This is a genomic window from Sphingobium sp. SG1, from assembly GCF_057063145.1.
Genome location: NZ_JBVVOJ010000002.1, coordinates 450,854 through 561,805 on the forward strand (window position 1 = coordinate 450,854; position 110,952 = coordinate 561,805).

At 63.4% G+C, this 110,952-nt stretch carries 89 protein-coding genes, 1 tRNA gene and 1 pseudogene (1 of these 91 running past the window's edge); 39 read left to right on the forward strand and 52 right to left on the reverse strand.

What is annotated here, in order from left to right; genetic code table 11:
• The 4 genes in view from hutU to hutI are tightly spaced (at most 6 nt apart) and all read right to left on the reverse strand, a layout consistent with a single transcriptional unit that may run on beyond the window.
• Window positions 1–588: the 5' end (the start) of a urocanate hydratase gene (hutU, locus tag AC0KVN_RS07540; RefSeq protein WP_435566558.1), read on the reverse strand. It extends 1,080 nt beyond the left edge of the window; 588 of the gene's 1,668 nt are visible here — the first part of the coding sequence; its start codon is at window positions 586–588; its stop codon lies off the left edge, out of view.
• A gap of 6 nt (window positions 589–594) precedes the next feature.
• Window positions 595–1,407: an N-formylglutamate deformylase gene (gene hutG / locus AC0KVN_RS07545; protein WP_435566559.1), complete on the reverse strand. Its 813-nt coding sequence runs from the start codon at window positions 1,405–1,407 to the stop codon at window positions 595–597.
• Entirely contained in the window at window positions 1,404–2,933 is a 1,530-nt protein-coding gene (gene hutH / locus AC0KVN_RS07550; protein ID WP_435566560.1) for a histidine ammonia-lyase, read from the reverse strand. Before hutH ends, hutG begins: the two co-directional genes overlap by 4 nt.
• Complete coding sequence (gene hutI / locus AC0KVN_RS07555) at window positions 2,930–4,129, reverse strand: imidazolonepropionase (RefSeq protein ID WP_435566630.1); 1,200 nt, start codon at window positions 4,127–4,129, stop codon at window positions 2,930–2,932. The genes hutH and hutI overlap by 4 nt, the downstream gene beginning before the upstream one ends.
• A 96-nt stretch (window positions 4,130–4,225) precedes the next feature.
• Between hutI and AC0KVN_RS07560 the strand changes: the two genes are divergently transcribed.
• A complete protein-coding gene (locus tag AC0KVN_RS07560) occupies window positions 4,226–5,581 on the forward strand; it encodes a formimidoylglutamate deiminase (protein WP_435566561.1) in 1,356 nt (451 codons plus the stop codon).
• Window positions 5,578–6,288, forward strand: a complete 711-nt coding sequence (hutC, locus tag AC0KVN_RS07565; RefSeq protein WP_435566562.1) for a histidine utilization repressor — start codon at window positions 5,578–5,580, stop codon at window positions 6,286–6,288. The genes AC0KVN_RS07560 and hutC overlap by 4 nt, the downstream gene beginning before the upstream one ends.
• A gap of 125 nt (window positions 6,289–6,413) precedes the next feature.
• Here the strand turns inward: hutC and AC0KVN_RS07570 are convergent, their stop codons facing one another.
• Together AC0KVN_RS07570 and AC0KVN_RS07575 are read right to left on the reverse strand one after the other, a co-directional pair.
• Complete coding sequence (locus tag AC0KVN_RS07570; protein WP_483656038.1) at window positions 6,414–8,060, reverse strand: amidohydrolase family protein; 1,647 nt, start codon at window positions 8,058–8,060, stop codon at window positions 6,414–6,416.
• A gap of 73 nt (window positions 8,061–8,133) precedes the next feature.
• Window positions 8,134–11,052 carry a TonB-dependent receptor domain-containing protein gene (locus AC0KVN_RS07575; protein WP_435566564.1) on the reverse strand — a complete coding sequence of 973 codons (2,919 nt, stop codon included), beginning with the start codon at window positions 11,050–11,052 and terminating at the stop codon, window positions 8,134–8,136.
• Window positions 11,053–11,346: 294 nt separating this feature from the next.
• Between AC0KVN_RS07575 and AC0KVN_RS07580 the strand changes: the two genes are divergently transcribed.
• A complete protein-coding gene (locus AC0KVN_RS07580; protein WP_483656039.1) occupies window positions 11,347–12,825 on the forward strand; it encodes an amidohydrolase family protein in 1,479 nt (492 codons plus the stop codon).
• Between the two features lie 172 nt (window positions 12,826–12,997).
• Here AC0KVN_RS07580 and AC0KVN_RS07585 read toward each other — a convergent pair whose 3' ends face one another.
• A complete protein-coding gene (locus tag AC0KVN_RS07585; RefSeq protein ID WP_435566566.1) occupies window positions 12,998–14,554 on the reverse strand; it encodes a S10 family peptidase in 1,557 nt (518 codons plus the stop codon).
• Window positions 14,555–14,659: 105 nt separating this feature from the next.
• Between AC0KVN_RS07585 and AC0KVN_RS07590 the strand changes: the two genes are divergently transcribed.
• Window positions 14,660–15,742, forward strand: a complete 1,083-nt coding sequence (locus AC0KVN_RS07590; protein WP_435566567.1) for an alpha/beta fold hydrolase — start codon at window positions 14,660–14,662, stop codon at window positions 15,740–15,742.
• Between the two features lie 4 nt (window positions 15,743–15,746).
• On the opposite strand, the gene AC0KVN_RS07595 is transcribed toward AC0KVN_RS07590, so the two are convergent.
• From AC0KVN_RS07595 to AC0KVN_RS07610, 4 genes are all read right to left on the reverse strand, one after another.
• A complete protein-coding gene (locus tag AC0KVN_RS07595; protein ID WP_483656040.1) occupies window positions 15,747–17,249 on the reverse strand; it encodes a peptide MFS transporter in 1,503 nt (500 codons plus the stop codon).
• Window positions 17,246–17,677, reverse strand: coding sequence for a YybH family protein (locus tag AC0KVN_RS07600; RefSeq protein ID WP_435566631.1), 432 nt, complete (start codon window positions 17,675–17,677; stop codon window positions 17,246–17,248). The genes AC0KVN_RS07595 and AC0KVN_RS07600 overlap by 4 nt, the downstream gene beginning before the upstream one ends.
• Before the next feature lie 37 nt (window positions 17,678–17,714).
• On the reverse strand, window positions 17,715–19,517 hold the full coding sequence (locus AC0KVN_RS07605; RefSeq protein ID WP_435566569.1) for a DUF885 domain-containing protein: 1,803 nt from the start codon (window positions 19,515–19,517) through the stop codon (window positions 17,715–17,717).
• Between the two features lie 85 nt (window positions 19,518–19,602).
• The gene (locus AC0KVN_RS07610; RefSeq protein ID WP_435566570.1) at window positions 19,603–22,011 is read right to left on the reverse strand and encodes a beta-L-arabinofuranosidase domain-containing protein; all 2,409 of its coding nucleotides are present in this window, start codon (window positions 22,009–22,011) and stop codon (window positions 19,603–19,605) included.
• A gap of 115 nt (window positions 22,012–22,126) precedes the next feature.
• Here AC0KVN_RS07610 and AC0KVN_RS07615 point away from each other — a divergent pair, with 115 nt between their 5' ends.
• The gene (locus AC0KVN_RS07615) at window positions 22,127–23,143 is read left to right on the forward strand and encodes an Ldh family oxidoreductase (protein ID WP_435566571.1); all 1,017 of its coding nucleotides are present in this window, start codon (window positions 22,127–22,129) and stop codon (window positions 23,141–23,143) included.
• Window positions 23,144–23,158: 15 nt separating this feature from the next.
• On the opposite strand, the gene AC0KVN_RS07620 is transcribed toward AC0KVN_RS07615, so the two are convergent.
• Both AC0KVN_RS07620 and AC0KVN_RS07625 read right to left on the reverse strand, forming a co-directional pair.
• Complete coding sequence (locus AC0KVN_RS07620) at window positions 23,159–24,361, reverse strand: M24 family metallopeptidase (protein ID WP_435566572.1); 1,203 nt, start codon at window positions 24,359–24,361, stop codon at window positions 23,159–23,161.
• A 3-nt stretch (window positions 24,362–24,364) separates the two neighbouring features.
• Window positions 24,365–25,615, reverse strand: coding sequence for an NAD(P)/FAD-dependent oxidoreductase (locus AC0KVN_RS07625; RefSeq protein ID WP_435566573.1), 1,251 nt, complete (start codon window positions 25,613–25,615; stop codon window positions 24,365–24,367).
• Between the two features lie 69 nt (window positions 25,616–25,684).
• Here AC0KVN_RS07625 and AC0KVN_RS07630 point away from each other — a divergent pair, with 69 nt between their 5' ends.
• From AC0KVN_RS07630 to AC0KVN_RS07645, 4 genes are all read left to right on the forward strand, one after another.
• Entirely contained in the window at window positions 25,685–26,599 is a 915-nt protein-coding gene (locus AC0KVN_RS07630; RefSeq protein WP_026109450.1) for a dihydrodipicolinate synthase family protein, read from the forward strand.
• Window positions 26,599–27,606 carry a 4-hydroxyproline epimerase gene (locus tag AC0KVN_RS07635; protein ID WP_435566574.1) on the forward strand — a complete coding sequence of 336 codons (1,008 nt, stop codon included), beginning with the start codon at window positions 26,599–26,601 and terminating at the stop codon, window positions 27,604–27,606. The genes AC0KVN_RS07630 and AC0KVN_RS07635 overlap by 1 nt, the downstream gene beginning before the upstream one ends.
• Window positions 27,607–27,691: 85 nt before the next feature.
• Window positions 27,692–28,342, forward strand: coding sequence for a GntR family transcriptional regulator (locus AC0KVN_RS07640; protein WP_048936520.1), 651 nt, complete (start codon window positions 27,692–27,694; stop codon window positions 28,340–28,342).
• A gap of 51 nt (window positions 28,343–28,393) precedes the next feature.
• The gene (locus AC0KVN_RS07645) at window positions 28,394–29,833 is read left to right on the forward strand and encodes an amino acid permease (protein WP_483656041.1); all 1,440 of its coding nucleotides are present in this window, start codon (window positions 28,394–28,396) and stop codon (window positions 29,831–29,833) included.
• Window positions 29,834–29,885: 52 nt separating this feature from the next.
• Here the strand turns inward: AC0KVN_RS07645 and AC0KVN_RS07650 are convergent, their stop codons facing one another.
• The gene (locus tag AC0KVN_RS07650; protein WP_435566576.1) at window positions 29,886–31,751 is read right to left on the reverse strand and encodes a gamma-glutamyltransferase; all 1,866 of its coding nucleotides are present in this window, start codon (window positions 31,749–31,751) and stop codon (window positions 29,886–29,888) included.
• An 80-nt stretch (window positions 31,752–31,831) separates the two neighbouring features.
• Window positions 31,832–34,891, reverse strand: a complete 3,060-nt coding sequence (locus AC0KVN_RS07655) for a TonB-dependent receptor domain-containing protein (protein ID WP_435566632.1) — start codon at window positions 34,889–34,891, stop codon at window positions 31,832–31,834.
• A 529-nt stretch (window positions 34,892–35,420) separates the two neighbouring features.
• On the opposite strand from AC0KVN_RS07655, the gene AC0KVN_RS07660 reads away from it, so the two are divergent.
• The 10 genes from AC0KVN_RS07660 to cobA all read left to right on the forward strand — a co-directional run bounded on the left by AC0KVN_RS07660 (window position 35,421) and on the right by cobA (window position 51,387).
• Window positions 35,421–37,310 carry a gamma-glutamyltransferase family protein gene (locus tag AC0KVN_RS07660; protein ID WP_435566577.1) on the forward strand — a complete coding sequence of 630 codons (1,890 nt, stop codon included), beginning with the start codon at window positions 35,421–35,423 and terminating at the stop codon, window positions 37,308–37,310.
• Window positions 37,311–37,323: 13 nt separating this feature from the next.
• Entirely contained in the window at window positions 37,324–40,290 is a 2,967-nt protein-coding gene (locus tag AC0KVN_RS07665; protein WP_435566578.1) for an amidohydrolase family protein, read from the forward strand.
• Between the two features lie 74 nt (window positions 40,291–40,364).
• On the forward strand, window positions 40,365–40,946 hold the full coding sequence (locus tag AC0KVN_RS07670; protein WP_004212504.1) for an ANTAR domain-containing response regulator: 582 nt from the start codon (window positions 40,365–40,367) through the stop codon (window positions 40,944–40,946).
• Complete coding sequence (locus AC0KVN_RS07675; protein WP_037518132.1) at window positions 40,943–42,157, forward strand: ABC transporter substrate-binding protein; 1,215 nt, start codon at window positions 40,943–40,945, stop codon at window positions 42,155–42,157. The genes AC0KVN_RS07670 and AC0KVN_RS07675 overlap by 4 nt, the downstream gene beginning before the upstream one ends.
• Before the next feature lie 219 nt (window positions 42,158–42,376).
• Window positions 42,377–43,621, forward strand: coding sequence for a nitrate/nitrite transporter (locus AC0KVN_RS07680; RefSeq protein ID WP_010339140.1), 1,245 nt, complete (start codon window positions 42,377–42,379; stop codon window positions 43,619–43,621).
• A gap of 80 nt (window positions 43,622–43,701) precedes the next feature.
• Window positions 43,702–44,907, forward strand: coding sequence for a hypothetical protein (locus AC0KVN_RS07685; protein ID WP_435566580.1), 1,206 nt, complete (start codon window positions 43,702–43,704; stop codon window positions 44,905–44,907).
• Window positions 44,908–45,118: 211 nt separating this feature from the next.
• Window positions 45,119–47,632, forward strand: a complete 2,514-nt coding sequence (gene nirB, locus AC0KVN_RS07690) for a nitrite reductase large subunit NirB (protein ID WP_435566581.1) — start codon at window positions 45,119–45,121, stop codon at window positions 47,630–47,632.
• Complete coding sequence (nirD, locus tag AC0KVN_RS07695) at window positions 47,629–47,997, forward strand: nitrite reductase small subunit NirD (RefSeq protein WP_037518142.1); 369 nt, start codon at window positions 47,629–47,631, stop codon at window positions 47,995–47,997. Before nirB ends, nirD begins: the two co-directional genes overlap by 4 nt.
• Window positions 47,997–50,606: a molybdopterin-dependent oxidoreductase gene (locus AC0KVN_RS07700; RefSeq protein ID WP_435566582.1), complete on the forward strand. Its 2,610-nt coding sequence runs from the start codon at window positions 47,997–47,999 to the stop codon at window positions 50,604–50,606. Before nirD ends, AC0KVN_RS07700 begins: the two co-directional genes overlap by 1 nt.
• Window positions 50,593–51,387, forward strand: a complete 795-nt coding sequence (cobA, locus tag AC0KVN_RS07705) for a uroporphyrinogen-III C-methyltransferase (protein ID WP_435566583.1) — start codon at window positions 50,593–50,595, stop codon at window positions 51,385–51,387. The genes AC0KVN_RS07700 and cobA overlap by 14 nt, the downstream gene beginning before the upstream one ends.
• Before the next feature lie 125 nt (window positions 51,388–51,512).
• On the opposite strand, the gene AC0KVN_RS07710 is transcribed toward cobA, so the two are convergent.
• From AC0KVN_RS07710 to AC0KVN_RS07725, 4 genes are all read right to left on the reverse strand, one after another.
• Entirely contained in the window at window positions 51,513–52,895 is a 1,383-nt protein-coding gene (locus AC0KVN_RS07710; RefSeq protein WP_435566584.1) for a hypothetical protein, read from the reverse strand.
• Between the two features lie 97 nt (window positions 52,896–52,992).
• Window positions 52,993–53,069: transfer RNA gene (locus AC0KVN_RS07715), tRNA-Pro, on the reverse strand.
• A gap of 135 nt (window positions 53,070–53,204) precedes the next feature.
• Window positions 53,205–53,417 (reverse strand): hypothetical protein, encoded by a 213-nt coding sequence (locus tag AC0KVN_RS07720; RefSeq protein ID WP_004212530.1) that lies wholly within the window; start codon window positions 53,415–53,417, stop codon window positions 53,205–53,207.
• A gap of 158 nt (window positions 53,418–53,575) precedes the next feature.
• On the reverse strand, window positions 53,576–54,949 hold the full coding sequence (locus AC0KVN_RS07725; RefSeq protein ID WP_435566585.1) for a M20/M25/M40 family metallo-hydrolase: 1,374 nt from the start codon (window positions 54,947–54,949) through the stop codon (window positions 53,576–53,578).
• Between the two features lie 102 nt (window positions 54,950–55,051).
• Here AC0KVN_RS07725 and ettA point away from each other — a divergent pair, with 102 nt between their 5' ends.
• Window positions 55,052–56,737 carry an energy-dependent translational throttle protein EttA gene (gene ettA, locus AC0KVN_RS07730; protein WP_483656042.1) on the forward strand — a complete coding sequence of 562 codons (1,686 nt, stop codon included), beginning with the start codon at window positions 55,052–55,054 and terminating at the stop codon, window positions 56,735–56,737.
• Window positions 56,738–57,027: 290 nt separating this feature from the next.
• On the opposite strand, the gene AC0KVN_RS07735 is transcribed toward ettA, so the two are convergent.
• A complete protein-coding gene (locus AC0KVN_RS07735) occupies window positions 57,028–58,032 on the reverse strand; it encodes a cytochrome-c peroxidase (RefSeq protein WP_435566586.1) in 1,005 nt (334 codons plus the stop codon).
• A gap of 263 nt (window positions 58,033–58,295) precedes the next feature.
• On the opposite strand from AC0KVN_RS07735, the gene AC0KVN_RS07740 reads away from it, so the two are divergent.
• A complete protein-coding gene (locus AC0KVN_RS07740; RefSeq protein ID WP_037517970.1) occupies window positions 58,296–58,652 on the forward strand; it encodes a hypothetical protein in 357 nt (118 codons plus the stop codon).
• A gap of 603 nt (window positions 58,653–59,255) precedes the next feature.
• Here the strand turns inward: AC0KVN_RS07740 and AC0KVN_RS07745 are convergent.
• The 3 genes from AC0KVN_RS07745 to AC0KVN_RS07755 are packed head-to-tail and all read right to left on the reverse strand — an operon-like array spanning window position 59,256 to window position 61,001.
• Window positions 59,256–59,537, reverse strand: coding sequence for an acylphosphatase (locus AC0KVN_RS07745; RefSeq protein WP_435566588.1), 282 nt, complete (start codon window positions 59,535–59,537; stop codon window positions 59,256–59,258).
• Window positions 59,537–60,349, reverse strand: a complete 813-nt coding sequence (locus AC0KVN_RS07750) for an NYN domain-containing protein (RefSeq protein ID WP_010339376.1) — start codon at window positions 60,347–60,349, stop codon at window positions 59,537–59,539. The genes AC0KVN_RS07745 and AC0KVN_RS07750 overlap by 1 nt, the downstream gene beginning before the upstream one ends.
• A 13-nt stretch (window positions 60,350–60,362) precedes the next feature.
• Entirely contained in the window at window positions 60,363–61,001 is a 639-nt protein-coding gene (locus AC0KVN_RS07755) for a carbonic anhydrase (RefSeq protein ID WP_037519738.1), read from the reverse strand.
• Window positions 61,002–61,039: 38 nt separating this feature from the next.
• Here AC0KVN_RS07755 and lipA point away from each other — a divergent pair, with 38 nt between their 5' ends.
• Window positions 61,040–62,020, forward strand: a complete 981-nt coding sequence (gene lipA, locus AC0KVN_RS07760) for a lipoyl synthase (RefSeq protein ID WP_435566589.1) — start codon at window positions 61,040–61,042, stop codon at window positions 62,018–62,020.
• Window positions 62,021–62,027: 7 nt separating this feature from the next.
• The gene (locus AC0KVN_RS07765; protein ID WP_010339373.1) at window positions 62,028–62,504 is read left to right on the forward strand and encodes a type II toxin-antitoxin system RatA family toxin; all 477 of its coding nucleotides are present in this window, start codon (window positions 62,028–62,030) and stop codon (window positions 62,502–62,504) included.
• Here AC0KVN_RS07765 and AC0KVN_RS07770 read toward each other — a convergent pair.
• On the reverse strand, window positions 62,450–62,968 hold the full coding sequence (locus tag AC0KVN_RS07770; protein ID WP_435566590.1) for a CinA family protein: 519 nt from the start codon (window positions 62,966–62,968) through the stop codon (window positions 62,450–62,452). The genes AC0KVN_RS07765 and AC0KVN_RS07770 overlap by 55 nt on opposite strands.
• A gap of 7 nt (window positions 62,969–62,975) precedes the next feature.
• Window positions 62,976–64,157: a bifunctional 2-C-methyl-D-erythritol 4-phosphate cytidylyltransferase/2-C-methyl-D-erythritol 2,4-cyclodiphosphate synthase gene (locus tag AC0KVN_RS07775; protein ID WP_435566591.1), complete on the reverse strand. Its 1,182-nt coding sequence runs from the start codon at window positions 64,155–64,157 to the stop codon at window positions 62,976–62,978.
• 117 nt (window positions 64,158–64,274) lie between these two features.
• Here AC0KVN_RS07775 and dusB point away from each other — a divergent pair, with 117 nt between their 5' ends.
• The 7 genes from dusB (at window position 64,275) to hflX (ending at window position 73,608) form a co-directional block, all read left to right on the forward strand.
• Entirely contained in the window at window positions 64,275–65,297 is a 1,023-nt protein-coding gene (gene dusB / locus AC0KVN_RS07780) for a tRNA dihydrouridine synthase DusB (RefSeq protein WP_136187215.1), read from the forward strand.
• Window positions 65,294–66,403, forward strand: a complete 1,110-nt coding sequence (locus AC0KVN_RS07785; protein WP_367349303.1) for a two-component system sensor histidine kinase NtrB — start codon at window positions 65,294–65,296, stop codon at window positions 66,401–66,403. Before dusB ends, AC0KVN_RS07785 begins: the two co-directional genes overlap by 4 nt.
• The gene (gene ntrC, locus AC0KVN_RS07790; protein ID WP_010339369.1) at window positions 66,403–67,845 is read left to right on the forward strand and encodes a nitrogen regulation protein NR(I); all 1,443 of its coding nucleotides are present in this window, start codon (window positions 66,403–66,405) and stop codon (window positions 67,843–67,845) included. The genes AC0KVN_RS07785 and ntrC overlap by 1 nt, the downstream gene beginning before the upstream one ends.
• Window positions 67,846–67,943: 98 nt before the next feature.
• Window positions 67,944–70,199, forward strand: a complete 2,256-nt coding sequence (locus AC0KVN_RS07795; protein ID WP_435566592.1) for a sensor histidine kinase — start codon at window positions 67,944–67,946, stop codon at window positions 70,197–70,199.
• Entirely contained in the window at window positions 70,189–71,562 is a 1,374-nt protein-coding gene (gene ntrX, locus AC0KVN_RS07800; RefSeq protein WP_483656043.1) for a nitrogen assimilation response regulator NtrX, read from the forward strand. Before AC0KVN_RS07795 ends, ntrX begins: the two co-directional genes overlap by 11 nt.
• A 156-nt stretch (window positions 71,563–71,718) precedes the next feature.
• Window positions 71,719–72,201, forward strand: coding sequence for an RNA chaperone Hfq (gene hfq / locus AC0KVN_RS07805; RefSeq protein ID WP_004212587.1), 483 nt, complete (start codon window positions 71,719–71,721; stop codon window positions 72,199–72,201).
• A gap of 75 nt (window positions 72,202–72,276) precedes the next feature.
• Complete coding sequence (gene hflX / locus AC0KVN_RS07810) at window positions 72,277–73,608, forward strand: GTPase HflX (protein WP_483656044.1); 1,332 nt, start codon at window positions 72,277–72,279, stop codon at window positions 73,606–73,608.
• A gap of 99 nt (window positions 73,609–73,707) precedes the next feature.
• On the opposite strand, the gene AC0KVN_RS07815 is transcribed toward hflX, so the two are convergent.
• The 10 genes from AC0KVN_RS07815 to AC0KVN_RS07860 form a co-directional block, all read right to left on the reverse strand.
• Complete coding sequence (locus tag AC0KVN_RS07815; protein WP_435566593.1) at window positions 73,708–74,613, reverse strand: 5'-methylthioadenosine/S-adenosylhomocysteine nucleosidase; 906 nt, start codon at window positions 74,611–74,613, stop codon at window positions 73,708–73,710.
• Entirely contained in the window at window positions 74,610–75,941 is a 1,332-nt protein-coding gene (locus AC0KVN_RS07820) for an NCS2 family permease (RefSeq protein ID WP_435566594.1), read from the reverse strand. The genes AC0KVN_RS07815 and AC0KVN_RS07820 overlap by 4 nt, the downstream gene beginning before the upstream one ends.
• Before the next feature lie 124 nt (window positions 75,942–76,065).
• Entirely contained in the window at window positions 76,066–76,569 is a 504-nt protein-coding gene (locus AC0KVN_RS07825) for a GNAT family N-acetyltransferase (protein WP_435566595.1), read from the reverse strand.
• A complete protein-coding gene (gene mazG / locus AC0KVN_RS07830; protein ID WP_037506884.1) occupies window positions 76,542–77,312 on the reverse strand; it encodes a nucleoside triphosphate pyrophosphohydrolase in 771 nt (256 codons plus the stop codon). The genes AC0KVN_RS07825 and mazG overlap by 28 nt, the downstream gene beginning before the upstream one ends.
• A 135-nt stretch (window positions 77,313–77,447) precedes the next feature.
• Entirely contained in the window at window positions 77,448–79,193 is a 1,746-nt protein-coding gene (locus AC0KVN_RS07835; protein ID WP_159366297.1) for an ABC transporter ATP-binding protein, read from the reverse strand.
• Complete coding sequence (locus AC0KVN_RS07840) at window positions 79,190–80,152, reverse strand: hypothetical protein (protein WP_435566596.1); 963 nt, start codon at window positions 80,150–80,152, stop codon at window positions 79,190–79,192. The genes AC0KVN_RS07835 and AC0KVN_RS07840 overlap by 4 nt, the downstream gene beginning before the upstream one ends.
• 1 nt (window position 80,153) lies before the next feature.
• Window positions 80,154–82,043, reverse strand: a complete 1,890-nt coding sequence (locus tag AC0KVN_RS07845) for an asparagine synthase-related protein (RefSeq protein WP_435566597.1) — start codon at window positions 82,041–82,043, stop codon at window positions 80,154–80,156.
• Window positions 82,040–82,474 carry a lasso peptide biosynthesis B2 protein gene (locus AC0KVN_RS07850; protein ID WP_435566598.1) on the reverse strand — a complete coding sequence of 145 codons (435 nt, stop codon included), beginning with the start codon at window positions 82,472–82,474 and terminating at the stop codon, window positions 82,040–82,042. The genes AC0KVN_RS07845 and AC0KVN_RS07850 overlap by 4 nt, the downstream gene beginning before the upstream one ends.
• Window positions 82,458–82,757 carry a PqqD family protein gene (locus AC0KVN_RS07855; protein WP_435566599.1) on the reverse strand — a complete coding sequence of 100 codons (300 nt, stop codon included), beginning with the start codon at window positions 82,755–82,757 and terminating at the stop codon, window positions 82,458–82,460. Before AC0KVN_RS07855 ends, AC0KVN_RS07850 begins: the two co-directional genes overlap by 17 nt.
• 72 nt (window positions 82,758–82,829) lie before the next feature.
• Entirely contained in the window at window positions 82,830–82,970 is a 141-nt protein-coding gene (locus tag AC0KVN_RS07860) for a lasso RiPP family leader peptide-containing protein (protein ID WP_004212599.1), read from the reverse strand.
• Window positions 82,971–83,137: 167 nt separating this feature from the next.
• Between AC0KVN_RS07860 and AC0KVN_RS07865 the strand changes: the two genes are divergently transcribed.
• On the forward strand, window positions 83,138–84,298 hold the full coding sequence (locus tag AC0KVN_RS07865) for a nucleotidyltransferase family protein (RefSeq protein ID WP_234781549.1): 1,161 nt from the start codon (window positions 83,138–83,140) through the stop codon (window positions 84,296–84,298).
• A gap of 18 nt (window positions 84,299–84,316) precedes the next feature.
• Here AC0KVN_RS07865 and AC0KVN_RS07870 read toward each other — a convergent pair whose 3' ends face one another.
• From AC0KVN_RS07870 to AC0KVN_RS07890, 5 genes are all read right to left on the reverse strand, one after another.
• Window positions 84,317–84,931 carry a mannose-6-phosphate isomerase gene (locus tag AC0KVN_RS07870; RefSeq protein ID WP_318276784.1) on the reverse strand — a complete coding sequence of 205 codons (615 nt, stop codon included), beginning with the start codon at window positions 84,929–84,931 and terminating at the stop codon, window positions 84,317–84,319.
• A gap of 369 nt (window positions 84,932–85,300) precedes the next feature.
• Window positions 85,301–86,398 carry an acyltransferase family protein gene (locus AC0KVN_RS07875; protein WP_435566600.1) on the reverse strand — a complete coding sequence of 366 codons (1,098 nt, stop codon included), beginning with the start codon at window positions 86,396–86,398 and terminating at the stop codon, window positions 85,301–85,303.
• A complete protein-coding gene (locus AC0KVN_RS07880) occupies window positions 86,395–87,666 on the reverse strand; it encodes a polysaccharide biosynthesis protein GumE (RefSeq protein WP_435566601.1) in 1,272 nt (423 codons plus the stop codon). The genes AC0KVN_RS07875 and AC0KVN_RS07880 overlap by 4 nt, the downstream gene beginning before the upstream one ends.
• Window positions 87,659–88,783 carry a GumK N-terminal domain-containing glycosyltransferase gene (locus AC0KVN_RS07885; RefSeq protein ID WP_435566602.1) on the reverse strand — a complete coding sequence of 375 codons (1,125 nt, stop codon included), beginning with the start codon at window positions 88,781–88,783 and terminating at the stop codon, window positions 87,659–87,661. Before AC0KVN_RS07885 ends, AC0KVN_RS07880 begins: the two co-directional genes overlap by 8 nt.
• Window positions 88,780–89,802, reverse strand: coding sequence for a glycosyltransferase (locus AC0KVN_RS07890; protein ID WP_234893225.1), 1,023 nt, complete (start codon window positions 89,800–89,802; stop codon window positions 88,780–88,782). The genes AC0KVN_RS07885 and AC0KVN_RS07890 overlap by 4 nt, the downstream gene beginning before the upstream one ends.
• Before the next feature lie 224 nt (window positions 89,803–90,026).
• Between AC0KVN_RS07890 and AC0KVN_RS07895 the strand changes: the two genes are divergently transcribed.
• Window positions 90,027–91,043, forward strand: coding sequence for a glycosyltransferase family 2 protein (locus AC0KVN_RS07895; protein ID WP_435566603.1), 1,017 nt, complete (start codon window positions 90,027–90,029; stop codon window positions 91,041–91,043).
• Here the strand turns inward: AC0KVN_RS07895 and AC0KVN_RS07900 are convergent.
• The 9 genes from AC0KVN_RS07900 to AC0KVN_RS07940 all read right to left on the reverse strand — a co-directional run bounded on the left by AC0KVN_RS07900 (window position 91,001) and on the right by AC0KVN_RS07940 (window position 101,363).
• Window positions 91,001–92,017, reverse strand: a complete 1,017-nt coding sequence (locus AC0KVN_RS07900; RefSeq protein WP_435566604.1) for a polysaccharide pyruvyl transferase family protein — start codon at window positions 92,015–92,017, stop codon at window positions 91,001–91,003. The two genes, AC0KVN_RS07895 and AC0KVN_RS07900, sit on opposite strands and share 43 nt — an antisense overlap.
• Window positions 92,014–93,078, reverse strand: coding sequence for a glycosyltransferase family A protein (locus tag AC0KVN_RS07905; protein WP_435566605.1), 1,065 nt, complete (start codon window positions 93,076–93,078; stop codon window positions 92,014–92,016). The genes AC0KVN_RS07900 and AC0KVN_RS07905 overlap by 4 nt, the downstream gene beginning before the upstream one ends.
• On the reverse strand, window positions 93,068–94,963 hold the full coding sequence (locus AC0KVN_RS07910; RefSeq protein ID WP_435566606.1) for a WecB/TagA/CpsF family glycosyltransferase: 1,896 nt from the start codon (window positions 94,961–94,963) through the stop codon (window positions 93,068–93,070). The genes AC0KVN_RS07905 and AC0KVN_RS07910 overlap by 11 nt, the downstream gene beginning before the upstream one ends.
• A gap of 34 nt (window positions 94,964–94,997) precedes the next feature.
• Window positions 94,998–95,708, reverse strand: coding sequence for a P-loop NTPase family protein (locus AC0KVN_RS07915; RefSeq protein WP_017502682.1), 711 nt, complete (start codon window positions 95,706–95,708; stop codon window positions 94,998–95,000).
• The gene (locus tag AC0KVN_RS07920) at window positions 95,705–97,027 is read right to left on the reverse strand and encodes an exopolysaccharide biosynthesis protein (RefSeq protein WP_234832033.1); all 1,323 of its coding nucleotides are present in this window, start codon (window positions 97,025–97,027) and stop codon (window positions 95,705–95,707) included. Before AC0KVN_RS07920 ends, AC0KVN_RS07915 begins: the two co-directional genes overlap by 4 nt.
• A 57-nt stretch (window positions 97,028–97,084) precedes the next feature.
• Window positions 97,085–98,230 (reverse strand): AAA family ATPase, encoded by a 1,146-nt coding sequence (locus AC0KVN_RS07925; RefSeq protein ID WP_435566607.1) that lies wholly within the window; start codon window positions 98,228–98,230, stop codon window positions 97,085–97,087.
• 192 nt (window positions 98,231–98,422) lie between these two features.
• Window positions 98,423–99,217, reverse strand: a complete 795-nt coding sequence (locus AC0KVN_RS07930) for a polysaccharide biosynthesis/export family protein (protein WP_100206924.1) — start codon at window positions 99,215–99,217, stop codon at window positions 98,423–98,425.
• An 11-nt stretch (window positions 99,218–99,228) separates the two neighbouring features.
• The gene (locus AC0KVN_RS07935) at window positions 99,229–100,428 is read right to left on the reverse strand and encodes an outer membrane beta-barrel protein (protein WP_435566608.1); all 1,200 of its coding nucleotides are present in this window, start codon (window positions 100,426–100,428) and stop codon (window positions 99,229–99,231) included.
• The gene (locus AC0KVN_RS07940) at window positions 100,425–101,363 is read right to left on the reverse strand and encodes a glycoside hydrolase family 5 protein (protein ID WP_435566609.1); all 939 of its coding nucleotides are present in this window, start codon (window positions 101,361–101,363) and stop codon (window positions 100,425–100,427) included. The genes AC0KVN_RS07935 and AC0KVN_RS07940 overlap by 4 nt, the downstream gene beginning before the upstream one ends.
• Window positions 101,364–101,518: 155 nt before the next feature.
• Here AC0KVN_RS07940 and AC0KVN_RS07945 point away from each other — a divergent pair, with 155 nt between their 5' ends.
• The gene (locus AC0KVN_RS07945) at window positions 101,519–102,094 is read left to right on the forward strand and encodes a hypothetical protein (RefSeq protein ID WP_435566610.1); all 576 of its coding nucleotides are present in this window, start codon (window positions 101,519–101,521) and stop codon (window positions 102,092–102,094) included.
• 26 nt (window positions 102,095–102,120) lie between these two features.
• Here AC0KVN_RS07945 and AC0KVN_RS07950 read toward each other — a convergent pair whose 3' ends face one another.
• A complete protein-coding gene (locus AC0KVN_RS07950; RefSeq protein WP_435566611.1) occupies window positions 102,121–103,287 on the reverse strand; it encodes an NAD-dependent epimerase/dehydratase family protein in 1,167 nt (388 codons plus the stop codon).
• A gap of 270 nt (window positions 103,288–103,557) precedes the next feature.
• Here AC0KVN_RS07950 and AC0KVN_RS07955 point away from each other — a divergent pair, with 270 nt between their 5' ends.
• From AC0KVN_RS07955 to AC0KVN_RS07975, 5 genes and pseudogenes are all read left to right on the forward strand, one after another.
• Window positions 103,558–104,124 carry an acyltransferase gene (locus AC0KVN_RS07955; RefSeq protein ID WP_004207140.1) on the forward strand — a complete coding sequence of 189 codons (567 nt, stop codon included), beginning with the start codon at window positions 103,558–103,560 and terminating at the stop codon, window positions 104,122–104,124.
• 51 nt (window positions 104,125–104,175) lie between these two features.
• The gene (locus tag AC0KVN_RS07960) at window positions 104,176–105,606 is read left to right on the forward strand and encodes a lipopolysaccharide biosynthesis protein (RefSeq protein ID WP_435566612.1); all 1,431 of its coding nucleotides are present in this window, start codon (window positions 104,176–104,178) and stop codon (window positions 105,604–105,606) included.
• Window positions 105,607–106,389: 783 nt separating this feature from the next.
• Window positions 106,390–106,635 (forward strand): annotated as a pseudogene (locus AC0KVN_RS07965) (PAS domain-containing protein); the annotation flags it as partial.
• Window positions 106,636–106,650: 15 nt separating this feature from the next.
• Window positions 106,651–107,889, forward strand: coding sequence for a two-component system sensor histidine kinase NtrB (locus tag AC0KVN_RS07970; RefSeq protein WP_235654829.1), 1,239 nt, complete (start codon window positions 106,651–106,653; stop codon window positions 107,887–107,889).
• Complete coding sequence (locus AC0KVN_RS07975) at window positions 107,819–108,436, forward strand: response regulator transcription factor (RefSeq protein WP_072894451.1); 618 nt, start codon at window positions 107,819–107,821, stop codon at window positions 108,434–108,436. Before AC0KVN_RS07970 ends, AC0KVN_RS07975 begins: the two co-directional genes overlap by 71 nt.
• A 3-nt stretch (window positions 108,437–108,439) precedes the next feature.
• Here the strand turns inward: AC0KVN_RS07975 and AC0KVN_RS07980 are convergent, their stop codons facing one another.
• Entirely contained in the window at window positions 108,440–108,661 is a 222-nt protein-coding gene (locus tag AC0KVN_RS07980; protein WP_435566613.1) for a hypothetical protein, read from the reverse strand.
• A gap of 311 nt (window positions 108,662–108,972) precedes the next feature.
• On the opposite strand from AC0KVN_RS07980, the gene AC0KVN_RS07985 reads away from it, so the two are divergent.
• Window positions 108,973–110,358: a sugar transferase gene (locus tag AC0KVN_RS07985; protein WP_097383293.1), complete on the forward strand. Its 1,386-nt coding sequence runs from the start codon at window positions 108,973–108,975 to the stop codon at window positions 110,356–110,358.
• 97 nt (window positions 110,359–110,455) lie between these two features.
• On the opposite strand, the gene AC0KVN_RS07990 is transcribed toward AC0KVN_RS07985, so the two are convergent.
• The gene (locus AC0KVN_RS07990; RefSeq protein WP_435566614.1) at window positions 110,456–110,695 is read right to left on the reverse strand and encodes a hypothetical protein; all 240 of its coding nucleotides are present in this window, start codon (window positions 110,693–110,695) and stop codon (window positions 110,456–110,458) included.
• Window positions 110,696–110,952: the final 257 nt, after the last annotated feature.

The following is a 110,952-nucleotide window of genomic DNA, read 5'->3' on the forward strand; positions in this document are numbered from 1 at the left end:
GCATTCGATCGCAAGGCAGGACGCGCCGGCCATGACCGCGGCGAGCGGCTGTGCGCCGCCCATGCCGCCCAGGCCCGCCGTCAGCAGCCATTTGCCGCTGAGGCTGCCGCCATGATGCTGGCGACCCATCTCGACGAAGGTTTCGTATGTGCCCTGCACGATGCCCTGGGTGCCGATATAGATCCAGCTCCCGGCGGTCATCTGGCCATACATGGCCAGGCCCCGCTTATCGAGTTCGTTGAAATGGTCCCAATTGGCCCAGTGCGGCACCAGATTGGAGTTGGCGATCAGCACGCGCGGCGCATCGCGATGGGTGCGGAACACGCCGACCGGCTTGCCCGACTGCACCAGCAAAGTCTGGTCGTCGTCCAGCCGCTTCAGCGTCTCGACGATCCGGTCATAGCTTTCCCAGTCGCGCGCGGCGCGGCCGATGCCGCCATAGACGACCAGTTCCTCGGGCCGCTCCGCGACATCGGGGTGGAGATTGTTCATCAGCATGCGCAGCGGCGCTTCGGTCAGCCAGCTCTTCGCGCTGAGATCGGTGCCGGTGGCGGGTTTGATGATGCGGCTATTGTCGATGCGGGTCATGGGCGTTCAGCCTTCCTGGCGGGTGAAGGCGAGGCAGGCCTTCAAGATGGCGGTAAGGGTGGCGATCAGCGGCGCGGCGTGGTCCGGGTCGAGCGGCGGCGGCCAACTGGCTTCGGTGCGCTCGACCGGTTCGTGGAGATAGCCGCGCATGGCGAGTTCCATCTGGATTGCATGCACGCCCTGTTCGGGCCGGCCATAATGGCGCGTGGTCCAGCCGCCACGGAAACGGCCGTCGACGACATGGCTCATGCCACTTGCCGCGCAGAGCCGGGCGACCTCGGCGGTCAGGTCCGTTGAACAGGTCGTGCCGAAATTGGTGCCGATGTTGAACTGCGGCAATGCGCCGTCGAACAGGCGTGGCACATGGCTGCGGATCGAATGGGCGTCATAGACGACGACCCGGTCGTGCCGGGCGCGCAGCCGGTCGATCTCCGCCTGCAGCGCAGCATGATAGGGCGTGAACCAGTTGGCCCGCCGTCGGTCGATCTCAGCCGCATCGGGGACGGCGCCGGTATAGAGCGGCGTGCCATCGAAATCGGTGGTCGGGCAGAGTTCGGTCGTCGCCTGTCCCGGATAGAGCGAGGCGCCCGAAGGATCGCGATTGACGTCGATCACGCTGCGCGAAATGGCGGTGCGGATCGTCGTCGCGCCCAGATCGCGAGCGAAGGCGTAAAGCTGGTCCACCCACCAGTCGGCATCGGCGCGCGCTATCCAGGGCGAACGAAAGGCGTCGCCGACATCGGCGAGATCGGTGCCGGTGTGGGGAAAGGCGACGATCAGCGCCGCCTCGCCCCGCCGGATGTCGAGCCAGTCGTTCATCCCAGCACCGGCAGGGCGTGACCAGCGGCCGCCACCAGCGCGCCCGATCGGACGATGCGGTTGGCCGCTTCCATATCGGGATGGAAATGACGGTCGTCGGTCAGATGCGGCACCTGATCCCGGACGCAGGCGCGGGCCGCTTCCAACGCGGCGCTGGAGGTGAGCGGGGCGTGAAAGTCCATGCCCTGCACCGCCGCCAGCAATTCGATGCCGATCACTGCAGTGGCATTGTCCGCCATGTCGAGCAGGCGGCGCGCGCCATGGGCGGCCATGGAGACATGATCCTCCTGATTGGCGCTGGTCGGGATCGAGTCCACGCTGGCCGGATAGGCGCGTTGCTTATTCTCCGAGACCAAAGCGGCGGCCGTCACCTGCGGGATCATGAAACCGGAATTGAGACCGGGTTTCGGCGTCAGGAAGGCGGGCAGGCCGCTCAGCGCGGGATCGACCAGCATGGCGATGCGGCGCTCAGCGATCGATCCGATCTCGCAGATGGCGAGCGCGATCATGTCGGCGGCGAAGGCGACCGGCTCGGCATGGAAATTGCCGCCTGACAGCGCCTCGTCGCTGTCCGGGAAGATCAGCGGATTGTCGGACACGCCATTGGCCTCGATGGCCAGCGTGGTTGCTGCCTGACGCAGAAGGTCGAGCGCGGCGCCCATCACCTGCGGCTGGCAGCGCAGGCAATAGGGATCCTGCACGCGTTCATCGCCCTTCAGATGGCTCGCGCGGATGGCGCTGCCTGCCATCAGGCCGCGCAGCGCATCGGCCGTCTCGATCTGCCCGGCATGGCGGCGCAGCGCGTGGATGCGCGGATCGAAGGGGGTGTCGGAGCCCTTGGCCGCTTCGGTCGAGAGCGCGCCGGTGACGAGCGCGGACTGGAACAGCGTTTCCGCCTCGAGCAGGCCGGCGAGCGCATTGGCGGTCGAGAATTGGGTGCCGTTGAGCAGCGCCAGCCCTTCCTTGGGCCCAAGCTCCAGCGGGGCGAGGCCGGCACGGGCCAGCGCCTCGGCGGCGGGCAGGCGCTCTTCGTCCAGCATGATCTCGCCGACACCAATCATCGCGGCGGCCATGTGCGACAAGGGGGCGAGGTCGCCACTGGCGCCGACCGATCCCTGCGCCGGCACCACCGGGGTCAGCCCCTGGACCAGCATCGCCTCCAGCAACGCGACGGTCTGCGGCTGTACGCCCGATGCGCCCTGGCCAAGGCTGGCGAGCTTCAGCGCCATCATCAGGCGGATGACCGGCACGGGGGAGGGGGCGCCAGTGCCGGCAGCGTGGCTCAGCACGATATTGCGCTGGAGCGTGGCCAGGTCTTCGTCACCGATCCGCACGCTCGCCAGCTTTCCGAAGCCGGTGTTGATGCCATAGACCGGCTCGCCCTTCGCCAGGATGCGCGCCACCGCCGCAGCGCTCTCGGCAATGCGCGGTGCCGATCCGGCATCGAGGCGCGCCGTCGCGCCGCGATAGATGGCGCGCCAGTCGGCCAGCGAGGCTTCGCCGGGGACGAGGATGATAGCGTTCATTGACCACTCCAGATGCGGGCATGGAGCGGGTTATACCCCATGCGATAAACCAGTTCGGCGGGGCGCTCTATGTCCCAAATGGCAAGGTCGCAGCGTTTGCCGACCTCCAGCGTGCCGATGTCGGCGCCAAGGCCGAGCGCGCGCGCGGCATTGCGGGTGACGCCCGCCAGGCATTCGTCCACGGTCAGGCGGAACAGGGTCGCGCCCATGTTCATCACCAGCAGCAGCGAGGTGAGCGGCGATGTGCCGGGGTTGCAGTCGGTCGCCAGCGCGATCGGCACGCCGGCACGGCGCAGCCAGTCGATCGGCGGCAGTTTCGTCTCGCGCACGAAATAATAGGCGCCGGGCAGCAAGGTCGCGACCGTGCCGGCGCGGGCCATGGCGGCGATGCCGTCTTCGTCCAGATATTCCAGATGATCGGCCGACAGCGCGCCATGGCTGGCGGCGAGCGCCGCGCCATGCAGGTTGGAAAGCTGTTCGGCATGGAGCTTGACCGGCAGGCCGAGCGCGCGCGCGGCGGTGAACAGCCGGTCCGTCTGCGTTGGCGAAAAGCCGATCCCCTCGCAAAAGGCGTCGACCGCGTCGGCCAGCCCTTCGGCCGCGACGGCGGGCAGCAATTCATCGCACAGCATCGCAATATAGCCATCGGCATCGCCGGCATATTCGGGCGGCAGGGCGTGGGCCCCGAGGAAAGTGGAGACGATCCACACCGGCCGTTCACGGCCCAGTTGGCGCGCGGCGCGCAGCATTCGCAGTTCGGACGCGAGATCGAGGCCGTAGCCGGACTTGACCTCGACCGTGGTTGCGCCCTCGGCGATCAGCGCGTCGAGCCGGGGCAGGGCGCTGGCGACCAGTTCCGCCTCGCTCGCTGCGCGGGTGGCGCGCATGGTCGAGACGATGCCGCCGCCGGCTCGGGCAATGTCCTCATAGGAGGCGCCGGCCAGGCGCAGCTCGAACTCGGCGGCGCGATCGCCGCCATGGACCAGATGGGTGTGGCAGTCGATCAGGCCCGGCGTGATCCAGCGGCCGGCGCAGTCGATTGTCTCAACGGGGGCGAATGCTGGGGCATCGGCACGCGGACCTGCATAGACGATGCGGCCATCGCGCGCGGCGATCACACCATCCTCGACCGCGCCGATCCCATCACCCGCCATCGTCGCCAGCCGGGCATTGGTCCATAGCCGGTCGCATATCATCGTCATCGCCAGCCTCCCTTCACGGCCTCCCGCCCAGATTGCATGATTCGATATTTAATGTATAGACATTATATCGGTCCAGGAGATTTGCAGTCCATGACGTCCCTGTTTTTCGACCATGTATTGCTGCCGCAGGAATGGGCGCGGGACGTCCGGATGGTGCTTCATGACGGTGCGATCGCGTCGATCGAGCAAGGCGCCGCCCCGCAGGCCGAGGATATCCGTCACCCTGTCGCGCTGCCGGGCCTGCCCAATCTGCACAGCCATGCCTTTCAGCGGGCGATGGCGGGGCTGACCGAGGTGCGCGGCCCGGCGGGCGACAGTTTCTGGACCTGGCGCGACCTCATGTACCGCTTCGTCGACCGTATGGACCCGGATGATATCGCGGCGATCGCGGCCCAGGCCTATCTCGAGATGCTGGAAAGCGGCTTCACTCGCGTCGGCGAATTTCACTATCTGCATCACGCCCCGGACGGCGCGCCCTATGCGGACCCGGCCGAAGCCAGCCTGGCGATCATGGCGGCGGCGGCGGAAAGCGGCATCGGCCTGACGCTGCTGCCGGTCTTCTACGCCTGGTCGGGTTTCGGCGCCCAGCCGCCGAGCGAGGGCCAGCGGCGTTTCGTCAATGATCTGGACGGTTTTGCCCGGCTGCGCGAGGCGGCCATCACGGGCGCGCGAAAATTGCCGGACGCCGTGGTCGGCGTCGCGCCGCACAGCCTGCGCGCGGTCGCACCCGACGAACTGGCGCTGCTCGCCCGGATCGCGGCCCATAATCCGGTCCATATCCACATCGCCGAGCAGCAGAAGGAAGTGGCCGACTGCATCGCCTGGAGCGGCCAGCGGCCGGTCGAGTGGCTGCTGGATCATGCGCCGGTGAGCAACCGCTGGTGCCTGGTCCATGCGACCCATATGACTGAGGATGAGGCGCGGGCAATGGCGGCCAGCGGCGCGGTAGCCGGCCTCTGTCCGATCACCGAAGCCAATCTGGGCGACGGCCTCTTCCCGGCCGAACCCTTCCTGGATGCCGGCGGCGTCTATGGCGTCGGCAGCGATTCCAATGTCCGCATCGACGCGACCGAGGAATTGCGCCTGCTCGAATATGGCCAGCGCCTGGGCCTGCAGCAGCGCAATGTGCTGGCGCGCCATGCGGGTATGTCGACCGGTGATTGCCTTTATCGTTCGGCGGTGGCGGGAGGCGCGCAGGCGCTGGGCGTCGCGGCCGGATTGCGCGTCGGCGCAACGGCTGATTTTGTCACGCTGGACCTTAATCATCCTTCGCTGGCCCATCGCCCGGCCGAGCGCCTGCTCGACGGGCTGATTTTTGGTGCGGGGCGGGAGGCGATCGATACGGTCTGGCGCCGGGGCGTGCAGATGGTAAGCGGCGGGCAGCATCGCGCCCGCGACGCCATCGCCACCCGCTATCGCCGGACGCTGGAGAAACTGACCGCGTGAAACAGCCGCTGCACGAGAAGATCCGCGCCGATTTCGAGGCCCGTATCCTGGCCGGCACGCTGGCGCCGGGCGACCGGCTGCCGACCGAGCAGGAACTGATGCAGGCCCATGGCTGTTCGCGCATGACCGTGAGCAAGGCGCTGTCGGCGTTGCAATCGGCTGGCCTGGTCGAGCGGCGTAAGAAGGCGGGCAGCTTCGTCGCGCGGCCGCGCGTCCATTCGATGGTGCTCGATATCCCGGACCTTGCCGTCCAGATCGGCGAGCGCGGCCAGCGCCACAGCTATCGCCTGACCAGGCGGCAGCTGCGCGGCCCGATTGCGGGGCGTGACGAGGAAGCGGCTCTGGCCAATGGCGCGCAACTGCTGGAACTGGATGGCATTCATTGCGCCGATGATCGGCCGCTGGCGGTGGAGCATCGCCTGATCGCGACCCGCGCCGTGCCCGCGATCGTCGATGGCGATTTCGACAGCATTTCGCCGGGCACCTGGCTGCTGCAGCATGTGCCCTGGACCGAGGCGGAAAACCGGATTTCGGCGGTGGGCGCAACGCGGGAGGAGGCGACCCTGCTCGGCATCGCGCCCGGCGCGCCCTGCCTGTGCGTCGAGCGCCATACCTGGCGCGGCGGCGATCCGATCACCTATGTCCGCCAGGTCTTCCTGGCTGACGCCTATGACATGGTGGCTCGCTTCGGCCCGGCGGGCGGTTGACGGGGTAAAGGCAAATCGGCGCTCTTCCCCGCTGCCGACAAGGGCTGTCGGCAACAGGAAAGAGCGCCCGTCGACAGGCTCCGGTCAGGCCTCAAAGGCCGCCTTCTGCCTGTCGTGCGAAGACCTCATGGTAGCGTAGAGGCCTCCGCATTCTCGACCGTCATGATGCCCGGTGGCATGCCGCGCTCGGCCTTCTGCCGGGCGACCATGGCGCGGATTTCCGCGCGCAACGCCTTTGCATCATAGATGATGCCGTCCTTGATCGTGTAATCGACGCCGCCGACCCGATCGACCTTGCCGGTCGCATCATTGAGCCTGATCGATCCGGTGCCGAACAGCAATTTCATGTTGGCCAGCGGGTTGCCCTTGATGACCACCAGGTCCGCCTTGCGGCCGACGCGGATGGTGCCGATCTGGTCCTCATGGCCGAGCAGTCGGGCGCCTTCCTGCGTCGCGGCGTGGATCACCTCCAGCGGGCTGAACCCCGCCTCGCGCAGCAATTCCATCTCCTGGATATAGCCGAAGCCATAGAGATTGTAGATATAGCCGCTATCGCTGCCCACGGTGACGCGGCCGCCGCGGTTCTTGTAATCATTCACGAACCGCATCCAGCGGCGATAATTGTCCTTCCACGCCATTTCATGCTCGGTGGTCCAGTCGAACCAATAGGCGCCATGATTGGTGCGGCTGGGGCGATAATAGTCCCACAGCGCCGGCATGGTGTAATCGGCATGCCATTGCGCCCGGCTCATCCGCATGAAGTCCCGGCTGGTGAGATAGGCGGTGAAGGTCGGGTCCAGGGTGAAGCCGCGTTCCAGCAGCGTGTCCATCACCTTGTTCCACTGGTCCGATCCCGGCTCGGCCGCCTGCGCCCACAGCCGCCCGGCCTCGCCGAAGCGCATCTGTTCGTCATTGTTGATGAAGTCGGTGGGGAAGGCCTGGATACGCTGGTCGGTAAACATCGCCTCGGGCAGGCCATACCAATGTTCCATGCTTTCCAGGCCCGCGCCCGACGTGCCCAGCAAATTGGCATAGGCGACCAGCTGCTGGGCATGGTGCATGGTGCTGTGCAGGCCGAGCTTCTTCGTCTCGTCGAGCGCGGCGTAGAGCACGTCCTCCGGCGCGCCGCCGATGAACTTGATGCCGTCGGCGCCGCGCTTCTTGGCTTCCTGGATCACCGCGCGGGCGGTGGCGGCGTCGTTCACGGGGCCGCGTATCTGGTGGAACATCGGATAGATGTCGATGCGCGGGGCGACGATCTCGTTGCGGGCGCTGCGGGCCTTGATGTCGGCCAGCCATTCGATCGGATGGCCGCTGCCCAGGTCGCGGACGGAGGTGATGCCATGCGCCATCCAGAGCTTGAGGATATAGTCGGACGGCACTTTCTGCGCGTCGCTCAGCGAATGAAGATGGACATGGGCGTCGACGAAGCCGGGCATGACATAGGCGCCGGCCAGGTCGATCTCATGGTCGCCGGGCGCGGCGCGCAGCGCCGGATTGATCGCGCCGGGCGCGCCGATCGACTTGATCTCGGCGATGCGGTCGTTCGACAGGACGATGTCGAACGGCCCCTGCGCCGGGGCGCCGGTGCCGTCGATCATATAGACATGGCGCAGCACCGTGCGCTGAAACGGGCCTACGCCCTGGTTGCGGGCGGGAATGGGATCGGCCGCCTTTGCTGCCGGCGCATTGGATGCTTCGGGCGCCGCGAGCGCGCTGCCGCTCAGGAGCAGCGCCGCCAGGGCGAGAATGGGACGGGACCGGACGGCCATGCGACGCTCTCCTTTATCGCTGTTGTGAAAGGCGGGCCGGAGCATCACTGTCCCGGCCCGCCTGCTCGTCGGATCAGAACTTCATCCGCGCGCCGATGAAGTAGCGGCGACCCAGCGTGTCATAGAGCGACACGTCGGTATTGGCGTCGCCGACCAGCGTCGTGCCCAGGATCGGCGGCTGGCGATCGAGCAGGTTGTTGACGCCGCCGAAGAAGGAGAAGGTCTCCGTCGCGTCGATCGAGAAGCTGGTGTCGAGATACCAGACCGGGTCCACCGACTTCACCACATTGGTCGCGGTCGGATAGAGCTTCAGGTCGCCGATCATCCGGCCCTGCAGGCGGAAGCTTAAGGGGCCGCTGGCATAGGTGGCACCCAGGTTCAGCTTGAAGTCCGGGGTGATGAAGCCGCCGGTGCCGACCGAACAGCCCGCGCCATAATAGCCGGCGCAATCCTGCGGGGCGGAGGTGGCGAGCACCTGCGTCGTGCGCTCGAACAGCCAGCTGGCGATCGCCTGCAGCGACAGGCTGGCATCGTCGCCCAGCGACAGCGCACCGGGCAGCGGCACGCGATAATCGACCTGCGCGTCGATACCGTTGACCTTGAGCGAGCCGATATTGTTGCTCGACACGCTGACATAGTCGAGCTGACCATTGCCCAGGCGCGTGATCGCCCGGCAGGTGGCGCTGCCGGCATCCATCATCGTGTAGCAGTCGTTCATCGTCTGCTGCGCGTTGACGGTCATGATCGCGTCGTCGACCTTCACGTTGAAATAGTCGACCGTGATGTTGAGGCGCGGGATGAAGGGCGGCGAGATGACGGCACCGATCGTGTAGGTCTTCGACTTTTCCTCATGCAGGTTCGGGTTGCCGCCGCTGTCCTGGTTGAGGCCGAGCGTCGCCTGGGTGAAGTTGGCGATTTCGCCCGCCGGTACGCCGGTGGCGACGCAGAAATTCTTGAGCGCGTCGCTGCGGCTGTCGCCGCCGGAGGTCGGGATGGCGCAGGGATCGGTGCCGCTGGAATAGCCGCGCGTCACCGCCGTATAGAGTTCGGCGATATTGGGCGCGCGGATCGCGCTGTTATAGGCGCCACGGATGCGGATCCAGCTGACCGGGGCATATTCGCCGCCCAGCTTCCAGGTGAAGACCTTGCCGACCGAGCTGTAATCCGAATAGCGGGCCGCACCCTCGATCGCGAGCGTGTCGAAGAAGGGCATGTCCGCCAGGATCGGGATGCGCAGTTCGCCGAACAATTCCTTGACGTCATAGGCACCCGCCAGCGCCTTTTGCGACACCGCGCCATATTCGTTGGCCAGGTCGAGCGGGCTGGGGCTGAACGTGTATTTGTCCTTGCGATATTCGGCGCCCAACGCGACCGAGACGGGGCCGGCCGGCAGTTCGAACAGGGTGCCGGCGATGCTGGCGCCCGCGACCTGGCGGGTGAAGATGTCATGGCTTTCGCGGACCGGGGTCAGGAAGGCGCCGGCTTCCGGGCTGATCGAATTGAGGCCCAGGATCGACACGGGGACGCAGCCCAGCGACTGGTTGCGACAGACGACATTGCCCGAGGAATCGATGACCGCGTCCAGGCCCATCGACAGGCGGGTCTGCGAGATCAGACCCTCGTTGCGGGTGTCGGTGCGGTTGCGCATATATTGGTAGAAGGCGTCCCACTTCCAGTCGCTGCCCAGCAGCGATACGTCGCCGCGCAGGCCGGTGGTGATCTGGTAGGATTGCCGTTCGTAGCGATAGTTGCGCGTGCCCAGTTCGTCGGCGCGGCGGCCGCCGCCGACGATTTCTGCCGTGCCGTCACCATTGGTGTCGAAGATGGCGGCATTGTTGGTGAAGAACTGGCGCAGGCTTTCGGGCAGCACCGGATTGCTGGCATAGTTGGGGATCAGCAATGTCGATGACGCGGCGCCGGGCGTCAGCGGGGTGAAGCTGTCGGGCGCCAGGATCATGTCATTCTTGGCGTTGACGAAATAGGCCTCGGCATAGGCAGTGATCTTGTCGGCCACCTCATAATGGGCGTTGGCGGCGACGTTGAAGCGATCGAGCGGACGCTGTAGCAGATTATAGGGGGCGTAGTTGTAGGTATCTTCCGGCTGGCAATAGGGCAGGACGGTGCCATTCTCGCCAAAACGAATGCCGGTGACGGACGTGCAGCTGCCACCGGGGGTCAGGTTGACGCCGGTCAGGGCGGCGCGCTGCGCGGCGCTCAGCGGGACGCGCGTGCCGGGGATGCTTCCCGACCCCGAATAGACCAGCTGGCCATTGACTTCGCCGAGTGGCGTGCGGCTGAAACCACGATCATTCTGGGTGATCGACGACTGGCGCGTCCAGCTGCCCGACAGGGTGATATTGCCCCGGCCATCGGCGGTGCTGGTGCCGAACGTCAGGTCGAGCTTCTTCGATTCGGCGTCGCCGCGGTCGCTGATGCCATATTGGGCGCTGGCTTCGACGCCCTCGAACTTGTCGTCGAGGATGAAGTTGACCGCGCCGGCGATCGCGTCGGAGCCATAGACGGCCGAAGCGCCGCCGGTGATGATCTCGACCCGCTTGATGAGGGCGTCGGGAATGGAGGCAAGGTCGACATTGCCGTTGGAATCGGCGGGGATGAAGCGGCGGCCATTGACCAGCACCAGCGTGCGGGTGTTGCCCAGACCGCGCAGATTGGCGGTCAGCACGCCCGACCCGCCGCCATTATTGACGGTAGAGGTGTTGCCCGACGCCAGCTGCGGCATCTCGTTCAGGGTCTTTTCCAGCGTGACGTTGCCGGACAGCTTTACATCCTCGCTGCCCATGACCGAGATCGGGCTGGGCGCGGTCAGATCGGTGCGGACCAGGCGCGACCCGGTGACGACGATATCGGTGGAGGGCTGGGTCGCCTCCTGGGCTTGGGCGGCGGAACCCAAGCCGCCGCCGGCCAGGATGGTCGACAGCAACAGCAAGGCATTGCGGCGGCCATATAGGCCCGCCGGTCGGATCGTCATCATTAGTCTATCCCCTTGTAATCGCTAGGATTCAATTCATTCGACACAGATTATGATTTTGCATGCGCAGCAATGTGGGATGCTGCGCCGATGTCGGCTCCTGCGTACCGGACCGCCTGACGGTCCCCCGGACGGGTTTTCAGCTCCTCTCTCTGTCTTTGCGGCTCTTTGACCGCTTCAATGTATATTGAATATCGTATACTTTAATCATGCTGAGGCTGCAGGAGGCTGTCAAGATTGCAGTTAAATGTCAGTCCGCAGTGGCCGGCGAAAAGTGTCGAACGGGGAGTTAGTAATATGAAAATAAATAGAAAAATTGTTCGTGCCCTGCTGCTGTCTGGAGCGGCTCTGGGGCTGTTCCGGCCCGATATTGTTGCAGCTGAAACAATATGGATACGCGACGTAACCGTCATCGACGGCACCGGGGCCGCAGCAAAGGCGGGGCAGGACGTGCTCGTTGCGGATGGGCGCATCGCAGCGATCGGCGCAAAGCTGAAGGCGCCGGCCTCGGCCCGGCAGGTCGACGGCCGCGGGCGCTATCTGCTGCCCGGCTTCATCGACTCCAATGTTCATGCGACCGTCTATGGCAACCCGGCGCGCCGCGACACCTCATCGCGCTATGCCGACCGGAACGAGGAACTGGCGCTCGAATTTGCCCAGCGCCAGTTGCGCGCGGGCGTCACCACCATGCGTGACAGCTATGGCGTGCTGCCGCCGCTGCTGGCGGTGCGCGACCGGATCGCCAGCGGCCAGGCGATCGGCGCGCGCATGCTGGTGGCGGGCAATATATTGGGCTGGGGCGGGCCATTTTCGCTGACCTATTCGCTGACCGGCGATCGTGACCTGACCCTGTTCCAGGAACAGTGGAACGACATGCTGGCCCAGGGCATGGGTGAGGAATTGATGGACATGACGCCGGAACAATTGCGCGCTGCCGTCAGCGCCTATCTCGATCGGGGCGTCGATTTCCTCAAATATGGCGGCACCAGCCATTTCATGATGCCCTCGCTGATCGGTTTCTCGCCGCGCCAGCAGGCGGTGATCGTGGCGGAGGCGCATAAGCGCGGCAAGATGGCCGAAACCCATGCCACCAGTTCGGAAGGACTGCGCCTGGCGGTCGAGGCGGGGATCGACCTGATCCAGCATCCCGAGATATTGAGCCGCGACTATCCCGACGATCTGATCGCGCTGATCCTGTCAAAGGGGACATTGTGCGCGATGCGGTCCAACATGGTCACCGGCGCGGTACGACAGAAGCAGATCGCCAGGCGCGCCAGGGCGATGGCGGACATTGCGCAGATGCCGCCGGCGCTGACCAGCACCGAACTGCGTCGCCGGGCAGCGATGCGCGGCGACGATGCGGAGATCGAGCGGCGCAATGCCGAGCGGCTGGTCGCGGCCGGATGTCCCGTCACGATCGCGACCGACAATTATCTGGGTGATGCGCCTGAATTTCGCCGCAGCCCCAAATCGCCGGAGCAGGAGCCGGGCGAGGGGAGCCTGCTGGCGATCGAGGGGCTGGTGGAACTGGGCATGACGCCGATGCAGGCGATCGTCGCGGCAACCCGCAACGGCGCACGGGCCGCCGGGCGACTACAGGATCTGGGCACGGTAGAGCCGGGCAAGATCGCCGACCTGCTGCTGCTCGATGCCGATCCGCTAGCCGACATCCATAATATCCGCCGCCTTGGCCGGCTGTTCGTCGCGGGCAAGGAAGTCGATCTTCAGACCCTGCCGCAGACGCACCTGTTCGTGGTGGATCAGCCAATGCCCTGAGGGCGTTGCCTGCCGTCTGCAAGCGGGCAAAGCCGGATGTCCATTCCTCCCCTGCAAGGGGAGGGGGACCGGCGAAGCCGGTGGAGGGGTGTTCCGCTATCGAACGGGCGACGCCCCTCGGTCAGGTGCTGGCAGGGGAGGATGATAGGCAGACCATCCCCCGTCCTGCCGCCTATTCCGTCGCGCTGTCGTAGAAGGCCAGCAGGTCGCGACGCAGGCCCTTCATGGACTCCGGGTGGATGTAGATCATGTGCCCAGATTCATAATAGCGATAGCTGATATTGGCCTGCAGCGCCTTGTCGAGTTGCATGTGCTTCAGGTCATATTCGGCGCCGGCAAAGGGCGTCGCCATGTCATAATAGCCGTTGAGCGACAGCACCTTGAGATGGCTGTTGGTGCGCATCGCGCGGGCCAGGTCCAGCGCGGTGTCCGCCGCCGGCATCGGCCGGCCGCCGCCGCCCGGTGCGCGATGGCGCTGGTCCCAGGCCGGGCTGATCTCCTTGTAGAAATTCGGGCGGTAGCTGAGCGGCGTCTTGTAGCCGAGCGTGCCGAACAGATAGGAATTGAGCGCGGCGATATAGGCGCCGCTGATCGATGTGTCGGCCGCGTCAAATTCGGGGTCGGCGGCGCTGTCGTCGACATCGATGCCGACGAAGCGAGAATCCAGCCGTCCGACGGTGCGGCTGCTGTCGCGCATCAGCTCCTTGCGGAACCGGCCGAGATCGATGCGCAGCTTGTTCTGCAGGATGAATCCCTTGGACAGGCCGGTATAGGCGGCGAGCTGGGTGGCGATCGCATCGCGCTCACCATCGGGCAGGTCGTCGCCCTTGGCCAGTGCGGACAGATAGGGCCCCAGGGCAAAGGCGCGCACTTCGCTCAGGAACGGCTCCAGCGTCGCCGGCCGGTTGGGCAGGCGGTTATGATACCAGGCGGTGGCGGCATAGCTGGGCAGATAGGTGACGTTGATCTGGTCATAGCCCGGATTGCGGATGCCATAGTTCAGGATCGACGACAGCAGCACCACGCCGTTCATCTGCACGCCGCGTTCCTGCAACGTGTTGACCAGGCCAGCAGCGCGCAGCGTGCCATAGCTTTCGCCGAGCAGGAATTTGGGCGCATTCCAGCGATTGTTGATCGTCAGATAGCGCTGGATGGCGCTGGCAAAGGCATCGATGTCCGGATCGACGCCCCAGAAATCCTTGCCCTGTGCCTTGCCGAGCGGGCGCGACAGGCCGGTGCCGATCGCGTCGATGAAGACCAGGTCGCTGCGGTCGATCAGGCTGTCGGGATTGGGGCCGATGGCGAAGGGCGCGGGGCGGGCGGTATCGGGCGTGGGGGTATCCACCCGGACGGGGCCAAAGGAGCCGACGTGCAGCCACATGGTCGACGAACCCGGACCGCCGTTGAACAGGAAGGTGACGGGGCGTTCCTTCGCGCCCTTGGCCCGATCGGCGACATAGGCGGTGTAGAACATGCTCGCGATCGGCTCGCCGGCATCGTTGCGGATCGTCAGCGTGCCGGGCGTGGCGGTATAGTGGATCAACTTGCCGGCGACCGTCACCGACCCGCGGCTGGGCATCGCCTGTTCCTCGACCGGGGCGACGGCGCTATCGTCTTTCTTGGCCTCTTCCTTCTCCGCCGGGGCAGGCTTGTCGGCGGCGATCGACGGCGCAGCCAGTGCCGTCAGCAGCAGGGGAAGGGCGGAATATGCGATGTTTTTCGGGATCATGACTCTGCCTGTTGCCTAAATTTTCGGTGAACCGTACATCGTATACCAAATCTGTCAAATGCGCATGTGCATCATCTTCGTAAAGTTCCAAGGGAGGACCAGAACATGAAAAACCGATGGCCCCGGCTCGCCGCCGCTGCCGCATTGCTGCTCGCCACGCCGGCACTGGCGCAGGGCTTCGATGCCGCGCAGGTCAAGCAGGGCGACCATGTCATCCGCGATTTCGCCTTTCGCTCCGGTGAGAAGCTGCCCGAACTGCGGATGCATTATCGCACCATCGGCACGCCGCATCGCGATGCCAAGGGTCGGATCGACAATGCGGTGATGATCCTGCACGGCACTGGCGGATCGGGCGCGCAGTTCCTGCAGCCGCAATTTGCCGACGAACTTTACGGCCCCGGCCAGCCGCTCGACGCGCGCCGCTATTTCATCATCCTGCCCGACAATATCGGCCATGGCGATTCCTCCAAGCCCAGCGACGGGCTGCGCATGGCCTTCCCTCATTATGATTATGACGACATGGTCGAGGCGCAGCGTCGCATGCTGGTCGACGGGCTCAAGGTCGATCATCTGCGGCTGACTTTCGGCACCTCGATGGGGTGCATGCACATCTTCGTCTGGGGCGAGAAGCATCCGGGCTTTGCCAGTGCGCTGATGCCGATGGCGTGCCAGGCAGCGCCGATCGCCGGGCGCAACCGGATGTGGCGCAAGGCGGCGATGGACGGCATCCGCGCCGATCCCGCCTGGCAGGACGGCAATTACAAGGCGCAGCCGCTGCTCGGCCTGCGCACGGCATCCAGCCTGTCGCAGATTGCCGGTGCCGCTGCCTGGTACATGCAGGTGCAATTCCCCACGCGCGACGCGATCGACGCCTATTGGAAGGAGCGGTTCGATCGCGACATCGCTAGCCGCGACGCCAATGATTATCTCTACCAGCTCGATTCCTCGCGCGATTATGATCCGTCCGCCGATCTGGAGAAGATCAGCGCGCCGATGACCTGGATCAATTCCTCCGACGACTTCATCAATCCGCCGGAAATGGGCATGGCCGAAACGGCGGCCAAGCGGCTGAAGACCACCCGTTACAAGCTGATCCCCTATTCGCCCGAGACGCGGGGGCACAGCACCCACACTTGGGCGAAATTCTGGAAGGATGAACTGGTCGCGCTGCTGGCGCGGAGTAACTGACCTTTTATCGGCCGCCTTGTTGCATGAGGCGGCCGATACGCGGCGATACGATCAGGATGATGAGGCCGATCAGCATGGCAAGGCCGCCGATCCGGCCATAGGCGGCGAGCACCGTGCTGGCCTGGTCTGCCCCCGCCGATGCGCCGATGGCGGCGGCGATCACGCCCGACATGAAATTGCCGCCCGCCGTCGCCAGGAACCAGGTGCCCATCATCAGCCCCAGCATATGGGGGGGCGACAGGCGCGACATCGCTGCCAGTCCGACCGGCGACAGGCACAGTTCGCCCATGGTGTGGAGCAGGTAGAGCAGCAGGATGAAGAGCATCGGCATCTTCGCCCCCGGCAGCATCATGCCCGCGCCGACCAGCAGCAGGAAACCGGCGCCGACCTGGATGATGGCGAGGCCGAACTTGGCGGGGGTGGATGGCTCCAGCCCGCGCCGGCCGAGTTTCAGCCACAACCAGGCGAAGAAGGGCGCGAGCAGGAAGATGGAGAAGGGGCCGACCGCCTGGAACAGCGAGGCTGGCACGGTGATGCCGAACAATGTGCGGTCGACATGCCGATCGATGAACAGGTTGAGCGAGGAGCCGGTCTGTTCGAACAGGCCCCAGAAGACCGGCTGCACCACCAGCAGGAAGATCGCCACCAGCAACCGCCCGCGTGCCGCGGGATCGAGCTTCAGGCAGGCATAGGCGACCAGGCCGATGCCCATGGCAAAGCCGCTCGCGCTCAGCAGATAGCCGACCGTCGCGGGGCTGGTGAGCAGGGGCAGCATCGCCGCGATGAAGGGCAGGGCGCTGGCGTAGAGCCAATATTCGCGGGGGATGCCGAACAGTGGGTTCGCCAGCCAGGCCGGATCGGGCGCCTCGCCCTGGCCCTGCAACAATGGCCTGCCCATGACGAAGATGATGATGCCCAGGATCATGCCCAGGGCTGCCGCGCCAAAGCCCCAGGACCAGCCGATCGTTTCGCCCAGCAGGCCGCAGACGAGCGGGCCGAGCGCGCCGCCAAGGTTAATGCCCATGTAGAAGATCGTGTAGGCCGGATCGCGGCGCATGTCGTCGCGCGGATAGAGCTGGCCGACCAGCACCGAGACATTGGCCTTGAGGAAGCCGGTGCCGACCACGATCACCGCCATGCCGGCGAGGAAGATGCGGGTCGCGCTCTCGCGATCGCCGCCGAGCGCATCTAGGCCGAGCAGGATATGGCCGCAGGCGATGACGATGCCGCCGAACAGCACCGCCTTGCGCGCGCCGAGGTAGCGATCGGCCAGCCAGCCGCCGACCAGCGGGCTGACGAACACCAGCGCGATATAGGCGCCATAGAGCATGCCCGCGCGCTCGTCGGAAAAGAGGAACTGCTTGGTCAGGTAGAAGATCAGCAGCGCCCGCATGCCGTAGAAGGAGAAGCGCTCCCACAATTCGGTGAAGAAGAGGATGAACAGGCCGCGCGGATGGCCGAGGAAGGTCGTCGTGGCGTGATGATCGGCTGGGGGCATGGCGCTCATGGGCAATAGGCAGGGTGGGTCGCGTCCGGTTCGAACGCGGACACATGGTTGAGGGCGATCACCCAGCGGCCCTCGACCTTGCGCATCAGTCGCGTGTTGATGCCGGACTGGCCGGGTTTGGCGGCAAGGTGGAAACGGCTGATCAACTGGGCCGAATCGGGCGCCAGCATCTCGATCCTGATGTCGCAGAAATGGAGCGTGCCGCGCGTTTCGGGCGAGGCGCCATAGTCGCGGACATAATGGTCGAGCGTGCCCTGCCAGTCGCGCTGGAACTGGCCGCGCGACACGAAAATGACGCCGGGATTGAGGAAGCCCGCCATATAGCCGCGAAAATCACCCCGGTTCCAGGCGGCTTCCATGTCAGCGATCACCTGCCGGATCGCCGCCTTCTCCGTCTCGGCCGTAGGGGGGATCGGCGCGGCGCCCATGCAGAGCGCCGCGCCGATCAGGGGGAGGAGAATGCGCTTACTGCGCCGCACCGGACGCCCCGGCTGCGGCCTTGGCCTTTTCCGCCTGGATGAAGCGGTCAAGCTCGGCCTCCATCACCGGCAGCGGCACCGACCCCATGGTCAGCAGCGTGTCGTGGAACGGGCGCTGGTCGAACTTGTCGCCCAGTTCCGCCTCGGCCTTGGCGCGCATCTTGCGGATCGACAATTCGCCCAGCTTGTAAGCCAGCGCCTGCGCCGGCCAGGCGATGTATCGATCGACCTCATTGGTGATGTCGAGCTTCGCGAGCGCGGTGTGGCTGGCCATATAGTCGATCGCCTGTTGCCGCGTCCAACCCATGGAGTGCATGCCGGTGTCGATCACCAGCCGCACCGCGCGCCACATCTCGAACGTCTCGCGGCCGAATTCCTCATAGGGCGTTTCATACATGCCGAGCTTCGTGCCCAGCCATTCGGTATAGAGGCCCCAGCCCTCGCCATAGCCCGAGAAATAGGTCTGGCCGCGGAAGGCCGGGCGATTGGGGGCCTCCAGCGCATAAGCAGCCTGGAAGCTGTGGCCCGGATTGCATTCATGCAGCGTCAGCGCGGTCAGATTGTAGAGCGGGCGCGAAGGCAGGTCATAGGTGTTCATCAGGCAGGATTCGAGCCCGCCCCGACCCGAGGTATAGATGGGCGCGATCTCATCCGGCACCGGCAGGATGGTGAAGCGATAGCGCGGCAGGTTGTTGAACGTGTCCTTCAGCTTGCCGTCCATCTTCTTGGTGACGTAGGCGGAATAGGAGAGCAGCTCGCGCGGGGTCTTGGCATAGAATTGCGGATCGGTGCGCATGAATTCCAGGAACTCGGCGAAGCTCCCCTGGAACTTGGCATCCGCCATCGTCTTCTTCATGTCCGCGTCGATGCGCGCGACTTCCTTGAGGCCGATCTCGTGGATCTGCTGCGGCGTCAGGTCCAGCGTCGTATATTCGCGGATCTGGTCCTGGTAGAAGGCCTTGCCGTCGGGCAGCGAATAGGCGTCGATCGTCTTGCGCGCCTTGGGCATATATTCGCCGCGCATGAAGGTCAGCAGCTTCTGGTAGCTGGGGGCGATGGCGTCACGGATCAGTGCCTGGGCCTGCGCCTGCATCGCCTGGCGCTGGTCGGCCGGGATGGTGTCCGGCATCGCGGCGAACGCCTTGTAGAAGGGATTGTCGGTGCCGGCGGCCAGGAACGGCTCGATCGTCTTGTCGCGCCCCTCGATCGACACGCGCGGCACAGTATAGCCGCGCTTCAGGCCCGCCTGCATGTTGGCGATCTGCTCGTCGAAATAGCGCGGGATGTCCTTCATCCGGCCGAGATAGCGGCGATAATTGTCGGCGCTGGAAAAGGGCGTGCGCGGGTTGAGGCCGGTCCAGAAGAAGGTATCGCTGTTGAACGGCGCCTCATAGGTCTTGTATTTGATCTTGGTCGCATTCTCCCAGACCGAGGTCTTGAACACCGCCTTGTTGATATATTCCTCATGCGACAGTTGCGCGTCGGGAATCTGGTCGAGCTGTTTGAGAATGTCGCTCCAATAGGCATAGCGGCGCTGCTGGGTGGCGGCCGTCACGCTGGGCAGATGATCGTCGGCGCCGCCTTCGGTCCGGCCGCTGCCGGGCAGGCGTGCAAATTCCTTCTGGCGCCAGGTCCATTCGGCGTCATAGAGCGCCTTGAGCTTCAGGTCGGCGGCGGTCGGTTGTGCGGCCGGTGCGTTGGTGGCCAGCGCGGTCTGGGCGAGCGCGACCGGGGCCGTGCCGGCGAGCCAGGCGATGGCGAGCAAGGATGCGGCATGGGGCATTTTCATGAATGTCTCTCTTCCCTGTTCGGCGAAGCGATCCGGCGCCCCGCTCCTATCAATAATGTATACGATATACCTTGAATGAGGAGGGTCAAGTGCGCGTTTCGCCCGCGGGCGTGAAAATGCGCGCGCCGAACATCGGGCCGGCGCGCGTCATGCCGGGGGCCGGCTGGACGCGGATGACCACCGTGCTCTTGCCGCGCGTCAGTGCCTCGGGAATGGCGTAGGTGACGTCGAAAAATTCGCCGGGCCGGTCGGCATCCAGTTTCTGCGTCGCGATCTTCTGGCCGTCGACCAATATGTCGAACAGCCGGTTGCGCTCTTCGCCCCAATAGGTGGCCTGCAGGATCAGCGGGCCGGGCTTCACCTTCATGCGGAACTGGAAATGGCCGTCGGTGCGCGCGTCGCGCCCATGCCGTCCGCGATAGGTGGTGGTGTAGGAGAGTTTGGCTTCCAGCCCATGGTCGCGCTCGGGCTGCATCTCGCCCAGATGCATGACGTCGACCGAGCGCCGCTCCAGATCACGGAGGCGCGCCTGCTCGACGGCAAAGGCCTGCTGCTCGACGCCCCATTCCTGCTGGGTGAAGCGCTTGAAATAGACGGCGGTGCGGCGGTCGCGCTGCTGGAAGAAGGGGACGAAGCTGAGGTCGGCGGGCTTGCCGATGCCGGCCGTGCGATATGCGGGGACGGCGCCGGGGGTGGCGGCAAAGCCCTGCGTCACATCGGCGGCGACAAGCGCCGGGGCGGGACGGTCGAAGGGTTGGTCGGCCGCGCCCAGATCGGCCGCCAGCACGACCGGGCCGTGCAGCAGCGCGATGGTGCGGGCATCATCCGGTGTTGCTTCGACCCGCAATGCCATCGGCAGGTCCAGCGTCACCTGATCGCCGGCCTTCCACTTGCGATCGATCAGGGCATAGCCATCGGCGATGCGCGGGGCGGGCAGGGGCATGCCGTTGACGGCGATACGCGCGCCCTGGCACCAGCCGGGGATGCGCAGCGCCAGGGTGAAGCGGCCGGCCCGGGCCAGTTTCGGGATCGACAGGGCGATGTGGCCGTCGAACGGATAGCCGGTCTCGATCCGCAGCTTTGCCCCCCGTGCCGCCCAGTCGGCTTCGCTGGGGATATAGAGGTTGGCGATCAGCATGTCGGCCGGCCGGTCGGCATCTTCCCACCAGATGGATTCGCCATGCTTGGCATGGCTTTCCATACCGCTGCCCACGCAGCACCAGAAATCGTCGAACGGTTCGGACCAGACGCGATGCGACCCCGACATCAGCGGCACCATATAGGCGAACATGCCGGTGGCCGGATTCTGGTGCGCCAGGATATGGTTGATATGGGTGCGCTCATAATAGTCGAACAGGCGCGCCTCAGGCTTCCAGGCATAGAGATGCCGGGTCAGTTTCAGCATGTTGTAGCTGTTGCAGCTTTCGCAGGTCTGTTCAGTGATATGTTTGGAAATGGTGCCGGGATCGGGGAAATATTCCCGGTCGGCATTGCCGCCGATGACATAGCTATATTGCCCGACCACGGTCTCCCAGAAGAAGTTGGCGGCGATCGCGTCGGCTGCATTGCCGGTGATCTCGTGCAGGCGCGCTAGGCCGATCAGCTTGGGGATCTGCGTATTGGCGTGGATCCAGGGCAGGCTGTTCTGCCGCTGGGACAGCGGATCGAGCACCTTGCGATGGCGCAACCGCGTGGCCAGCGCCAGCCAGCGCGGATCGCCGGTGCGGGCGTGCAGTTCGGCGAAGCTCTCGTTGATGCCGCCATGCTCGCAGTCCAGCACCTGCTGCACCTGTGCATCGTCCAGTTTCGCGAACACGCCGTCGATATAGGCGGCCAGCGCCAGCGCAACGCCGCGCGCCTGGCTGTTGCCCAGATGGGTCTCGGCGTCGAACAGGCCGGCGAACAGCTTGTGCCAATTATAGAAGGGCACCCAGCAGCCGTTGAGATCGAACCCGGCCGATCGGATGTCGCCGCGCATGATCTCCGGAAAGATCAGCCTGCCATCCTCGATCACATCGTCGCGGCGGCGGGTGAAGCCCGCGACATAGCCATCGCCGGCCGCCGCCTGACAGGCGGCCAGTTCGTCGATGATATAGGCGGCGCGGCGGGCGCATTCGGCGTCGCCGGTCTGGGCGTGCATCAGCGCCAGCGCGGTCAGATAATGGCCCAACGTATGGCCGGCGATGGTATCATTTTCCCAGCCGCCATAGATTGCCCCCTTGGGAGTCAGGCCGGCATGTTTGCGGAAATTGTGCAGCAACCGATCCGGCTCCAGCCGCAGCAGATAGCGGCGATTGCCCTCGACCGCGTCGGCAAAGGGGGAGGGGAGAAGCCGGGTCGCATTTAGCGGCAAGGCGCGCGCCGATTGGGGCAGCGCACTGCCGGTCGCGGCATGGGCGACGCTGCTCCATCCCTGCCAGGCGGGGGCCGTCGCGGCGGCTGTCGCGGCCAGCAACATAGCCCTGCGGCTGAGGGGCGTGTGACGGTGGGACATGGCGGCTCCGGCTTGTCTGTAATCGTTATACCGTATACGATATTGCGATTATGGTTCGGGATCAAGACGGAGGATGCATGTCTATCTTCAATGCCGCGGCATGGGCAATAAAGGCATGAGCGCTGACGAGAGCGTCACGCTGACGCTGCAGCAGGTCGCGGATCTGGCCCATGCCGTGCTGCGGCGCCATGGTCTGGCGGAGGCGCATGTCGGCCCGGTTGCCGCGACGATCATCGCCGGCGAGCGCGACGAATGCGCGTCGCACGGCGTCTATCGCCTACTCAACTGCGTCCATACGCTCAACAGCGGCAAGGTTGTGCCGGATGCCGTGCCGGTGGTGCATCATGTCTCGCCCGCGCTGCTGCGCGTGGACGCGGCCGGCGGCTTTGCCCAACTGGCTTTCGCTACGGGATTGCCTTTGCTGGTGGAAAAGGCGCGGACGATGGGCATCGCCGCCATGGGCATCAATCGCTGCGTGCATTTCGCCGCGCTCTGGCCGGAGATCGAGGCGCTGACCGATCAGGGGCTGGTCGCCTTCGCCTGTACCCCCAGCCATGCCTGGGTCGCGCCGGCTGGCGGCACCTCGCCGCTGTTTGGCACCAACCCGATCGCCTTTGGCTGGCCGCGTCCCGGCGGCGATCCCTTCGTGTTCGATTTCGCCACCAGCGCGGTCGCGCGCGGCGAGATCGAACTGCATCGCCGCGCCGGCAAGCCGATCCCGGAAGGCTGGACGATCGATGCCCAGGGCCATCCGACCACCGATGCGGAAGCGGGGCTCGCCGGCGCATTGCTGACCTTCGGCGGGCACAAGGGATCGGCCCTGTCGGCGATGGTCGAACTGATCGCCGGGCCGCTGATCGGCGACATGACCAGCGCGGAATCGCTGGCGCATGACGATGGCGCGAAGGCATCGCCCTATGGTGGTGAACTCATCATCGCCATCGATCCCGCCGGTTTCCTGGGCGCAGCGGCCGCCGAGCATATGCAGCGGGCCGAGGCACTGTTCGACGGCATTACCGGTCAGGGCGCACGCCTGCCATCGCAGCGGCGCTTCGTGGCGCGTCTGCGCACCCCCGATCAGGGCTGCCGCATTCCCCGTGCGCTTTATGAGGAACTGGCGGCGCTCCGCTGAGCGCCGCCAGCCAATTCAGGCAAAAGGCTGGTCGATCGCGACCGAGGGCGGGGTGAACCAGGCCGCCCCGGTCTCGGTCACGTAAAAATGATCCTCCAATCGCACCCCGAAGCGATCGGGCACGACGATCATCGGCTCGTTGGAGAAGCACATGCCCGGCTCCAGCGGGGTCATGTCGCCGCGCACCAGATAGGGCGCCTCATGGATCGACAGGCCGATGCCATGACCGGTGCGATGGGGCAGGCCCGGCAGGCGATAGTCGGGGCCAAGGCCCGCCGCCTCCAGCACGCGCCGCGCCGCCGCGTCGATCGCGCCGCAGGGGACGCCCGGTTTGACCGCGTCGAACGCGGCCTGCTGCGCTTCCTTTTCCAAGGCCCAGATGCGCCGCTGCTCGGCATCGGCCTCGCCATAGACATAGGATCGGGTGATGTCGCTATGATAGCCGCCGATGGTGCAGCCGGTATCGATCAACACCATGTCGCCTTCGGCCAGCACGCTCTCGCCCGGCAGGCCATGGGGATAGGCGGTCGATCGGCCGAACTGGACGATGCAGAAGTTGCTGCCCGATGCGCCGAGCCCCCGGTGCGCGGCCTCGATGAAGCGACGCACTTCGGTTGCGGTGATGCCGGGGCGCAGGATGCGGGCGGCGCGGCGATGCACTTCCAGCGTCATCGACTTGGCCTGCTGCATCAGCGCCAGTTCGGCGGCCGACTTGCGGCTGCGACAACCGTCGATCACGGCCGAGGCGGCCACCAGCGTCACGTCCGGGGCGGCAGCGCGAATGCGCTCGACGAACAGGAAGGCCATGGCCGGATCGATCCCCAGCCGGGTGATGCCCAGCGTCCGGAGCGCATCGGCGACGAGCGCGGACGGGCTTTCGTCCTCTTCCCAAAGGCGCATGTCGCCGGCGTCGATCTTGAGGTCGGCTTCAAGTGATCCGCGCTCGAAGCGCGGGCAGATCAGGATCGGCTCGCCGCTGAGCGGCAGCAGCATCGCCACCAGTCGCTCGCTCGCGCCCCAGGGCACGCCAGCGAAATAGGCAAGGCTGGTCCCGGCGTCGATCAGCAGCGCGTCGAGCCCTTCCTGCGCCATCAGGGCGCGGGCCTTGGCAATGCGTGCCTGATATTCGGCGGCGGCGATGGCTGGCGCGCGATCGGACCAGGGGGCAAGCCCGGCCAGTTCGGTGGCGGCGTCGGAGCCGCCGATCTGCTGTGTCATACTCTATCCTTCAAAGCGGCGAAGCGAAAAGGGCGTGGCGTCGACCGGCGGCGGTGCGCCGGTGGCCAGCGCGGCGATGATTTCCCCGGTCAGTGGTCCCAATGTCAGCCCCAGATGCTGGTGGCCGAACGCATAGAGCAGGTTATCCGCGCGGTCACTCCGGCCGATCGCCGGCAGATAATCGGGCAGGGTCGGGCGGGCGCCGATCCAGGGCCTGGCATCGGCCTCGATCGGCAGGCCCAGCACCGCGGCGTGGGCGCGCAACCGTTGCCATTTGCGCGGGTCCGGGGGGGATGAGAGGCTGGAAAATTCGACGAAGCTGGCCGCGCGCAGCCCACTTTCGAACCGGGTGACGATCATCGATCGATCCTCGAACACCACCGGCGGCATGTCCATCGGCCAGCCTTCGGGCGGGCCTAGCGTGTGCAGATGATAGCCCCGTTCGGCGATGATCGGCACCTTGTGGCCCAGCGGGCGCAGCAGCGCGTCCGATGCGGCGCCGGTCGCGACGATGATATGGTCGGCGTCCAGCGTCTGGCCGTCGGCCAGCTGCACCTGCGCCTGTCCATCACGGGTGGGAAGTGCGCTAACCTCCGCCTGCTCGATCCGCCCGCCTGCCGCCAGCAGCGCCTCTCTCAGATCCTGCGCCAGCCGGGTCGGGTCGGCGATGCGGCCGCTGCCCTCACAGCGAATCGCGCCGATGATCGGATGGGGGAACAGGGCTTCGAGCAGGGCCATCTCGCGCGCCGTCGCATCGCGGAAACGCGCCGTGCCGCAATCGGCGGCCATCCAAGCGCGGCGCCCGGCCAATGCGCTGGTCTCGCTTTCCCAGACGATGAAATGCCCATCCTCGATCAGGCGGCTCGGCCCGGCGCATAGCGCGTCGATCCGCTGCCAGGCCGGCATCGCCTGACCCAGCAGCGCCTTTAACGCCGCGCGTCCTGCCGCAAAGCGCGACGGGCGCGCGGCATTCAACAGGCGCAGTGAAAAGGGCAGCCAGCGACCGATGTCGCGCCAGGGCAGGCCGAGCGCGCCGCCGCGCCAGAACAGCCGTCGGGGGAAGCTCTTCAATGTTGCCATCGACGCGAGCGGGTCGATCTGCTCCACCGCGACATGGCCCGCATTGCCCCAGGATGCGCCGCGCAGCGGGCTTTCCCGTTCGATCAGCAGCGTTGAAATTCCCTTTTCCTGCAATCGGATAGCGCAGGATGTGCCGACGATGCCGCCGCCGATGATGATTGCGTGTTGGGTCAATTGACTTCTTTTCACTTGGCGTTGACGATTAGATACCGTATACGATCCTCAGTTTCAACGGAGGCTTATGTGAATTCCTCAAAATTGACGTGGCGTGGTGTCTACCCTGCCGCCACCACCCAGTTCACCCCCGATCTGGACGTTGATATCCCCGCAACCCAGGCTGTCCTGGATGCGCTGGTGAAGGATGGCGTCGACGGCCTCATCATCGCCGGCACCTGCGGGGAGAACAACTCGCTGGAAGCCGAAGAAAAGCGCGCTGTCGTCAAGGCGGCGGTCGAGGTCGTGGATGGCCGCGTGCCGATCCTGGTCGGCGTGTCCGAATTCACCACTCGCCGCGCGGTAACCTTCGCGCAGGACGCCGAAAAGCTGGGCGTCGATGGGCTGATGGTGCTGCCTGCCATGGTCTATGTGCCGACCGTGGGCGAACTTTGCACCCATTTCGAGACGGTGGCCAAGGCGACGTCGCTGCCGATCATGCTCTATAACAACCCGCCGGCCTATCGGGTGAATATCGGCATCGACGCGCTCACCCGCCTCGCCGACACGCCCAACATCGTCGCGGTCAAGGAAAGCGCGCCCGATCCGCGTCGGTTCACCGACCTCATCAACGCCTTCGGCGACCGCTATATCCTGATGGCGGGCCTGGACGATGTCGCGTTCGAGGGCTTGTTGCTGGGCGCGCATGGCTGGATTTCCGGTCTCACCAGCGCCTTCCCGCGCGAATCCGTGGCGCTGGTCGCGGCGATCAACCGGGGCGATCTGGAAGAAGCCCTGCGCATCTATCGCTGGTTCATGCCGTTGCTGCACCTCGATGCCGATCATGATCTGGTCCAGTCGATCAAGCTCGCCGAAAGCATCATGGGACGCGGCACCGAGCATGTCCGCCTGCCGCGCATGCCGCTGGAAGGCCAGCGCCGCGCTGACGTCATCCGCTGGGTCGAGCAGTGCGCCGCCACCCAGCCCAGCCTGACGGCGGCCTGATGTCCGCGGTGCGCCACACCTTCTTCTGCATAGATGGCCATACGGCGGGCAATCCCGTCCGTCTGGTCGCGGGCGGCGCGCCGCTGCTCAAGGGAAAGTCCATTGCGGAACGCCGCCTGGACTTTCTCGACCGCTTCGACTGGATCCGCACCAGTCTCTGCTTCGAACCGCGCGGCCATGACATGATGTCGGGCGGCTTCCTCTACCCGCCGACGCGCGACGATACCGACATCGGTATTCTCTTCATCGAAACCAGCGGCTGTCTGCCGATGTGCGGTCATGGCACGATCGGCATGGTGACGTTCGGCCTGGAAAATGGCCTGATCCAGCCGGCGACGCCGGGCAGGCTGCGGGTGGAAGTGCCAGCCGGCGTCATCGACATCGATTACACAACCGACGGCAAGCGCGTGACATCGGTCAAGATCCGCAACGTCCCCGCCTATCTGGCGGCGGAGGGGATCGCAATCGACGTGCCGGGCTTCGGGCCGCTCAGCGTCGATGTCTCCTATGGTGGCAATTACTACGCGATCGTCGAACCGCAGGGCGCCTATACCGGCCTCGACGACCTTGGCGCATCGCGCATCGTGGAGTTGAGCCGCACGATCCGCGAACTGGTGCGCGAGAAGTACCAGCCCGTCCACCCGCTGGAACCCAGCATCAAGGGGGTCAGCCATGTCCTGTGGGCCGACAAGCCCAAGGGCGAGGGCGCCGATGGCCGCAACGCCGTCTTCTACGGCGAACGCGCCATCGACCGCAGCCCGTGCGGCACCGGCACATCGGCGCGACTGGCGCATCTGGCGGCGAAGGGGCAGCTCAAGGTCGGCGACCGCTTCGTCCATGAAAGCTATATTTGCAGCCGTTTCATCGGCCGGGTCGAGGCCGAGACGATGATCGGCGACCAGAAGGCGATCATCCCCTCGATCGAAGGATCGGCGATCGCCACCGGCTTCAACACCATCTGGGTCGATCGCGAAGACCCGTTCTGGGCCGGCTTCACGGTCGTATGAAACTGAAGGTGCAGAGCGGGCGGACGGGATCGTCCATCATATACGAAGTTGTATTCCGCCGTCCGCTCTGTGCTATGTTCGCCGCATGAGCCTAGTCATCCGAAACCTGTCCGACCAGCTGGTCGATCTTGTCCGTGAGCGCATATTGTCCGGCCGGGTGCCGCCCGACGGGCCGATCCGCCAGGACGCGCTGGCGGCCGAACTGGGGATCAGCAAGATTCCGCTGCGCGAGGCACTGGCTCGACTGGAGCAGGAAGGGCTGCTCAAGTCGCAGGCCAATCGCGGTTTCTTCGTGCGCAGCCTCAATCGGGTGGAGGCGGACGAGGTCTATGCGCTGCGTCTGAAGCTGGAGCCCGACGTAATGGCGTTGGCCGCCGAACGGGCGGACGAGGCGGAGCATCAGGCGGCGATCAACACGCTGGCCACCCTCTATCAGGTCACCGACGAAGGCGGTGACGGGGTCGGGGCGTTCAACCGCGCCTTCCACATGGCGCTGCTGCGTCCCAGCAGCCAGCCGCTGTCGGTCAATATTCTCGAACGGCTCCATATCCTGTCGGAACGCTATGTCCGCAAGCATCTGGAGCCGCTTGGCCGCGACGAACGCGCCAATGACGAACACCGTGAGATGCTCGACGCCTGGCTCGCGCGCGACGGCCAACTGATCCGCGAACTCACGGTCGCACATATCCGCAAAACCATGGACGATCTCATGGTTCAGCTCGACGCCGACGACTGAGCCATAACCGAGCAACCGGAACGTCCATAAGAACAGGGAAGGAAATTTCGGTTGAGCACTGGATTTTGGGGACCGATCAAGCCGATCGGCGCCAGTCATCACGCGCAGCATCAGCAATTGCGCAAGACATTGTCCTGGCCGCATCTGATCGCGCTGGGGGTCGGGGCGATTGTTGGCACCGGTATCTATACGCTGACCGGCGTGGGCGCCGACCGGGCGGGGCCGGCGGTGATCCTGGCCTTCGCCATTGCAGGGGCCGTGTGCGCCTGCGCGGCGCTGGCCTATGCCGAACTGGCCACGCTGATCCCGACCGCAGGCAGCGCCTATACCTACACCTATTCGGTGCTGGGGGAGACGCTGGCCTGGGTTGTGGGGTGGAGCCTGATCCTGGAATATTCGCTGGCGTGCAGCACGGTGGCGGTCGGCTGGTCGGGCTATCTGGTCGGCTGGATCCAGCAGGCGGGGATCAGTTTGCCGCCGATGCTGCTCGCCGGGCCACATGGCGGTGGCATCGTCAACCTGCCCGCCGTGCTTGTGGCACTGGCGATCGCCGGCATGCTGATCGCGGGCACGCGGGAAAGCGCGACGCTCAACATCGTCCTGGTGGTCATCAAGCTGACCGCGCTGGCCGCCTTCGTCGCGCTGGCGCTGCCCGCCTTCCAGTCCGACCATCTCCAGCCCTTCATGCCTTATGGCTTCGTCAGCCATGTGGAAGGTGGCATGACGCGCGGCGTGATGGCGGCGGCGGCGATCGTCTTCTTCGCCTTCTACGGTTTCGATGCGGTGGCGACCTCGGCAGAGGAAGCGCGCAATCCTGGCCGTGACCTCACCATCGGCATCGTCGGATCGATGGCGGTCTGCACCCTCATCTATATGGCGGTCGCGGCGATCGGCGCGCTCGACTATCGGGCGCTGGCCGGTTCGTCCGAACCACTGGCGCTGGTGCTGCGCACGCTGGAGCATCCGGTTGCCGCTTGGCTGGTGGCAGGCGCCGCGCTGGTCGCGCTGCCCTCCGTCATCCTGGTCATGATGTATGGCCAGAGCCGCATCTTCTTCGTCATGGCGCGCGACGGGCTGCTGCCGCGATCGCTCAGCAAGGTGTCGGAAAAGACCGGCTCGCCTGCCCGCATCACCGCGATCACCGGCGTCTTCGTCGCGGCCGTCGCCGGCTTCTTCCGCCTCGACGAGATTGCCGAACTGGCCAATGCCGGCACGCTGATCGCCTTCATCGCGGTCGCCGGCTGCATGATGGCGCTGCGCCGCAAGGCGCCGGAGATGAAGCGCGTGTTTCGCTGCCCGCAGCCCTATCTGGTCGGCACGCTGGCGATTATCGGCTGCATCTATCTGCTGATCAGCCTGCCGGAAAAGACGCTGCTGCGTTTCGGCCTGTGGAACCTGGCTGGCCTGGCCCTCTATTTCGCCTATAGCCGGGGCCGCAGCCTGCTACGCACGACCGGTTATGCGGCTAGCGAGGAAGGCTTGCCGGAATAGTGCAGCCTTGACCCGAGCCGGTCAGCCGCGTCGCCGCGACTGGCCGGCTTGTTCAATAGCCCACGGCATAGCCCATGCGGCGGGGGTCGGCACCCGCCATGCGGGCGCCCGACGCATCGGCCAATATACCCTGCATGCTGCCGATCGCATAGGGACCGACCAGCTCGACCTTGTGCCCCATCGCGGTCAGCCGCTGGATCGTGGCGTCCGAGAAGCGCCGTTCCGCCTGCACGGTGATCGCCGCGCCGGGCCTGTAGAAATTGGGATCGGCGTCGAGCGCGAAGCGCGGCGCCTCGATTGCGGCCTGGATCGGCAGGCCGCGATCGACGACATTGACCAGGAACTGGAACTGGGTCTGGCCGATCGTCTCGCCGCCAGGCGATCCGAAGACCAGTTTCAGCCGGCCCTTGTCGAGGACGATGGTCGGGCCATTGCCGAGCAGGGCGATCTTGCCCGGTGCGACCTTGTTGGGATGGCCGGCATAGGGGGCGGACGACCCCAGGCGCAGGCCGTTGTTGAACAATATGCCGGTATTGCCCATCACCAGGAAGGTGCCGAAGCCGCCGCCGACGGTGGTCGTGACCGCGATGGCATTGCCGTCGGCATCGACCGCCGACAGGCTGGTGGTGTCGCCGCCGCGTGTGTGATCGTCACCCTGATGCGCGAAATCCTGCCTTGCCCGCTCCAGCGCGACCTTGTCGAAGGCGGCGGCATTGCCGCCCTGCGGATAGAGGCCCGCGCGGGCCGCATCGATCAGCTTGCGTCGCTCGGCGGCGAAGCGCTTGGACAGCAGCCCCTCGACCGGCGTCTGCGCGAATTTGGGATCTGCGGCATATTTATAGACATCGGCCTTCGCGACCTTGATCGCCTCGATCAGATAATGGGTGAAGAGGGGATCGTCGGCGGGCAGCGCGGCGAGGTCGAACCCCTCGACCAGATTGAGCTGTTCGCACAATTCGAGTCCCGTGCGCGAGGTCAGCGGGCTGCAATAGACATCCAGCCCGCGATAATTGGTCGTCACCGGATCGTCCCAGCGCGGCTGATAGGCCTTGAGGTCATCGAGCCGCAGCCAGCCGCCGGTCTGTGTCGAGAAGCGGGCAAATTCCTGCGCGATCGGGCCGGTATAGAAATAGTCATGCGCCGCCTGCAAGGCACGATCCCGATCGGCGCCGCCCTTGAGCGCCTGGCTCTCCGCATCGGCAAGGGCCTGAAAGCTGCGGGCCAGATCGGGATTGCGGAAGATGGAGCGCGGGGCGGGCGGCTGGCCACCGGGCAGGAAGATCGCCGCGCTGGTCGGATAGAGCGCCAGCGTCTTCTGCGCCCGCGTGATGAACATGGCGATGGAGGCGTCGAGCGGATGGCCGTCGCGGGCATAGCCGATCGCCGGTTCAAGCAGGGTCGAAAGCGGCAATTTGCCGAACCGGCGGGCCAGCGCGATCCAGCCGCCAAAGGCGCCGGGAACGGTCAATGCCTTGGGGCCATGGTCCAGCGCCTTGGGATCGCCATCGGGATCGAGCAGGCGCGGCGCGCCGCCGGTGAAGGCCAGTGACTGGACCTTGCCGGTCTTGCGATCGAGGCTGGTGGCAAAGCCGTTGCCGCCCGCGCTGGATGCCCAGGGTTCGACCACGTTCATGACCGCCATCGCCGCGACCACGGCATCGGCGGCGGTGCCGCCCTGCATCAGCATGCGGGTGCCGGCCATGGCCGCCAGCGGATGGCCGGCGGTCACGCCGCCATGTGGCATGGGCACTTCGACCCGGTGCGCGGCGACGCTGGCGCTGCCGGTGCGAGGCGCATCGGGCGCGCGTGCGCCCGATTGGGCCAAAGCGCGGCCGGGCAGGGTGGTGAGCGCCATGCCGGCAAGGCCGGCGGCCAGCATTTCGCGGCGATCCAGGAAGGATGGGGGCGTATCGGACATGGCGGAGCGACCTTGCAGGGGAAAGGAAAAGGAGAAAATGGGCACGGCAGCATCGCGCCGTGCCCATGTCTTGCAAGCCTTTAGAAGACCTTCTTCAGGCTGGTGTACCAGTAGCGCGCCTGCGGCTGGTAGAGGTTCGACAGATAGCCGCCCGATGCCAGTGGCGGATCCTTGTCGAAGATGTTGCGCGCGCCGATCTGAACGGTGGTGCCGTTCAACGGTCCATCATTCTTGAATGTATATTGGCCATAGAGATTGACCGTCGTCTGGCCCTTCACCGTCCAGGGATTGGCGGACGCATCGCGCACGCCATTTTCATAGACGCTGTCGATATATTGGGTGAAGGCACCGATCTTCCACGGGCCGAGCGACCAGTCGAAGGTTGCCGAAAGCCGCCAGCGCGGCTGGCCATCGCGGCCGATCACGTCGCCGCCGCCCTGGATTGGCACGCCGGCATTGATCTCGCCAGCGGCCTGTCCCGCGATCACCTGCTGCACGCCCGCCGGGGCGTCGACATAATAGCTGATCAGGCGCGAGGCATTCACGTTGAGCGAGAAGGTACCGACCGAGGTCGTGGGCAGGAAATAGTCCAGATTGAAGTCGATACCCTGAACGGTGACCGGCAGCAGATTTTGGAAATTGGCGACGACGTAGAGCAGTTCGCCCACCGGCGCGAGCCCGGTGCCGGCGACGCGGGCGATATCGTCCGCCGTGGGATCGCGGCGGATGACGTTGGGGTTGCTGCTGCCCTGGGTGCGCAGCAGATAGTCGAGGTTGAGCGCATTCTGATAGTCGAGCAGGCCCACGACATTCTTCTGCTGGATCTTCCAGCGGTCGACGGTGAAGGTGACCTTGCCCAGGCCATCGCCCAGTTTCGGCGACAGCACGGCGCCGAAGCTCCAACTGGTCGATTCCTCGGGCTTCAGGTTCGGGTTGCCGCCGCTGCGACGCAGCACCGACACGTTGCAGACCGCGCTGGAGAAGTTCGTCGCGCGCCCGGATCGGACATCGGCGTCGCACAGCACATAGTCGAAGCCGCCATTGACGCGATCGAGCGTGGAGGTGTTGATGACCTCCAGGTTCGGCGCACGGAAGCCCTGCGACCAGGAGCCGCGCAGCATCATGCCCTCCAGCAATTCCCACGATCCCGCGACCTTGGGCTTCGCCACCGAACCGACGTCGCTATAATCCTCGTAACGGCCGGCGACCTGGAAGTTCAGGCGACGGAACATGGGGATTTCCATTTCCGGGCTGAAGATCGGGATGGCGAGTTCGGCATAGGCGGACTTCACATTGCGCTTGCCGCGCACGTCCGGGCTGGGGCTGGCACCGCCAAGGTCGGAGCCATAGAAAACGCCGGTGACGGCGTCGGTATAGGTGGTATCGACCCCGGCAATGCCGCCCTGATAGGTGGAGCGATTGTCATGATAGGTCTCGCGCCGCCATTCGATGCCGGCCGCGACACCGATGCTGTTGTCGGCCCACAGGCCCAGCAGATTGGCGTTCGACACCTTGAAGTCCCACAGGGCCAGCGAGGTGCGGGTCTTGCGGGTCGCCTCGATCATGAAGCTGTCGATCGTGGACTGGCTGTTGGGTGTGCAGTCGCCGATCGAGGGCGTGTCGACGCAGCCGCCGTTGAACGGGTTGTAGGCGTCGGGCGTGGTCTTGTTGATCGCCTGTTGCAGCAGCGTGTTGGAGAAATTCTCCTGCGTGTCCTTGGCCGTGGCCCAGGTGTAGAGGCCGGCCGATTCCCAGTCGAAATCGCCGATACTGCCGCGCAGGCCGCCCAGGAAACGATATTGGTAATTGGTCACGTCGACCTTGCGCGATCCCACATCGACATAGCTGAGCGACGTGATCTGCACCGGCAGGCCCTCGGCCGGCACCACCGAAAGGTCGAGGCCGGGCAGGCGGTTGGGCGATCCGACCGGGCCGAGCGGGTTCCAATAGGCATTGGCCGCCACCGTGATCGGGATGTTGGCGAGCGAGCCGGGTGCGCCGATCGTCGAACTGGTCTTGCCGCGATAGAAGCCGACCTCGCCGAAGAAGGAGAGGGCGTCCGACAGTTCATAGTTGATGTAGGAGAAGATGTTGATTCGCTTGACCGAAGGCTGGGCGGTCAGGTCGTCGAAGGTCGCCGGCGAATTGAAGCGCAGGTTGGAATCCGCGCCCGACATTTCCGTCGCGCCATTGCCGTCATCATAGCAGGTGTCAGGTGTGCCCGACGCGATGCGGCAACCGGCATTGGCGCTGGGCTGGATGTGGAACTGGCCGGAACTGTTGGTGAAGGCAGTGCCGTTGCTGGTGAGCGTCTGGTTGAGGAAATTGGCGCCGCCGCCGGGACGGACGACGCGGAAGGTGCCCCAGGGCGTGCTGGTGCTGGTGCCGTTCCAGGCCGCGACATTGGCGAAGGGGGTGCCGGCGACATAGCCGCGCCGGTCGACGCTGGCGGTATAATCCTGGTCGCTGAGATAGAGTTTCGATTTCTGGGCATAGCCGCCGAAGATCGAGATATTGCCGCGGCCTTCGTTGAAGTCGAAGCCGACCAGGCCATTGGCGGCAAATTCGCGCAGATTGGTGCCTTCCGCGCCGCCATATTGGACGTCGAACTTGGCGCCCTTGTAGTCGGACTGGAGCACATTGTTGACGACGCCGGCGACCGCATCCGAACCATAAAGGGCGGCTGCGCCGTCGCGCAGCACTTCGACGCGCTCGATATTGCCGACGGGAATGGTGTTGGCATTGTAGCCGAAGGTCGGGACGCCGGAATCGACGACGCCGGTGATCGCCTGCGATGTCGGGTGCAGCACGGTGCGACGGCCGTTGATCAGCAGCAGCGTATTGCCCTGGCCCAGACCACGCAGCGAAACGGTCGATACGTCGCCGCGCGCGGCGTTGGCGTTGCCGCCGCCCAGCACCTGTTCGTTGAAGGTGACGCCGCCCAGTTGCGGGATGGAGCGATAGAGGTCGGCACCCGAAACGGCGGCCACTGCCTCGATCTGCTCTTCGCCGACCAGGCTGACCGGCAGCGCGCCGGCGGTATTGGCGCCCTTGATCTGGGAACCGATGACGACGATTTCCGCAGCGGGCGGTTCATCGGCCTGCGGGGCGGCTTCTGTGCTGGACTGGGCCTGGGCCATGCCGGCCGTCAACGCCCAGAGACTGGCACTGGTTAGGGCGGTGGTTAAGGCGAAAAGCGTCTTTCCTCTTTCTCTCGTCATTATTGTTCCCCTGTGATGAAGCCTGAAGCTTCGCGCCGTTAGGCAAAGGTGCCTTTCCGGTTCAGAGATTGGGGAGGTCGGCAAATGTCGGCGCCGCACGACGCGTGCAGCGACCTATGTTTATTGATGACCGTTCAGATAGTGCATTTGCAGGCCCTCCCGAAAAACTGGAGTTCCGGCATCATCCCTTGCGTGGGAAATCGTTGCTGCTGTCGCCCTCACGACGGCAAGGCTTTTTCCGGGCACAACACCCACCATTGTGCGCGTTCATTGCGCTAGAACTGATGGGCGTGAAATTTCCACCATATGTTTCGAAATATTTTTGAAATAAAATCGGATTTACCGGCATATAGCGGAAAAATCGGGTTGGCTCGTTGTTGCGCGTATCGGCCGGCAAACGCCTTCCCTCGGGTGATGCCGGACAGGCCGAAAACAGGGGATTCCATCGATGAGCGATAACGCAAAGCAGGGGGTGACCCGGCGGGAGTTCGCGGCGTCGGCCATGGCCGGTGCGGCCTTGGTCGCGAGTGCCGGGCCGGCCTCCGCCCAGGCGGGCAATGCGCCGGCAAAGCTCGGCAAGGCGGCGATTGAGCCAACCAGATTGGTTAGCGCCGGCGAAACGCTGCGGCCGGAAATCGTCGGTCAGTTCGGCATCGTCGCGGCAGGGCGTCATTATGCCGTGGCGGCGGGGACGCGCATCCTGCTGGCCGGCGGCAATGCGACCGACGCGGGCGTGGCGGCGGTCTTTGCCGCGGCCGTGACCGAGATTTCGCATTTCGGCTTTGGCGGTGAAGCGCCGACCATCATCTATGACGGCAAGACGAAGAAGGTGTCGCTGATCAGCGGCCAGGGCGTCGCGCCGGGGCTGGCCACGCCCGACAAGTTCGCCGATGCCGGCGTCATTCCGGGCAATGGCCCCAATGGCGGCACCGTGCCGGCGATGGTCGATGCGATGGCGCTCGCGCTCCAGCTCAACGGCACGATGGGCCTGCATGACGTGATGCAGCCCGCGATCGAGCTGGCCGACGGCTTCGTCATGTATAATTTCCTGGCCGAAGTGTTCGTCAGCCAGCAGAAGGCGACGTCCAAATATAAGGACGCCTACGACGCCTATTATCCCGGTGGCCAATTGCCCAGGACCGGGGAAATTTTCCGCCAGCCCAACCTCGCCCGCACGATGCGGATCATTGCCGACGCCGATGCCGCCGCGTTCAAGAAGAGCGGCGATCGCAAGGCCGCGATCCAGGCCGGGCGCGATGCCTTCTACAAGGGCGACATCGCCCGCCGGATCGGCGCCGCGATGGAGCGGGACGGCGGCCTGATGCGCTATGAGGATCTCGCCAAATACAAGGGCAAGGTCGAGGCGCCGGCGATGACCAGCGTCTTTGGCTATCAGGTCTGCAAGGCGGGGTTCTGGAGCCAGGGGCCGGCCATGCTGATGGCGCTCAACATTGCCGAGGCGGCCGGGATCGCGACGATGGAGCCAGGCTCGGCGCCCTATCTCCACACCGTTGCCGAGGCTATCAAGCTCGCCTTCGACGATCGCAACATGTATTTTGGCGACCCCGATTTCGCGACGGTGCCGATGAAGGGGCTGTTGTCGAAGGACTATGCGGCGCAGCGGGCAAAGCAGATCGGTCCGCGCGCCTCGCTGGAGCATCGCTTCGGCAATCCCTGGGCGTTCGAGGGCAGGGCGCGAACCACGCCCCAATTCACGCCGCATATGCTGAAAGCCCCGCCCAAGCCGACCGCCGACACGACCGCGATCGAAGTGGTGGACAAGGACGGCAACCTCTTTTCCTGCACGCCCAGTTCCGGCTGGATGCTGGGTGGCGCCTATATTGCGGGCGATACCGGCGTGCCGATGAGCAACCGCCTGACCGTGTTCGATCTTGATCCGGAAAGCCCCAATGTCCTGGTGCCGGGCAAGCGGCCGCGCACCACTCTGTCGCCATCGATGGTGCTCAAGGACGGTCAGCCCTATCTGGCGATCGGGACGCCGGGCGGCGACAATCAGGATCAGCAGATCATGAATGTGCTGCTGCGGGTGCTGGCCTTTAACCAGCCGCTCCAGGCCGCGATCGAGGCGCCGCGGATCAATTCCAATCATTTCCATGGCTCCTTCGGCATCAAGAAGGATGAGCCGGGCGTGCTGGAAATCGAGGATCGCGTGCCAGAGGCGGTGCGCGACGATCTGACCGCGCGCGGTCACAAGCTGGACGTGTTGGGGCCGTTCGCGGTCTCGACCGGCATCGTCGCGACTGGCGTGGTGCCGGGCAGCGGCACGCTGCGCGGTGGCGCGGATGTGCGCCGCGAACGCTATATATTTGGTTGGTAAGGGGATCGATCCGATGAAATCTGCCTTCAAGCTTCTGTCGCTGGCCCTGTTGTCGGCGGGCGCCGTCCAGGCCTATGCCCAGCCCGCCAATCTGCCCCCGCCCGGTGGCGAGACCCCGATCGCCTTCGATGTGCATGAAGGCACGTCGATGTCCGTTTCGGCATCACCCGATGGCAAATGGCTCGCCATCGACCTGCAGGGCAGTCTGTGGATCATGCCGGCCAAGGGCGGCAAGGCGAAGCGCATCACCGATTATTTCTGGGATGCGCGCCAGCCGGTCTGGGCGCCGGATGGATCGCATCTGGCCTATTTCGCCTATCGCGATGGCGGCTATGACCTGTGGACGATCAGGCCCGACGGCACCGACGCGCAGAAGCTGACCAATGGCGCCTATGATGATCGGGAGCCCATCTTCTCGCCAGACGGCAAGAACATTGCCTTTTCATCCGATCGTTCGGGGACAAGCTATGACATCTGGACGATCGATCTGGCCAGCGGTCAACTGAAACAGGTTACCAAGGGCCCGCTTGAAGATCGCATGCCGACCTGGTCGCCCGATGGCACGAAGATCGCCTATTCCAGTCAGGAAAATGCGATGAAGGGGGCCCTGTTCGTCACCAGCCTGGCGGATGGCAAGGAAAGCCCGCTCAAGGCGATCGACGGCATGCGGCTCGATGCGCCATCCTACGGGCCGACTGGTCAACTGGCCTATATCGCGTCCGATCCCAAGGGCTCCTACCTCCAGATCGATGGCCAGACGGTCAGTGGTTCCGAAGTGGTCGCGCCATTTCGCGTGTCCTGGAGCAAGAATGGCTATCATTATGTCTCTGATGGCAAGATCCATCACCGGACCGGCGGCAAGCTGGCCATGGTGGATTTCGCGGCCACGCTGGAAGCGACCAAGCCCCGCTATACGCGCGCCAAGCGCGATTGGGATTCCACCGCGCCGCGCAAGGCATTGGGGATCATGCATCCCAGGATTTCGCCGGATGGCAGCAAAATTGCCTTCGTCGCGCTCGGCGATCTCTATCTTGTCTCGACCAAGGGGGGCGTGCCTGAAAATCTGACCAAGGACGCCGCGCTGGATGCTGACCCGGCCTGGTCGCCGGACGGCAAGAGCATTGCCTATTCCTCCGATCGCAACGGTGGGCTGCCCGAACTGTTCATCCGTGACCTTGCCGCCGGCAAGGATCGCCAGATCGTCAATATGGATACTCAGCCGCTCGGCGCGGCCTGGTCGCCCGACGGTACGAAGATCGCGTTCCTGGACATTGACGGCCAATGGGGTGTTGCGGGCGTGTGCATGGTGGATGTCGCCACCGGCCAGGTTACGCGTCTCCAGACCTCGCTGGGCCAGCCGGGCAGCCCAAGTTGGTCGGCCGACGGCAAATATGTCGTCATCAGCCTTTCGCACAAATTTTCCGGCAGCTTCCGCGAGGGGACCAACCAGGTCTACATGATCCCCACGGACGGCAAGAGCGAGCCGTTCTGGCAGATCCCCGAAGACAATATGTCGCTCGACACGCGCAGCGGCAGCGGGCCGGTCTGGTCACCCGATGGCACGAAGATGGCAGGCATCTACGAAGGCCTGCTGAAGATATGGCCGGTAGACAAGGATGGCAAACCGCTGGGTCCGCCGCGAGCACTGGCATCCGATACCGCCTTTTTCCCGACCTGGACCGGGGACAGCAAGACGATCCTCTTCCAATCCGATGACAGCATGAAGACCGTCAATCTGGAAACCGGGGTGGTGGCGCCGGTCCCGCTGACGCTGAACTACACGCTGGCCAAACCCACCGGGCGCACCATCATTCATGTCGGCAAGCTGGTCGATTCCGTGAAAGACGAAACCCAGTTGGACAAGGATATCGTGATCGACGGCAATCGTATCACTGAGATCCGCGCCCATGATCCGTCTCGGCGCGATGCATCGGCAAACTATGTCGATGCCCCCAACCTGACCGCCATCCCCGGCCTGATCGAATATCACGCCCATATCCAGAAGGATTTCGGGTCGAATCTGGAACGGGCCTGGCTGGCCTATGGCATCACCACGGTGCGCGACCCCGGCACCATGGTCTATGACGCGATCGAGGATCGAGAGGCGAGCGAAGCCGGCATCCGCCTCAGCCCGCGCTTCTATACGGCGAGCCCGCTGCTGGAATGGCAGCGTGTCTATTACAAGATGGGCGTCGCCGTCTCTGGCCCGGCCCATCTGGAGCGCGAACTGGCGCGGGCCAAGGCGCTGAAATATGATCTGCTCAAAAGCTATGTGCGGATGACCGATTTCGGCCAGCGTCGCATCGTCGAGGCGGCGCATGAAATGGGTGTGCCGGTTTCGGGGCATGAAATCTTCCCTGCCGCCTATACCGGCGTCGATGGCACCGAGCATCTGGGGGCGACCAGCCGGCGTGGCTATTCGCCAAAGCAGGGGCCGCTGGGTATTGCCTATGACGATGTCGTCCAGTTGTTCGGCCGCAGCGGTCGCACATTGACGCCGACCATGTTCGGGGCACTGTCAGGCTATCTCGCCAAGCATCCTGATTATATGAATGACCCGCGTATCAAGCTGTTCCCGATCTGGGCGCAAAAATCGATTACGGAACGCAGCCCGCTGGAAGGGATGATCCGGCCGATGTTCGGCGGCATGCAGGTCAGTCTCAAGAAGATGTATGATGCCGGTACGCATGTGGTCGCCGGCACGGACACGATGATTTCGACCAATCTCCATGCGGAGATTTCCTCCTATGTTGATGCCGGCCTGACGCCGTTCCAGGCGCTCCAGACGGCGACCGTCAATCCGGCCATGGCGCTGAACCTGGATGCGGGCACGCTGGAGGCCGGCAAGCTGGCCGACATCGTGCTGGTCGAGGGCGATCCGCGCGCCGATATCGCCAACACCTTCAAGGTGAAGAAGGTGATGATGAACGGCGTCATCCATGACGTGGACGACATCGTCGCCGGCGGCATGCGGAAATGATCCGGGGATTGCCGTTCGCTTTCGATTGACCTGAGCCGTCGGACTGCTGCTATGGGCGTATCCAAAGGGGCGCCATGCGAATTGTCATCATCGACGACAGCGGATTGAGAGCGACGGTCCTGGAAGAAGGGCTGCGTGAGGCGGGCTATGACGATATTCATATCGTCCCGCCCCGCGGCGCCTTCGTTGCCCGGCTGGAGCGGATGGCGCCCGATGTGGTGCTGATGGATCTTGGCAGCCCCAGTCGTGACACGCTGGAGGAGATGCTGACGGTGAGCCGCGCGCTTGCGCGGCCGATCGCGATGTTCGTCGATCAGTCCGATGATGCGATGATCGGCGCGGCGATCGATGCTGGCGTGTCGGCCTATGTCGTCGACGGCCTGCGCAAGGAGCGGGTGAAGCCGGTGCTGGAACTGGCGGTGCGGCGCTTCAATGCCTTCGCCCGCATGCAGTCGGAACTGGACGAGGCGCGCACGGCGCTCGCCGACCGCAAGATCATCGACCGGGCCAAATCGATCCTGATGAATCAGCGCAGCCTGTCCGAGCAGGATGCCTATGCGCTGCTGCGGTCGAGCGCGATGAACCAGGGCAAGAAGATCGTGGATGTGGCGCAGGCGTTGATTACCGCCAGCGACCTGCTGGGAGGGGGCATATGAGCGAATTGCTGCGGATAGCCTTTCTGCCGCTGACGGATGTGGCCGTACTGGCGGTTGCGCGCGAACGGGGTTTTGCCGAGGAAGAAGGGATCGCGCTCGATCTGGTGCGGACCACCAGCTGGGCGACGCTGCGCGACCGGCTGGTCTATGGCCAGGTGCAGGGCGCGCAGATGCTGGCGCCGCTGGCCGTGGCGGTCACGCTGGGCCTTAGCCAGCAGCCCGCCGCGCTGGCCGCGCCCTACAAGCTCAACGTCAACGGCAATATGCTGGTGATGGCACCGGACTTCGCCAAGGCACTGGAACCGGACATCGCCCGGCGGCTTGCCGACCCGCTGGGCACTGCCCATGATTTTGCCGCCGCGATCGGCCTGTGGCGGCGCAAGCCGGTGATCGGTGTCGTCCATCGCTTTTCCAGCCATGCGATCATGTTGCGCTATTGGCTGGCGAGCGCGGGCATCGATCCCGATAGGGATGTCGTGCTGCGCGTGCTGCCGCCCTCGCTGACGGTCGAGGCGATGCGGGCGGGTGAAATTGACGGCTTCATCGCCGGCGAACCCTGGGGCAGCGCGGCGGTCGAGGCCGGGCTCGCCGAAACCGTCGCGATCGGCGAACGCATCTGGCAGCGCGGGGTGGAAAAGGTTCTGGCCTTTCGTCAGGACTGGCTGGAGGCGAACCCGGAGACGGTCGATTGCCTGCTGCGCGCGCTGGCGCGAGCGGCCGCATGGTGCGACGATCCGGCGCATCATGAGGCGCTCGCCGATCTCCTGTCCGACCCGCGCTATGTCGATCAGCCGGCCGACCTGATCCTGCGCGCGCTATCGGGGCGGATCGTGGCGCGCCTCGGCGATGCGCCGATCGTCAATCCCGACTTCATGCTGTTCGCGCGCGAAGCCACCGCCTTCCCCTGGCGCAGCCAGGCGCTGTGGATCTATTCGCAGCTGGTCCGCTGGGGCATGGTTGTCCATGATGCGGAAAGTGCGGCGCGGGCCGCCGCCGTTTTTCGGCCCGACATCTTCCGTCGGGCGTTGGCCGATAGCGGCCTGCCGATGCCGGGGGCGAGCATGAAACTGGAAGGGGCGCTCACGACCCCGATGCCGGTCGGTGCCCATCGCGGCGACCTGACGCTTGGCCCGGATCGTTTTTTCGACGGGCGAATCTTCGACCCCGAACGGATCGAGGATTTCCTGAGGGATTCTGCGCCGCTCCGTTGAAATGAAGGGCGAATTTGTGCCTTGCAACATAATCCATTCTACGGGATAAGATAAAGGACCGCGCGACGAGGCGCGTCCAGACGAATGCGCCGTCCCAAGGGTGGGATCGCCATTCCATCCATTTTTCGCAGCAAAGCCGCTGACCGGACCACGCCATGAGTGCGCGCGTCCGGCCTGCGGCTTTTTTCGTTTCCAATTCCATTGGTTGGGGGACGCATCATGGCTACTGCTTATTGGGACCGCGAAGGGGAGGCCGCATCGGCCACCGCCACGACAAGCTTCTGGAAGGCCGGCCACGCGCCGACCCTGATTGCTGCCTTTCTCTATTTCGACCTGGCCTTCATGGTCTGGGTCTTGCTGGGGCCGCTGGCGCCGATGATCGCCAAGACGCTGGCGTTGACGCCCGCGGAAAAGGGGCTGATGGTGGCGACGCCAACGCTCGCTGGCGCGTTGCTCCGTGTCGTCAACGGCCTGCTGGTCGATCGCATCGGCCCGAAGCGGTCGGGCGCGATCAGCCAGATCATCGTCATCGCCGGCCTGTTCCTAGCCTGGCTGATGGGCGTCAACAGCTTCGGCGGCACATTGGTTCTGGGCGTGATCCTGGGCTTTGCCGGCGCCAGCTTCGCGATCGCGCTGCCGCTCGCCAGCCGCTGGTATCCGCCCGAGCATCAGGGCAAGGCGATGGGCCTTGCCGGCATGGGCAATTCGGGCACGGTGCTGGCCTCGCTGTTCGCGCCGATGCTGGCCAAGGCATTTGGCTGGAATGCGGTGCTGGGTCTTGCCTGCATCCCGCTGTCGATCGTCTTCGTCGCCTATATGATCATGGCCAAGGACGCGCCCAACGCGCCGCCGGCCAAGCGGCTAGTCGATTATTTCGAGCCGCTCAAGACGGCGGATGCCTGGTGGCTGATGGCCTTCTATGCCGTGACCTTCGGTGGCTTCGTCGGACTGGCGGCATCGCTGCCCATCTATTTCACCGACCAGTTCGGGCTGACCCCGATCATCGCGGGCTATTGCACCGCAGCCTGCGTCTTCGCCGGGTCGCTGGTACGGCCGATGGGCGGCGCGCTGGCGGATCGGATTGGCGGCGTGAAGGCGCTGATGATCGTCTATGTCGTCGCGGCGCTGGCGCTGGCCGGCGTGTCGCAGGCGACAACATTGGCCAGCGCGCTGGCCCTGTTCGTCCTGGCCATGCTGGCGCTGGGCACCGGCAACGGTTCGGTCTTCCAACTGGTGCCGCAGCGTTTCCAGGCGGAAATCGGCGTGATGACCGGCCTTGTCGGCATGGCCGGCGGCATTGGTGGCTTCTACCTCGCCAGTTCGCTCGGCCTTGCCAAGCAACTGACCGGCAGCTTCGCGCCCGGCTTCCTGATCTTCGCCGGTCTTGCCGTGCTGGCCCTGCTGGGCGTGGCGCTGGTCAAGGCGAAGTGGCGCGCCAACTGGACCAGCGGCGCCCGCATCTGAGTTGGAGAGGAGGGCGGCGGCCTCCTTTGAGGACTGCCGCCCCGAGCCACGCTCTTTCCGTCCGAGGGGGACGATCATCCATGAAATATCTTCTCGCAACGACGGCCGTGCTGGCCGTCGCCGGGCCCGCTTGCGCCCAGCAGATCGACCTGAAACCGGTCGCCGAGGCGCGACTGCGCTACGAACATGTCGACCAGGATGGCCTGGCGCAGCAGGCCGATGCGTTGACCTTCCGGGCCCGCGCCGGCCTGACGGCCAGCAGCGGCGCGCTGTCGGCGACATTGGTGGGGCAGGGGACATTGGCGGTCATCGACCGTTATTTCGACGGTTTCGACAATGCAGCGACCAAGCCGCTGGTGGCCGATCCGCAGAATGTCGCCCTCTATATCGCCCAGTTGCAATATCGGACCAAGTGGCTGACCCTGACCGGCGGACGGCAGAAGATCGTGCTGGATGATGAGCGCTTCGTCGGCAATGTCGCCTTCCGCGACAATGGCCAGACCTTCGATGCGGTGCGTGCCGAACTGACCCCGGCCCAGGGGCTGAAACTGGATGTTTCCTATGCGTGGAGCGTGCGGACCATCTGGGGCTTTCAGGGCAAGGGCGCGCGCCAGCAGGCGGTCAGCGGCGACAATATCCTCGCCAATCTTTCCTATGCCACGCCGCTGGGCACGCTCAGCGGCTTTGCCTATCTGGTCGATCAGGACGAGGCGGCGGTGCAGGCCTATCGCCTATCGAGCCAGACCTATGGCGTGCGTCTGGCGGGCAGCCAGCCGCTCTCAAGATCGGCCAAGATCGCCTATCAGCTCAGCTATGCCCGTCAGTCGGACTATCATCGGAATCCCAATGACTATGCCGCTGATTACTGGCTGGCGGATGCGACGCTCGACCTGCATGGCTGGAAGCTCAATGCTGGCTATGAGGTGCTGGGCGCCAGCCATGGCACGGCGCTCACCAGCTTCCAGACGCCGCTTGGCACCAATTTCAAGTTCCAGGGCTGGGCCGACAAGTTCCTGACCACGCCCGCCAACGGCATGCGCGACCTCTATGTTGGCACCGGCTATGGCTGGAAGCAGATAGGGCCGCTGTCGGGCGTCGCACTGGCCGCCACCTGGCACCGGTTCGAGAGCGACCGGCTCGACCAGCATTATGGCAATGAGTGGGATCTGATCGCATCTGCGAAGCTACGCAGGACGGCCCTGTCGGTGCGCTACGCCCATTATGATGCGCGAGCGATGGCGACCGATACCGACAAATTGTGGCTTCAGGCCGACTGGAGCATCTGATTGAAAAGCCATGAGAGGAATCGCTTGAGCGTTCGGGCGATTCCCCATATGCTGCACTGCAAGGGACAAGGATGTCCCGCTTCACATCGCTGCGACGGTTCAGGGTAGGATCGGCAAGGCACTAGATGATGGCAAAGCCGCCATCCAGACTCTCGGGTTTCAATCCCCGAGGGTCTGGATGGCGGCTTTTTTCTTTTCTGGAGTAACGGGGATGGACTTTCAGGACGGGATCGACCCGGTCACGCAGGATGAGGACAATGTCCTGCCGCCTTTGGGGCAAGCACGCGAGCATCTGGTCGTCATCGGCAACGGCATGGCCGGCTGCCGCGCGGTCGAGGAATTGCTGGCCCGCGATGCGGGGCGCTATCGCGTCACCATCTTCGGCGCCGAACCTTATGTGAACTATAACCGCATCATGCTTTCGCCGGTGCTGGCGGGCGAAAAGACGTTCGAGCAGATCGTCATCAACGACGCCGCCTGGTATGCCGACAATGGCATCGAACTGATCGCCGGCGATCCGGTAAAGGCCATCGATCGCGCCACGAAGACCGTTTCCAGCCAGTCGGGCCGCACCATCGGCTATGACAAGCTGCTGATCGCGACCGGCTCCGATCCGTTCATCATTCCCGTGCCCGGCAAGGATCTGCCCGGCGTCATCAGCTTCCGCGACATGAAGGATGTCGACACCATGCTCGCCGCCGCTGCCGATGGCGGCAGCGCGGTGGTGATCGGCGGCGGCCTCCTCGGCCTGGAAGCCGCCCATGGCCTGACCCTGCGCGGCATGAAGGTGACCGTCATCCACCTGATGGACACGCTGATGGAGCGGCAGCTGGACGAGGCGGCCGGCTGGCTGCTCAAGACCGCACTCGAAGGACGCGGCCAGACCATCCTGACCGGCGCCAATACCGAAGCCATTTATGGCGATGGCAAGGTCGAGGGCGTAAGGCTGAAGGACGGTCGCGAAATCCCGGCCAGTCTGGTGGTGATGGCGGTCGGCATCCGCCCCGCGACCGCGCTGGCCCGCGACGCCGGCCTGGCCGTCAATCGCGGCATCCAGGTCGACGATCATATGGTCACCAGCGATCCCGATGTGCTGGCGGTCGGCGAATGCGTCGAACATGACGGCAATGTCTATGGCCTGGTCGCGCCGCTGTGGGACATGTGCCGCAGCCTGGCCGACGGCCTGACCGATCAGCATAGCGGCTACAAGGGCTCGGTCACCTCGACCAAGCTTAAGGTCGCGGGGCTGGACGTCTTTTCCGCCGGGGACTTTTCCGGCGGTGAGGGGTGCGAGGATATCGTCCTGCGCGACGCCTCGCGCGGGGTCTACAAGCGGGTCATCGTCAAGGACGACAAGCTGATCGGCGCGGTCCTCTATGGCGATACCGTCGATGGCGGCTGGTATTTCGATCTCCTCAAGCGCGAGGAGAATGTCGCCGACATGCGCGACATGCTGATCTTCGGCCAGGCCTTCGCCTCGGGAGGGGGCGCGCTGGACCCTAAGGCGGCCGTTGCAGCGCTCTCGGACGAAGCCGAGATTTGCGGCTGCAACGGCGTCAGCAAGGGCCAGGTCGTCTCGTGCATCGCCAAGGGTGCGCACAGCCTGGATGCGGTCCGCGCCACCTGCAAGGCGTCGGCCAGTTGCGGCAGTTGCACCGGCCTGGTCGAAACCCTGCTCGCGCTGACGCTGGGCGAGGATGTTCAGTCGGGGCCGAAGACGATGTGCAAATGCACCAGCTTCACCCATGACGATGTCCGTCGCGAGATCGTGGCACAGGACATGCGTTCGATCCCCGAAGTCATGCAGAAATTGAACTGGTCGACGCCGGAGGGCTGTTCCTCCTGCCGTCCGGCGCTCAATTATTATCTGCTCTGCGCGCTGCCGGGTGAGTATCAGGACGATCAGCGCAGCCGCTTCGTCAACGAACGCATGCACGCCAATATCCAGAAGGACGGCACCTATTCGGTCGTGCCGCGCATGTGGGGCGGGCTCACCAACCCCAAGGAACTGCGCGCGATCGCCGACGTGGTCGAAAAATATAACGCCCCGATGGTCAAGGTGACCGGCGGCCAGCGCCTGGATATCTTCGGCATCAGGAAAGAAGACCTGCCCGCCGTCTGGGCCGATCTCAATGCGGCCGGCATGGTGTCGGGCCATGCCTATGGCAAGTCGCTGCGCACGGTGAAGACCTGCGTGGGGTCGGAATGGTGCCGCTTCGGCACCCAGGATTCGACCGGCCTGGGCGTCAAGATCGAGCATATGACCTGGGGGTCATGGATGCCCCATAAGTTCAAGATCGCGGCCTCCGGTTGCCCCCGCAATTGCGCGGAGGCGACGATCAAGGATTTCGGCGTGGTCTGCGTCGACAGCGGCTATGAACTGCATGTCGGCGGCAATGGCGGCATCCATGTCCGGGCCACCGACCTGCTCTGCAAGGTCGCGACCGAGCAGGAGGCGCTCGATTATTGCGCCGCCTTCATCCAGCTCTATCGCGAGGAAGCCCGCTATCTGGAGCGCACCGCTCCCTGGATCGAGCGCGTCGGCGTCGATTATGTGAAGAGCCGCATCGTCGCGGATGATGTCGGCCGCGAAGCGCTGCGCGCGCGCTTCCTCTTTTCCCAGCAGTTCATGCAGGATGATCCCTGGGCGCGTCGCGCCGCCGGCGAGGACGCCGAACTGCACCAGCATCTCGCCGAAGTCCGCCCCATGGAGACGCTCGCATGATCCCGAACACCCAAGTTGGCACCTGGCTGGATATCGGCCCCGTCGATCAGATCTCGCCGGGCAATGCCCGCACCCTGCCGGTGCGCGGCGGCGAGGAAATCGCCATCTTCCACACGCAGGACAATCAGTTCTACGCGCTGATCAACAAGTGCCCGCACAAGCAGGGGCCGCTGAGCCAGGGCATCGTCCATGGATCGGTCGTTGCCTGCCCGCTGCACAATTGGAACATCTCGCTCAAGACCGGCAAGGCGCTGGGCAGCGATGAAGGCTGCGTGCCCACCATCCCGCTCAAGGTCGAGGCGGGCCGCATCTTCCTGCTGCGCGAGGCAGTCATTCCCGTGCCCAGCGCGGCAAAGGCGGCCTGATGGCACAGGCGATCCGCACCACCTGCGCCTATTGCGGCGTCGGCTGCGGCATCGCCGCCACGCCGACCGGGCCGCGCTCGGTGATCATCAAGGGGGACGAGGCGCATCCGGCCAATGGCGGACGCCTCTGTTCCAAGGGTACGCATCTGGGTGAGACGGTGGCGCTGACCGGCCGCCTGCTCCACCCGATGATCGGCAAGCGCCGCGCCAATTGGGACAAGGCGCTGGATCTGGTCGCGAAGAAATTTCGCGAGACGATCGAGCGCCATGGCCCGGACAGCGTGGCCTTCTATGTCTCGGGCCAGTTGCTGACCGAGGATTATTATGTCGCCAACAAGCTGATGAAGGGTTTCATCGGCTCGGCGAACATCGACACCAACAGCCGCCTGTGCATGTCGAGCGCGGTCGCCGGCCACAACCGCGCCTTTGGCGAGGATATCGTGCCGGCCAGCTATGACGATCTGGAACAGGCCGACCTCATCATCCTTGTCGGCTCCAACACCGCCTGGTGCCATCCGATCGTCTATCAGCGTATCCAGGCTGCCCGCGCCGCGCGCAGCACGAAGCTGGTGGTGATCGACCCGCGCCGCACCGAAACCTGCGAGGGCGCGGACCTTCATCTGCCGATCCGGCCCGGCAGCGACGTCGCGCTGATGACCGGGCTGCTCGCCTGGTGCGACGCACAGGGCCTGACCGATCCGGCCTATCTGGCCGATCATGTGAACGCGCCCGACGGTTTCTGGGATCATGTCCGCACCGGCCATGACCTGTGGACGACGGCCCAGGCCTGCGACCTCGACCCGGCGCTGCTGAAGGCCTTTTTCGAGCTGTTCGCGGCGATCCCGCGCACCGTCACCCTGTTCAGCCAGGGCATCAACCAGTCGATCCGCGGCACCGATCAGGTCAATGCGATCATCAATGTCCACCTCGCCACGGGGCGCATCGGCAAGCCGGGCGCGGCGCCCTTTTCCATCACCGGCCAGCCAAATGCCATGGGCGGGCGCGAGGTTGGCGGGCTGGCGTCCACGCTCGCCGCGCATATGGACTTTGCGCCGGAAAATGTCGCCCGCGTCGGCCGCTTCTGGGCCGCGCCACAGATGGCGAGCAAGCCGGGGCTGAAGGCCGTCGACCTGTTCCGCGCGATCGATGAAGGCCGGATCAAGGCCCTCTGGATCATGGCGACCAATCCCGCCGTCTCGCTGCCCGATGCCGGCCGGGTGCGCGACGCGCTGGAGGCGATCCCCTTCCTCGTCGTGTCGGACATCATCGCTGACACCGACAGCAGCGCCCATGCCCATGTCCGCCTGCCGGCCGCCGGCTGGGGCGAAAAGGACGGCACGGTCACCAATTCGGACCGCACCATCAGCCGCCAGCGCCCGTTCATGGCATTGCCCGGCGAGGCCCGGCCCGACTGGTGGATCATCACCCAGGTCGCCCGTCGCATGGGCTGGAAAAACGCCTTCGCCTATGATCGGCCGGCTGACATCTGGCGCGAACATGCGCGCATGACCGCCTATCAGAATGAGGGGCAGCGGTTGCTCAACCTGCGGGCGCAGGCGGCAATCGGCAACGACGCCTATGACGCGATGGACAGTTTCCGTTGGGGCGGGAGGCCTTTTGCCGATGGGCATTTCCCCACTCCGGACGGTAAAGCGCGGTTGGTGCTGACGAGGCAAATGGATTTGCAGGGGCCGCTGCGCGACTGGCCGCTGACGCTCAACACCGGTCGCTATCGCGATCAATGGCATACGATGACCCGCACGGGTCTGGCGCCCAAGCTGGCCCGCCATCGCGAGGAACCGCTGGTCGAAATCCACCCGCAGGATGCCGATGCGCTGGGCCTGGCCGATCGCGATCTGGCGCGGGTGTCGACCGCACAGGGCAACAGCCTCTTCCGCGTCAGCATCAGCGACGGCCAGCGGCCGGGCGAAATCTTCACCCCGATCCACTGGACCGATCAGATATCGAGCGGCGGGCGTACCGGCCTGTTGCCGCGTCCGCTGGTCGATCCGCATTCGGGCCAGCCCGGCTTCAAGTCGACCCCGGCCGCGGTCGAGAAGGTCTCGACCCAATGGCAGGGCTTCCTGATCCTGCGCGGGCAGGAGCCCGCCAAGCTGCCCTGCCTCTGGGCCACGCGGGTCGCGGTGCCGGGCGGGGCGCTCTATGAACTGGCCGGCAATGGCGATGCCGCCCGACTGGAAGCCTGCCTGCCCAGGGGCGAGCGGGTCGAGGCGATCGATCATGTGCGCGGCAGCCGACGGGTCGCGATCATCCAGGATGGCCGGCTGGCCGGCGTGCTGTTCGTCACCCGCACGGGCCTGTTGCCCTCGCGCGACTGGCTGATCGGCCAGTTGGCGGCCGACGATGTAGGCGCCACCGTGCTGGCCGCCCGCGGGCCGGGCAGCCAGCCGGATAAGGGCGCTACCATCTGCGTCTGTTTCGATATCGGCCTCAACCAGATCGTCGCGGCGATCCGCGACCAGAAACTGGTCGACGTGCCTGCCATCGGCAAGGCGCTGGGTGCGGGCACCAATTGCGGTTCCTGCCGCCCCGCCATCGCCAATATCCTGGCCCAGACCTCGCAGGAGACATTGCATGCAGCCGAATGACCTCATCGCGCCGGGCGACGTCTGGCTGGTCGGTGCCGGGCCGGGCGATCCCGACCTGCTGACGCGCAAGGCCGAAAGGCTGATCCGCGCGGCGGACATCATCTTCCACGACGCGCTCGTCGGGCCGGGCATATTGGACCTCATTCCCGATCATGCGGAACGGGTCAGCGTCGGCAAGCGGTCGGGCCGCCATTCGAAGGACCAGCAGGCGATCGACGAGATGCTGGTGGAGGCGGCGCTGGCGGGCAAGCGGGTGGTTCGGCTGAAGGGCGGCGACCCGGCGATGTTCGCCCGTTCGACCGAGGAAATGACGGCGCTGCGCGTGGTCGGCGTTCGCGTTCGGATCTGCCCCGGCATCACGGCGGCCAGCGCCGTCGCGGCGTCGGCGGGCATTTCCCTGTCGCTGCGCGGCATTGCGCGCCGGGTCCAGTTCGTGACGGCGCACAGCCGCCGGGGCCAGGCCCTGGATCTGGATTGGGATGCCCTGGCCGATCCGGCCTGCACCCTGGCCGTCTATATGGGACGCGAGGCCGCCCCGGAACTCAGCCGCGCGCTGATCGCTGCGGGCCTGCCGGGCGCGACCCCGGCTCTCATCACCTGCGATGCTTCGCTGCCGCAGGAACAGCAGTTGCGCACGCGCCTCGATCTCCTGCCGCTGGTGACGCAGGCTTTTGCCGATGATCGCCCGACCCTGATCCTTATCGGCAAGGCGGTGGCTCAGGCCGACATGGCCATGGCTGGCGGAACGGACGATGTCCGCCGATCGATGGCGTCGCGCTGAAGTAGTAACAACGGCGCCGTATATCCGGCTGATAATATTGGAAAGTGGTCGGGGAGACAGGATCCCTGACCGAACATCATGCATATCTAAGTCACTGATTTAACGTCAATGAACAGCCTGCTCTATCAAGCAGGTGTACATCGATGGGTACAATGATGGGGGCAATACCATGCGTCATGGACGATGTCTGTTCCGGGCTCCAGCCGACGGTCAATCCCGGCTGCGCCTGTCCAGACCGGCGCGGACAGGAGATGTGCAATCTCCTGCTTGCTCCAGCTTGCACGCTTGTCGCGATCCCTCTTGCGTTGCAGGCGAGCCTTTCGCGCTATGCCCTTACGTGCCGACTTGAAGGAAAGAGGCTGGGCAGGGCGATGCCCATCCGCCTCATTGTCGCCAGCGGCGAACTCGAGAACTGCGGTGATCCACGTCAGATGCTTGTTGATCGTAGCCTGGCTCAAGCCGACGTCGTCATCGTTCATGCGCGTCGCTCGATCAAGGCTTGCCGCGATCCCGCCAGCTTTCTCTTCGGCGGTGCGGCCCCATCGGCCCGGCAGTGCCCTGCATAGCTTCACGAATGCCTGCACATGTGCCTGTTCGAGGTCCTGGATGTGAACATCGCGCCCGCAAGCATGGTCGAATAGCCGCAAGGCCGTTCGGACCTGACCCACGGTTACCGTGTCCCATGCTTTCTCACTCTCGTGCAGTGCGATGCATTCTTCGGTTGCCTCGAGGAGTAGCTTCTTTGCTCTGGTCGTCCCCGGATTATCGGCTGTCGGAGCCGGCGGCTCCTTTTCCGCCGCCACGGACCCGGGGTGCCCCTCAGGTCCACTCTCCGGCATCTGCTCGAATGCGAAAGGTGTCGTGTCCGCTAACGCATCCTGAATCCAGTCAGCCGTAAAGTCATCAGCGGCAGACAACCGTCCCGTTGCCTCCCGGCATGCTGCTGCCCGAGCGGCGCAGACCGTACGTTTCATGCGGTCGAGATTGTCCCGTGTCGAGCTTATGCCGAACCGTTCGACATAGTTCTGCAACTGTGAACCCGAAACCACGCTGCCCGACTGATAATCGAACACAGCATTGCCGACCGCCTTCGCATCGACGAATTTCCAGCCTCCGGCAACGAGCCGCTCAAGATCATCGAGTGACCACTTGGCGTCTGGCCCGTTTCGAGCGAGGAAACTCCACGCTTCGGCATGAATGGAGTTTGTGGTGGCGTGCTCGCCAGCGGGCGCACCGCTTCCGGCCTGATCTTCAAGTATCCGCTGCAATTGCCAGCGCATCGCGTCGCTGAAAACGCGTTTGAGCTTGTCGGGACCCATACCCGACGACTGACCATATGCCATGCGTAATGTCTCGACTGCCGTTCCCAAGCGGAAAGCAATAGAGCGGGCGGAATTAAAATTTCCGGTACGCAATGGTAACGACAGCGTTAGGCATATGCCTGCAACTGTGATCTTTTTTCGCCAGTAATAGGTGCCGCCACGCAGCGCCACGTTCGGAAATCCCATTCCGCCGCCTCAAGGGGTACAGCGAGGGGTACAACCGTGCGTACAATCATCCCACCCCGCAAGGGTTGAGACGTAAAATCAATGACTTAGAGAAAGTTGGTCGGGGAGACAGGATTCGAACCTGCGACATCCTGCTCCCAAAGCAGGCGCGCTACCAGACTGCGCTACTCCCCGATGCACGCGCGCCTTAGCGGTCGAGCGCCGCCGGCGTCAATGCCCGAAAATCATGTCGGGCCACATATATTGCGCGGACAAATAAAAAGGGCGGACCATATAGGCCCGCCCTTCGAAATCTCGCCGTGGCAGAGATTAGTGCGCGTTCGCAACGTTCTCAGCAACGTTAGCGGCGTTAGCAGCTTCGTTGGCGGCGTTGGCGGCGTTGTCAGCAGCGTTGGCGGCGTTTTCGACAACGTTCTCGACGACGGCGTTCGAAGCGTTCGCGGTTTCGTTGGCCGGCTTCTCACCGCAAGCGGCGAGGGCCATCAGGCTGGCCGAAGCGAAAACAACAGCGATCTTCTTCATTGTGTACGGCTCCCATAGCATTATGCCGCGTCTGGCACGTTACAAATGTGACCCTACGCGAGCGACCCGCATTAACGTGTGCGCTGCACAAATCAATGCTTTTCTGACGTCGGTGAAGCGGCAGAATCACGCGACGGGGCGTTCTCTACTATAAAAGTTCAGTTAATGCCCAATGTTTCTGTCGCATTCGCAGCAATGTTGAGCGTGACCGCCCAGGCGGCGACATTCTGGCGCAGTTGCGCCGGATCGATCTTGTCCAGCGTGTCGTCCGGCGTGTGGTGAATGTCGAAATAGCGCGTGCCATCCTGCTGCAGGTCGATCACCGGAATGCCCGCCTCGACCAGCGGTTCGATGTCCGATCCGCCATGCGCCTTGTCACGGCTCGGGACGATGCCCAGCGGCGCCAGCCCCTGTGCGATCCGGGTCGAAAGCGCTTCATGGCCGGCGGGCAGGGTGAAGTCGACCTTCCACACCTTGTCGGCGCCGAAGTCCGATTCCAGCACCAGCGCATGCGGCTCCTTGCCATGGGCGGCATAATAAGCGCGGCCGCCATTGCCGCCGACTTCCTCGGCACCGGCGAAGAGTATGCGGATCGTGCGGCGCGGCGTACCGGTCTTGGCGACCTGCAACGCGGCGGCGGCCACGATGCCGCAGCCCGACGCATCGTCGATCGCCCCGGTGCCCTGGTCCCAGCTGTCGAGGTGACAGGCGGCGACAATGACGCCGGCCTTGGGATCGCTGCCGGAGATTTCGCCGATGACATTGCCCGACGGCTGGTCCTTGGCGGTCTTCGATACGGCGGTCAGGTGGACGCGGACCGGCTGGCCGCGCGACACGACGCGGGCCATCTGCTCGGCATCGGGTACGCTGACGGCCACGGCCGGGATCGGCGTCACGCCATCGGCCCACATCTGCACGCCGGTATGGGCGATGCGGTGATGATCGGTGCCGATCGACTTCACCAGGATAGCGATCGCGCCCTTCTTGGCGGCGATGCTGGGGCCCTGGCGGCGGGCGGCACCATAATAGCCATAGCCCGACCCGTCCTGGGCGGCGACCATGTCATGGCTGACGAACACGATCTTGCCCTTCACCGCGCTGTCCGGCGCGGCCTGCAGGTCGGCGATCGTCGGGAAATAGGCGATTTCGCCCTCGATCCCCTGGGCCGGGGTCGATCCGCTGTTGCCCAGCGCCGCGACGACCAGCTTCTGCGGGAAGGGGGCGACGATCGCTGCTTCGTCATGGACGCGTTCCCACAGCGGCATCTTATAGGGTTCGATGCGGACGTTGGCGAAGCCCAATGCCTTGAGCTTGGCGGCGGCCCATTCGCGCCCGCGTGCTTCCTGCGGCGTGGCGGCCGGGCGCGGACCGACTTCGGTCGTCAGCCCTTCGGTAATGTCCCAGGCGACATCATCCTTCAGGGCGGCTTCGCGAATCGCCGCGTCACTGGCCGGGGCGGCCTGGACCAGAGCGGGGGTGAAGATGCTGCCAAGGAGCAGGGCGGCGAGCGGGCCCGATCGGATTTTCTGCATGGCTGAAGGCTTACTCAGACATACCCCATTTGCCAATGGCTTCCGCCTTCGCTAATTCGGCGCAAATTTTCCTGTCCATACCCTTTGGAGCTGCGCGAACCCATGTCCGCCTCATCGCAATATGCCTATGTCATGAAGAACATGACAAAGACCTTCCCCGGCGCGCCCAAGCCGGTGTTGAACAACATCAATCTGCAATTCTATCGCGGGTCCAAGATCGGCATCGTCGGCCCGAACGGCGCGGGCAAATCGACCCTGATCAAGATCATGGCCGGCATCGATACCGACATCAGCGGTGAGGCGTGGCCGGGTGAGAATGTCACCGTCGGCTATTTGCCGCAGGAGCCCCAGCTCGATCCGACCAAGAATGTGCTGGAAAATGTCAAGGACGGCGCTCGCGAGATGGCGGACAAGCTGGACCGCTTCAACGAGATCAGCTTGATCATGGCCGATCCGCCGGAAGACGTCGATTTCGACGCCCTGATGGAGGAAATGGGCACGCTGCAGGAGCAGATCGACGCCGCCGATGGCTGGACGCTCGACAACCAGCTCGAAATCGCGATGGAAGCGCTCCGCTGCCCGCCGTCGGACTGGTCGGTGGAAAGCCTGTCGGGCGGTGAAAAGCGCCGCATTGCGCTCACCCGCCTGCTGATCCAGAAGCCGGACATCCTGCTGCTCGACGAACCGACCAACCATCTTGACGCCGAAAGCGTCACCTGGCTGGAAAACCACCTCAAGGAATATGCCGGGTCGGTGCTGATGATCACCCACGACCGCTACTTCCTCGACAATGTCGTCGGCTGGATCCTGGAGCTCGATCGCGGGAAATATTTCCCCTATGAAGGTAACTACTCCACCTATCTGGAGAAGAAGGCCAAGCGCCTGGAGCAGGAAGACCGCGAGGCGACCGGCCGTCAGAAGGCGATCAACGACGAGCTGGAGTGGATTCGTCAGGGCCCCAAGGGCCGCCAGACCAAGTCCAAGGCGCGTATCGCCAAGTTCGAGCAGCTGGTTGCATCCCAGGAAAATCGTGCGCCCGGCAAGGCGCAGATCGTCATCCAGGTGCCTGAGCGCCTGGGCGGCAAGGTGATCGAGGCCAAGGGCATTTCCAAGGCCTATGGCGACAAGCTGCTGTTCGAGGATCTGTCCTTCATGCTGCCGCCCGGCGGCATCGTTGGCGTCATCGGTCCGAACGGCGCGGGTAAATCGACCCTGTTTCGTCTGATCACCGGTCAGGAAACCCCCGATTCGGGCGAGATCGACATCGGCTCGACCGTGCGTCTGGGCTATGTCGACCAGAGCCGCGACCATCTCGACGCGTCGAAGAATGTCTGGGAAGAAGTCTCGGACGGCCTCGACTACGTCAAGGTCAACGGCCATGACATGTCGACCCGTGCCTATGTCGGCGCCTTCAACTTCAAGGGCCAGGACCAGCAGAAGAATGTCGGCAAGCTGTCGGGTGGTGAGCGCAACCGCGTCCACATCGCCAAGATGCTGAAGCGCGGCGGCAATGTGCTGCTGCTCGACGAACCGACCAACGACCTTGACGTCGAAACGCTGGCGGCACTGGAAGAGGCGATCGAGAATTTCGCCGGTTGCGCCGTGGTCATCAGCCACGACCGCTTCTTCCTTGACCGTCTCGCCACCCACATTCTCGCCTTCGAAGGCGACAGCCATGTCGAATGGTTCGAGGGCAATTTCGAGGCTTATGAGGAAGACAAGCGCCGTCGCCTGGGCGATGCCGCCGATCGTCCGACGCGCCTCGCCTACAAGAAGCTGACGCGCTGACCGGATCGGGAGGCTGACGACAACCTCCCTCGAAAATACCGTTGAAACAACGGCTTGAAACGCCCGGTGTCCCTTATTGATGCCGGGCGTTTTGCCGTCCAATCGCCCTGGCGGTAATGAAGTTGCAATATCTGCAACGCCGGTTCCGCCCTTCGCAATTGCGAAAGAACGCGCTGCGCTGCACATAGGACGGGCCTTTCAGGCATCCTCTCCTAAAACTTATCAAGGCTGGCCTTTCGGGGCTGGCCCTTTTTTTGTCCGTCGAACGAGCGTTTTCAGGCGGAGCCAACTCAGGCGGGAATCGGGCAGGTCGCGGCCGGCCGGGCCAGGGCGGCATTCTTCAGGAAATCATGGTCCGTCAGCGCGTCGAGAAAGGCGAGCAGGGCGGGCATGTCGACATCGACCAGCATCGGCGCGGCGTGGCGGCGGATCGCCGATTCGATCGTCGGCGACTGGCCATCGTGCAGCCAGGGGCCAGTGACGGCGACGTTGCGCAGCGATGGCGTGCGGAACTGCTCGGGCGGCGGCTCGAAGCCCGGCGGCAGGGGCTTGCCGCCATAGGCCGCCGCATCGACCTCCTGCGGCGCAGCGGTGCCGACATAATGGGTCTTGCTGTCGGTGAAGTCCGGCCCGGAATGGCAGCTGCCACAGCCCGCCGCGGCAAATTGCCTGGCCCCACGCTGCGCCACTGGCGACAATGTGCCGCGATCATGGGCGCTGCCGAACGAGATCATCGTCCGCTGGAACGCCGCAAGAGCCGCAGTCACCCTTGCAAAGCCCAGGTCATTGGGTGCGTCGGGGAAGGCGGCCGCGAACATCCGGCGATAGCAGGGGTCGGCACCGATCCGCCGGGCCAGCCCGACATCATCCTGTGCCAGCCCCATCTCGACCGGCTTGGTCCCGGTCATCGGCACCATCGCCTGCTGCTCCAGTGTCGAAAGGCCGGCCTCGGTCCAGGTCAGGCCGCTGCGCCACGCGACATTGGCCAGGCCGGGCACATTGCGCACGCCCATCTCGCCCATCACGCCCCGATGGGTGGCCAGGCCATCGGCAAAGCCCTTTTCCTGCTGGTGGCAATCGGCGCAGGCCATGCTACCATCGGCCGACAGGGCGCGATCATAGAACAGCCGGCGGCCAAGCGCGACCTTGGCCGCGCTCATGCCGTTGTCGGACGGGATCGCGGGCGCCGCAACGCCAGCGGGCAGGGCGGACCAGCGCCAGGCGGGACGCGCAGCCCCCAGTCCCGTCGCCAGCAACGCCGCCGCCCCGATGATCGCCGCTCCACCCACTCGCATCCGCCGTCCCCTTCGCCGCGCATGACGAACCAAGGCTGACCGATCCGCAGGCTGGGGTAAAGGGGGAGGGGGCGGTCATGCTCGATGGAAGTGAATAATAGTGCTCGTCGCCAAATGCCCTTGCTTCGGGCGACGTCGGATGCTCCCTGTCGACCAGAAGGTTGTTGAGGTCTGGTTAGGGGAAAGGCAACTTCGGGTGGGAAGCGGACTGCCTGCTATCGGCGGGCATAGCGCGATAAGCGTAACTGATTTATGAAGTGGTCATGCTTGGTAATCGCTTTGCCCTATCCATGACTTTCATCTTGTTCGCAACGATGGTGTGCGGATTGGCTTGGGCCATCGGAAACGAAGTGGTCGGCTACATCGTTGCGGCGGGTCTATTTTCTGGCTTAGGCATTCTTGAGCAACTCGGCGTCATTACCGCGTTTCGAGGCTTTCTGAGATTTGCCCTGCTGATCGTCTTACCATCAGCGGCATTCCCCCTCGCGGACCTAGGCTATCTCCCATTTCCAGAAGTGGCTCTTTGGATAGCGGCATTCACTATGCTCGCAGCCTTGCCGATTTTCTGGTGGCAAATTGCAAAACGCGGACAAAGCGAGACGTCATTGGATGTCCGCTAATGGGCATTTGATTTAGCGAGATGAATGGCCACAATTGGTCGCTTCCGGACCGTCCTCCCCTACAAGCGGAGGTGGCTGGCCGTAGGCCAGACGGAGGGGTGTCACCCTCTCGATAGGGTCATAGCCCTCCATCCACCACTTCGTGGTCCCTTCAGCTGAGTCGCGCGCCTCTACCGAACCTTGCATGGGGGGGATTTTACCGCCGCTCTTGGTCGTTAGATATCATCGCAAATCCATCGGTCGTGCGAGGCGGGTCTGTCCTATTTTGCCCAATCCTGATCTACTCGGGCCATGAATGATCGCCCCGATCTCGGCCGTTCAACCAACTTTCTCGTTTTGCTGTCGCCTGACTGTCGCGTCAGCGGCGCGCGGGGGTGACCCTGGCAATGACCCCGCTGGCGCGTGGGTGTCGCGTCACGGGTGCGTGGCAGGGGCAAAAGGCCCGAAATGGCCCGACGACACTGTGAACTTCGGACGAAAATAAACTGTCGCGTCGATTGCCGCGCTGACCGCCGGATGTTTCCGCTGTCCTACAGGCCGTCATTCAGCCTAAATCCGATCGGCTCTTTGCTCTGTCGAGACCATCTCGCGCCCCATGGCGCGTCAGGCTGTGGGCCTCTTCTCGAAGCTGTTCAGCGCTTCGACCGGCGCATTCGCTGCCTCGATCCGCGCGACCTTTGCTGCGGGTGGGCCATCCTGTGCCAGCGTGACGAAGCGATCGACCATGTCCGCCTCGCCCTGCACCAGCGCCTCGACACTGCCATCCATCCGGTTGCGAACCCAACCGGTGAGGCCCAAGCTGCGGGCGGTCTCGACCGTCCAGTTGCGGTAGAAGACGCCCTGCACCCGGCCGAGGATCATCAGGTGACGGGCGACGACCGGCATCAGCGGATCCGCTTGATCCAGGTCTGGCCGCCTTCGCGCACTTCGGTGGTGAAATTGGGGATGGCGGCGACCAGATCGGACAGCCGCTTGAAACCATAATTGCGCACATCGAAGCTGGAGCGGTTGCCGACCCGCTGGCCGACCGGCCCCAGCGCCACGAAGCCGCGCTCGTCCCGCTTCGCCTCGTCATAGGCATCAATCAGCAGGCGCACGACTTCCGGGTCCACAGCCGCGCCGGTGCCCGCGGGCGCAGGCGTTGCGGCTGGCAAGTGCGTCGCTGCGGGGGCTGGTTTGGCGGCCGCGCTGCTCTTGGCCGGCGCCTTCTTCTTCGGCGCGGTCGCGGGCTTGGCGACCGGTACCTCGACCGGGCGCAGCGCCGCGACGTCGATGAAGCGGGTGCAGGCGCGGCGGAAGCCTTCAGGTGCATTCGCGTTGCCAAAGCCATAGACCGGAATGCCGTCCTGGCGCAGGCGCGTCACCAGCGGGGTGAAGTCGCTGTCGCTCGACATCAGGCCGAAGCCGTCGACGCGCCCGCTGGATAGCAGGTCCATCGCGTCGATCGTCATTTTCATGTCGGTGGCATTCTTGCCCTTGGTCAGGTCGAACTGCTGCTGCGGCTCGATCGCCTGCGCGACCGACAGTGCCGCCCAGGTCTTGAGCGTCGCCTTGTTCCAATTGCCATAGGCGCGGCGGATATTGACTGTGCCCAGCTCCGCCAGCACGGTCATGACCGCGTCGAAATGGGCCGCCGACGCATTGTCTGCGTCGATCAGCAGGGCGATATTGCCGCGCCCTTCCTGCCGCATGGGCATGATGCGCCTCCCGTCAGGCTGCGGCGAAGACGCCGGTCTGTTCGTCCAATATGTGGAGTTGGCCATCGGAAATGGCGAAGAAGCTGCCGACCAGCTTCAGTTCGCCGCTCTTTTCCTTGGCGCGCACGCAGGGGAAGCTGCGCAGGTTGGTAAGGCTGACCTTTACCCCTTCCTGCTCCATGGCGCGCTCGACATCCCGGTCGCGCTGGTCGCCATAGCGGTCCACCACCACGTCGCGGGCATCGTCGAGCAGTTGGATCCAGTTATGAATGAAGCCGCCTTCGCCCGGAGGCGCGTCCTTGAGGTCATGGCTGAGCGCCGCCTTGCAGCCGCCGCACTTGCCATGGCCCATGACGACGATCTCGCCGACCTTGAGCACCTGGACGGCGAATTCCAGCGCGGCCGACACGCCGTGCCAGCCCGGATTGGTTTCGAACGGCGGCACCAGCGCGGCGACATTGCGCACGACGAAGATTTCGCCGGGGCTGGTGTCGAATATCTGGGCCGGGTCGACTCGGCTGTCGGAACAGGCGATCACCATCACCTTGGGGCTCTGCCCCTCGTTGAGTTCGTCCCATCGCTCGCGCTGCTGGGACCAGCCGGTGTCACGGAAGCGGCGATAGCCTTCGAGCATGTCTGCAAAGTCGGTCATGATGATTGATGTGCCGCACAAAGAGAGGGCTGGCAAGTATGGTCCTGCATCGCTATCTGGGGCCGATGAACGACATTGCCCCGATCCCCGTCCCCGGTCAGCCCGCCGCGACCGAGCGTGCCCGCAAGCCCGACTGGATTCGCGTCAAGGCGCCGACCAGCCCTGCTTATCACGAGACGCGCAAGCTGATGCGGGAAAAGGGTTTGAACACGGTCTGCGAGGAAGCGGCCTGCCCGAATATCGGCGAATGCTGGACCAAGAAGCACGCCACGGTGATGATCTTGGGCGATGTCTGCACCCGCGCCTGCGCCTTCTGCAACGTCAAGACCGGCATGCCGCGCAAGGTCGATGTCAACGAGCCGCAGAACCTGGCCGATGCCGCCGCCGAGATGGGGCTGGAACATATCGTCATCACCTCGGTCGACCGCGACGACCTGCCCGATGGCGGCGCCAGCCAGTTCGTCAAGGTGATCGAGGCGCTGCGTCGCACGACGCCGGGCACCACGATCGAGATCCTGACGCCCGACTTCCGTAACAAGCATGAACGTGCGGTCGCGATGATCGTCGAGGCGCGCCCGGACGTCTATAACCATAATCTGGAGACGGTGCCTCGGCTCTACCCGACCATCCGCCCCGGCGCGCGCTATTATGCATCGCTGCGCCTGCTGGAGAGCGTCAAGAAGCTCGATCCGTCGATCTTCACCAAGTCGGGCATCATGCTGGGCCTGGGCGAAGAGCGCCTGGAGGTCCACCAGGTGATGGACGACATGCGATCGGCCGATATCGACTTCCTGACGATGGGCCAATATCTGCAGCCCACGCCCAAACATGCCAAGGTGATGGAATTCGTCACCCCGGCCGCATTCAACGCCTATGCGGCGATCGCACGCGCCAAGGGCTTCCTGCAGGTCGCATCGAGCCCGCTGACCCGGTCGAGCTACCATGCCGGCAAGGATTTCGCCGAGATGCGCGCCGCGCGCGAGGCGAAGCTGGCCAAGGCGGCCGCCGCGAAGGCCTGACCGGCGAATGCCCAAACATGAAGAGACCCGCCAGCTGCCCTATAGTCCGGAACAGATGTTCGACCTGGTGTCGAACGTCTCGGCCTATCCGCAATTCCTGCCTTGGGTCAGCGCGATCCGTATTCGCTCTGACAGCGAGAGCGAGATGGTCGCGGACATGATCGTCGGCTTCAAGGGGATCAGCGAGAGCTTCACCTCGCGCGTCCACAAGCATCGTCCGGACCATGTCCGGGTCGACTATCTCAACGGCCCGCTTAAGCATCTCCATAATGAATGGCGTTTCCGCGACGACGGGCAGGGCGGCGTGCTGGTGGATTTCGAGGTCGAGTTCGAATTCAAGAACCGCATTTTCGAGATGCTGGCCGGTCAGTTTTTCGACAAGGCGCTGCGCAAGATGATCGGCGCGTTCGAGACGCGCGCTGCGGCGCTTTATGGCGCCGGCGAATCGGGCAGCAGCAGTTCGAGCGCGCACAACGCCGCCTGAAGGCGAACGCCGCCCCGGCCATTATCCTCGAAATGATGCATGTCGGCCACGACCTTGTCGGGGCTGCCGCCGCGTTCCGCGCGCGCGAAGACGACGGTGCCGACCGGCTTCTGCTCGCTGCCGCCGCCCGGCCCGGCGATGCCGGTGATGGCGACCGCGACATGCGCATGGCTCTTCTTGAGCGCACCCTGCGCCATCGCCCAGGCGGTGGCGATGGAGACTGCGCCGAACGTGTCCAGCACATCATGCGAAACCTTCAGAAGTTCGGCCTTCATATCATTGGAATAGGTGATGAAACCGGCCTCGAAGACGTCCGACGATCCGGCGATTTCGGTTAGCGCGGAGGAGACCAGGCCACCGGTGCAGCTTTCTGCGACTGCGACGGTGCGACCGGCGCGGCGGTTGGCGATGATGACCTTTTCGGCAAGGTCGACGAGTTGGGCGGGCAGAATGGTATCGGGCATGGTCGGCTCAGAATAGCGTGGGGAGGGCGAGGGTGGCAACCGCTTGTGCGGCGATGCCCTCGCGCCGGCCGGCAAAGCCCAGCCGCTCGGTCGTGGTCGCCTTGACGCTGATCCGATCGACGGGAACCGCCAATATCTCGGCAATCCGGGCGCGCATGGCATCACGGTGTGGCCCGATCTTGGGTGCCTCGCAGATGATGGTGAGATCGATATGGTCGATCCGGCCGTCCCGTTTCAGGACCAGATCGCGGGCATGAGCCAGGAAGCGATCGGAGGAGGCGCCGCGCCATTGCGGATCGGACGGCGGGAAATGGCTGCCGATATCACCATCTGCGAGCGCGCCGAGGATCGCATCGACGATCGCATGGAGGGCGACATCGGCATCGCTGTGGCCGGCGAGGCCCCGGTCATGCGGGACCAGTACGCCGCCGAGCCACAATTCTTCGTTCGGCGCCAGGCGATGGACATCATAGCCCATGCCGACGCGGGTGGTGCGGGCGCTTCCCAGGCGTGCCTCGGCACGGGCGAAATCCTGCGGGTAGGTCAATTTCTCTAGCCTTTCATCGCCTTGCATCAAGATGACGTCATGGCCCCAGGCGCGCAATATTTGGGCATCGTCGGTGGCTTCCTGTTCCTCGTCCCAGTCGCGATGGGCGGCCAGGATGGTCTCGAAGCGGAAGGCCTGCGGCGTCTGTACGCGATGCAGGCTCGCCCTATCGACAGCTTCGCCCATCAATGCGCCGTCGTTCCGCACCAGTGTGTCGGCGACGGGCAGGGCGGGGATCGCGCCTTCGGCATCTTCCAACGCGGCTAGCAGCCGGTCGATCACCGATGCTGGCAGGAAGGGGCGGGCGGCATCGTGGATCAGCACGATATCTGCGCCGCCGGCCGCCGCAATCGCCTCCAGTCCGGCGTGAACTGAACCGCGTCGACTATCTGCGCCGGTAACGAAATGGGCGACGCGATCGCCGAGCATGGCCTGGGCGCGGCCTTCCTCGCCTTCGCCCAGCGCAATGTGGATGGCCGACACGCCGCCATGCGCCGTCAGGGCGTCATGGGTATGGGCGAGCACGGCCTTGCCGCCGATCTGCCGATATTGTTTGGGAATGTCGCCACCGGCCCGGCTTCCCTGCCCGGCGGCGACGATCAGCGCGACGATCCTGCTGTTCGATGTCATGCTGCGGCGCATAGACGCTCTGCCCCATGATCGCCAACCTCTAAAGCGTAACGCGCGTGCTTGGCGCCCGCCTTGTCGTCGCGGCCATTTTCGGCTAAGGGCTGCCTGTTTTTTAGGCAGTGATAGAAGATGACGCGCAGGCTTTCCCCCATTTCCGTTGGACCGGTAACGGTCGACATGCCGGTCATATTGGCGCCGATGACCGGTGTTACCGACATGCCCTTCCGTACCCTGGTTCGCCGTTTCGGGTCGGGCCTGAACGTCACCGAGATGATCGCCAGCGCGGCGATGATCCGCGAGACGCGCCAGTCGCTGCAGAAGGCCGCCTGGCATCCGCTGGAAGAACCGGTGTCGATGCAGCTCGCCGGCTGTTCGCCGACGGAAATGGCCGAAGCCGCCAAGCTCAATGCCGATCGCGGCGCGGCGATCATCGACATCAACATGGGCTGCCCGGTGAAGAAGGTCGTCAATGGCGATGCCGGTAGCGCGCTGATGCGCGACCTGCCGCTGGCGGCGGCGCTGATCAAGGCGACGGTCGAGGCAGTCGATGTGCCGGTGACGGTCAAGATGCGCATGGGCTGGGATCATTCGAGTCTCAACGCGCCCGAGCTGGCGCATATCGCCGAAGATCTGGGCGCGAAGCTGATCACTGTCCATGGTCGCACCCGCTGCCAGATGTACAAGGGCAGCGCCGACTGGGGCTTCGTCCGCTCGGTCAAGGATGCAGTCAAGCTGCCGGTGATCGTCAATGGCGACATCTGCTCGATCGAGGACGCGGAAGCCGCGCTCGACCAGAGCGGCGCCGACGGGGTGATGATCGGCCGTGGCGCCTATGGCAAGCCCTGGCTACTGGGCCAGGTGATGCACTGGTTCGCTACCGGCGAGCGTCGTGCCGACCCGAGCCTTGCCGAACAATATGATCTGATTACAGAACATTATCGCATGATGCTCGATCATTATGACAATATGACCGGCGTCAACATGGCGCGCAAGCATATCGGCTGGTACACCAAGGGCCTGACTGGATCGGCGGAGTTCCGCAACACGGTCAATCAGGAGGCGGACGCGCAGCGGGTGCTGGATATGCTGGCCGCCTTTTATGAGCCGCTGATTGCGGCGGATGAACCGGCGGTGGCACTTCAGGCTGCATGACCATGCCATTGCCGTCCCTCCCGCCGCTTCAGATGCAGCAGGATGGACCATCCTTGTCGGAACTGATGACGGCGCTTCCGGTCGCGACCTTGGTAGTACGGCCGGATAATGGCATTGCCGACGCCAATGTGCGGGCGGAAACCCTGCTCAACATGGCGCGGTCGGCGATCATCGGCAGCGACGTGGCGCGCACGGTGCGGATTGCCGAGGCCGGCGCGCGGTTCGATATCTGGCACAGCAACAAGCCGATCGCCGCCTATGACATCAAGGTCCATGCCGGGCGCACCGCCGAGATGGAAGTGGATCTGATGATTTCCCCCATCGTCGATCATGATGGCTGGCGGGTCGTGTCGATCCATGCGCAGGGGCAGGCCCGCAAGATCGGCCATCGCGGCACGGCGGGCGGCGCGCGATCGGCGGTTGGCGCGGCGGCGATCCTGGCGCATGAGATCAAGAACCCGCTGTCGGGCATTCGCGGCGCGGCGCAGTTGCTGGAGACGAGCAATGGCGGCAGCGATGCCGCGCTGACCCAGCTCATCTGCAACGAGGTAGACCGGATCGCCGCCCTGATCGACCGGATGCAGGATTTCACGACCGACCGCACGCTGGAATGCGGCCCCGGCAACATTTATCCGTTGATCGATCGCGCATCACATATTGCGGCGGCAGGCTTTGCCAAGAATGTAAAAATTATAAAGCGTTATGATCCATCTTTGCCATTCGCGATCATCAATGACGATGCGCTGGTGCAGGTGATGATCAACCTGCTGAAGAATGCGGCAGAGGCACTGGAGCATGTCGAGCAGCCCTGCATTCGCGTCGAGACGGCGTTCCGACATGGCATGTCGGTGCTGGTCGGCGATCGCAAGGGCAGCGCCGTGCTGCCGATCGAGATCGTGGTGATCGACAATGGACCGGGCGTGCCCGAGCATATTCTGGACCACCTCTTCAACCCGTTCATCACGGGCAAGCGGGACGGGCAGGGGCTCGGCCTGGCGCTGGTAGACAAATTGGTGAGGGACATGAGCGGTTTCGTGCAATATTCCCGCGATCAGGAAGCCGGGGAATCCACCTTCCGCATCCTGCTGCCGATGGGAATGGGCTGATGGCCGCGACGGGCACGGTCCTGGTCGTCGATGATGATCCCGCCATCTGCGTGGTCGTGGGGGAAGCTCTGCGGCGCCAGGGGCACAAGGTGAAGATCGCCGGATCGATCCGCGAACGCACGGCGCTGATGGAGAGTTTTTCTCCGGACATTCTGATCACCGACGTCATGTTGCCGGATGGCGATGGGCTGGATGGCGTGGCGGAGATTATCGAGCGCAAGCCCGACCTGAATGTTATCATTCTTTCTGCACAGAACACCCTGAACACCGCGATCCGGGCGACCGAGAAGGGGGCGTTCGAATATCTTCCAAAGCCGTTCGATCTCAATGAGTTGACGCGCGCTGTTGCGGACGCCTTGGGGCATCGATCGGGCGGGGCGGACGCGAGCGAGCAAGGATTGCCGCATGATGGCCTGCCGCTGGTGGGGCGATCGCCTGCGATGCAGGAAGTCTATCGCACCATTGCCCGCGTTCTTTCCAATGATCTCAGCATATTGGTGCTGGGCGAGTCGGGGACGGGCAAGGAACTGGTGGCCGAAGCCATCCATAGCCTGGGCCAGCGACGCACCCGGCCCTTCGTCGCGATCAACATGGCGGCCATTCCGCGCGAGCTGATCGAAGCCGAACTGTTCGGTTATGAAAAGGGGGCCTTTACCGGCGCGCAGGCGCGGACCGCCGGTAAGTTCGAGCAGGCGCAGGGCGGCACCCTGTTCCTGGATGAAATCGGCGACATGCCGATGGAGGCGCAGACAAGGCTGCTTCGCGTGCTCCAGTCGGGCGAGGTGACGACGGTCGGCGGATCCAAGCCGGTGCGGGTCGATGTCCGCATCATCGCCGCCACCAACAAGGATCTGCCGCGACTGATCGAGGAAAATCGGTTCCGCCAGGATCTCTATTATCGGCTCAATGTCGTGCCGGTGTCGCTGCCGCCTTTGCGCGAACGGCGCGAGGATGTGATCTTGCTGGCCCGCCATTTCCTCGATCGGGCGGCGCAGGACGGTTTGCCGCGCAAGGCGCTGGCCGAGGACGCTGCGCAGTTGCTGATGGCCTATCACTGGCCCGGCAATGTCCGCGAGTTGCAGAATATCATGCAGCGGCTGGCCGTGCTGAGCCGCGAGAATGTGATCGCGGCCGACATGCTGCGCCACGCGCTGCCGCTGGATGCCGTGCCGGCGGACCATGCCGCGCCCGCAGGGCAGCTTGCGCAGGCCGTGCGGGAATGGACCAAGCGGCAACTGGGCGTCGGGCTTGGGCAAGCCAATCCCCAGTTGCATGATAATCTGCTGGCGGTGATCGAGCCGATCCTGCTGCAGGAAACGCTGGCCAGCGTCGATGGCAACCAGATCCGCGCCGCCGGCCTGCTCGGCATCAATCGCAACACGCTGCGCAAGAAGCTGACCGATTATGGCCTCGACCCGCTGCAACTGCGGCTGAGCGACTAGCGAGGGCGAGACGAAGCGCCCAATCGCATCGACCAGCGACATGGTTTTATGTAAAAACTGTGTTTGATCGGGCACGGCATTGTTGTAACGAAGCCACTATGACTGGTGCGGTGACAATCCCCCGACGGGGACAGGCTTGGGCAAGGCTGATCCGGCCTTACCTGCGCAACGGTCGCCTGGCCGCCGCGATCGAAGCGGTCACGCTCATCCTGTTCCTGGGCACCGCTGGGCTGACCTATCGCCTGCTGTCCGGGCAGGACCAGTCCTACACCCTGTTGACCCCGCCGATCGTGGCGCTGTTGCTGGTCGCCAATCTGGTGCCGGCGATCGCGCTGCTGATGCTGCTGGGGCGTCGTGTGGCCAAGCGTCGGGCCGCAAAATCGGCGATCGGCAGCGATGGTCAGCTCCATGTCCGACTGGTGGCGATCTTCTCGGTCGTGGCCAGCGTGCCGATGCTGCTGGTCGTGATCTTTGCGTCGCTGCTGTTCCAATATGGCGTGCAATTCTGGTTTTCGGACAGTGCGCGCGGCATGCTGCAAAATGCCAGCGATCTGGCGCGCGGCTATTATGAGCAGAATTTGCGCGAGGTCCGCGACGAGACGCTGACCATGGCGAGCGATCTGCGCGACTATCTGGGCCAATCGAGCGTTTCCAGTCCCCGTTTTGCCGAAGGCTATATCTATCAGGTGGTGACGCGAAAGCTGAACCGGTCGGCGATCATCGAGATCGGCAAGGATGGTGTGGCGCGGACCGCTGCAACAGTCGATCCCGAGAGCCGGCCAGCGTCCGAAATGCTGTCCGCCGATGTCGTGAAGCGTCTCGCGTCCGGCGAGGATGTCGTGGTGGCCGCCAAGCCGAACCAGATCGAAGCGGTGACGCTGCTATACCCCAATTCCAAAATCTACCTCTATGCCACGCGCAATGCCGGCAGTTCGTCCTTCTCCAATGTGGAGCGGGCGCAGAAGGTGCTGGGCGATTATGATCTGTTCGCGGCCCAATCCCGCGCGCTGCAATTGCGGTTCAACCTGCTGCTGTTCGTGGGGTCGCTGTTGCTGGTCGGCATCGCCGTCTACATCGCGCTGGCGGTCGCCGACTGGATGGTGCGGCCGGTCAATGAACTGGTGACGGCTGCCCGCAAGATCACGGCGGGCGACCTGTCCGCGCGCGTCACCAGCCCGGCCAGCCGGGACGAAATCGGCACGCTCGCCTCCGCTTTCAACCGCATGACCCAGCGTCTGGAAGCACAGACCGGCGCGCTGGTCGCGGCCAACAGCCAGCTTGATGAGCGGCGCGCCTTTATCGAGGCGATCCTGTCGGGCGTGAGTGCCGGCGTGCTGTCGGTGGACCGCGGCGGCGTGATCCAGTTGCTGAACAGCTCGGCCGCTGCGATCCTGGTGCGTGAAGGCGATGATCCGGTCGGACGGCCGCTGGCCGAGATTTCGGCCGAGCTGGCCGAACTGGTTGCGTCGGAGGAGGACGCCGGCATCGTCCAGGTGCGCGCGCAAGGCGATCTGCGGACCCTGGCGGTCAAGGTGTCCGAAGATGTGTCCGGCCATATCCTGACCTTCGACGACATCACCCAGCAATTGTCGGATCAGCGCCGCGCGGCCTGGTCGGATGTGGCGCGCCGCATCGCGCATGAGATCAAGAATCCGCTGACGCCGATCCAGCTGGCAGCCGAACGCCTGCAGCGCCGCTATGGCGAAGAAGTGACGAGCGACAAGCCGACCTTCGCCCGGCTGACCGGCACGATCGTGCGGCAGGTGGGCGATTTGCGCCGCATCGTCGACGAATTTTCCTCCTTTGCCCGCATGCCCAAGCCGGTGTTCCGGCGCGAGGCTCTGGGCGACATCGCCCGGCACGCGCTGTTCCTGCATGAGGTGGCCCACCCCGATATTCGCTTCGCTTTTGACGCGGATGCCGGGGAGATGGAGATGGTGTGCGATCGCCGCCAGCTTGGCCAGGCGCTGACCAATATCGTCAAGAATGCGGTCGAGGCGATCGAGCCGAAGCCGGCGCCCGAGGATGGCGGGGTGCGTGGCCATGTGCGCATGCGCCTGCATGAGGCTGATGGCGCGCTGGTGATCGAGGTGCGCGACGATGGCATCGGCCTGCCGCCCGAGCGTGAACGCATCCTGGAGCCCTATATGACCACGCGGTCGAAGGGGACGGGTTTGGGCTTGGCCATCGTCAAGAAGATTGTCGAAGAACATATGGGCGAAATCCGCTTTGATGACGCGGAAGGCGGGGGCGCGCGGGTGACGCTGCGCTTCCCTGTCGCGGCCCTGGAGAAACTGGAAGAGGGGCAGGTGGTTGCCTTGCCCAAAGGAAAAGTGACGGCCAATGGCGCTTGATATTCTGATAGTCGACGACGAAGAGGACATTCGCGATCTGGTTGCGGGTGTGCTGGAAGATGAGGGTTTTACCACCCGCACCGCCGCCAGTAGCGACAGCGCGATCGAGGCGCTGGACAGCCGGCGCCCCTCGCTGGTGCTGCTCGATGTCTGGCTGCAGGGTTCAAAGCTCGACGGGCTGGAACTGCTGGACGAGATCAAGCGGCGTGATGCGACCGTCCCGGTGCTGATGATTTCCGGCCATGGCAATATCGACACGGCGGTGGCGGCGATCCGCAAGGGGGCGGCCGATTTCATCGAAAAGCCGTTCGAGGCGGACCGGCTGCTCCATCTGGTGGCGCGCGCCACCGAGACCGAGCGGCTGCGGCGCGAGAACCAGACGCTGCGCGCGCGCTTTGGCCAGGATGATGAGCTGACCGGCACGTCGGCATCGATCAACGGCGTGCGGGCGACGATCAAGAAGGTTGCAGGCACCGGCAGCCGGGTGCTGATTTCCGGCCCGGCCGGGGTCGGCAAGGAAGTCGCTGCCCGCATGCTGCACAGCTGGAGCGGCCGCGCCGACGCGCCCTTCATCATCGTCGCCGCGGCGCGGATGGATCCGGATCGGGTCGAGGAAGAACTGTTCGGCGTCGAGGATCCCAGCGGGCTAGTGCGTCCGGGCTATCTGGAACAGGCGCATGGCGGCACGCTCTATCTGGACGAGATCGCCGACATGCCGGTCACCACCCAGGGCAAGATATTGCGGGTGCTGACCGACCAGAGCTTCACCCGCGTCGGCGGGCAGCGGCAGGTGAAGGTGGACGTGCGCGTCATTTCCTCGACCGCGCGCAACCTGACGGCGGAAATCGAGGAGCGGCGCTTTCGCGAGGATCTCTTCTATCGGCTCAATGTCGTGCCGTTACAGATTCCGTCGCTGTCCGAACGGCGCGACGATATTCCACCGCTGGTCGAGCATTATCTGGCGCGCTTCGCCGCCGATCGCCGGGTCAATCCGCCCGAGATCGCCAGCGATGCGATGGCGGCGCTGCAGGCCAATGAATGGCCGGGCAATGTCCGTCAGCTGCGCAACGTGATCGAGCGGACGATGATCCTGGCGCCGGGGGACCGGATCGGGCGGATCGAACTGGACATGCTGCCGGCCGAGCTGACGAGCGGTGGCGGCGGCGACGGCATTGGCCAGTCGGCGATCATGGGCGCGCCGCTGCGCGAGGCCCGCGAAAGTTTCGAGCGGGAATATCTGCGCATCCAGATCCGGCGGTTTTCGGGCAATATCTCGCGCACCGCGACCTTCATCGGCATGGAGCGGTCTGCGCTGCACCGCAAACTGAAATTGCTGGGCATTACCGACGGAAAGGACGGCTGACGCTAGGGAAATTCCCGATGGCGATGTCAGGCATGGACGCCCCTTCGCAATTGCGGTAGGATTGCCTTGCCCTCGACAAGCGGGGGCAGGCAAGACACCTCCGCCCAGAGGTGCGAGAGCGGGTAACGTCCCGCCAATAAAGGACTGGCAAAAACCATGGCCGACAAAGTGAACAACCTTCAGGATATTTTCCTCAACAGCCTGCGCAAGTCGAAGACCCCGGTGACCATGTTCCTGGTCAAGGGCGTGAAGCTGCAGGGCATAATCACCTGGTTCGACAATTTTTCCGTGCTGCTGCGCCGGGATGGTCAGTCGCAGCTGGTCTATAAGCATGCCATTTCGACGGTCATGCCGGCCCAGACGATGGACCTGACCGATCTGCGCAAGGCCAGTGACGGCAATGGCAAGCCGCGCCTGCTGCAGGAAATCTTCCTGAGCGCCGTGCGCAAGTCGGGCAGCCCGGTGACCATGTTCCTGGTCAACGGCGTGATGCTCCAGGGCGAAATCGCCGCCTTCGACCTGTTCTGCATGCTGCTCGAACGCGACGGCATGGTGCAGTTGGTCTACAAGCACGCCATTTCGACCGTGCAACCGCTCCATTCGCTCGACCTGTCGGGCGAGAACGAGCAGGACGACTGATCGTCCACGCCGCATTCGGTCTTCCCGCCGATCCGCGCGGGTAGACCGGAGCGCGGCCAGATGCTCTAAGCTGACATGGCCATATTCAATCGCGACTCCGAGGACGAAGTGGCGCGCGGTGCGCGTGCCGTCGTCGTGCATGCCGAAACCCATGGCGGCGACCGCCGCGACAGCGATGCCCGGCTGGAGGAGGCCCGTGGCCTGGCGCTTGCGATCGGCATCGATGTGCGCGCCGCCCAGAGCTTCCGCGTCCGCGACCGCAAGCCCGCCACCCTGTTCGGCAGCGGCCAGGTCGACCAGATCGCCACGCTGGTGAACCAGGAAGAAGCCGAACTGGTCATCGTCGACAATGCGCTGACCCCGGTGCAGCAGAGCAATCTGGAAAAGGGGACCGGCGCCAAGGTGATCGACCGGACCGGACTGATCCTGGAGATTTTCGGCGAGCGCGCGGCCACCAATGAAGGGCGGCTGCAGGTCGAACTCGCCCATCTCGACTATCAGGCCGGCCGCCTGGTGCGCAGTTGGACCCATCTTGAGCGCCAGCGCGGCGGCTTCGGCTTCCTGGGCGGTCCGGGCGAAACCCAGATCGAGGCGGACAGGCGCATGATCCGCGACCGCATGGCCAAGATCCGGCGCGAACTGGATCAGGTCACCAAGACGCGCGGCCTGCATCGCGCCCGGCGCCAACGTGCGCCCTGGCCGGTGATCGCGCTGGTCGGCTATACCAATGCCGGCAAGTCGACGCTGTTCAACCGCCTGACCGGCGCCGAGGTGATGGCCGAGGATCTGCTGTTCGCCACGCTCGACCCGACGATGCGGCAGATCGTGCTGCCGGGGCTGGACAAAGCGATCCTGTCCGACACGGTGGGGTTCGTCTCCGACCTGCCGACCCAGTTGATCGCGGCCTTCCGCGCGACGCTGGAGGAAGTGCTGTCGGCTGATATCATCGTCCATGTCCGCGACATCGCCCATCCCGATACCGAGGCGCAGCGCGACGACGTGCTGGACGTGCTGAGCGAACTGGGCGTCGCCGGCGAAGGGGCGCTGGAACGCGGCGATGGCGAGGCCGATCTGCCGCCGATCATCGAGGCGTGGAACAAGCTGGACCTGCTCGACACAGAGAGTGCCACGCAGGCGCGCGAGATTGCGGCACGGCATGATGATGTCGTTATCATCTCTGCCTTGACCGGCGAGGGTGTCGAGGGGCTGCAGCGGGCGATCAGCAGCCGGCTGACCCGTGGCGCACGGGTTCACAGCCTGCGTCTGCCGATCGCCGATGGGGCTGCCCTCGCCTGGCTACACGAGCATGGCGAGGTACTGGCAACGCGGCCGAGCGAAGCGGAGATGCAGGTGGATGTCCGCCTGTCCGACTCCGGCCTCGCCCGCTTCCTCAAGCGCGATCGTTAGAGCAAATTCCGATCCGACTGCGTCAGATCGGTTGCTCTAAGTTTTTGGTTTAACGCGTTTTCCGAGTCATCAGGTGATTCTACCTGATTAGAAAACGCTCTAATCGGGCAGTCGCGCCACGAAATCCTGCACGACGCGGGCCGAATTGGCCGAGGCGAGCGCCATGAACACGCTCATCTGGTTCTGCTCCGCATCGCCGCCGGCGAGATCCGAGAGGCTACGGAAGGCGAGGAAGGGCACGCGGTTGGCATAAGCCACCTGCGCCACCGCTGCGCTTTCCATGTCCAGCACCTGCGCCTGGAACGTCGCGAACAGATATTGGCGATAGGCGGCATTGTCCATGAAGGCGGGGCCGCTGATGCCGCGCCCGCCGACATGCAGGCTGGGCTGGTGCGGCAGGCATTTTGCAGCGGCCGCATCGGCGCAGCGGGCCAGGCTTTCCGAGGATGACAGGGCGCGGGCGATGGCGAGCAAAGCGGGATCGGCCGGGAAGGCGCGGTGCCAGCTCTTGGCCTCGGCTTCATTGCCGACCTCGACATCTCGGGGGAAGATCATGCCATAATTGGGCAGGTCGTTCCCCGGCGTACGGAAGATCGGCGCATAGCCGCCCGGCGCCTCGCGCGCGATCGTGCTTTCCATGAACTGGCCCCAGTCGGCCGCGACCACGACATCGCCGATATGCAGCGACGGATCGATGCCGCCGGCAATGCCGGAAAAGAGAATGCGCTTCACCGCGAAGCGATCGACCAGCCACTGGGTGGTCATGGCGGCGTTGACCATGCTGACGCCGCTTTCGACCAGCAGCACCGGCTTGCCGGCCATCTGGCCAAGCGTCACCGGCACGCCGTTGACGCGCACGGTCCGCGGCTGCTCGATCCGGCCGACGAGTGCGGCATGTTCGGGCGGGAAGGCGGTCATGATCGCGGTGCGCGGCTGCTCGTCCAACTTCTGGGCGAGGGCAGGGGTGGCGGTCAGCAGGCCGACCAGGGCGAGAAGCAATTTCATGCGGCGGCAACCCAGGCAAAGCGGATGACGATCAAGATGGCGAGCAGGAAGAGCAGCCAGTCGGCGCGGCTCATCTTGCCGCGCAGCAGCTTCAGGATCGCATGGGCGACAATGCCGAAGGCGATGCCGTTGGCAATCGAGAAGGTGAGGGGGATGAGCGCGAGGGTGAGGAAGGCGGGAACGGCCTCGAACGGCTCTTCCCAACTGACCTCGACCAGCGGCGCCATCATCAGGCTGCCGACCAGGATCAGCGCTGGCGCCGTCGCATAGAGCGGCACCAGGCCGGCATAGGGCGCAGCGAAGATGGTGAGCAGGAAGAGGAGGCCGGTGACGATGGCGGTAAGGCCTGTACGACCGCCGGCTGCGACGCCGGCTGCGCTTTCGACATAGGAGGTGACGGTGCTGGTGCCCGCCGTCGCGCCGACCATGGTGGCGGCCGCGTCGGCGATCAGGATGCGGTTGAGATTGGGCACGCTACCATCGGGGCGAGCGAGGCCGGCGCGCTTGGTCACCGCCATCAGCGTGCCAAGATTGTCGAACAGGTCGACGAACAGGAAGACGAAGATGATTTCCAGCACGCCGATGCCATGGCTGCCGGCGAAGACTGCACCAAGATCGAGATGAAAGGCGGTGCTGCCAAGCGCCGAGACGTCATAGGGCGTCGGCGTGAAATGCAGCGCGCCAACCACCCAGCCGAGCAGGGTAGTGGCAACGATGCCGATCAGGATCGCGCCGCGCACCTGGCGGATCGACAGGCCCGCGATCAGCGTCAGGCCGAACAGGGTGAGCAGCACCGGCGCCGATCGAAGGTCGCCGAGCGCGACCGAGGTGGCGCTATTGGACACGACGATGCCGGCATTGCGCAGGCCGATGAAGGCGATGAAGAGGCCGATGCCGCCGGCGACAGCAGCCAGCAGATGGGGCGGGATGGCGGCCAGGATCATCTGGCGGATGCCCGCCAGGGTCAGCGCCAGAAAGGCGACGCCCGAGAGGAAGACGCAGCCGAGCGCGACCGGCCAGGGAATGCCCAGGCCCAGCACGACCGAATAGGTGAAATAGGCGTTGAGGCCCATGCCCGGCGCCAGTGCGAGCGGCACGTTCGCGACCATCCCCATCAGGATGCTGGCAAAGGCAGCGGCGAAACAGGTTGCGGCGGCCACGCCGACCAGCGGCATGCCGGCCTCGCCCAGGATCGCCGGGTTGACCAGCACGATATAGGCCATGGTCAGGAAGGTGGTGATGCCCGCGACGATTTCCGTGCGCACATTGCTGCCGCGCGCGGCTATCTGGAAATGGTTTTCCAGCCAGGATGAGAGGGAAGCGGTCATCGCGCGCAACCGGGCAGGAAAAGGGAAGGGGCCATGGCCGGCCCGGACAGCGAAGTTGACACCAGATACCCCCTATGCGCGATGGTCGCGATTGCGCGCCCTATGCCGCTGCGCACGCGCCGCGTCAAAGGTAACGATGCATCACAAATGTGTCGACCAGCCCCAGCGTTGGATGGGCAAAGGCATCGGGCACGCGGCCGACAATGGCAAAGCCCATCGCCTGCCACAGCGCGACCGCGCGGCAGTTGGAGGAAACCACGAAATTATATTGCATCGCGCTGAAACCGAGATCGCGGGCCAGATCGAAGGAGGCCGCGCACATGCGCCGGGCAACGCCGCGTCCGATTGCGTGACCCGCAGTGACATAGCCGGCATTGGCGACATGACGGCCGCCGCCCGGCTGGTTGGCGCGGACGTAGAAGATGCCGAGCAGGGCGCCATCCTCCTCGACGACGCGGACGGTGCGGTCCGGGGACAGCCACAGGGCAAGGGCATCTTCGCGGCCGATCGCGCGATCGACCGCCAGGGTTTCGCCAGCGCGCAGCACGGGTTTCAGGATATCCCAGATCGCATCATGATCCGCCGGCGTGACCGGCCTGATTATTCCGCCTGCTTCGCCTGTTGCCATAGCGCTTCCTTCTCGTCGAGCGACAGGCCCACGAACGCATCGCCGGCGATCGCCTCCATCTGACGGAAACGACGATCGAACTTGGCATTTCCGCCACGCAGCGCGACTTCGGGATCAATCTTGAGATGGCGTGCGAGGTTCACGACGGCAAAGAGCAGGTCGCCGACCTCTTCTTCCCGATGGGCATGGCTGGTCGCGCTGGCGACCTCGTCCAGTTCCTCATGGATCTTGGCGATCGCGCCCTGGGCATCGGGCCAGTCAAAGCCGGTGCGGGCAGCCCGCTTCTGCAATTTTTCGGCGCGCAGCAGCGCCGGAAGCGCCTGCGCGACGCCAGCCATGGCGCTCGGATCGGGGATCTTGTCGGCGCGTTCGGCCGCCTTGATGCTTTCCCATTGGGCATGGCCATCCTCGCGCCGGGCGCCTTCACCAAAGACATGGGGATGACGCCGGATCATCTTGGCTGCGATGCTGTCGATCACGTCCTGCAGGCGGAAATGGCCGGCCTGTTCGGCGATGCGGCTGTGAAACACGACCTGCAGCAGCAAATCGCCCAGTTCATCGCGCAGGTCCGTCATGTCGTTACGCTCGATCGCGTCTGCCACTTCATAGGCTTCCTCGATCGTGTAGGGGGCGATGCTCGCGAAATCCTGTTCGATGTCCCAGGGGCAGCCGGTGTCCGGATCGCGCAGCCGCGCCATGACATCGGCGATCGGCATGATATCGGCGGGACTGGCTTTGGACATGGGAACCTTCGCATTGGCTGCTGATGGGCCTGCGGATAGGCGTTTGCCGGATACAAGGCCACCCCCGATGTCGAACGGAGCGCCGATAGGCGGATATGGTGCCCATGGGGACGCGCATTGGAGCCTGTGGGAGGGTTATTCCGCTGCGGCGACGACATCCTCGTCCTTGACCGCATTGTTCGTCCGGACCTGCACGACCCGACCCCGGTCAAGATGAACGATGATGTCGGCAAGTGCGACGAGCGATGCCGTATGGGCTATGGCCAATATGGTGATATGGCCCCGCAAACCGGCAATCGCGGTTTCGATCTTGGTCTGTGCGTCCATATCGAGGGCACTTGTCGCCTCGTCCAGGATCAGCAGTCTGGGATGACGCAGCAGAGCGCGCGCGAGGGCGATGCGCTGCCTTTCCCCGCCGGATAGACGGCTGCCACGATCGCCGACCACGGTATCGAGCCCTTGGGGCAAGGCGCCGACGAACTGCCGGGCGTTGGCGGCATCAAGGGCGTTCCACAACTCCTCATCGCTCGCATCCGCCTTGCCGATGCGCAAATTGGTTGCGATGCTGTCATGCAACAGGAAGACGTCCTGGGGCATATAGGCGATCTGGGACCGCCATTGCCGATCATCCTGGGCAAGGTTGACACCGTCGACCAGAATTTGGCCCTCGCTGGGATCGAGCAGCCCCATCAGCATGTCCGCTATGGTGCTCTTGCCTGCACCCGAAGGCCCGACCAGGGCAATGATCTTGCCGGCGGGCAATTCCAGATCGAGGTTCGCGATCGTCGGCGTGTCCGCGCCGTGATGGGTGATGGATACGCGATCGAAGCGGACATGCCGGGTCAGGAGCGGCATTTGAACGCGCTCCGGCCCGGCGGTGCGGTTCTGCTCTGCCGTGAAGATGCGCAGGAGCCTGGCGACATTCTCATAGCCTGGCAGGCAGAGGAGCAGTTGCTGGAGCGTGCTTTGCAGGGCGTTGAAGCGCGGCGCGAGGCGCATGAACAACAGCAGCATCGTCATCAGCTGCGGCAGGGGCAGCGCGATGACGGCATAGGCCACATAGACGAACAGGGCTGCGGCCGCACCGCTTGCCAACTGGAACAGGGCGGTGCTGTTGGATGTCAGCCGGGCGAACTCGACAGTGCCGACGCGCAGCGTTTCCAGCAACCGATCCAAGCGTTGGAGATAATAGGGTTCGCTGTTGAAAGCCTTGGCGATCTTCATGCCGGTGATGAATTCGAACGCGACATATTGCCGTTCCTGCAGGGAATTCGACATGGATTGGGCATGGCGGGCGATCTTCCGGCGCACCGGGTACAGGCCGAACAGGGTCGCTGCGCCAACGGTCATGGCGAACAAGGTCATCTGCCAGGATATCAGCGTGGACAGCAGGCCATAGAGCGTCAGCCAGATGATATTCTGGCCAAATGACATGAGGCTGAAGACCGCGACCTGGATGCGATCGACATCGTTACTGAGCGCATGGTTGAGATCGGAGCCGCGCATGTTCGCGACCAGCGACCAGCGACCATAGCCGATGGCCGTGAACAGGCGCATGCGGATGTCGTCTACCGCCTGCTGCATCGTCCGGGTCATGAGGAGGAGGCGGCGGCGCGACACCAAAGCCTGAAAGACCATGAGGCACAGCATCGCCGTCAGCAACCAGCCGAGCGATATGCTGCCGATCCAGGGGAGTTGAATGCTGCTCTGGGCCGCACCATGATTGGTGCCGATCAGTTTCAGCAACGGGATCATCGCCAGCAGCGAGCAGCTTTCCAGAATGCTGCCGATCAGGATCAGCAACAGGATGATGGACACTTGCCGCCGATAGCCGCCAAGGGAAAAGCGCGCGAATTCGCTGATCTGGCGGAACTGGCTCACCTATGGTCCTCGCAGTCGGCGCGGACGAGTTCGACTGTCTCTTCCAGTCGATTGAGGGCATGCGGGACGTGCAGCGTTGCCACCTGGACGCAACGGGCCAGGGCAGCGCAGCCCTGCATGTGACGGGCCTCGTCGGCGGGCGAGAGCGCTGCCTTCCCGAAACGGGTTATGTAGGAGTAGCGCAGGATCGCCGACAGGGCCTGGGTTCCGGCAAGCCGGGTGAGGCCGGGCTGATCCCCCACGCGGTCGAGAACATAGAGGCGTTCGGGTTGAAGCTGATCATGGCGGAAATCGCCCATCAAACGATGCTGGCGTTTGGAAAAGCCGGGATAGACCAATGGCAATGGCTGTGCTTCAGTCAGTTGCATGGCGTCTGCGGCCTCTTCCGCGAGCTTGAGCTGGCCATAGGCGGGCAGGATTTCGAGTGTGCCGTCCGGGTTCTCGCGGATCGCCAGGAGGTCGTCCGTCAGCAGACGATGGCCCGCCCGGAGGAAGGCTGCGGCGGTGGTGGATTTGCCCGCCAGCTTATCGCCGACGAAGATGACGCCATGCCCGTCGAGGTCGATCGCGCTGGCGTGGAGCGTGATGTAGCCGCGCATGTGCAACGCCAGCGCCATGATCGGCCCCAGCAGAGGAAAGGGGAGGTAGGTCACCGGCGTATCGGGATAGGGCTGAATCTCGATGAGGTCGGGGCCATGGAACTGGAAGGCCGCCACATCGGGCCATGCCAGGAAATGCGTCCCGTCCGTGCGGAACTGCGTGATCACGCCCTCATCGCGCGACGGCAAGGGCAGGTCGCGGCTGTAGATGATGCGGATGTCGGGCACAGATCCCGCCGGGGCGATCGTCAGTTCCGGCAGCGGAACATCCGATTCGATCGTCAGCCCAAAGGCACGATAAAGGGACGAGGCCTTGCTGGCGGGGGCAAGGGCGGGCTGAGGCGTTGGGCCCATCTTCATGTCATCCTCCTGCATGTACGATGTGAAATTTGGCTCTCGGAGCAGCGGGCCGGGATCGTCTTGCAAGCCAGCGGCCCAGGCTTGCGACCCGGTAGGCAGCGAATAAGGGGGCGGCATCATTGGCCATGGACTGATCGAACTGCGTGATGGCCGCGCGGGCGACATCAATGTCGACAAATGGCGCCAACATGTCAGCCTGCGCATCCAGCATCGTCAGCAAGGATGCCCGGTGACGCGCCATGCCTGTTCCCAACTGGCCGGCAAAATTGAACTTGTCGCGCCGCAGCCGGACCTGCTCTGGCAACAGGCCTGCCATGGCGTTCCGCAGGGATGCGCGCGGATAGCCATTGTCGAGCTTGGCATGGGCCGGGAGCGATACGCAGAATTCGACGAGACGGCGATCATAGAATGGGAAGCACAGGCGCACTCCGGCTGCAGCGGCCGAACGATCGAGCACTTCAAACGCATAGGGTTGTTGTGGCGATGTCAGGGTTGACAGGTGGCGCTGCTGCTCGGTCTGATAGGCCGAGCGGCTGGGCATTGTCGCTGCGCGGCGCAAACCTATGTCCGTACGACGGACGAGGTCTGGTGCGACGAGCGCGGTCGTGAAATTCGGTGAGGTGCGGGGCGGATGTGCATGGTGGACGATGCGCCGCCAATTCTGCCGGAATCGCCGTATCGTCGCGATATGATCGAAATGGGGGGACGCTGCCTGCCAGGTCGAACAGCGGAGAATATGGGCCAAGCCATGTGCTTCGCGCAACAAGGTGGCCCAGCGCCGTTCCATGGCCAGTTCGTTCAGCCGCCCAAACCCGTGGGAAACGACTTCATCGCCGCCATGTCCGTCCAGAAGGCGGGGAAGCCCCAGTTGCCGGGCCCTGTGATAGAGGCGTCGCGAACTGCCCAGATTGTAGGCGAGACAGGGGCCGTCCTGTTCAGTCAGGATCATGTCCAGTTCCTGCAGCGGATCCTGATGCTCAGTGGGCAGGAAATGAGGGGTAAAACGCCCTGCTTGCAGAATGGCTTCTATGTGCGGGCCATCCGTCCAGTTGGGACTTGTGTCGAACGTCATGGACAGGCTTGGCACGGGCGGTCCCGCCGCCTCCGCCCGCAAGCGCGATGCCATCATGGCGATGGACGAGGAGTCCAGCCCTCCGCTGAGCAGCACGCCGGCTTGTTCGCTGATCCGACACGAGACCGCTTGTTCGAACAAATGGCGGAACTGCTCGGCGGTTTCCTCATCCTTGGGCGGCTGGGATGCCGCCAGATGCCAATAACGGCTGATGGTGAGTTCGTCGCGCGTGACCAGAATGACGTACCCTGGCGGCAGACGCCGGATTTCGCGATAGAGCGTCGTCTGGGCATCGCCGACTATGCCGGCGACAAAATCTGCTGCACCAACTTCGTCGATGGCGGATGAAATCTCCGAACTGAGCAGCGCGCCAATCGTTGTCGCGGCCATGAACAGCCTGGGCGAAGCATGATAGTAGAACGGGCGGACGCCGAAATGGTCACGAGCGCCAAATAATGTCTGTGTCGCTTCGTCCCAGAGCACAAAGGCGAAGTCGCCCAGCAACATGGAGGCGCAGTCTGCGCCATAGCGCTCGTACAGCGCGGCTATCAGGCTCGCTTCAGGGAGGGCCGGGCGGGGAGGAAGGCCGAGCCGTGCCTCGATTTCCGCGCGATTGTCGAGCCGGACATCAGCGGCCACAATAAGGCCCGGACGCCGCTTCTCATGGTCCAACGCCTCCATGCCAGCCCCGGCAAGAATCGTCGGGCCGCTATCGATCGCGCAACGGACCCCGCGTGATACCAGGGAGGCGATGCCTTCGCCGGGCCAATGCCGTGCCGGCCGGCCATCGCGGTGGAACAGGCCGGCAAAAGCATTCATTGCCGGACCAGCCCGTCCAGGTCCGCCAGGACATTGAAGCCGGCCAAGTCCTGTCGTCTGCCGCCAATAATGGGCCTTGCACGATGGTCGAGCAGCCAGGCATGGGCCTGGAAGCTGCCATCTTCGGAGCGGCGTACACCGATCCGGATCCAGCTTTCATGTCCCATCCAGGCGAGCAACGTCCGTGTGGCCACGGCCTGAGTCAGGCACGTGGCGCCCGGAACAAGTCGTGAGACGATGCTGACAGCGCGGGCGACCTGGCGCACCCAGAGCGGATTGCGCTGGCCAGTGGATTGCGGCAGCCATTCGCACAGGCGCGCATAGCTGGTGAGGCTGAGGGCAAGGCGGACAGCCAATACCAGAGGCAGTGCGACCGGCAGCAGCAGTGCCAGAAGCAGGCCTGCCAGAGTGCGATCAGGACGCCGGCGCATGCTGGACGCTGATCAATGTGAACTGAGACAGGTTGCTTAGCAGGCTCTCCAGATCCTTGCGACACTGTTCCGGTCGGACATCGAAGCGTTGCTCGATATTGTCCTGCAACGCACCGACACTGGTGGAGGTCGCGATCGTTTCCCAGACATGGACGCCGACGCGATTGAGCGCGAAATAGCGGCTGGAGGTCAGGTCCAGCAAAACTCTCTCATTGTCCAGGTCGCAAAACACGATGTTGGGATCTGCTGCCACGATTGTCGCGGATGGCCAGGCGATCGTCATCTTTCTTCCCCGCTTCCAAGGGCCTTGCAGGAGAATGGACGCCCCCTCTGTCCGAGAAAGGCGTCCACCCTGTCAGGAGAACGTGAGCTCGCCGCGCGGCGTACCGTCCGGGAAGGTCGCGTCCAGGCTTTCGCCATAGGACGTGCCCTGCGTCAGCGATTCGAACGAGCCGAGTTCGACGAGCTCGGGCGATTCATAAGACTCCTTTTCCATACTCAACTCCTCATCATCTGCTGAACCATTCAGCGGATATAAATTGATCTTAAGTAAATGTTTAAGTCAAATTCCAATCCATCCGCGGTAACACCTATAGGTATAAACACATATCGCCATGATTTAACTTTGTAGGGCAATGTTTTGCATAAGCTAACATTCAAGGTGTGACTGATGTGTTGTTAGATCCCTCCCGCAAGGCACGGAAAATCGTGGATATCGTGAGGTGCCATGTGGCCCTGTCCGTTCCGCAGATGATCGTTAGCCCCCCTTCTCCGGCGATCGACGCGGACGATTGGGCGGACATCATAATGGTTGGGAAATCCTGTAAACTTCTGCTGCACCTTGGTGCCGGGCTCCGCGCCGCTGGGCAGGATATTCCGGACGCCTTCTCGCGCGAGGAAGATAGGTTCAGGAAGTTGACGCTCGCGATGAACGGCGTGAACATCGCTACAATAACCAATATATCTAAAGCTCTAATCCATGATGATCTGCGATTTATAGTTTTCAAAGGCCCGCTTGCTCAGAGAAGAATTTATGGCGGATACTTTCATCGTCCCTCATCGGACGTCGATATCCTGATCGATCGCGGTGATCTGCGTCGCTGCACTGCGCTTCTCCAGGAGGCAGGTTATTTCCTGCCCGCGGAATGTGATCGTATCTGGTGGCGTGCCTTTCTGGGAGAGCAGCATTTCTTCTCGCGTTCGCCGAACCAGGCAACGGTCGACGTTCATCACCGGCTCCAGCAGCCGGGTTGTCCGCACCCCATGGACGTGGGCGCATTTCTGCGTGAGCCGGCGGATCAGGAACTGGGGCAGGTGAAGGTTCCCTGCATATCGCCAATCCACGAAATCCTGTTAGCAAGCCTGAGCTTCGTGAAGTCTCTGACCCAGCATTGCCACGCAGCGGCCTATCTTCTGGATTTCTGCGCCGCAATTGCCGGGCTCGATCATGCGGCCTTGGCGATTTTGCATCAACGGGCAACGGAGCAGAATATCGAGCATAGCCTGCGCATCACCTTGGCCTGTGCCGAAAGCATGTTCGGCTTGGAAGTACCGGAATTTGCGGAGCCACTGCCGATCTCGGACCTATTTGGCGCGGATTTGTCCCTGGCCGTCTTCACGCCCGATGATCCGTCCATTGCCTGGCCGCGCTTGCGGCATTTGCTGTGGCGGCTATGCGATGACCGGCGAGCCGGCCAGAAACTGGGAACATATATGTGGGTCGGTGGCAGCTTCCTGGCGTCCAAGGCAGCGCGCAAGATACCGGGATGGCCGAAGGAAGATCCCACCATTATCCATGTTGCGCCTGTTGCCGCATCGGGCTGATCGCTCCGCAAAAAAGCATTACACCGTTGCGAACAGATAGTCGGTGTCACTGGCCGCGCGGATCAGGGGAGTGGGTTGGGTCAGCAACCAGCACTCCCCCGCCCGCCAGGTCAGGCCATCGATGTCCCCGCGCCCCCGCAACGGAATGAACCAGGCGAGGCCGCTGTTGGTCACGTGCAGCGCGTCTCCGCCCTGCATATGTGCCAGTCGCAAACCGAAAGGCCCATCATCTAGCAGGACGCCGCTGCAGCCAAGTGGACGATGCAGGGCAACGGCAGGGCGCTGCTCGGTTTGCAGATCTCCGGCGGTCGCCTTCGTCTCAAGGTCGCGAGTGCGGTCATGTCCATCGCGATTGCAGGTCAGGTCGATATTCTGCTGCACTTCGACAAGAGATATGCCGGCGCCAATCGCATATATGGTGCCAGCCGGCACGAAATAGAAATCGCCGGCGCGAGCCGGCCGCCAATCGATGAACTGCGCCCATGCTTCAATTTCCGCCGCATGGTGCTGCAGCGGCTGTTTCAGCGGAACGATCGTGCCGATGCCGATCATCGATGCAGGCTCCGCCTCGAGGATGTACCAGCATTCTTCCTGGCCGGTGGATTCGCGGTGGGCGTGAATATGGGTCGACAATCTAACGCTGGTATAGATGTACCTAACCTGTAGCGGGGGCCTGGTTCCAGACGGAGATCCAAACCACAATTCGCCGATGCGCTTGCCCAATTTGTCGACAGGGTGGTTAGGGACGACGTCCTTTCCCCAGATCTTTTCCACGAAATTTGGCTGAAGCTTAATACTTGGCATCGGGCATGCCTTGCGTTGTACCTTTTCGCAGGGCGGTCGATTGCCTCCGAGGTCTCATGCTCGTCTCCCGCAAGGAATGAGTTCATGAGAGTGATTGATTGGCAGCGGATTGAAATCCGTTCGAACACCTAATCGACTGGCAGGATTGCGCAAGACAAGCTTGTCCATTCTTCCAGTTGGCCGCGCCTGTTTGACTGGTCAGGAAGAAGGGCTTTCTGCCGCTAACGGCAACGGTCGTGTCGCGGCATGGCCGTTCAGGGCATCGGTCAGCTTGCGACGGACCCAATTGCCGACGGGGCGTTCAAACATCTCGTTAGACAGGCCGGCGACGGCCAAGGACAAGATTGTCGCGATCAGGATCTGCATGGGCATGCTGATGCCCCATGCAAGCCCGGCGAGGCGAACCAATTGAAGGATGGGCATGTGGAGCAGATAGAGCGAGAAGCTATATGCACCCAGTCGGCGCATCAACGGATTGCCCCATAGCATGTCGTTGAACGGATGACGGATTGCTGTGCCCAGAATGACCAAGGCGCAGGCAACGATCTTCAAAGGGTCTGCATAGTAGATGATGTGTTTCGGATCGTTGGTCACGGGCGGGAATACCCATGCGCTGACTGAAGCAGGGGGTGCGATGAGGACCCAGATAAAGGCCGCGGTGAACAGCAGCAGCGGCGGGAATAATCGCGTCATGCGGTCTTCCGGGATCTGTCGGACCAGTACTGCGCAGAGAATTCCGGTCATGAAGATGTGCATCTTAGCCAGGGCAAAGATGCCCGGCAGCCAAGGGCTCGCTGCATAGCAGCCTGCCACGATCAGCCCGATCAGCACATATAGCCAGCCGCGTAGCGGTTGCTTCGCATGGGTGGCCGCCCAGATCGCCGGGAAGAGAAAGTAGAATTGGAACTCCGGCCCGATCGACCAGAAGACCGATACGGTACTGGTGAATGTTCCCTGCCGGACCAGTTCGATCAGTCCGATCGGATAGATGAAATCGGCGTAGACGAAGCGATAGATCAGGAAGGATAGCAGCGAGACACAGGCGTAGAGCGGCACGATGCGGGCTATGCGCGCCGCAGCGTAGGATGCCAACGCATCTCGGTCGGGCGATCTGGGGAGGTAGAGATGGCCCATGAGAAAGCCGCTGAGCGTGAAGAACAGCAGGACGCCATAATCGCCGGCGCGCGGATGCAGAAGTTCGGGATAGCCGAACGTGCGGAAGTGGCAGAATACGACGAGCAGGGCAGCAAAGCCTCTGATGCCGTCGAGCGCCGGTATATGACGGCCAGGGCTCATGCGGCGTTTCCTTCCATGCGCGTCAGGCGTCCGCGGGCGTAACAGAAGCCGTAGACGACCCACATCAGGGCGGCTGTCTTGATTGACAGCAGTGAATTGCTGATGGGCAGGCAGAGTGCGAGGAAGAGCATAATGCCATGCTTTGCCATCCGGTTGCCGGGATCGCGGCCGAAGCTGCTGCAGGCGAGTGCCAACCAGAGCCCGATCGCGATCACCACGGATTGGGCCTGGACGAAATCGGCCCAGCCGGCGTCATCGAACCGGACCCGATCCGCGCGGATGCCCAACAACTGGTCAAGGTCCATCGATCGCAGCGCATCGAGCCCGACGCTGAGCCGTCCGGGAAGATTGTCTTGATGCTCCGCCAAAATTCCCAGCGCTTCGCCCCCGACCAATGCGACAAGCAGCAACGGCAGATAGGCGACGCTCCATTGATCCGGAACATAGGCGCTGATCGGCAAATAGAGGCAGAAGAGCAGGATCACGCTGAGCGCAAGCCTGCCATCGCACGTGACCAGCAGCACCGCCGTCGAAACCAGCATGAATAGCCGCGCGCCGTTCGACAGAGACCGCCACATGGCTGCCGTGAAGATGGTGCCGACGATCGCCCAGTTGCCGAGCGATACCGGCTCCAGAAACAGCGATGATCCGCGATGTAGGCCAAGGCCGTCGAGCAGCATGCGGCCGCCGGGACGTTCCGAACTGAGAAATAGGTCGCCACCGGCCCAGAAGGCATCTGCGTCATAGCCACGGGTCTGCACATAATAGTCGATCACGCGAAAGGTCGAACCAAAGCCGCCAGGGCTCGCCAGCTCCCACAGGCCGACCAACATGATCAGCAATTGCAACGACAACATTGTCTGACGCAGCAACACGCCTTCAATGCGGGTTCCAAGCAGAATGAAGGCCGGGATCAACAATATGTCGCCCAGGATCTTGGGTTCGAAATATCCCTTGATCGCGCTCGTCAGCAGCGCCGAAAGGACCATGATCCAAGTCAGCGCCAGCCACCGAAAACTATGTTGGACCGGTTGCATGGTCCCGACCAGCAGCGCGGTCAGAACGATGCTGCCCTGCGCGGCGGACACGATGCCGGCGGTCATCGGGAATAGATGCGCGTTGACCCAGGCCAGGGCCGGATTGAAGAGGACCGTGGCGACTAGCAGTCCAGCGGCGACATAGTTGACGAGCCTGTCATGGATCAGGCTGCGTCGATGCACCGCGTCGCGCCGCGCGCGAGCCGATAGAGAAAGGGCAATCTCAGCCAAGAGAAGCCTCGACGAGCCTGGCGGCAACATCGCTCCAATCCTTGCTCGCCACCGGGCTGCGGCCAGCGTTCAGCGCCCGATCAAAAGCCTCGACGATCTCCTGCGGATGATCAGGCCGATAGCCAAAGCGCAGGGCATGGTCGCCAACGGCGAAATCGGGGCAAACGGCGGGCAGGCCGATTGCCTTATATTGCAGGAGTTTGAGGCTGGAATCGGCGAGATAGGCGGCGGCAGCCGCGCGCTGATAGGCCGCGATCCCGACATCGGCATGCTGGAGATAGGGGAGCGTTTGCGCAAAAGGCATCTCGTCATGCTGGATCACATTGGTCGGAAAGACGCTCTTGGGCGATCCGATGGTGTGGAAGGTGAATTCCGGGCGTGCCAGCGCGAGGGTGCGGATCGCCCCGGCATCGAACAGCATCGATCCGACCGTGACCGCGTTGCGCTTGGTCGCGTAGGGACTGTCTGTTGCCTGATTAAGCAAAACAGTATCGACGCCATGCGGAATGAATAATTTGGGGCAGTTGAAGGCCTCGAAATGCGGGAGCATGGAGCGAGCGACGACCACGATCAGGTCGATATCGGCCTCCGATTGCCAAAGCATGTCTTCAATGCATTCAGGCACGCCGGCGGTGGATAGAAGATCCGTGGCCCGATAGACGATCCGCGCCGAGGGTGCGACGGCTCGGATGCGCTTCAGCAATGCCGGCGCAATGCCGGATTCGACGATGATGATGTCTGCCGCGCCTGCCGCTTCGTCCAGCGCGGTGCAGCGGTTTCTGGCCCATTTGCTGTAAAGCCAGGATTCCACCTTGCCTGAGACCGGCAACTTCACAGGGTGCCATGCACTGCGCCACAGATAGGCCTGCAGCCCGTCCACCTGTTCCCAGGCATTGGCGCGATCAAACAGATCGGCTCGGCTGTCACCACGCAGGCGCGACAGCCAGCTATAGCCGATCGACATGAAGGTCACCTGATGGCCCTGTTGCGCCATATGGCGCGCCACGAAATGCACGCTCGCGCGGCGCCGGGTCCGATAGTCATGGCGCGAGATGATGAGGACGCGGCGCCCTTCGGCGTGAACCGGGTTTGGCTTTGCGGCGGATTGTCCGATCATGAACGGGCCTCCGTGCTGGCAAGGATCTCGTCATAATAGTCTTCCAGGGCGGCTACGCGGTTGCGGAGGTCGAACTTGGCGGCCACATGGGACCGGCCGGCTCGGCCAAAATCGCCGCACAGGTCCGGCGCACCCAGAAGCGTTTGCAGATGGTCGGCAAAGTCGTGGCTGTTGCGCGATCGTGCGAGCAAGCCGGTCATGCCGGGTTTGATCGCTTCGCGCATCGGACCATCGTCAAATGCGATCACCGCCATGCCCATCGCTTGCGCTTCCATCAGCACGATGGGAAGCCCTTCGGAATCGCCGTTTGCCGCGCGCACACTCGGCATCGCGAAGATGCGGTGACGGGCCATGGCCGCGAAGACTTCCGCGCGAGATCGTGCGCCCAGGAAATGCGGCTGGATACCAAGCCGATGGGCCTGGGCGACCAGGGTGGGCATCAGGGGGCCGTCGCCGATGATGGTGAGCGGTTCGCTTCGAATGCGTTCGGGCAACTTCGCCCAGGCGTCCAGCAGGAAATTGACCCCCTTCTTCTCGACCAGACGGCCGACGAAGAGGGCGCCCCGGCGGCCATGGGCGGCGGGTGGCGGCGGCAGGCTGGACGTGTCGATACCCAGCGGAATGACGCGCAGCTTGTGGTCGGGATAACCTGCGTCGAGCAGGCACTGCTTGATCCACTGGGATACGCAGATGATGCCATGGGCGTAACGTAGAAGGAAGGGCTTGAGCATCAGATACCAAAGTCCCTCGGTGCGGCGCGCATGTTCGCGCGCGGTCACCGTTGCATCATAGCCATGGGCGGTGACGACCAGTGGGATGTTCCTTCGCGCGGCAAGGGACAGGATGTTCGCCCCATCCTGCAGGAAATGCGCGTGGATCAATCGCGTCGAGGGAGCCGACAGGACATCGCCGACATGGCGATATCGGCCGGTCAGTCGATTATAGACTTTTTCATATTTGCCCGCCTGGGCGCGATGCAACAGATGGGGAGTGTGACCGTTAATAGAGTATCCGTTCAATATGTTCTCAGTTATTATGATCGGATTATATCTATTAAGGCCCTGTATGTGATCTGATATGAAGGTTTCAGAAAGAGGAAGGAAGCCTCTTCTGTATATTGCAACGTTGGGTGTGTCAGATAATTCCACTAGGTGAAATTCCTCAATTCGTTGCGGTTTCATCGATTGGTATATCGAATCTTATTATCGCTTTCGAGTAAGGCATAACACCTATGCAAAGTCCCGTGACTGCTCCTGTGCTCCCCCTTGTCAGTGTCGTGATTGCGGCGTTCAACGCCGAGGACAGCCTGGATCGCGCGGTGCAATCTGCGCTTGCGCAGAAACTCCCGGTGGAGGTGATCATCGTCGATGACGCGTCCGGCGACAAAACCGTGGCAATCGCCGAACGGTTGATGGAGCAGGACTCACGGGTGCGACTGGTGCTAAGCGAGGCCAATGGTGGCCCTTCGGTCGCGCGGAATCTGGGGATTGGGGCCGCGCGGGGCGAATGGATCGCGATACTGGACGCCGATGATGCGTTCGCACCGGGCAGACTGGTTTATCTGACCGCGCTCGGCGATCGGCATGACGCCGATCTGGTCGCGGACAATCTGTTTTTCTATGATTGGCACGCCGGCACAGTGGTCGGGACGGCATTGTCGCGGACAGCGCAGCCGATCCGGCATATCCGACCGGCCGAATTCGTCCGCAACGCGATCACAGGGCGCTCGCCGTTCGATTTCGGCCAGCTCAAGCCGATCTTTCGTCGCCGCTTCCTGACGACCCGTTGTCTGCGCTACCCGCCCCAGTTGCGGCACGGCGAAGATTTCGCCTTCATCATCGATTGCCTGCTGGCAGACGGTCGTTTCATTCTGAGTGCAGAGCCGCATTATCTGTTCACTCAGCGGCAGGGCTCCATTTCGGATCAGGGATCGGGGCAATCCCGGACATTATTGAACCTGGATGCAATGCGCGCCCATAGTCTTGCCATGCTGGATCTGCCTCGCGTTCGCGATGATCGTGTTCTGTCACGGTTGTTGGCCCGTCGCGCCAGCGCCATTAGGCAGCAGCATAGCTGGAACCGCGTCTATCCGCATCTTCGCGCACGCAAGCCGATGGCATTGCTGGAGGCGATGATGACGGACTGGAGCAACTGGCCCATGCTGGGACGCCATCTGATCCGTCGCTGGCATCATCGCGCGCAGATGGCGCGGATAGTTCAGCCCGAACGCACCAGCTTGTCGAACTCGACGCTGAGCTGATCAACACGGCTTGCAAAGATCCGATCGTCGCTCAGAAATCCCGCCTCGCTCTTCAATTGTTCAAGTGCCGAGGCGATGCGGCCGTGTTGCCGCCGGTTCCATGTGGCGATACGCCGCGCGACCGCGGGTGGTTGTGGCAGACGCCGGGGCAGGGCGAGCAGATGATGTTTCAGTTTTGGCCGCACGGACATCCACCAGGGCCGCTGTTCACGACGGGTCATCTGCCTTTGATGCGCAAGCGCGCCTTCTGCATCAGGATGCGCAAGTCGATAATGTTCACCGACCAGACGCCGGACTCCGTCGCGATAGGCAGTGTCCAACGTCGCGGCAGGCAATATTCGCGGTTCATAGGGCAAGTTGAGGGAAAGCGACCAGTCGAGCCATTTGAAGCTGTTGATCCTTCCCGAACTGGAGACCGGAACCCAGGGTACGCGCAGCGTATCGGCGATGATCGCGGCGTGCATCGAATCGGCGATGACCAGCCGTGACCGGCGGATTTCGTCGATGACCTGATGCGCGCATTGCCGTGGGTCCACCAGCTTTACGTCGGCGGTAGCGCAGGCCGCAGCCCAGTCGCCTTCATCCATCGCCTCGTAGTGGGGAATGAAGATGGGCCGGTCGCGCTCCGCTTCGGGTAGGGGCTTGAGCCGATCCAGCGTGGAAAGCAGCAGCGCGCCATCGGCAATCGCCCGATCCGGGCGGTTGAGGACGCGCGCCGTGAGCGGGCCGCGTAACGCCACCACATCCCAGCGATCGGTCGAGAAATCCTCGGGCACCGGCCTATAGCCCAGGCCACTGGAGAAAATTCTGATCCGCGATGCGGGCGGCATATGATTGCCGATGATCGTGCCGATGCCGCAGAACAGCGTATCAGCTTCGTCGGACCAACGGCCTGGAGCAAGCTCCTCCCACAGCCAGCCGTTGAGGTCGTCGCCAAAATTCCCTTCCTTGGCGCGATAATAGAAGAGTTTCATGTCATGGCCTCGTCCAGACGGGGGCTGTGCCAGCGCATCTTTCGAATGATGATGTCGCGCCATAATGGCAGCAGCGACACGTTCATGAGCCGATAGGCATCCAGGATGATGCGACGCTGCTCACCATTTTTCAGGCCCTGATAGACACGGGGGTGAAGCAGGATCGCCGCCATCTCTCGGCGCAAGATCATGATGCGCTGGTCGGTCAGGCACGCGGCAGCGGCGCTGATGCCCGGCGTGATCTTCATCAATCGATTGGCGAGTACCATCGACATGAGGCGGCGCAGATTTTTGGCACCAAGGCGCTCATGCGCATCGCGATAGAGATTGATACCTTCTCCCCGCTGGGCCTTGGCCAGCTTGGAGAAGCAGATCCCCTCAACGCTGTGCGCCAGCCGCACCCACATCAGCCAGTCTTCGCCGGCATAGCGAAGCCGTTCCTCGAACCGGAGATCGCGCATCGCCCTGTGGCGCAGGATTACGGCGGATGTCTGGCAGAGATATTCCTGCACCATGAATTGCCCCGCGCGGTCGGGCTGCAGGCGATAGATTTGCCCGCCCAGAGGCAGGGGTTCGAACGCATCCTCATTGGCGCCCTGCGCAAAGAGTGTCAGCGAGGCGAACAGGCTGGACGGCGGCATAGCGCTGTCGCAGAAATAGAAATCATGCCCCAGTTCGAGCGCGTCCACGCCTTGTTGCAGATGATCTGGCGCCCAACTGTCATCGGAGTCCAGGAAGGCGACATAGTCGATGTCGGGTCCGATCTGATCAAGGCCGTGATTGCGCGCAGCAGCGGGCCCGGCGTTCGATTGCTGCATGGTTCGGAGGTTCAGCCAGGGTGGCAATTCCATGTCTGCCAGTTCGTCCTGCGCCGGAATGGGCGAACTATCGTCGATTATGAGGAGTTCCACCTCGGTGGGCGCGGTGAATGTTTGCGCAACGATCGAGCGGAGGGCCTGCTGCAGGATACCCCGTTCACGCTGGAAATAGGGGATGATGACCGCGATCCGGCGTACGGCCCGCAGTTCACTTGGGTAGGGCTGCACAGGATCAGGCGGCATCGGCGTTGCGGACAGCGTGGGAGTGGGGTGATGACGGCGGGATCGGGCCGTCCGAGTAGCCACTCCTGGCGTCACGGATGGCATTCATGAGGAAGGTGACATTGCCGCGCAAATAGCGGTCTGCCAGTCGGGTCGGTTCGTTCATGAGCCGGAATATCCATTCCATGCGCATGCGGCGCAGCCAGACAGGCGCGCGCGGGACATGGCCGGCGGTGAAATCGAGCAAGGCGCCCGCGCACAATATGGGGCGGCCGATATGGGATGCCCATTTGGCCGCCCACAATTCCTGGCGGGGGTTCCCCATCGCCGCGATCACCAGATCAGCGCCGCTCTCCCGAATGTGGCGGCTCAGATGCTCCTCTTCTTGCGGGTCGAAGAAGCCATGGCGGGTGCCGACTATTCGAATATGGGGATGGCGCTCTTCCAGGATCGCGGCTGCGCGCTCCGCAATACCGGGGGCTGCGCCTACCAGGAATAGCCGGAGGCGGTCCGGATAGTTCTTCAGGAGTTGGGGAATGAAGTCGGTGCCGTTCAGATTGTGAGGGAAAGAGTTCCCGTAGCGGAGGCGACTTGCGATATCGACGCCGACGCCGTCATTAAGGACCAGCGCGTCGTTCAGCGCGGCTGCGACGCCCTCGACCCGCCGTGCCTGGTTGATCAGATGGGCATTGCCGAATGCTACCACGCGCGGCGCCTGGTCCCTGATGAGGTCCGAAACTGCTTTCAGCGCGTCGCTCTCCGAAAGAACGGCAAGGCGAAGCGGCCCAATCTGGCGGGTTTGACGTCCCAGAATATGTTCGTAGATGGCCGAGATCCTGGCGCTCACGCCCGGCCAGCCATAAGCCAGCAGACCTGCGGCAGTGGTCGGGGAGGGCGAGCGTTGCTGCGCCTTGCGAATGTCCTGCAGGGTGCGGGCAGCGGACAACGGATCGGTGAAATCGATCAGGCTGCCGGTATCGAGCTTGACGCAGGAGCGACGATGCGCCGGAATGTCGCTGACGACCGGATATAGTCCGGCGGACACCCCCTCGATCAGGGAAATACCGAAACCTTCATAGGCGCTGGGCGATGCGAAGATGGTACTCCGGGCAATCAGTGCCTGCAGGGCCTCGTCGCTGGGGCTATCATGAAATTCCACCAGATCGCCCAAGCCGAGTTGTTCGACGATCTGTTGCAGATCGGCGAAGGTGACACCCATCGGCTTTCCCGCGATGATCAGCCGGGCCTTGCGGTCCAGCCGGTGCAGATGCGCAAACCAATGGATCAACAGGTCGATCCGCTTGTTCGGCGCGATCCGGCCGAAATAGATGAAGCGATGCTCGGCGGAAGGCGATTGCGCAAGACCGGCGAACTTGACCGTGTCCACGCCGTTTTCGACCAAGGTAAGTGCGCGACGATTGACCTTGGCGAACGTCTCATAGTCCGCTTCGCTGCAGGCAATGATCGCCCGATATCCAGCCAGTGAAAGGCGGGTCATGCTGTGAAAGTAGAATTGCTTCAATCGACGGGCATAGCCGGTATGAAAGAAGCCGCCATGCGTGGACAGGACCAGCGGTTTGCGGTGCAGCAGCCGGGTCAGTGCCAGATAGTCGGCGAAGAAATCGACGGCGTGGACATGGACGATGTCGCAATCGTCCAGATGGTGCAGCACGGATGGTGCGAGCGGATAGCGACGTCCACCCCGATAGGGTATCCGGACCACCTCTACATCGTCGATGATTTCGCATCGCGGCAAGGGTGCGTCGTCGCCGTCGAAGATGCGGTCCAGGGTGATCATCCTGACCTGGTGCCCGGCGCGAGCCTGTTCGCGGCACAGATTTCTGGTGAAGCTTTCCAGCCCGCCGAGTCCGGGATGATATTGTCGGGAAATATGGGCGATTTTCATATCAGACCCCCTTGGTGCCGACGATCGCTGACCGCTAGATCAACATGATGGTGCCGATCAGCACCGTGTTCAGCATGGTCATCTTGTTGATCACGGCCTTGAGCTCGCTGGTGGATGTCTGATCGCGCTGGACCGCAACGATCGCGCAATCGGCGCTGCCTGCCGCATGAGCGAGATCGTCGATATGGCTGGCGTCGACCAGGCACAGATCGAAGTGAGCCGTCAGCGACGACAGGCGTTGCGACAGTGGCGCAAGCGGACTGCCGTCGATGGCGCAGCCATCCTGCTGGGGCGCGGCCATGACGAATAACGACCGGATACTGCTCGGCTGGACCAACTGAAATGGCTCATCCATGTCGTCCGGCGAGCCTGTTCGTGCATTCATGCCAAGCAGGCGATGTTGGACGAAGCCGGAATGCTCCATGTCTACGATCAAGGTGCGCAGACCGCTCAGGGCTGCCGATACGGCGATATTCGCCGTCAATATGGCCGCCTGCTCGCTCGCCTCGATTGCGATGACCGCGATAGAGCCGGGCGCGCGACCGTCGGGATGGCGCATTGCAGACAGGGTCGACTGGATGTCCCGCGCTTGTTCGGCCAGCATCGCGCTGGGAGCGTGGATCACCGCGATCGCGGGATCGACATTGGCGTGGACAGTCGCCGTTTCCTCGCGCGTATCGCCATCGTAAGTCGGCGGCAGGCCGGGATAGACATCCTCTACCGGTTCAGTCGAGCGAAGCCTCATGACCAATTGCCTCCTTCGATACGGAGTTGCTTGCCGTTGACGCGCAGGTCTGCCTGACCAAGCAACGGCACGCCGGTAAGATAGGTGACGGTGTTACGGCTGCGGACGCGCGGACTGAGCCATTCGGCTAGGATGACTGAGCCGATTGCGAGCATGAGGGCCACCATCGTCATCATCAGGAACCGCACGCCGATATTGGGCGCGTTGGGGATCATCGGCGGTTCTGCAATGTCGAGCCGCACGATATTGAGTGACGGGGCCGTGCTGGTGGCATGCAACTGCGAGAATTGTTCGGTCTGCGCCTCATATTCCTTGCGCGCCGATTCCACATTGCTTTCCAGCACGGCGAGCTTTCCGCGATCGGCCGCGAGCGACAGCATGCGTCCGCGATGCTGGTCGAGCAGGGCCTGCATCGTGCCCTGATTGGCCGATGCCGCCGAACTGGCGGCCGCCAGCGTGCCCGACATCTTGCCGGTTTCCTGGGCCAAACTGTCCTGCATCTGGCGCAACTGCTGCTGTGCGGCACGCATCGTCGCATGATTGGGGCCGAGTTCGGCAGCCATCTGGCTGATTTCCGCCGATTTGGCTGCGATCTGCGCCCTTAGCCCCTGGATCACCCCGCTCGATTGAATGTCGGGCATATTGGCGCCGCCCGCCGCGCGCGACCGGGCCTCCGCAGCAACGGCTTCGGCCGACGACAGTTTCGACGACAATTCGCTGAGGCGCGTGCTTTCCGCATCGATGGCGCCAGTGGCGACAATGCCATGGGCGCGCTGGAAATCGGCGAGCCGTGCCTGCGCCTCTTCCATGCGCTGTTCGGACGCGGCGATCTGTTTCTTGTACCAGGCAGCAAAGCGCTGGGCGAATTCGTTGCTGATGCCCAGGCGCGCATCATTGAAGGCCTGGGCGAAGCTGTTGGCCATCAACGCCGAACGCTGTGGATCGAGGCTGCGGTAGGAGACGTCGATCGTATTGCCGGTCGCGCTGGGCGAAACCTGCAAACCCGACTGGACGCTGCGGCTGATCCAGCCTTCGAAACTCTGGTTGCCGTTTGTCTGCTCCTGCCAACGTGCGCGCATGGCCGGATTTTTGAAAAGGCCAAGCCGCTCGGCCACCTTGCGGGCGATCACCTCGCTCTGCAGGATTCTGGACTCCGTCGCGAGCATGGATTCCCCGGTCGCCTCGTTCGATTTGCCGCCGGTTGGATCCGGTGCGCGGTTGTCGAACAACAAGGTGGCGGTCGCGCGATATTCGCGTGGCGTGATCGCAATCCACAGGACCGTCAGCGCCATGACGCAGCAGAAGATGGCGGCTGCCATCCTCCAACGCTGCAGGATGGCTCGCGTTATGTCGAACATGTACATCCTATCGGTCCCTTACGATGCAGCGCTTTGGCGCTGCCCTTCTACAAGGCTGACGACACGCCGGGTCAGGTGGTCGCCGTGGCGGCTGGCAGACAACATGCCGAGCAAGAACTGGGGGGCGAGGCTGTCCCGGAACATGAGGGCGGTGCTGCCCGGCCGGGCGTGCATGGCGCGGCGCAGGATTTCCAGGACCGGACCGTCGCGGTCGATATGCGGCGCCTGCTGTTCCGGTGCTAGTCCGGGAGGAACGATCGCGGCGCGGACGACCTGCTCGATCACCGGCCAATGGCCAGCACCCAGATCGATGGCCTCATGGAACAGCGCAGCATCTGTCGGATTGGTGATCGTCCAGTCGTCGACCGCGCGCATCATTCCCGCGAGCGTTGCCGGCATTTCGACGATCGTCTTGCGCTGCCTGAGGGTTTCCAGGCAGGCCAGCGCGCAGAACAGGCGGACATGATAGGGGGAGCCGCATGCGACATGGGCAATTGTCTCGCGCGCGGCATCACTGAAGTTGAGGCCGGCCTGGGCGCCGCCGCGATCGATCAGGTCGAACACGGCGGCTGTGTCGATCCGCACGATGGGAACGGCGGTCATGTGCCGCCGCAGCGATTCATGGCCTTCGATGAGCTGGCTCAATCCGGATGCGATGCCGACAGCCAGAATATGAACCGGCAGGGCCGCGTCGGATAGCAGCTTCATGGTGCGCGACAATTCGCCAAGAACAGCCGGATCAGTGATGCGGTCGAACTCGTCGAGGATGAAGATGAATTTTCGCTGCCCATGTTCGGCGAGTGCTTCCACGACATCGCGCGGTCCAACGACGATCGGCGTATCTGTCGCGGGTGAGCGCGGCAGGTTTCCGCGGGCGGCATCGAGGAACGGCGAGATCAGGCTGGTGAAATCCTGCCCAGGCTCGCAGGCCATGTAGAAGACCAGATAGCCGCGATTGTCGGCAACATTGGCGAAGACGCGCGCTAGCGAGGTCTTGCCTGTTCCACGGCCGCCAAAGATCATCGCATGATTGCCGCGGTCGAGCACCCCCTCCACCAGCAGATCCATCTCCTGCTGCCGACCATGAAGATGGCGGGCGGCCGTGACGGGCTGGGTGGCATTGAACCCCTTGCGTATCGCTGATCGGACAGCGTCAGCCGACATGGCTGCATTTGTAGACGGCGTGACGGATGCAGCACCGGCCGATTGCGCATTTTCAGGCACGCTGCCCGTCGCTCGGGAACGCCGGCCAGGCGCTTCTCGGCGACGCTCGGGCTCGGGCGTTCGTCGGAGCCAACGGGCAATTCTGGTGAAGATATTCACGCAATGCCTCCTGTCAGGATACCGGATCGCATCTCAGAAGGTCCGCTCGTTGACGGTGTAGACGTCACCAGGCTTGACCAGCATATCGAGGCTGGCCTTCTTGATGATCTCTGTGCCACGGTGCAGCGTGATCTTCTTTTCCGATCCGCCCAAAGTCGGCCCGCCGGCCTGGGCCAGCATCTGGCGCAGGGTCATGCCGGTTTCGAAGGCGACGCGGCCGGGCTTGTTCACCTGGCCGTAGATGAATACCTCCTCGGCCTTCGGCACGAAGATGGAATCGCCTGCGCGCAGGAACTGACCGGTACCGCTTTGCGGGTCGAGATCGCTGAGGGCAATCCGGCGATCCGCTTCTCCCGTTCGTTGCAGGATCGCATAGTCCGCCGCGTCCGCCCGGGCGCCGCCGGTGCGAGCCAGCATCATCGCGATCGTCTGAGGCCGATCCAGGGGGTAGAGCCCAGGGTTCTGGAGGTTGCCGAACATCGTGACCGATCGACTGACGAAGCTCACGACTTCGACATTGACGATCGGATCGACGAAATATCCGCCGGTCTGCAATTGCCGGCGGATATTGTTTGCAAGGGCGTTGGTCGTGGATCCCTCCGCGACCACGTCGCCGATGCTCGGCAGGGTGATGCGCCCATCTTCCTTGATCCGCGTTTTGACTTCGATCGGATAGGCGCCGAATATCGAGACGCGTATCTCGTCATTGGCACCCAGGACATAGGCGGCGACAGCCTCCTTGTTGTCGACGCCGGCCAATACGGGATTGGCGAGCGCGGCCAGAAGAAGGGAACTGCACAGGTTTCGCATCGCACGGGGTAAGAACATGGCCATGCTCCTCACAATGTAAGGCCAAGGGACAGCATCATTGATGTCGATTTATATCGGTAGCGCTCGACTGCGCTTTCACGCCATTCGTGGCGAACGTCCGCGCCGGCCGTCAGGCGGCTGCGCAGTGCAAATCGATATCCGGCGTTGAGCGCGATCGTTTCGTCGGTACCGCGCATCATGTCGGTGTCGATCAACAACTCGCCCTTGAACTGGCGCCTGGCATAGCTCGCGCCAGCCTGGATCGAAGATCGCGAACTGAGGGTCGCATTGCCGCGCAGCGAAAAATTGGTCAGGACGATATAGGTCGCGCCGGTGTTGCTCTGGTTACTGGTGCTTCGGCTGCCGTCGAATACCAGGGAGGTGCGCGGCGATGGCCGATAGACGGCGCCGGCATGATAGCCCAGGCCCGAATAGTCATCGACCCGTTCATCACGCGCCTTGGTATGAATATAGCCAATTCCGGCACTCCAACTGAGACGCGGAGCGACAGCGCGTTTGAACTCGATCCCAACCCGATAATTGTCGGCACCGCGGCTCATGCGCAGTTCGGACGTCTCGTCTGACCAGTGGGGACGGCGGAAAGCTTCGACGTTGAACATCAGTCGGATGTCGCCAAGGCTCGCCTTGCTATAGGCGATACCAATGCCCGCGCTGCGGGTGCGGATGTCGAACGGCCGGCGTGAATCGACGCTATTGTTCGTTTGCAGATAGCCGAGCTTGATGACGGGGTAATAGCCATAAGGCTTGTCGCATTCGGCGGTGACCGCATAATCCTGGGTGCGTTCACTGTTGCCGACGATCATGCCTTGATCGGCCAGATCGGCTTGTGCGAAATTCAGGCGCGCGCTTGGACGCAGATAGCAGAGCGCGCTGACCTTTACATCGCCCTTGGCGGTGAGCGTAACGCGCTCCCGATCGAGATTGCTGTAGCGCTGATGGAAGTCATAGCCCAACGAACCCACGACCGTGACCTGATGGACACCCAGATTTTTTCTGAAGGTGACATCGAGCGCCGGGGTGATGCGAAGATCGTCCTTGTCGCCGGAGACGACTTCATCGCTCTGCCGCAGGACGTTGTCGTCGTAGAGCATGCGCACCGTGGGTGCCACGGTCAGGCCGTCAGGCGGCACTTCGACCTGCGCAAAGGCTGGGCAGCCCAAGGCGATCGAGCAGGCAAGGGGAAGGCGCGCATAATGCAGGCGGGTCATCTTGCGGCTCCCGTCTGACTGTATTTTGCAACAATGGCTGCCTGTGGCCGGGCTTTGCCTTGTACGGGTTGCAGGCTCATGGGATAGTTTGCGCCCCACCATGGGCCGCCGGCCCAATAGGCCCAACCCATCCAGACATCGGCATTGGCATCGAGATGCTTGAGCAGGGCGTCTAGGCTGTCGAGGCAGGCGGCATTTGCTGGGGCGCCGAACTCGCCAAGGAAGCCCTTGTGGCGGTTGTCCCGAAGCCATTTTGTCGCCGCTTCCATGCGGCGTTGGATGACCGGCGGTGCTTCGCATTCCGCCTTCATCCCGGAACTGTCCGAGTCCAGATATTGGTGCATCTCGATCGCATAATTGCCGGCTGGATCGCGGAAGTTCTGGAAGGCGGCAGCGTTGGAGGCGCGGCCGCCAGCGATCCAGCTATGCGCGCCGGTCCAGTTGGAGCCCGGCACGAACAGCATGTTGCGCGCACCCGCCTTTCGGATGGCGACGACGCTTTCGTCCACCATCGATCGCCAGCGTGCTGGAGCCATGCCGTTCGGTTCATTCATCAGGCCGAAGGCCACCTGCCGGTTCCCGCGATAATGCTCGGCCAGCCGGCGCCACAGATCGGCAAGTTTCGCGCTGCCATCTGGCGATTGATCCAGTCGCTGCCCCCCGTTGGCGCCATAATTATGGATGTCGAGGATGATGATCCGGAACGGCGCCAGGATCGCCACGACCTTGTCGAGGCGGGCCTGTTCGGCAGTCGAAAGGGGCTGGAGCGAGATGGGCTGGATCCGCTCCCACAATATTGGAACCCGGACGATCTTCATGCCCATCGCGACGAAGGGCGCCGCGGTGCGGGTATTGGGGTAGATATAATCCTTCCCGAAAATACCCGGCTTCCTGCCCGAGTTGAACTCTCCGCCCGCGAGGTTGATTCCCGACAACGGTGGCTCCGCGCAGGCCATCCAGGGGCATGCCGTCAAGAGGAGGGCAGCACATCGGATCGCAAGGACCGTCCGTCTCGGGTGCTGAGGGGCGCTCATGGTCAGCGCTGCCCGCCTGTGCTAGCACAGCGTGGCAAAGGAATAGATTGTAGGGCATGGCACCGATCGGGAACAGGCAGGCGAGGGGGGATGTCGCTATCGCGCCCACGTTGCGACATGCGGCGCGGGCGGTCGCCGGACGTGAACGACATGCTGCGTTGCTGACTCATTTCGGCAGCGTCGGATTGTTGTTGATGCGGGGTGTCGTGACCGAGGTTGGCCAGTCGGGCGATGCGGAAATGCGCATGATCCATTATCGCCGGCAGGTTGAAGATGAATATTGCGTCGAACTGCCCGCGCGCGTCGATGTCGATATCGGAGATATGATCATGATCCGTGCGCTGACGCTGCCTGACGGGGCGGTGCGGCCGATCATGGCGCGGGCGAAGAGCCAACGGGAATGGATAATGCTCGATGATGTCAACGTGATCGTCGACGATTATACTCGTGCCACACGCCGGTTCGTTCGTTGGGGCACAGGGGCCGGATCGGCTCTGGCAATGCTGGCGGTTTGCAGCATCGCGGCTCCTCTCGCGCTGACCACAGCGGTATTTTCCTTTGCCGGTGCCTGGAGCTTGCATCGCCGCGATCGCCGAGATCGGACGAGAATCGGCCGCTGGCTTGCCCGTTAGGTCGGCAAGAGTTCCAATGGACATGGTCATGCGAGCATCCCCTGCTGCCGATACCAGGTGATGGTGCGACGAAAGCCTTCCTCCAGATTGATCAGCGGCTGATAGCCGAGGACCGTCTGCGCCCGCCTGATGCTGAACGCGCGGTTATGCTTGAAGATGGTCATCTGGCGACGAGGTAATGGGGGTTGCAATCCCAGCGGCGCATAAAGTGCTTCGCACAGGCGCGCGGCCATCAGCGCGAGGCTGTAGGGGATGGTCGTCTTGGGCGGTGGTACGTCCAAGGCGGTAGCGACGGCCCTTACATAGTCGCGCAGCGGCAGGAAGGCGCGATCACCCAGGATGAAGGTACCCGATGGCGCATCGGGATGAACCATCGTCAATATGTAGCCGGCGATCAGGTCATCAATGTAGACAGGATGGAAATTGGGTGTTTGCCGACCCGCAAACAGAAAACGGCGGCGCTGGACCAGGCGGAACAGCTTTAGCATCCGGGTGTCGCCTGGCCCATAGGTGGAGCAGGGGCGAACGATGACGACGCTCATGCCCGGCCGGCCCATTTCGTCACGGCAGAGATCTTCGGCTCGCAACTTGCTTTCCTGATAGGGATCGCGGGGGTCGAATGGCGCATTTTCGTCTGCGGGGGCGTCGGCCACATTCCCGTGGACACCAATCGACGAGCAATAGATGAAGCGCTCGACGCCGGCCCGTCGGCTCGCTTCGAGCAGGGCTCGAGTAGCATCCCGATTGACCTGCATGAACGCCTTGCGCGGTCCTTCGGTACGGAACATCGCGGCGATGTGAAAACAATAGCGTGCGTCCCGAAGCAGTGCGTCGAAACGATCAGTGTCTGTCAGCGAGCCTTCGATCCACTCTATGCCGCTCTCGCGCTCCGCTTCGGTAAGGGGCCTGCGGCACATCGAGCGGACGCGGTAGCCCATTTGCAGGAGTTGACGTGCGAGCGCCCCGCCAACGAAGCCAGTCGCGCCGGTCACTGCTATGATGGGCTGATAACCGATTTCGTTCATGTAAATAGCTTCCGGTCGACGGCGAAAGGCGATGCATTCATCATCGCTATTTTGCGTCCAGGCGCGTTGATCGGCGAAAGCAATTGCGTCTCCATTGAAGAAACGATCATTTGATATCCCGATCTCAATAATATTGCGTGGATCCTGATTGCGGAAATTCTTACGCAACTGCGGTATTAGTCAACATCAGGGGTAACACCTATCAATTAGGTGCAAATACATAATGGAACATGATTTTATTATGTGTGAACTTGGTGTTTGTTCGGGTGAGTGACGCGAGCACTCGATGCACGTGCCATCTTGTCCGAGGCGGACGCGTTTTCATGAGCGGATCTGCATGGTGCGTTTGGTTCTTGGCGCCCATTCGATCGTAGAGGCGCGCCGCTATTCAGGCTTTCGGCTCATGCTTGTCGCGTGAGCGCCAGTCGGAGAACGGGTTTGGCATTGCAATTTCTGTCTGCACAGCTGGATCATCTTTACGCGCGGCTGACAGTGATGCGACTCCGCGCGCAAGGCTGCCAACCGGGGCGGGGCCTGCGCGTGCGGGGTGGCGTGCCTTATCTCCGGAACCCCGGATCCTTGGTCATTGGCAACAATGTCCGCCTGCGGAATGAACCGACCCGGATTCGCCTGGCTACGGTTCCGCAGGGGGCTATCATTCTTGGCGACGAGGTTTCGTTGAACACGGGAGTTCATATCTTCAGCGCTGCGCGGATCGATGTCGGCGGTGGGTCGCGTATCGGTGACAATGTTGCGATGTTCGACACGAGCTTCCATCCCGTTCATGAAGGGCGCTCCGTAAGGCCCCGGCCGATCACCATCGGTCGCAACGTCTGGATTGGCCGCAACGCCATCATCTTGCCCGGCGTGTCGATCGGCGATCATTCCGTGGTGGCAGCCGGATCAGTGGTCTTTGATGATATTCCCGCCCGACAGGTGTGGCGGGGCAACCCCGCGGCATTCGTGAAGCATGTCCGGGCGACCGACGATTTTCGACGTAGCTAGGGGGAGGGCGATATGTCAGGTCCGGGGTTGGGGCGCGCAGTCCGTTCAGGCATGGCCTGGTCCATCCTGGAAAGTTGGGGTGTGCAACTGTTGCAGTTCCTGACCTTCCTCGTGATTGCGCGCTATGTCGATGCGACGATGCTGGGCATCGTCGCCATGGCCCTGCTCGTGGGGCAATGGTTCCAGATGATCATATTGTCGGGGATCAGTGCATCGCTTGTGAGCAAGGGCGGCGCTGCCGATGCCGACTTGGATGATACGGCCTTCTGGATTTCTGCTGCGGCCGGCGCGCTGCTGCTGATCGCGACCTTCTTGCTAGCCGACTTGGTTGAGCGGACCGCCGCCCATCAGGGCTTGGGCATGGTTTTGCAATGGCTGAGCGTCGCGAATTTCCTGGGTGCGCTGAACGTCGTGCCACAGGCTTGGCTGACGCGGGCCTTGCTGATGCGGCCATTGGCCACGCGCTCGACAATCTCGACCCTGGTGGGCGGCCTTGTCGGAATAGCACTGGCCGTGGCCGGTTATGGCGTGATGGCGCTGGTGGCACAAAATCTGGCCGTAGCGGTCATCGGAACGATAATCCTGTGGGCCGCCTGCCCGATGCGACCCCGACTGCGTTTTTCACGGGAAAAGGCAAGGGACGTGCTTTTCTATGGCCGTCATGTCGGCGTGACGGGCGCTGCGAATTTCTTCAACGCCAATGCTGACATCATGGTCATCGGCCTGGCGCTCGGCGGCGCAGCGACAGGCATTTATACCGTCGGCAAGCGGGCTTTGCTGGCCGCCAATCTGATGCTGGCGCGTGCGCTGTCCCGTGTGGCACTTCCGGTCTTCTCGCAACTCAAGGGGGATCCGCCCCGCCTTGCAAAGGCTTTCCTTAGAATAGTGTCGGCGACATCGTCCATAACGACCCCGGCCTTTGTCGGCCTGGCGATCGTATCGGACGAGTTTATTTTCCTGTTGTTCGGTCCGCGTTGGGCGGCGGCAGCCGATGTGATGCGCTATCTCAGCCTGTTCGGCGCGCTCCAGGCGATCGGCATTTACAATCAGTCGCTGATGCTCGCCATGGGAAAGCCGCAATGGCAGACTTGGCTGGCGGGCATTTATGCGCTGGTCAATATTGTCACCTTCTTCTTTGCCGTTGAATATGGGATGGCTGCGGTCGCTGCCGCGTTCACGGCGCGCGCCTATATCCTCTATCCCCTGTCCGTCTGGCCAGTTGTGGTTCTGCTGCCGCTGGGATGGCGGGATTATTGGAAGGCGCTGCGGCCCAGTGTCGTCGCATCGCTGGTCATGGCTGTTTTTCTATGGGGGTTCCGGTTCGCATTGGCCGGCCAAGCGCCGATTCCGATGCTGTTGTCGACGGTCATCGCTGGGGCAGCGGTCTATATGGTCGTCCTCGGACTGGTCGGACGGACCATTGTCATCGACATGTTCCATTTCGCACGGGCAGGGGGCAAACGCGTGTCCTCCACCAGTTAAATTTCCGAAGTGGACATTTTTGGAAATCCTCCGGCAATGACATTTTGCAGCTGCGGAACGAAATTTCTCAAAATGTGTAAAACTACCTACTATACTTCCCCTAATGCCGATGTTAAAAATTGCGCATTGCAGCAGAGAATTATGTAAACCTCCAACTGGATCAATAATCGGTCAGGGGTGAGCATGGGGCAGACGTCCGATTGAAGACGTGAGCCGGTTTCTGCCATCCCTTTCAGGGTGACGGTCGCAGCATATGAAATAATTCTGGGCGTTAAGCGCGGGGTTTGAGTTATGTTCGCAGCCGTCAGACGATTTAACATCATGCCGATCTCCAAGGCGGGCCAAGTCCGCGCCAGCTTTTCGCTGGTCAGATTGCGTTGCCTCAGGCGCCACGTCTCGTGGAGTGGGGTCAGTCGCTATCTGGTCGGGTTGGCCATGGTCGCGATCGCGCTCGCCGCTTTTCAGGCCGATGAATATCCGTCCTTCTCCAGCGAATTTTATGTGATATTCACATTCGTTGCATTGTTTACGACGATGCTGCTCGGCGCCGGACCGGGCTTTCTGGCTGGTATCGCCGCCTTGGCGGTCACTTATCTGCTTGAAGGCTTTCATGGCGGGCTGCTTGCGGCGGGCGCCTTCCTCATGGCCCTGGTTGCCGCCAACGTCGTGGCGCTTCGCGCGACATTCTGGCGCGCTAGGGCGGAATATCAGGCTGCCCATGTCGGCCGGCTGATGACGCAGATGAAGCTGCTGACCGACGGCGCGGCGCATTATGCCCTCTACATGACCGATGTTTCGGGGGTCATCCTGCATTGGAATCGAGGCGCCGAGCGCTTTACCGGCTGGTTGACCGGCGAGGTGATGCATCGCCATGTCGCGCTGCTCTACCCAGGGCGCGCGGAGATCAAGGCGCGCATGGCGCAGGCCTTCGCCTTCGCCCGCCAGCATGGCAGCTGGGAATTCGATCATGAATGCTGCCGCAGCGATGGCACGATCTATCTGCAAAATTGCGTTGTCACGGCATTGTACGACAATGACGGAGCGTTGCAGGGCTTTGCCAACCTGATCCGCGACGTCACGCTGGAGCGCGCGCATGAGCTTGCGCTGCAGGAGCGGGAGCATGAGTTGCGGTTGATATTGGAGACCGCGCCGGACGCCGTCTTCGTATTCGATGCCGACGGCTGCATCGAATATATCAACGAAGCGGCCTCCCGCATGTTCGGCTATGATCTGGTGGATCTCAAAGGCCAGAATTTCGAGAGCCTGCTGCTGGTCTGTCCTTCTGAAGACGAAGTGCCTGACGAATATCCATTCCGGATCGTCGATGTTTCGGAAAAGATCGAGCGGCAGTTGATCGGCCGGCATCATAATGGCTCGAATTTTCCAACCGAGATGACCTTCGTGCGGATGGAAGCGAACGGCGGCACAAGGTTTACGGCCTTTGTGCGCGACCTTTCCGAACAGGAGGCGACGAAGGCTCGGCTGGAAACCCTGCAGGCGGAAATGCTGGATGGCACCCGCTATAGCGCAATGGGCGCGATGGCGTCGATGCTGTCGCACGAGTTGACCCAGCCATTGACAGCGCTTGCAGCCTATATGGAGGGGGGCAGCATCCTGCTCAACAATCTCAACGGCGGGAGTCGGGCGAAGCTGGACGAAATTTTCCATCTCGCGTCGAGCGAAGCGGTGCGGGCGGGGGCGATCATGCGCCATTTGCGCGATTTCACCAGTAGTGGCGAAGCGCAACTGGAGGTGCAGGATATCGGCGAAATGGTGCGCAGCAGCATTGCGCTCGTCCGCCCCGCAGCTGCCCGTGCGCAAGTCCGTGTCGTGCTTCGGGTTGCGCCGGACGCGGGGCCGGTATTCGCCGATCCGGTCCAGATCCAGCAGGTGATCGGCAATCTTTGTCGCAATGCCATCGATGCGATGCGCAACATGGATGAGCGGATACTGACGATCCACGCATCCCGCGTCGATGAGCTTACCACCCAAGTCATGATTACCGACACTGGCTCGGGCATCGCTGCGGAAATCCGCGAGCGGCTGTTCGACGCCTTTGTCACGACCAAGGAAGAGGGAACTGGGGTCGGATTGTCCATTTGTCGAACAATTGTGGAGGCCCATGGCGGGCGGATCTGGGTTGAGCCCGCGCCTGCCGGCAGCTGCTTTTGTTTCACATTGAAGCGTAAGAAGGGGATTCTTTGTGGAGGAAATGAAGACGATTCACATCGTGGACGACGAATATTCCGTCAGAGCGGCAACGGCATTCTTGTTGGAGCTTGAAGGATATTCGGTCCGCACTTGGCAGAGGGGCGCTCATTTTCTTGCCGCCGCGCCGACCGAGCCGCCGGGCTGTGTCATCCTGGACCTGCGCATGCCCGACATGGATGGACTGGAGGTGCAGCGCCGTCTCAATGAAGCGGATCTCAATTTTCCGGTCATCATGCTGACGGGGCATGGCGACATTGCCGTGACGGTCGCGGCAATGAAGATGGGCGCCGTGGATTTCCTGGTGAAGCCGTTCGAGCGACAGAGCCTGTTGCAGGCGGTCGAGAACGCCTGGTCGGTGCTATATGATAATGGTGCGCGCCGACAAAGGGTCGCGCAGGCGCAATCGCTGGTGGAAAAGTTGACGCCGCGCGAGCGCGATGTTCTGGCAGGCCTGACAATGGGGCTACCGAACAAGCACATCGCCCTGCAATTGGGCATCAGCCCGCGCACGATCGAAATTCATCGCGCAAACCTGATGGCAAAGCTCAAGACGCGCAATCTTTCGGATGCCCTGAGAGTTGCATTTGCGGCGGGAATAGGCCGGAGGCTGGATGGATGAGCGTCAATATTTCTGCCGCCGTGGTGCTTTTTGTCGCCATAGCGAGGGGATTGTTGCGATGAGCGCCAATAGTGCGATCGGGAGCCAGAAAATTGCGAAAAGGCGATCTGGCCATGCTGGCTTGATTTCGACGAGCGATGCATTTTGACGTTGCCAGAGGTGATAAAGGCCGATCGCCCAAATGAGCAATATGATTGTCGCCCCGGCGCAGAGCGCAATGTTCATATTTCCATGAACCTCCCATTTTCGGATTAAAGGACGATGCTCTGTTTTTTTAGCAAAAACAATATAAGAATAATATAAGTGAAATTACGCTGTTAACAAAATTGCCGATTCATCTAAAATCATTCCGATATAAATTTGATTTTTGATATTTTATTAGTTAATATTTATTAGGTGTTGTCACGGATTGATGTTTTTGAGGCGTCCGTGCTCTTGTCGGTTGAATTGATTTCGCTCCTCTGCCTGCTGCGCAACTGGGAGCGCCCGGCCATTGCTGTGCCAATGGTCGACAATCGACGAGAAAAGGACAGGCCATGGCAAATCCGGATTTGGCGGCGCGTTTCCACAGCGCGAGCGGAACGGGGGCGTTAATCGCCAGGCGCAATGCACGCCTGTGGCTGTGCCTGCTGTTGCTATCAGCTGATTGCTTGGCGCTGCTGATTGGCTTTGGCGTAGGCGCGCGCCTCTCGCCGGCATCCTCGTCGGACATGATCGGATCATTATCCGCAGGCATTCTCGTCTTTGCGATCATCGCCTTTCACAGCCAGGCTTACAGCATGTCCTGTCTGACCAGCGCGACGATCAGCTGTCGCGCTGCGACATTGGCATTTGGTGCCACCATGCTGCTGTTCTTCCTTGTAATTTTCGCATCGAAGGCGGTGGGAACCTTCCCGCGCTCAGGCATATTGTTCGGCGTCTTTGGCAGCCTGGGGCTGCTGGTCGTGCAGCGCTCACTGATGGCCTATGCGGTCCGGCGTTGCTTCGGAAATCAGTTGTTCGCGGAGATATTGATCCTTGATGGTATCGCGCGCCCCAATGATTGCGGTGCGGCGGCCGTGATCGATGCGCGCCAGATCGGGCTGCGCCCCGAAGAGGATGATCCGCACAAACTGCACCAATTGGGCGTGCTGCTGCGTGATTATGACAGGGCGATCATCCTTTGTCCGGCTGCCCGACGAGCGAGTTGGGCCGAGATATTGAAGGGCAGCAATGTTCAGGGCGAAGTCGTCGTGCCAGAGGTCGGGGAGACTGCACCCCTTGCGGTAGGGACCTGGTTGGACACGTCGACCCTAGTGGTCTCGCGCGGCCCGCTCAACCTTGCTGACCGCGCGCGCAAGCGTTTGCTCGACATTGCCTTGACCGTGCCCCTGGTCATTGCGCTGCTGCCGTTGCTGCTTCTGGTGGCGATCGCCATCAAGATCGACAGCACCGGGCCGGTCTTCTTTCGCCAACAACGGATCGGTCGCGGCAACCGCTTGTTCCGGATTTACAAGTTCCGCAGCATGCGGACCGATTGCGGCGACGCATTGGGTAGCCGTTCCACCGGTCGAAGTGATGACCGTGTGACCCGCATCGGGCGCTTCATTCGCAGTACGAGCATCGACGAACTGCCCCAGCTATTCAATGTTCTGCTCGGCGAAATGAGCCTCGTCGGGCCGCGGCCGCACGCCTTGGGCTCGACCGCTGATAACGCCTATTTCTGGCAGGTCGATCGGCAATATTGGCATCGCCACGCGCTCAAGCCCGGCATCACGGGACTGGCCCAAATCAGGGGTTTCCGTGGCGCGACGGAAACACGCGGCGACATCTTGCGGCGGATCGAGGCGGATCTGGAATATCTGCACGGCTGGAGCCTGGCGCGGGATATCGGCATCCTGCTGCGGACCTTCAACGTGCTCGTTCATCACAAAGCGTTCTGAAACGGGGGGGCATGATCGATCATGATCGGCCGCAAATCACCTCAGGATGAGCCGGCCATGGCGACGAAGCTGGAATGAGGCAGGCGTCGCCACCCGCCTATATCATGATGGGCGCGGCCTCCAATTCTCCAATCTGGATGATGTCGCCTGGTGCCAACCCGGAATTGTCGAACATCGGAAGGATCACATCGGCGTGGCTTGGCCGTGGTTCATGTGGGCAGGCAAGAAGGGGATGTTGCGGTGTAATTTTTGTTTTTGGTTCATTTTTTGCGAGAAAGGTGTTGACGGGTTCGTCTGACGCGCCTAGATGCCACTCCACCGACGCGGTGATGACCAACGGTTATCGCCACGCACGGTCGCCAACATAGCAGGACAGTATGTCCCCCGATAGAGATAGCGGGGAACGATCACTGTCCGCTTCAATGTTTGGACGGCTCTTTGACATTGTGATTTAGATGAAGGGACATGTGGGCGGCGGCCCTGAGTTCTTACGGCTTTCAGGCGTAGGGATTCAGATAAATTTAGGCCGTTCCTATATGTCTCGATATATTCCACTAGAATATATTGTGCAGGAATGGCTCCTGAAAATGAGCG

Coding starts and splice junctions, on each gene's coding strand:
- hutG (WP_435566559.1), bottom strand. CDS start 1,407: ATGAACGACTGGCTCGACATCCGGCGGGGCGAGGCGGCGCTGATCGTC.
- hutH (WP_435566560.1), bottom strand. CDS start 2,933: ATGAACGCTATCATCCTCGTCCCCGGCGAAGCCTCGCTGGCCGACTGG.
- hutI (WP_435566630.1), bottom strand. CDS start 4,129: ATGATATGCGACCGGCTATGGACCAATGCCCGGCTGGCGACGATGGCG.
- AC0KVN_RS07560 (WP_435566561.1), top strand. CDS start 4,226: ATGACGTCCCTGTTTTTCGACCATGTATTGCTGCCGCAGGAATGGGCG.
- AC0KVN_RS07570 (WP_483656038.1), bottom strand. CDS start 8,060: ATGGCCGTCCGGTCCCGTCCCATTCTCGCCCTGGCGGCGCTGCTCCTG.
- AC0KVN_RS07575 (WP_435566564.1), bottom strand. CDS start 11,052: ATGATGACGATCCGACCGGCGGGCCTATATGGCCGCCGCAATGCCTTG.
- AC0KVN_RS07580 (WP_483656039.1), top strand. CDS start 11,347: ATGAAAATAAATAGAAAAATTGTTCGTGCCCTGCTGCTGTCTGGAGCG.
- AC0KVN_RS07585 (WP_435566566.1), bottom strand. CDS start 14,554: ATGATCCCGAAAAACATCGCATATTCCGCCCTTCCCCTGCTGCTGACG.
- AC0KVN_RS07590 (WP_435566567.1), top strand. CDS start 14,660: ATGAAAAACCGATGGCCCCGGCTCGCCGCCGCTGCCGCATTGCTGCTC.
- AC0KVN_RS07595 (WP_483656040.1), bottom strand. CDS start 17,249: ATGAGCGCCATGCCCCCAGCCGATCATCACGCCACGACGACCTTCCTC.
- AC0KVN_RS07600 (WP_435566631.1), bottom strand. CDS start 17,677: ATGGGCGCCGCGCCGATCCCCCCTACGGCCGAGACGGAGAAGGCGGCG.
- AC0KVN_RS07605 (WP_435566569.1), bottom strand. CDS start 19,517: ATGAAAATGCCCCATGCCGCATCCTTGCTCGCCATCGCCTGGCTCGCC.
- AC0KVN_RS07610 (WP_435566570.1), bottom strand. CDS start 22,011: ATGTCCCACCGTCACACGCCCCTCAGCCGCAGGGCTATGTTGCTGGCC.
- AC0KVN_RS07615 (WP_435566571.1), top strand. CDS start 22,127: ATGAGCGCTGACGAGAGCGTCACGCTGACGCTGCAGCAGGTCGCGGAT.
- AC0KVN_RS07620 (WP_435566572.1), bottom strand. CDS start 24,361: ATGACACAGCAGATCGGCGGCTCCGACGCCGCCACCGAACTGGCCGGG.
- AC0KVN_RS07635 (WP_435566574.1), top strand. CDS start 26,599: ATGTCCGCGGTGCGCCACACCTTCTTCTGCATAGATGGCCATACGGCG.
- AC0KVN_RS07640 (WP_048936520.1), top strand. CDS start 27,692: ATGAGCCTAGTCATCCGAAACCTGTCCGACCAGCTGGTCGATCTTGTC.
- AC0KVN_RS07650 (WP_435566576.1), bottom strand. CDS start 31,751: ATGTCCGATACGCCCCCATCCTTCCTGGATCGCCGCGAAATGCTGGCC.
- AC0KVN_RS07655 (WP_435566632.1), bottom strand. CDS start 34,891: ATGGCCCAGGCCCAGTCCAGCACAGAAGCCGCCCCGCAGGCCGATGAA.
- AC0KVN_RS07660 (WP_435566577.1), top strand. CDS start 35,421: ATGAGCGATAACGCAAAGCAGGGGGTGACCCGGCGGGAGTTCGCGGCG.
- AC0KVN_RS07665 (WP_435566578.1), top strand. CDS start 37,324: ATGAAATCTGCCTTCAAGCTTCTGTCGCTGGCCCTGTTGTCGGCGGGC.
- AC0KVN_RS07670 (WP_004212504.1), top strand. CDS start 40,365: ATGCGAATTGTCATCATCGACGACAGCGGATTGAGAGCGACGGTCCTG.
- AC0KVN_RS07675 (WP_037518132.1), top strand. CDS start 40,943: ATGAGCGAATTGCTGCGGATAGCCTTTCTGCCGCTGACGGATGTGGCC.
- AC0KVN_RS07680 (WP_010339140.1), top strand. CDS start 42,377: ATGGCTACTGCTTATTGGGACCGCGAAGGGGAGGCCGCATCGGCCACC.
- AC0KVN_RS07685 (WP_435566580.1), top strand. CDS start 43,702: ATGAAATATCTTCTCGCAACGACGGCCGTGCTGGCCGTCGCCGGGCCC.
- nirB (WP_435566581.1), top strand. CDS start 45,119: ATGGACTTTCAGGACGGGATCGACCCGGTCACGCAGGATGAGGACAAT.
- nirD (WP_037518142.1), top strand. CDS start 47,629: ATGATCCCGAACACCCAAGTTGGCACCTGGCTGGATATCGGCCCCGTC.
- AC0KVN_RS07700 (WP_435566582.1), top strand. CDS start 47,997: ATGGCACAGGCGATCCGCACCACCTGCGCCTATTGCGGCGTCGGCTGC.
- cobA (WP_435566583.1), top strand. CDS start 50,593: ATGCAGCCGAATGACCTCATCGCGCCGGGCGACGTCTGGCTGGTCGGT.
- AC0KVN_RS07710 (WP_435566584.1), bottom strand. CDS start 52,895: ATGGGATTTCCGAACGTGGCGCTGCGTGGCGGCACCTATTACTGGCGA.
- AC0KVN_RS07720 (WP_004212530.1), bottom strand. CDS start 53,417: ATGAAGAAGATCGCTGTTGTTTTCGCTTCGGCCAGCCTGATGGCCCTC.
- AC0KVN_RS07725 (WP_435566585.1), bottom strand. CDS start 54,949: ATGCAGAAAATCCGATCGGGCCCGCTCGCCGCCCTGCTCCTTGGCAGC.
- ettA (WP_483656042.1), top strand. CDS start 55,052: ATGTCCGCCTCATCGCAATATGCCTATGTCATGAAGAACATGACAAAG.
- AC0KVN_RS07735 (WP_435566586.1), bottom strand. CDS start 58,032: ATGCGAGTGGGTGGAGCGGCGATCATCGGGGCGGCGGCGTTGCTGGCG.
- AC0KVN_RS07740 (WP_037517970.1), top strand. CDS start 58,296: ATGCTTGGTAATCGCTTTGCCCTATCCATGACTTTCATCTTGTTCGCA.
- AC0KVN_RS07745 (WP_435566588.1), bottom strand. CDS start 59,537: ATGCCGGTCGTCGCCCGTCACCTGATGATCCTCGGCCGGGTGCAGGGC.
- AC0KVN_RS07750 (WP_010339376.1), bottom strand. CDS start 60,349: ATGCCCATGCGGCAGGAAGGGCGCGGCAATATCGCCCTGCTGATCGAC.
- AC0KVN_RS07755 (WP_037519738.1), bottom strand. CDS start 61,001: ATGACCGACTTTGCAGACATGCTCGAAGGCTATCGCCGCTTCCGTGAC.
- lipA (WP_435566589.1), top strand. CDS start 61,040: ATGGTCCTGCATCGCTATCTGGGGCCGATGAACGACATTGCCCCGATC.
- AC0KVN_RS07765 (WP_010339373.1), top strand. CDS start 62,028: ATGCCCAAACATGAAGAGACCCGCCAGCTGCCCTATAGTCCGGAACAG.
- AC0KVN_RS07770 (WP_435566590.1), bottom strand. CDS start 62,968: ATGCCCGATACCATTCTGCCCGCCCAACTCGTCGACCTTGCCGAAAAG.
- AC0KVN_RS07775 (WP_435566591.1), bottom strand. CDS start 64,157: ATGCGCCGCAGCATGACATCGAACAGCAGGATCGTCGCGCTGATCGTC.
- dusB (WP_136187215.1), top strand. CDS start 64,275: ATGACGCGCAGGCTTTCCCCCATTTCCGTTGGACCGGTAACGGTCGAC.
- AC0KVN_RS07785 (WP_367349303.1), top strand. CDS start 65,294: ATGACCATGCCATTGCCGTCCCTCCCGCCGCTTCAGATGCAGCAGGAT.
- ntrC (WP_010339369.1), top strand. CDS start 66,403: ATGGCCGCGACGGGCACGGTCCTGGTCGTCGATGATGATCCCGCCATC.
- AC0KVN_RS07795 (WP_435566592.1), top strand. CDS start 67,944: ATGACTGGTGCGGTGACAATCCCCCGACGGGGACAGGCTTGGGCAAGG.
- ntrX (WP_483656043.1), top strand. CDS start 70,189: ATGGCGCTTGATATTCTGATAGTCGACGACGAAGAGGACATTCGCGAT.
- hfq (WP_004212587.1), top strand. CDS start 71,719: ATGGCCGACAAAGTGAACAACCTTCAGGATATTTTCCTCAACAGCCTG.
- hflX (WP_483656044.1), top strand. CDS start 72,277: ATGGCCATATTCAATCGCGACTCCGAGGACGAAGTGGCGCGCGGTGCG.
- AC0KVN_RS07815 (WP_435566593.1), bottom strand. CDS start 74,613: ATGAAATTGCTTCTCGCCCTGGTCGGCCTGCTGACCGCCACCCCTGCC.
- AC0KVN_RS07820 (WP_435566594.1), bottom strand. CDS start 75,941: ATGACCGCTTCCCTCTCATCCTGGCTGGAAAACCATTTCCAGATAGCC.
- AC0KVN_RS07825 (WP_435566595.1), bottom strand. CDS start 76,569: ATGGCAACAGGCGAAGCAGGCGGAATAATCAGGCCGGTCACGCCGGCG.
- mazG (WP_037506884.1), bottom strand. CDS start 77,312: ATGTCCAAAGCCAGTCCCGCCGATATCATGCCGATCGCCGATGTCATG.
- AC0KVN_RS07840 (WP_435566596.1), bottom strand. CDS start 80,152: ATGAAGATGGGCCCAACGCCTCAGCCCGCCCTTGCCCCCGCCAGCAAG.
- AC0KVN_RS07845 (WP_435566597.1), bottom strand. CDS start 82,043: ATGAATGCTTTTGCCGGCCTGTTCCACCGCGATGGCCGGCCGGCACGG.
- AC0KVN_RS07850 (WP_435566598.1), bottom strand. CDS start 82,474: ATGCGCCGGCGTCCTGATCGCACTCTGGCAGGCCTGCTTCTGGCACTG.
- AC0KVN_RS07855 (WP_435566599.1), bottom strand. CDS start 82,757: ATGACGATCGCCTGGCCATCCGCGACAATCGTGGCAGCAGATCCCAAC.
- AC0KVN_RS07860 (WP_004212599.1), bottom strand. CDS start 82,970: ATGGAAAAGGAGTCTTATGAATCGCCCGAGCTCGTCGAACTCGGCTCG.
- AC0KVN_RS07875 (WP_435566600.1), bottom strand. CDS start 86,398: ATGAGCCCTGGCCGTCATATACCGGCGCTCGACGGCATCAGAGGCTTT.
- AC0KVN_RS07885 (WP_435566602.1), bottom strand. CDS start 88,783: ATGATCGGACAATCCGCCGCAAAGCCAAACCCGGTTCACGCCGAAGGG.
- AC0KVN_RS07900 (WP_435566604.1), bottom strand. CDS start 92,017: ATGAAACTCTTCTATTATCGCGCCAAGGAAGGGAATTTTGGCGACGAC.
- AC0KVN_RS07905 (WP_435566605.1), bottom strand. CDS start 93,078: ATGCCGCCTGATCCTGTGCAGCCCTACCCAAGTGAACTGCGGGCCGTA.
- AC0KVN_RS07910 (WP_435566606.1), bottom strand. CDS start 94,963: ATGAAAATCGCCCATATTTCCCGACAATATCATCCCGGACTCGGCGGG.
- AC0KVN_RS07915 (WP_017502682.1), bottom strand. CDS start 95,708: ATGAGGCTTCGCTCGACTGAACCGGTAGAGGATGTCTATCCCGGCCTG.
- AC0KVN_RS07920 (WP_234832033.1), bottom strand. CDS start 97,027: ATGGCAGCCGCCATCTTCTGCTGCGTCATGGCGCTGACGGTCCTGTGG.
- AC0KVN_RS07925 (WP_435566607.1), bottom strand. CDS start 98,230: ATGTCGGCTGACGCTGTCCGATCAGCGATACGCAAGGGGTTCAATGCC.
- AC0KVN_RS07930 (WP_100206924.1), bottom strand. CDS start 99,217: ATGTTCTTACCCCGTGCGATGCGAAACCTGTGCAGTTCCCTTCTTCTG.
- AC0KVN_RS07935 (WP_435566608.1), bottom strand. CDS start 100,428: ATGACCCGCCTGCATTATGCGCGCCTTCCCCTTGCCTGCTCGATCGCC.
- AC0KVN_RS07945 (WP_435566610.1), top strand. CDS start 101,519: ATGGCACCGATCGGGAACAGGCAGGCGAGGGGGGATGTCGCTATCGCG.
- AC0KVN_RS07960 (WP_435566612.1), top strand. CDS start 104,176: ATGGCCTGGTCCATCCTGGAAAGTTGGGGTGTGCAACTGTTGCAGTTC.
- AC0KVN_RS07975 (WP_072894451.1), top strand. CDS start 107,819: ATGAAGACGATTCACATCGTGGACGACGAATATTCCGTCAGAGCGGCA.
- AC0KVN_RS07980 (WP_435566613.1), bottom strand. CDS start 108,661: ATGAACATTGCGCTCTGCGCCGGGGCGACAATCATATTGCTCATTTGG.
- AC0KVN_RS07985 (WP_097383293.1), top strand. CDS start 108,973: ATGGCAAATCCGGATTTGGCGGCGCGTTTCCACAGCGCGAGCGGAACG.